Annotated in this window: 91 protein-coding genes and 2 pseudogenes (1 of these 93 only partly in view); 63 read left to right on the top strand and 30 right to left on the bottom strand. The window is 54.9% G+C overall.

What is annotated here, in order from left to right; translation table 11 throughout:
• Positions 1-31 precede the first annotated feature (31 nt).
• The 3 genes from ACLBWT_RS06230 to ACLBWT_RS06220 all read left to right on the top strand — a co-directional run bounded on the left by ACLBWT_RS06230 (position 32) and on the right by ACLBWT_RS06220 (position 4,933).
• The gene (locus ACLBWT_RS06230) at positions 32-574 is read left to right on the top strand and encodes a lipid II flippase family protein (protein WP_447662264.1); all 543 of its coding nucleotides are present in this window, start codon (positions 32-34) and stop codon (positions 572-574) included.
• A 141-nt stretch (positions 575-715) separates the two neighbouring features.
• The gene (locus ACLBWT_RS06225; RefSeq protein WP_447662162.1) at positions 716-979 is read left to right on the top strand and encodes a hypothetical protein; all 264 of its coding nucleotides are present in this window, start codon (positions 716-718) and stop codon (positions 977-979) included.
• A gap of 120 nt (positions 980-1,099) precedes the next feature.
• The gene (locus tag ACLBWT_RS06220) at positions 1,100-4,933 is read left to right on the top strand and encodes a phospholipid carrier-dependent glycosyltransferase (RefSeq protein WP_447662161.1); all 3,834 of its coding nucleotides are present in this window, start codon (positions 1,100-1,102) and stop codon (positions 4,931-4,933) included.
• 148 nt (positions 4,934-5,081) lie between these two features.
• Here the strand turns inward: ACLBWT_RS06220 and hpaB are convergent, their stop codons facing one another.
• Positions 5,082-6,536, bottom strand: a complete 1,455-nt coding sequence (hpaB, locus tag ACLBWT_RS06215) for a 4-hydroxyphenylacetate 3-monooxygenase, oxygenase component (protein ID WP_447662160.1) — start codon at positions 6,534-6,536, stop codon at positions 5,082-5,084.
• A 692-nt stretch (positions 6,537-7,228) separates the two neighbouring features.
• On the opposite strand from hpaB, the gene ACLBWT_RS06210 reads away from it, so the two are divergent.
• Complete coding sequence (locus tag ACLBWT_RS06210; RefSeq protein WP_447662263.1) at positions 7,229-8,485, top strand: MFS transporter; 1,257 nt, start codon at positions 7,229-7,231, stop codon at positions 8,483-8,485.
• 86 nt (positions 8,486-8,571) lie between these two features.
• Here the strand turns inward: ACLBWT_RS06210 and ACLBWT_RS06205 are convergent, their stop codons facing one another.
• The 3 genes from ACLBWT_RS06205 to ACLBWT_RS06195 all read right to left on the bottom strand — a co-directional run bounded on the left by ACLBWT_RS06205 (position 8,572) and on the right by ACLBWT_RS06195 (position 10,985).
• Positions 8,572-9,456 (bottom strand): AraC family transcriptional regulator, encoded by an 885-nt coding sequence (locus ACLBWT_RS06205; protein ID WP_447662159.1) that lies wholly within the window; start codon positions 9,454-9,456, stop codon positions 8,572-8,574.
• Positions 9,457-9,535: 79 nt separating this feature from the next.
• Entirely contained in the window at positions 9,536-10,012 is a 477-nt protein-coding gene (locus ACLBWT_RS06200) for a DinB family protein (protein ID WP_447662158.1), read from the bottom strand.
• Positions 10,013-10,091: 79 nt separating this feature from the next.
• Entirely contained in the window at positions 10,092-10,985 is an 894-nt protein-coding gene (locus ACLBWT_RS06195; RefSeq protein ID WP_447662157.1) for a PhzF family phenazine biosynthesis isomerase, read from the bottom strand.
• Between the two features lie 222 nt (positions 10,986-11,207).
• On the opposite strand from ACLBWT_RS06195, the gene ACLBWT_RS06190 reads away from it, so the two are divergent.
• Together ACLBWT_RS06190 and ACLBWT_RS06185 are read left to right on the top strand one after the other, a co-directional pair.
• Positions 11,208-17,957, top strand: a complete 6,750-nt coding sequence (locus tag ACLBWT_RS06190; protein ID WP_447662156.1) for an S-layer homology domain-containing protein — start codon at positions 11,208-11,210, stop codon at positions 17,955-17,957.
• Between the two features lie 105 nt (positions 17,958-18,062).
• A complete protein-coding gene (locus tag ACLBWT_RS06185; RefSeq protein ID WP_447662155.1) occupies positions 18,063-19,154 on the top strand; it encodes a threonine aldolase family protein in 1,092 nt (363 codons plus the stop codon).
• Between the two features lie 1,018 nt (positions 19,155-20,172).
• Here ACLBWT_RS06185 and ACLBWT_RS06180 read toward each other — a convergent pair.
• From ACLBWT_RS06180 to ACLBWT_RS06115, 14 genes are all read right to left on the bottom strand, one after another.
• Positions 20,173-20,889: a glycosyltransferase family 2 protein gene (locus tag ACLBWT_RS06180; protein WP_447662154.1), complete on the bottom strand. Its 717-nt coding sequence runs from the start codon at positions 20,887-20,889 to the stop codon at positions 20,173-20,175.
• Between the two features lie 220 nt (positions 20,890-21,109).
• Positions 21,110-21,562, bottom strand: coding sequence for a VOC family protein (locus ACLBWT_RS06175; protein ID WP_447662153.1), 453 nt, complete (start codon positions 21,560-21,562; stop codon positions 21,110-21,112).
• 779 nt (positions 21,563-22,341) lie between these two features.
• Complete coding sequence (locus ACLBWT_RS06170) at positions 22,342-22,767, bottom strand: NUDIX hydrolase (protein WP_447662152.1); 426 nt, start codon at positions 22,765-22,767, stop codon at positions 22,342-22,344.
• 593 nt (positions 22,768-23,360) lie between these two features.
• Positions 23,361-23,882, bottom strand: coding sequence for a GNAT family N-acetyltransferase (locus ACLBWT_RS06165; RefSeq protein WP_447662151.1), 522 nt, complete (start codon positions 23,880-23,882; stop codon positions 23,361-23,363).
• Between the two features lie 259 nt (positions 23,883-24,141).
• On the bottom strand, positions 24,142-24,693 hold the full coding sequence (locus tag ACLBWT_RS06160; RefSeq protein ID WP_447662262.1) for a DJ-1/PfpI family protein: 552 nt from the start codon (positions 24,691-24,693) through the stop codon (positions 24,142-24,144).
• Positions 24,694-24,845: 152 nt separating this feature from the next.
• The gene (locus ACLBWT_RS06155; protein WP_447662150.1) at positions 24,846-25,280 is read right to left on the bottom strand and encodes a GNAT family N-acetyltransferase; all 435 of its coding nucleotides are present in this window, start codon (positions 25,278-25,280) and stop codon (positions 24,846-24,848) included.
• 1,301 nt (positions 25,281-26,581) lie between these two features.
• Positions 26,582-27,472: a HEPN domain-containing protein gene (locus ACLBWT_RS06150; protein ID WP_447662149.1), complete on the bottom strand. Its 891-nt coding sequence runs from the start codon at positions 27,470-27,472 to the stop codon at positions 26,582-26,584.
• Between the two features lie 667 nt (positions 27,473-28,139).
• Complete coding sequence (locus tag ACLBWT_RS06145) at positions 28,140-29,018, bottom strand: hypothetical protein (RefSeq protein WP_447662148.1); 879 nt, start codon at positions 29,016-29,018, stop codon at positions 28,140-28,142.
• A gap of 312 nt (positions 29,019-29,330) precedes the next feature.
• On the bottom strand, positions 29,331-29,933 hold the full coding sequence (locus ACLBWT_RS06140) for a dihydrofolate reductase family protein (RefSeq protein WP_447662147.1): 603 nt from the start codon (positions 29,931-29,933) through the stop codon (positions 29,331-29,333).
• Positions 29,934-32,657: 2,724 nt separating this feature from the next.
• Positions 32,658-32,957, bottom strand: a complete 300-nt coding sequence (locus ACLBWT_RS06135; protein ID WP_447662261.1) for a tyrosine-type recombinase/integrase — start codon at positions 32,955-32,957, stop codon at positions 32,658-32,660.
• Between the two features lie 35 nt (positions 32,958-32,992).
• Positions 32,993-33,406, bottom strand: coding sequence for a tyrosine-type recombinase/integrase (locus ACLBWT_RS06130; RefSeq protein WP_447662146.1), 414 nt, complete (start codon positions 33,404-33,406; stop codon positions 32,993-32,995).
• Between the two features lie 218 nt (positions 33,407-33,624).
• A complete protein-coding gene (locus ACLBWT_RS06125; protein ID WP_447662145.1) occupies positions 33,625-33,786 on the bottom strand; it encodes a hypothetical protein in 162 nt (53 codons plus the stop codon).
• A gap of 301 nt (positions 33,787-34,087) precedes the next feature.
• Positions 34,088-35,107: a beta-ketoacyl-ACP synthase 3 gene (locus ACLBWT_RS06120; protein ID WP_447662144.1), complete on the bottom strand. Its 1,020-nt coding sequence runs from the start codon at positions 35,105-35,107 to the stop codon at positions 34,088-34,090.
• 647 nt (positions 35,108-35,754) lie between these two features.
• Positions 35,755-36,318 carry an MOSC domain-containing protein gene (locus ACLBWT_RS06115; RefSeq protein ID WP_447662143.1) on the bottom strand — a complete coding sequence of 188 codons (564 nt, stop codon included), beginning with the start codon at positions 36,316-36,318 and terminating at the stop codon, positions 35,755-35,757.
• 92 nt (positions 36,319-36,410) lie between these two features.
• On the opposite strand from ACLBWT_RS06115, the gene ACLBWT_RS06110 reads away from it, so the two are divergent.
• Positions 36,411-38,234, top strand: coding sequence for a Bcr/CflA family multidrug efflux MFS transporter (locus tag ACLBWT_RS06110; protein ID WP_447662142.1), 1,824 nt, complete (start codon positions 36,411-36,413; stop codon positions 38,232-38,234).
• A 533-nt stretch (positions 38,235-38,767) separates the two neighbouring features.
• On the opposite strand, the gene ACLBWT_RS06105 is transcribed toward ACLBWT_RS06110, so the two are convergent.
• Together ACLBWT_RS06105 and ACLBWT_RS06100 are read right to left on the bottom strand one after the other, a co-directional pair.
• Positions 38,768-38,935 (bottom strand): hypothetical protein, encoded by a 168-nt coding sequence (locus ACLBWT_RS06105; protein WP_447662141.1) that lies wholly within the window; start codon positions 38,933-38,935, stop codon positions 38,768-38,770.
• A gap of 62 nt (positions 38,936-38,997) precedes the next feature.
• Positions 38,998-39,732 (bottom strand): hypothetical protein, encoded by a 735-nt coding sequence (locus ACLBWT_RS06100; RefSeq protein WP_447662140.1) that lies wholly within the window; start codon positions 39,730-39,732, stop codon positions 38,998-39,000.
• A 240-nt stretch (positions 39,733-39,972) separates the two neighbouring features.
• Here ACLBWT_RS06100 and ACLBWT_RS06095 point away from each other — a divergent pair, with 240 nt between their 5' ends.
• The 24 genes and pseudogenes from ACLBWT_RS06095 to ACLBWT_RS05980 all read left to right on the top strand — a co-directional run bounded on the left by ACLBWT_RS06095 (position 39,973) and on the right by ACLBWT_RS05980 (position 67,875).
• A complete protein-coding gene (locus ACLBWT_RS06095) occupies positions 39,973-41,595 on the top strand; it encodes a sensor domain-containing diguanylate cyclase (protein ID WP_447662139.1) in 1,623 nt (540 codons plus the stop codon).
• A 159-nt stretch (positions 41,596-41,754) separates the two neighbouring features.
• A complete protein-coding gene (locus ACLBWT_RS06090; RefSeq protein ID WP_447662138.1) occupies positions 41,755-42,723 on the top strand; it encodes a LacI family DNA-binding transcriptional regulator in 969 nt (322 codons plus the stop codon).
• A gap of 76 nt (positions 42,724-42,799) precedes the next feature.
• The gene (locus ACLBWT_RS06085; protein WP_447662137.1) at positions 42,800-43,747 is read left to right on the top strand and encodes an ABC transporter permease; all 948 of its coding nucleotides are present in this window, start codon (positions 42,800-42,802) and stop codon (positions 43,745-43,747) included.
• Positions 43,748-43,762: 15 nt separating this feature from the next.
• A complete protein-coding gene (locus ACLBWT_RS06080) occupies positions 43,763-44,656 on the top strand; it encodes a carbohydrate ABC transporter permease (RefSeq protein WP_447662136.1) in 894 nt (297 codons plus the stop codon).
• 138 nt (positions 44,657-44,794) lie between these two features.
• On the top strand, positions 44,795-46,378 hold the full coding sequence (locus ACLBWT_RS06075; RefSeq protein ID WP_447662260.1) for an ABC transporter substrate-binding protein: 1,584 nt from the start codon (positions 44,795-44,797) through the stop codon (positions 46,376-46,378).
• 101 nt (positions 46,379-46,479) lie between these two features.
• On the top strand, positions 46,480-47,961 hold the full coding sequence (locus tag ACLBWT_RS06070; protein WP_447662135.1) for a glycoside hydrolase family 32 protein: 1,482 nt from the start codon (positions 46,480-46,482) through the stop codon (positions 47,959-47,961).
• Between the two features lie 77 nt (positions 47,962-48,038).
• On the top strand, positions 48,039-50,297 hold the full coding sequence (locus ACLBWT_RS06065; RefSeq protein ID WP_447662134.1) for a GH32 C-terminal domain-containing protein: 2,259 nt from the start codon (positions 48,039-48,041) through the stop codon (positions 50,295-50,297).
• Between the two features lie 17 nt (positions 50,298-50,314).
• Positions 50,315-51,208 (top strand): ROK family protein, encoded by an 894-nt coding sequence (locus ACLBWT_RS06060; protein WP_447662133.1) that lies wholly within the window; start codon positions 50,315-50,317, stop codon positions 51,206-51,208.
• Between the two features lie 426 nt (positions 51,209-51,634).
• Complete coding sequence (locus ACLBWT_RS06055; protein ID WP_447662132.1) at positions 51,635-52,849, top strand: GTP-binding protein; 1,215 nt, start codon at positions 51,635-51,637, stop codon at positions 52,847-52,849.
• 25 nt (positions 52,850-52,874) lie between these two features.
• Positions 52,875-53,732: an AAA family ATPase gene (locus tag ACLBWT_RS06050; protein WP_447662131.1), complete on the top strand. Its 858-nt coding sequence runs from the start codon at positions 52,875-52,877 to the stop codon at positions 53,730-53,732.
• 119 nt (positions 53,733-53,851) lie between these two features.
• Positions 53,852-54,121, top strand: a complete 270-nt coding sequence (gene rpsN / locus ACLBWT_RS06045) for a 30S ribosomal protein S14 (protein WP_447662130.1) — start codon at positions 53,852-53,854, stop codon at positions 54,119-54,121.
• Positions 54,122-54,130: 9 nt separating this feature from the next.
• Entirely contained in the window at positions 54,131-54,475 is a 345-nt protein-coding gene (locus tag ACLBWT_RS06040; RefSeq protein ID WP_447662129.1) for a DUF3024 domain-containing protein, read from the top strand.
• 104 nt (positions 54,476-54,579) lie between these two features.
• A complete protein-coding gene (gene rpmG, locus ACLBWT_RS06035; RefSeq protein WP_447662128.1) occupies positions 54,580-54,729 on the top strand; it encodes a 50S ribosomal protein L33 in 150 nt (49 codons plus the stop codon).
• Positions 54,730-54,926: 197 nt separating this feature from the next.
• On the top strand, positions 54,927-56,234 hold the full coding sequence (locus ACLBWT_RS06030; RefSeq protein ID WP_447662127.1) for a glycosyl hydrolase family 18 protein: 1,308 nt from the start codon (positions 54,927-54,929) through the stop codon (positions 56,232-56,234).
• A 193-nt stretch (positions 56,235-56,427) separates the two neighbouring features.
• Positions 56,428-56,526 (top strand): annotated as a pseudogene (locus tag ACLBWT_RS06025) (TetR family transcriptional regulator); the annotation flags it as partial.
• Positions 56,527-56,709: 183 nt separating this feature from the next.
• Positions 56,710-57,855, top strand: a complete 1,146-nt coding sequence (locus tag ACLBWT_RS06020; RefSeq protein ID WP_447662126.1) for a YhcN/YlaJ family sporulation lipoprotein — start codon at positions 56,710-56,712, stop codon at positions 57,853-57,855.
• Between the two features lie 153 nt (positions 57,856-58,008).
• The gene (locus ACLBWT_RS06015) at positions 58,009-59,622 is read left to right on the top strand and encodes a response regulator (protein WP_447662125.1); all 1,614 of its coding nucleotides are present in this window, start codon (positions 58,009-58,011) and stop codon (positions 59,620-59,622) included.
• A gap of 11 nt (positions 59,623-59,633) precedes the next feature.
• The gene (locus tag ACLBWT_RS06010; RefSeq protein ID WP_447662124.1) at positions 59,634-61,385 is read left to right on the top strand and encodes a cache domain-containing sensor histidine kinase; all 1,752 of its coding nucleotides are present in this window, start codon (positions 59,634-59,636) and stop codon (positions 61,383-61,385) included.
• Between the two features lie 13 nt (positions 61,386-61,398).
• Positions 61,399-62,364 carry a substrate-binding domain-containing protein gene (locus tag ACLBWT_RS06005; protein WP_447662123.1) on the top strand — a complete coding sequence of 322 codons (966 nt, stop codon included), beginning with the start codon at positions 61,399-61,401 and terminating at the stop codon, positions 62,362-62,364.
• A 27-nt stretch (positions 62,365-62,391) separates the two neighbouring features.
• The gene (locus tag ACLBWT_RS06000; RefSeq protein WP_447662122.1) at positions 62,392-63,681 is read left to right on the top strand and encodes an ABC transporter substrate-binding protein; all 1,290 of its coding nucleotides are present in this window, start codon (positions 62,392-62,394) and stop codon (positions 63,679-63,681) included.
• 300 nt (positions 63,682-63,981) lie between these two features.
• Positions 63,982-65,379, top strand: a complete 1,398-nt coding sequence (locus ACLBWT_RS05995; protein ID WP_447662121.1) for an ABC transporter substrate-binding protein — start codon at positions 63,982-63,984, stop codon at positions 65,377-65,379.
• A gap of 290 nt (positions 65,380-65,669) precedes the next feature.
• Positions 65,670-66,572 (top strand): carbohydrate ABC transporter permease, encoded by a 903-nt coding sequence (locus ACLBWT_RS05990; RefSeq protein WP_447662120.1) that lies wholly within the window; start codon positions 65,670-65,672, stop codon positions 66,570-66,572.
• A 30-nt stretch (positions 66,573-66,602) separates the two neighbouring features.
• The gene (locus tag ACLBWT_RS05985; RefSeq protein ID WP_447662119.1) at positions 66,603-67,448 is read left to right on the top strand and encodes a carbohydrate ABC transporter permease; all 846 of its coding nucleotides are present in this window, start codon (positions 66,603-66,605) and stop codon (positions 67,446-67,448) included.
• Positions 67,449-67,680: 232 nt separating this feature from the next.
• Entirely contained in the window at positions 67,681-67,875 is a 195-nt protein-coding gene (locus ACLBWT_RS05980; RefSeq protein ID WP_447662118.1) for a hypothetical protein, read from the top strand.
• A gap of 222 nt (positions 67,876-68,097) precedes the next feature.
• Here the strand turns inward: ACLBWT_RS05980 and ACLBWT_RS05975 are convergent.
• The 4 genes and pseudogenes from ACLBWT_RS05975 to ACLBWT_RS05960 all read right to left on the bottom strand — a co-directional run.
• Positions 68,098-68,190 (bottom strand): annotated as a pseudogene (locus ACLBWT_RS05975) (LuxR C-terminal-related transcriptional regulator); the annotation flags it as partial.
• 255 nt (positions 68,191-68,445) lie between these two features.
• Positions 68,446-68,973, bottom strand: a complete 528-nt coding sequence (locus ACLBWT_RS05970) for a hypothetical protein (RefSeq protein WP_447662117.1) — start codon at positions 68,971-68,973, stop codon at positions 68,446-68,448.
• A gap of 17 nt (positions 68,974-68,990) precedes the next feature.
• On the bottom strand, positions 68,991-69,527 hold the full coding sequence (locus ACLBWT_RS05965; protein WP_447662116.1) for a hypothetical protein: 537 nt from the start codon (positions 69,525-69,527) through the stop codon (positions 68,991-68,993).
• Between the two features lie 1,154 nt (positions 69,528-70,681).
• On the bottom strand, positions 70,682-70,906 hold the full coding sequence (locus tag ACLBWT_RS05960; protein WP_049869505.1) for a helix-turn-helix domain-containing protein: 225 nt from the start codon (positions 70,904-70,906) through the stop codon (positions 70,682-70,684).
• 251 nt (positions 70,907-71,157) lie between these two features.
• On the opposite strand from ACLBWT_RS05960, the gene ACLBWT_RS05955 reads away from it, so the two are divergent.
• The 10 genes from ACLBWT_RS05955 (at position 71,158) to ACLBWT_RS05910 (ending at position 86,837) form a co-directional block, all read left to right on the top strand.
• A complete protein-coding gene (locus ACLBWT_RS05955; RefSeq protein WP_447662115.1) occupies positions 71,158-71,838 on the top strand; it encodes a hypothetical protein in 681 nt (226 codons plus the stop codon).
• A gap of 122 nt (positions 71,839-71,960) precedes the next feature.
• A complete protein-coding gene (locus ACLBWT_RS05950) occupies positions 71,961-73,634 on the top strand; it encodes an SWIM zinc finger family protein (RefSeq protein WP_447662114.1) in 1,674 nt (557 codons plus the stop codon).
• Positions 73,631-76,516: a DEAD/DEAH box helicase gene (locus tag ACLBWT_RS05945; protein WP_447662113.1), complete on the top strand. Its 2,886-nt coding sequence runs from the start codon at positions 73,631-73,633 to the stop codon at positions 76,514-76,516. The genes ACLBWT_RS05950 and ACLBWT_RS05945 overlap by 4 nt, the downstream gene beginning before the upstream one ends.
• 47 nt (positions 76,517-76,563) lie before the next feature.
• Positions 76,564-76,737, top strand: coding sequence for a hypothetical protein (locus tag ACLBWT_RS05940; RefSeq protein WP_447662112.1), 174 nt, complete (start codon positions 76,564-76,566; stop codon positions 76,735-76,737).
• A 283-nt stretch (positions 76,738-77,020) separates the two neighbouring features.
• Positions 77,021-78,361: an ABC transporter substrate-binding protein gene (locus ACLBWT_RS05935; RefSeq protein WP_447662111.1), complete on the top strand. Its 1,341-nt coding sequence runs from the start codon at positions 77,021-77,023 to the stop codon at positions 78,359-78,361.
• 60 nt (positions 78,362-78,421) lie between these two features.
• On the top strand, positions 78,422-80,218 hold the full coding sequence (locus tag ACLBWT_RS05930) for a cache domain-containing sensor histidine kinase (RefSeq protein WP_447662110.1): 1,797 nt from the start codon (positions 78,422-78,424) through the stop codon (positions 80,216-80,218).
• Positions 80,215-81,849 carry a response regulator transcription factor gene (locus tag ACLBWT_RS05925; RefSeq protein ID WP_447662109.1) on the top strand — a complete coding sequence of 545 codons (1,635 nt, stop codon included), beginning with the start codon at positions 80,215-80,217 and terminating at the stop codon, positions 81,847-81,849. Before ACLBWT_RS05930 ends, ACLBWT_RS05925 begins: the two co-directional genes overlap by 4 nt.
• A gap of 29 nt (positions 81,850-81,878) precedes the next feature.
• Positions 81,879-83,513 (top strand): glycoside hydrolase family 3 protein, encoded by a 1,635-nt coding sequence (locus ACLBWT_RS05920; RefSeq protein WP_447662108.1) that lies wholly within the window; start codon positions 81,879-81,881, stop codon positions 83,511-83,513.
• 638 nt (positions 83,514-84,151) lie between these two features.
• Complete coding sequence (pnpS, locus tag ACLBWT_RS05915; RefSeq protein WP_447662107.1) at positions 84,152-85,939, top strand: two-component system histidine kinase PnpS; 1,788 nt, start codon at positions 84,152-84,154, stop codon at positions 85,937-85,939.
• 178 nt (positions 85,940-86,117) lie between these two features.
• The gene (locus ACLBWT_RS05910) at positions 86,118-86,837 is read left to right on the top strand and encodes a response regulator transcription factor (RefSeq protein ID WP_049867018.1); all 720 of its coding nucleotides are present in this window, start codon (positions 86,118-86,120) and stop codon (positions 86,835-86,837) included.
• Positions 86,838-86,969: 132 nt separating this feature from the next.
• Here ACLBWT_RS05910 and ACLBWT_RS05905 read toward each other — a convergent pair whose 3' ends face one another.
• Positions 86,970-87,845, bottom strand: coding sequence for an AraC family transcriptional regulator (locus ACLBWT_RS05905; RefSeq protein WP_447662106.1), 876 nt, complete (start codon positions 87,843-87,845; stop codon positions 86,970-86,972).
• A 177-nt stretch (positions 87,846-88,022) separates the two neighbouring features.
• Here ACLBWT_RS05905 and ACLBWT_RS05900 point away from each other — a divergent pair, with 177 nt between their 5' ends.
• A complete protein-coding gene (locus tag ACLBWT_RS05900; RefSeq protein ID WP_447662105.1) occupies positions 88,023-89,102 on the top strand; it encodes a Gfo/Idh/MocA family protein in 1,080 nt (359 codons plus the stop codon).
• Between the two features lie 1,481 nt (positions 89,103-90,583).
• Here ACLBWT_RS05900 and ACLBWT_RS05895 read toward each other — a convergent pair.
• Complete coding sequence (locus ACLBWT_RS05895; protein ID WP_447662104.1) at positions 90,584-91,756, bottom strand: M20 family metallopeptidase; 1,173 nt, start codon at positions 91,754-91,756, stop codon at positions 90,584-90,586.
• A 278-nt stretch (positions 91,757-92,034) separates the two neighbouring features.
• Here ACLBWT_RS05895 and ACLBWT_RS05890 point away from each other — a divergent pair, with 278 nt between their 5' ends.
• The 7 genes from ACLBWT_RS05890 (at position 92,035) to ACLBWT_RS05860 (ending at position 100,300) form a co-directional block, all read left to right on the top strand.
• Positions 92,035-93,504, top strand: coding sequence for a PTS mannitol transporter subunit IICB (locus ACLBWT_RS05890; RefSeq protein WP_447662103.1), 1,470 nt, complete (start codon positions 92,035-92,037; stop codon positions 93,502-93,504).
• Between the two features lie 78 nt (positions 93,505-93,582).
• On the top strand, positions 93,583-95,772 hold the full coding sequence (locus ACLBWT_RS05885; RefSeq protein ID WP_447662102.1) for a BglG family transcription antiterminator: 2,190 nt from the start codon (positions 93,583-93,585) through the stop codon (positions 95,770-95,772).
• Positions 95,773-95,777: 5 nt separating this feature from the next.
• Positions 95,778-96,215, top strand: coding sequence for a PTS sugar transporter subunit IIA (locus tag ACLBWT_RS05880; protein WP_447662101.1), 438 nt, complete (start codon positions 95,778-95,780; stop codon positions 96,213-96,215).
• On the top strand, positions 96,212-97,351 hold the full coding sequence (locus ACLBWT_RS05875; RefSeq protein WP_447662100.1) for a mannitol-1-phosphate 5-dehydrogenase: 1,140 nt from the start codon (positions 96,212-96,214) through the stop codon (positions 97,349-97,351). The genes ACLBWT_RS05880 and ACLBWT_RS05875 overlap by 4 nt, the downstream gene beginning before the upstream one ends.
• Before the next feature lie 45 nt (positions 97,352-97,396).
• On the top strand, positions 97,397-99,121 hold the full coding sequence (gene ptsP / locus ACLBWT_RS05870; RefSeq protein WP_447662099.1) for a phosphoenolpyruvate--protein phosphotransferase: 1,725 nt from the start codon (positions 97,397-97,399) through the stop codon (positions 99,119-99,121).
• A 2-nt stretch (positions 99,122-99,123) separates the two neighbouring features.
• The gene (locus ACLBWT_RS05865; protein ID WP_021877772.1) at positions 99,124-99,387 is read left to right on the top strand and encodes an HPr family phosphocarrier protein; all 264 of its coding nucleotides are present in this window, start codon (positions 99,124-99,126) and stop codon (positions 99,385-99,387) included.
• 433 nt (positions 99,388-99,820) lie between these two features.
• Positions 99,821-100,300, top strand: a complete 480-nt coding sequence (locus tag ACLBWT_RS05860; protein WP_447662098.1) for a hypothetical protein — start codon at positions 99,821-99,823, stop codon at positions 100,298-100,300.
• 93 nt (positions 100,301-100,393) lie between these two features.
• Here the strand turns inward: ACLBWT_RS05860 and ACLBWT_RS05855 are convergent, their stop codons facing one another.
• Together ACLBWT_RS05855 and ACLBWT_RS05850 are read right to left on the bottom strand one after the other, a co-directional pair.
• Positions 100,394-100,849: a VOC family protein gene (locus tag ACLBWT_RS05855; RefSeq protein WP_447662097.1), complete on the bottom strand. Its 456-nt coding sequence runs from the start codon at positions 100,847-100,849 to the stop codon at positions 100,394-100,396.
• Between the two features lie 140 nt (positions 100,850-100,989).
• Complete coding sequence (locus ACLBWT_RS05850) at positions 100,990-101,244, bottom strand: GlsB/YeaQ/YmgE family stress response membrane protein (RefSeq protein ID WP_076358280.1); 255 nt, start codon at positions 101,242-101,244, stop codon at positions 100,990-100,992.
• Between the two features lie 339 nt (positions 101,245-101,583).
• Between ACLBWT_RS05850 and ACLBWT_RS05845 the strand changes: the two genes are divergently transcribed.
• The 5 genes from ACLBWT_RS05845 to ACLBWT_RS05825 all read left to right on the top strand — a co-directional run bounded on the left by ACLBWT_RS05845 (position 101,584) and on the right by ACLBWT_RS05825 (position 105,385).
• Positions 101,584-102,420 (top strand): transglutaminase domain-containing protein, encoded by an 837-nt coding sequence (locus tag ACLBWT_RS05845; protein WP_447662096.1) that lies wholly within the window; start codon positions 101,584-101,586, stop codon positions 102,418-102,420.
• 94 nt (positions 102,421-102,514) lie between these two features.
• Entirely contained in the window at positions 102,515-103,174 is a 660-nt protein-coding gene (locus ACLBWT_RS05840) for a hypothetical protein (protein WP_447662095.1), read from the top strand.
• Between the two features lie 176 nt (positions 103,175-103,350).
• Positions 103,351-104,016, top strand: a complete 666-nt coding sequence (locus tag ACLBWT_RS05835) for a nitroreductase family protein (RefSeq protein ID WP_447662094.1) — start codon at positions 103,351-103,353, stop codon at positions 104,014-104,016.
• Positions 104,017-104,141: 125 nt separating this feature from the next.
• Complete coding sequence (locus ACLBWT_RS05830; RefSeq protein ID WP_447662093.1) at positions 104,142-104,501, top strand: DUF3243 domain-containing protein; 360 nt, start codon at positions 104,142-104,144, stop codon at positions 104,499-104,501.
• 197 nt (positions 104,502-104,698) lie between these two features.
• Positions 104,699-105,385, top strand: a complete 687-nt coding sequence (locus ACLBWT_RS05825) for a TerC family protein (RefSeq protein WP_447662092.1) — start codon at positions 104,699-104,701, stop codon at positions 105,383-105,385.
• A gap of 41 nt (positions 105,386-105,426) precedes the next feature.
• On the opposite strand, the gene ACLBWT_RS05820 is transcribed toward ACLBWT_RS05825, so the two are convergent.
• Positions 105,427-106,302: a LysR family transcriptional regulator gene (locus ACLBWT_RS05820; protein WP_447662091.1), complete on the bottom strand. Its 876-nt coding sequence runs from the start codon at positions 106,300-106,302 to the stop codon at positions 105,427-105,429.
• A 186-nt stretch (positions 106,303-106,488) separates the two neighbouring features.
• Between ACLBWT_RS05820 and ACLBWT_RS05815 the strand changes: the two genes are divergently transcribed.
• From ACLBWT_RS05815 to phoU, 6 genes are all read left to right on the top strand, one after another.
• A complete protein-coding gene (locus ACLBWT_RS05815; protein ID WP_447662090.1) occupies positions 106,489-107,403 on the top strand; it encodes a phosphate ABC transporter substrate-binding protein PstS family protein in 915 nt (304 codons plus the stop codon).
• 106 nt (positions 107,404-107,509) lie between these two features.
• On the top strand, positions 107,510-108,526 hold the full coding sequence (gene pstC, locus ACLBWT_RS05810) for a phosphate ABC transporter permease subunit PstC (RefSeq protein WP_447662089.1): 1,017 nt from the start codon (positions 107,510-107,512) through the stop codon (positions 108,524-108,526).
• 2 nt (positions 108,527-108,528) lie between these two features.
• Positions 108,529-109,416: a phosphate ABC transporter permease PstA gene (gene pstA, locus ACLBWT_RS05805; protein WP_447662259.1), complete on the top strand. Its 888-nt coding sequence runs from the start codon at positions 108,529-108,531 to the stop codon at positions 109,414-109,416.
• A gap of 25 nt (positions 109,417-109,441) precedes the next feature.
• Positions 109,442-110,248: a phosphate ABC transporter ATP-binding protein PstB gene (pstB, locus tag ACLBWT_RS05800; protein ID WP_083688382.1), complete on the top strand. Its 807-nt coding sequence runs from the start codon at positions 109,442-109,444 to the stop codon at positions 110,246-110,248.
• Between the two features lie 31 nt (positions 110,249-110,279).
• Entirely contained in the window at positions 110,280-111,035 is a 756-nt protein-coding gene (gene pstB / locus ACLBWT_RS05795) for a phosphate ABC transporter ATP-binding protein PstB (RefSeq protein WP_048745432.1), read from the top strand.
• Positions 111,036-111,063: 28 nt separating this feature from the next.
• The gene (phoU, locus tag ACLBWT_RS05790) at positions 111,064-111,723 is read left to right on the top strand and encodes a phosphate signaling complex protein PhoU (protein ID WP_447662088.1); all 660 of its coding nucleotides are present in this window, start codon (positions 111,064-111,066) and stop codon (positions 111,721-111,723) included.
• 196 nt (positions 111,724-111,919) lie between these two features.
• Here the strand turns inward: phoU and ACLBWT_RS05785 are convergent, their stop codons facing one another.
• Positions 111,920-112,678, bottom strand: a complete 759-nt coding sequence (locus ACLBWT_RS05785) for a glycerophosphodiester phosphodiesterase (RefSeq protein ID WP_447662087.1) — start codon at positions 112,676-112,678, stop codon at positions 111,920-111,922.
• Positions 112,679-112,955: 277 nt separating this feature from the next.
• Between ACLBWT_RS05785 and ACLBWT_RS05780 the strand changes: the two genes are divergently transcribed.
• The 3 genes from ACLBWT_RS05780 to ACLBWT_RS05770 form a co-directional block, all read left to right on the top strand.
• Entirely contained in the window at positions 112,956-113,921 is a 966-nt protein-coding gene (locus ACLBWT_RS05780) for a carbohydrate ABC transporter permease (RefSeq protein ID WP_447662086.1), read from the top strand.
• Positions 113,918-114,757, top strand: coding sequence for a carbohydrate ABC transporter permease (locus ACLBWT_RS05775; RefSeq protein WP_447662085.1), 840 nt, complete (start codon positions 113,918-113,920; stop codon positions 114,755-114,757). The genes ACLBWT_RS05780 and ACLBWT_RS05775 overlap by 4 nt, the downstream gene beginning before the upstream one ends.
• A gap of 144 nt (positions 114,758-114,901) precedes the next feature.
• Positions 114,902-115,343, top strand: partial view of an ABC transporter substrate-binding protein gene (locus ACLBWT_RS05770; RefSeq protein ID WP_447662084.1) — the start only. The gene runs 974 nt beyond the window's last position; only the first 442 of its 1,416 coding nucleotides appear in the window; its start codon is at positions 114,902-114,904; its stop codon lies beyond the right edge, outside the window.

Genomic DNA, 115,343 nt, shown 5'->3' with positions numbered 1-115,343 from the left:
GAGGCCCTAGCCTCTTCTTTTTGTTTCGCCGATCCAGCAACCGAACGCTGCCGGATATCGTCAGGGATGCAGAGCTTATCCGCTGTCCGCGCGCCTGATCGCCCATATGGAGCAGGCAGGCTCGATTCCCCGCTTGCTGCCGCATCTTCTTCGCCGGCATACTGAGAGAAATATCCGCTATCATCTCGCCTTGCCGCGCTTGTCCATGCTCGCGCCTATCCGAAAAGGGGGCATTCCCTACCGCCTTGTCCTGCTCAACGCGCTTGTCACGGCCATATACACGATCGGCGTGCTCGCCGCGCTGCTGGCTTCCACTTACGCAGCCGTTTATTCGACCTCGGCCTCGCAGGCTTCGGGCCTGATCAACGGCATGGCAACGATTATGCTTGCTCTCCTGATCGATCCCAAGATCGGCTTGCTGACCGACCAAGTGCTTCGGGGAGACCGGCCGAATGGAGAGATGAGCCGGGTTTTCGGCGTGTTGATGCTCTCCCGCCTCGCAGGAACGGTACTGGCGCAGCTGCTTCTCGTTCCGGCTGCCTTGTGGATCGTATGGATCGTATCGGTCCTTTGACTGTGGATTGTCGGCCTCCATGGTTTGTTGGTTCAGGGAGTCAACCTGGATCCCATGGAGCGGTTTCCCCCGCATGGCTGCCTTAGAAAGGAGCGCAGGACTCTCATGCAAAGCACTCGACTGACAACAAGGAAGATATGGATGTTGCTTTCCATCCTTCCGCTTTTGATCGGTTTGACGACATTGTCGCCGCAAACCGCGATACGGCGGGATCTGATGTTCAGGTTTCAGCCGGCAGCAGCTTTAACCGCGTCCATCTCTGTCATGCCGGCCGGGAATCTCGAAGGCGATCGTTATTTCGCTATAAGCAAAGGCGTCGATTTGGCCACAGGCAGCGCTTTGAACGGATACCGGCTGAGGAAATACGGACCGTTCTGGATCGTCCGCGGCGTCGGCGCTCCGTGAGACCCGGCGAGGCTGCAAGCAGGCGGCTTTAGCTGTCTTTTTTTGGCGTGCCAGCAGAGCCTTATCTATGCTACTCTAAAAACATACCTATGCAGAGCTTGAGAGAGGAAGGTTGGACGATTGAAGCCTACGTACATAAGGCCGATTCTTCTGCTGCTGGCGGCAGCAGTCATTCTGCTTGGAGGCCGCATGACCGCTTATGCGGCGGACGAGCTGCTTGCCAATCCCGGCTTCGAGGCGGGAGCGGACAACATGCCGCAAGGCTGGAGCAAGGATGGCTACAAGCTCGACGACTCGGTGACCTCCTGGTCTCTGCAGCAGGGAGCGGGCGGGGAGCCTGCCCGTTATTTGAGGGTGCAGAACCTTCAGCCGAACGACGCCCGCTGGCTGCAGCGCGTGACGGTGAAGCCGGATACGCTGTACCGGATTTCCGCCAGCGTCAGAGCTGCCGGCGCCGAAGCCGGCAAGACCGGGGCGAATCTATCCGTACTGGGTCCCGTGGATACATCGGTCTCCCTCTACGATACGGCGGGAGCCTGGCAGCCGCTGGAGGTGTACGGGCGCACGGGGCCATCCCAGGACACGATGGACGTGCTGCTCCGTCTCGGCGGCTACGGAAGCGAGAATGTCGGCACCGCCGATTTCTCGGCTGTCTCCGTCACGGAAGCGGCTGAAGCTCCCGCCGGCGCGGCGGTTATTTCCCTGGACCCTTCCTCGGCACCAGCTCCGGCACCCGCGGAACCGGCAGCTGCCGCGCATAAAGCTCCCGGCTATTTGATTCCTCTTGCGTTTCTTGGCGGAGCGGCGTTTCTGTACGCCTTTTCGATCGCTTATCGGGCTCTCTTTTCCCGGAATGAAGCGACAGCGTCCATCAATTGGCTGCGCAAGGAAGGCCGTGATATTGCAGGAAGCAGGGCGCTGTGGCTGCTGCTCGGAGGAGGACTGCTGCTGCGCCTGCTGCTCGCGCCGACGATGCAGGGACATCCGATCGACTTCCCCGACTTTTCGATCTGGGCAGACCGGGCTTATTCGGTCGGCCTGAACGGATTTTTCAGCGACGACGTGTTCGCCGACTACCCGCCGGGTTATATTTACGTCCTCTACGTGGTGGGCATGCTCAAGCATCTGTTCGGCTTGAGCGGAGCCAGCGGCGGCGTCATCCTGCTGGTCAAGCTGCCGGCCATCCTGGCGGATCTCGCCGCAGGCCGGCTGCTCTATGGAATTGCCCGCGAGCGGTTCGGCAAGCGCGTCAGCCTGATGGCGGCCGGACTATACATCTTCAATCCGGCCGTGTGGTTCGACTCTGCGCTGTGGGCGCAGGCCGATTCCGTCATGACGCTGCTTGTCCTTCTCGCAGTCCGGGCTCTGTTCCGCAGCCGCCATGCCGCAGGAGCGGCATGGCTCGCGGCGGCGGTTCTCGTCAAGCCGCAAGCGGTCATTTTCCTGCCGCTGCTGCTGTTCGCCTTGATGTCCAGCCGAAGCGGCAAGGAGTGGCTGAAGGCAGCCGGAGCCGGCATCGCCGCTGCCCTCTTGCTGCTGCTTCCGTTTGCCGTCGGCAGGGAGCCGCTCTGGATCGTGGAGCATTACAAAGCGATGTTCGCCTCCTATCCTTACGCGACGCTCAACGCTTTCAACATCTACGGGCTGCTCGGCCTGAACGGAATCGATGCGGCCAAGCATTGGCTCGGGCTGCCGCTGTCGGTCTGGGGCAACGTCGGAGCGGCGCTGGCGCTTGCCGTCATGGGGCTCATCACCTTCAAAAAAGGCCGCAGCGGCCTTTATCTGGCCGCCTTCGCGGGATCGCTCCTCGTGTTCCTGCTGAAGACCGGCATGCATGAGCGGTATCTCTATCCGGCGCTGGCATTCGGCTTGGCCGCGTTTCTCGTCTCGGGAAGCCGCCGCCTGCTGCTGCTGTACGGCACGCTAACGGTTGCCGTCCTGGCGAACATCGCTTACGTGCTCCGGGACTCTCTGCAGGAGAACTATTATATCGCCAACGGCAACGGCGTCATGGTGCTCGTGTCGCTCGTCCAGACGGCAGCCGGGGCTTACTTCCTGTATTTGACGGTCCAGGTATGGCAGGGCAAGAGACTCGGTTCTCTCGTTGCGGCGTCCGGAAGCGGCTCCTTCGTCCTCCCGGAACCGGCGCATGACGGCACCGGCACCTCCAGCGCGGAGCGCAAGCCGCAGCCGTATGAGGACAGTACCTCTCTTCCATGGCGCAAGGAATGGTGGCCGGTGCTAGCCATCGTCGCCGTATACGCGGTCATGATGTTCTGGCAGCTGGGCGATGCCAAGGCTCCCAAAACGGCATGGCAGCCTGCATCCGACGTTACGGTTCAAGTGCAGGGCGGCCCGCAGGCCGTCGATCATCTCCTGCTCTATGCCGGCATCGGGGACGGCACCGTCCAGGTATCGGTATCCCCCGACGGCATGACCTGGAACGCTCCCGTGGAGCAGAAACTAGACGGAGGCACCGTATTCCAGTGGAAGTCGGTGCCGCTGGCGGGGCAGACGGCACAGGCGGTGCGGATCACCGGAACCGGGACCGCCGTCGTATACGAGGCGGGGCTGTTCGGACCGGACGGCACCCGGCTGGCTCTGGCTGCGGATGGCGGCTCGCCGCTGTTCGACGAGCAGGCGCTCGTGCCGGACAAGCCTTCCTACCGCAACAGCATGTACTTCGATGAAATCTATCACTCGCGTACCGCCTATGAGCATCTGCACCGGATCGAGCCGTACGAGACGACTCATCCGCCGCTCGGCAAAGTCATCATCTCCGCCGGCATCGCGCTGTTCGGCATGAATCCCTTCGGCTGGAGGGTCATGGGCGGCATCGCCGGCCTGCTCCTGATCCCGGCCATGTATGTCTTCGGACGCGGCTTGTTCCGCTCCCGCAAGGGCGGCCTGCTCGCGGCGGCGCTCATCTTCCTCGATTTCATGCCGCTCGTGCAGTCGAGGATCGGCACCGTCGATACGTATGCGGTCTTGTTCATCATCATGAGCTACCACTTCATGAACCGGTTCTTCCAGCGCAATGAGCCGGGAACGCCGCTCCGCCGCCTGCTCCTGCCGTTTGCCCTGGCCGGCATCTTCTTCGGGCTGGGAGCCTCGGTCAAATGGGTCGGCGTCTATTCGGGAGCAGGCCTTGCGGCCATCTTCTTCTATTCGCTGGTGAGACGGTACTTGGCGGCTTCCCGGACCGCAGCCGTTCCCGACCGGGAGAAGAAAGCGAAGCAGACAGGCGGCAAGGGCGATGACTCCGTGTCGAGCCGCGCAAGCGAGAAGGGCTTCATCGCCGGCATGATCGGAGCCGGTCTGCTGTTCTTCGTCCTCGTTCCCGGGGTCATCTACATCCTCACGTATATTCCGTTCATGAGGGTTCCAGGACCGGGCCATGGCCTGAAAAACGTCATTGAGTTCCAGAAGTTCATGTACGATTACCATTCCAAGCTGGTGGCGACCCATCCGTTCTCCTCGACCTGGTGGGAATGGCCGATCATCTCCCGGCCGATCTGGTATTATTCCGGATCCGGACTGGTGCCGGGGCAGATCGCGAGCATCGTGTCGCTGGGCAACCCGCTGCTCTGGTGGGCAGGCATTCCTTGTGCCGTCGCCGCCTTCATCGCCGCCTGGAAGAGAAAAGAACGGGCGATGCAGGTCGTCACGATCGGGCTCCTGTCCCAATATCTTCCATGGGTGGGCATTCCGCGCCTGACCTTCATCTATCACTATTACGCGACGGTGCCGTTCATGCTGCTCTGCATCGTCTACGTGCTGCTTCAGCTGCCGCAGCGAATCGGCGCCAAGCAAGCCAAGGCGGCGACGTGGATTTATCTTGGCGCTGCCGCCGTGCTGATGGCGATGTTCTATCCGGTGCTGACGGGACAGACGATCAGCCGGGATTATGCCGTGCACTTCCTGAAGTGGTTCGGCAGCTGGACGTTCTTTTAAGCGGTCGAGCAGCCGGCAGCCGGCAACATCCTGGCGCGCTGAATCAGCGCTAAGGAGTGCGGCCATGCCTGCGAAGCTTCGCGAACACAAAGTCCCGCCTCAAGACGGCCGTTTTGAGGCGGGACTTTTTCGCAATCAAGCCGGGGCGCTATTTTTCCGACAGGAAATCCAGGATGCGCTGCTTGTATTTCTCTCTTCCTTCATAACCCTTGTAAAGACGGTTCGTCACCGTGGCGGCATTGCCGAAGAAAAACTTCTCATAGACGGCCTGCCTGCCCCCGAATGCGCTGACGCTCAGCTCCCAAGCCAGCCTGGACAGCTGCACATTATCCTTGGCATCCAATCCGACGCCCTTGAGGTAACGCTGCAATTGCTCACCCAGCTTGCCATCGAAATCCCCTTCCGAAGGAATCATGATGATTCCGCTGGAGCCGATCAGGTGGATGATCTCGATCATGCGGGGGTAAACCTTGGGAAAATAGGCGTTTGCAGCAAGAAGCGGCTTGCGGTCCGGCAGCATGCTTCCCCACTTGTCGCGCTTGGCTCCGATCTCGGCAGCGAGCTGAAGCGACTTGAGCGTCTCCAAAATCACGAGGAGCTCGCTCACCATCTCCACCACATGGACGTTTTGTTCGATGCCCGCCGTCTCCGCCATCGTTTCCGCCACTCCGAGGAAAAATTCTGTTTTGGCAATGTTCTTGCACATGACCTGGGTACCCGCATGGGTGTGAAATCGGCTTTCATCCGAAAGACGATTGGCCATGTTCACGTCGCCGCATAAAAAGACGCGGTCCCACGGTACGAGGACGTCCTCAAAAAGAACGAGGGTATCCATCTCCTCGTATCTAGAACTGAGAGGATAGTCGTAGGCGGATTCCCCTCCTACGAAGCTCTCCCTGCATACGAAGCGGATGCCAGGCAGGCTGCTTGGCACGGCAAAGAAAAAGGAGTAAGGACTTTCTCCTTCATGGAAGGTAGGGAAAGGGGCAGGGTAAACGAGGATTTCATCCGAGGTCGCTCCCTGGGTATCCAGCATGAAAGCTCCCCTGACGATGATGCCGTCCTTGTTTTTTTCCATGACTTTGGCTGCCGGAGCATCTTCCAGTATAGAGAGAAAATCGGACAGCCGGGCGGCTTTGGGCTGGATAAAGACATGCGAAAGGGTAATATCGTTTTCCCGGCAATAGACGTAGTAATTCCTTAGGTTGGCTGCGAACTGAGGATAATTCTTATCCAGAACTCCGGCAGCGGACGAGTAGGCCATCAGGGCGGTGTTCATATAGTCGGGGGCTCTGCCGAGGAAGCCGTTATGGGCATAAGCCCAAGCCTGCATCATTTCCCTGCGGGCGGCGAGATCCTTTTTTGTTTTGGGCTGAAGAAACGAAAGCCCGACACGATCTCCTGTAAGGGGCGAGGTGTAGGTCAATTTGTCTCTCCAGATGTCGTTTACCTGCATATCGTACATCGAGGCTTGGGTCGCAATCAATCCTTTGAAAGCAGCATGCTCGGATACTTTCCCGCTTACCTGCTGTCCACCGATCCGGATATCAGGCAGATTCCGATCCAGGCGTTCCTTATATTGAAGTCCATTTTTAATAGGCATGCAGGCGTGAGCCTCCTTAGCAGTAAATATCTCGTTTCCTTAGCGGATCAAGCTATTATATTCAGACAAGAGGGGCCTAGTTCTGGGGGAACGCTCTGTATCGCAGCTCGGACTGAAGCAGAATTTAAGCTGTTGAATAAAGGAATTTCATGTTGGAAGCATTTGATAGGCACTCTTCTTCAACAAGTCGGGCCATGCCGTCTGGAACAGTGGACAGGGTGTTTACAATTCTCTCCTGTTTCTGGTAAGATGGCTCAAATGCGATGAAGAGAAGAGTAGGCAGACCCGTTATCTCCGCTAGAAAGCATGCTGCTTTCCATGCGGCCCGGGCGCAGGCGCAGCCGGAAGCGAGAGGCTGTGACGCGCCCGGTCAGAGAGCTCCGGCAGCTGGGAAGGAGCAGAGAGCGATTTGCCGAATCAAGCCTCCGAGCATCACATCGGAACCTGCCTAGCGGCGGAGCGATGGTGTGACGGGAGCTCCTGTTACAGAGCTGGAGTATAAGCCTTCCCTAGCCGGATTGCCGTACTCGACGAGGCCTGCATGGCGACATGCAGGCAAAGCTGGGGTGGCACCGCGACGACAAGTCTCGCCCCCAAGACCTAGGTCTTGGGGGCGGGATTTTTTTTGTTTGCATCCGTACGCCGAGAAAGAAGGAATAGAATTGACAACGAGAGGAGAGGCGGCCTTGAAGCTGAAGAAACTTATGGAAACATGGAAGTATCCTTCCATCCTGCTGCTTGGCATCGGCGTCGCGAACATCAGCGGCTGGATTTATTTCATTGCCCTCAATCTGATCGTGCTGGATGCAACGAAGTCCGCCATGGCGGTGTCGATCCTGTACTTGCTTCGCCCTCTCGCCGCCATGGCGGTCAGCTTCTGGTCCGGCAGCCTCATCGACCGGATGAACAAGCGAAGCCTGATGATCGGCCTTGATGCAGTGCGGGCCATCCTCATCTTCCTGCTGCCGTTGCTCGACTCCATCGCGTACATGTACGGACTCGTGTTCCTCATCCATATGGCGGGCTCTCAGTTCGGACCGGCCTCCGGGACTTACATCGCCAAGCTAATCCCGCCGGAGCAGAGGCCTCGCTTCAATTCGCTGAACGGATTGATCGGGTCGGGCGCCTTCCTGATCGGGCCTGCGGTCGCCGGCCTGCTGTTCCTGGCCGGTTCGCCGACGACGGCCATCTACATCAACGCCGCCGCATTGCTGTTCTCCGCAGGGATCACGATGCTGATGCCCGATCTGGAGAAGGGGATGTTCGCGGATCTGCCTGCGCGCATGGGTCGGGACATGATCAGGCAGGATTGGTCGGCTGTCATCGCATTTTACCGAAGCCGCAGCGCCATCCTGATTGTCTGCCTGTTGTTCAGCGCTGTCACGGTTGTCATGGCGACGGCCGTCGATTCGCTGGAGGCCGCCTTCGCGCAGAAGGTGCTGGGGTTGTCTGCCAGCGGGTACGGCCTGCTCGTCAGCATTGCGGGAGCCGGAATCATCGCCGGGGCGTCCATTAACGCCGTAATCGTCAAGAGGCTGCCGGCATCCACGCAGATCGGCTTAGGCGCGATCGGCGTCAGCTTCGGCTACCTCGTCTACGCTTTTTCGGCGGATTTTGCCGGAGCCGCTGCGGGCTTCTTCATCCTGGCTTTTTTCCTTGCATTCGCCAATACGGGCTTTGCGACGTTCTACCAAAACCATATTCCCGTCGGGATGATGGGGAGGATCGGGAGCGTGAACGGATTTCTGGAGGCGATCCTTGTCATGGTGGCGACGGCGGGGTTCGGCTTGGCTGCCGACTGGTATACCGTTCAGGCGGCGGTCATAGCCGGGGTGCTCGTCATGAGCGTGCTTGGTTTGTCGCTTGGCTTGTATTTGCTGCGGCCTGCCAAAGCGAGGCTGCCGGCGTCGCAGCCGGATGGCATCATTCGGTTGCCGGAAGACGGATAGGATGAATGGCTTGGCTGCACATTCTTGTGTGTGAAAACGCGAAAACCACCTTCCTGGATACCAGGAGAGGTGGTTTTCTTGTCTTTTCAGTCCGCCTTCTTCAGCGGAACCCATATCTCGCTGACGGAATCTTTCCCCGGCGCGCCGTCTTCCAGGTAGATCTCCAGATCAGCCGTGCCCGCATGTTCATAACCGGAGGAAGGGAACCAGTCGGAGTAGATCCGCTTGGTTACCGACTGGATGGAATCCGGCAGCTGCCCGACGGCGGTAAAGACGGCCCAGGTGGAGGCGGGAACTTCTCTTTCCACGAAATCAACGCCGTCAACCGTCTTGTCGGCCTCAAGCGTTCCTGCGGGAACTTCGACCGCGATCATGTAACGGAATCGATCGGTGTCCGGACTGAGGTCGACGCATGCGCCCATAATAGGACGATCAGGCTGTAGGGAAGCGACCTTGCCGATCGTACCGTTCGAGCCGCTTTCCTGCCAGAACAGCGGAATGCGGCGGAAGTTCTCCCCGTCGACGCAGCCGACCTCGATGGAGGCCCCCGCAATATGAAACGCTTCTTTCTTTTCAATGCGATAATTCATTTCGACATCTCCCTTCAGCGATAGATGAAAGCTCAGCTTGGGAAAGGCGACGAGCGGCGAGCCTTGCCGCTTTGCCATGGAAGGGGTGACGCCATGCGTCTTGCGGAAAGCCTTGGCGAACGCTTCGGGCGTTCCGTAGCCGTATTTCAATGCGGCATCGATGACCTTGATATCCGACAGGGCAAGCTCCTGCGCGGCAAGAGTCAGCCTGCGCCTGCGGATGTACTCCGCCAGCGGATAGCCCGTCAGAGCGCTGAACATTCTCTGGAAATGGAAGGGGGAGGAGCAAGCCTCCTTGGACAGCGCGCAGAGCTCCAGCTCCCCGCTCAGGTTGTTCTCGATCATGTCCAGCGCCCGGTTCATTCTCGTCAGCCAATCCAAGCCGATCTCTCCTTCATCTCTAGCATAACGGGTTATGGAGCCGGCAGCCTGTTCATTCCTGCTCCCGTTGGACCGGTTCTCAACTCAGGCCGAGAAGGGTCCGGTACGATTTGATGATGCTGAAATGCAAGCCTTCATGATACAACCCTAGCCGGATGAACTGCTCGGGGGTGGACAAGGTGAATCCGGTCGAGGTGGTGTATGGAGACACGCTTTCCTGCATTCGGCCGGAAAGGCCGGCACGGATGCGGTCTGGCTGATCCTGCAGAAGCATGATGAGCTCCTCCATCGTGGCGGCTTGCGCAGATGCGGGCAGAGACGCAGGCGAGGTCCCGTATTCGTATTGCTCCACGAACCCCTCCGGCAGCTGCAGCGGAAGGCCGATCGCCCGGAACGCGAATCGCTCCAGCACGACGTACAGATGGCCGGCATTCCAGCGGATCGAGTTGCGGAAGCCCGGAGGAATGGCGTCCGCGGATCGCTCATCGACACCATTCAGCCGTCCCAGCGTCTGATTCCGCACGAAGTCGAGCTGATCGAATAGGCTTGCATCCATTTCTAATCACTCCTTGGGTTGGTTTTTCTGGCTTCTTGCCCGCCCGTGGCGGAAAGGGTGAGCGTAGTCCTAGCCGAAATCAGATGCTCAACGTCCATTCCTTCACGAATACGGCTGTACCTGTGATATGTACGGAACGGCTGCCGCCTTCCTCCCCGATCTCGACGTTGACGCGGCCATCGCAGCCGATCTCCTGTCCCTGCTCGACGCCCAGCTGCAGCGGAAGCGGTCCGCCGGGTCGGATATAAGCGTCGTAATAAGCCCCCATGACTCCTGAGGCCGTGCCCGTGACGGGATCCTCGACCGTGCCGGAGAAAGGGGAGGAGAAATGGCGGGCATGCAGATCCGCCTCGGAATCAAAGGCATGAAGGCAGATGGGATGCACGGATGCCCGGGGCATCTCCGTCAGGATGTCCGGGAACAATTCATTTCGCGGAACCATGCGGGTGAAGGAATCCAGCTGCTTGACCGGTACGATGAGCGTCCAGATTCCCGTGTTTCCGTATACGACGGGCAGCTCGTCGTCCAGATCGGATTGTGCAAGTCCGATGGATTCCGCAAGCGCAGCCCTGGATCCTGCGAAAGGCATGAAGCGGGGCTCCGCCTGCCTCATCGTCATGTCCAGGAATCCGTCGCTCCTTCGCTCGATCCGGATCGGGAGAATGCCTGCCTCCGTCTCCACGGCCAAGGAACGGCCGGGTACGATCCTACCCTGCTCCGACAGCGCGCACAGCGTCGCCATCGTCGCATGCCCGCACAGATTCACCTCATGCCCTGGCGTGAAATACCGAATCCTCAGATCGGCGCTGTCCGACGGCAGCACAAACGCGGTCTCGTTGAAGCCGACCTTGGAGGCGATCGCCAGCATTTGCGGCTCGGACAAGCCCTCTCCTGCAAGCACGACACCAGCCGGATTGCCCTTGCCGGGAATCGTGCTGAATGCCTCGTAATGACAGACTGAAATCTCAACCATTGAAGCTTCCATCCCTTCCTTCAGCCGAATGAAAACGTTCGGATCGCGCAACCCGATAGAGTCCCCATTATACCATGCCGGTTATCTTCCTATGTCCGATATAGAAATTTATTCCTATTTCCGTAGAATCGCACCTTGTTCCCCTAATAACGCACATCGTCCATGAAAACGGTTCCATCATAAAATGAGAGAGAAAGCGAAAATACGGGGAGGTCTTCTGAAATGAAGCGATTCCGGGCTGCGGCCGCGGCGCTGATGGCACTGGTGCTGCTGCTGGCCAGCCTGCCGGCTTACGGGGCAGGAGCGGCGGCGCAAGGCGGCAATGGAGCGGGGGATATCCCTGCCGGCAAGATGCGGATCAAGAACATGTGGCAGAACAACTATCTGTACGAGGCATCCGACGGCACCGTACGGTACGGCATGACCAATCCGGGAGATGAATCCTCTCATTGGGAGGTGGAGGCGGCAGAAGGCTCCTACTTGATCCGGAACAGCAAGACAGGCCATTACATCACGTCTTCGGAGACGCCGCAGCGCAGGGATGCCTTGAAGGCCCGGCAAGTGGCGAGTCCCTCCGCATCCGAGCAGTGGCTCATCAACCCGACTGCGACGAGCGGATTCATGAACATCGTGAGCGCCGCCGACCCGAGCGGCAAGCGGGCGATCCATGAGGAGGACCAGCTGGGCTTCGCCGAGCTGAGCTCGGACATCAACCTGGAATTCGAAAGCCCTAAATGGATGCTCGTGCCTGTCGACGCGGTCCAGATCGAATCGCGCTTCCATCCGGGCATGGTGCTGTACGAGTATGAAGGGCAGATCGCCGGCCAAGACGCTTCCGTCGTCGGCTTCGGCGCCAAAAGCGACAAGGATTTCAATGCCCAGTGGTTCATCGAGCCCGGGAGCGTGCCAGGCAAAGTCCAGATCCGCAACCGCGAGACCGGCCATCTGATCAAGCAGGGGCCTCTCGAATGGGCGGCGATGCCCGCCGGAGATCCCGATCCTGCCGAGCCCGGACTCACCGATTGGCTGCAGGAAAGCTCGGCGGACGGGCTCGGTTATGTTACCTTTGCCAACGGCAAGTTCGATTCCTACCTGCTCAATGCGCAGTTTCCGGACGACCGGGACGCGCGGTCCAACAGCTGGCCGGGAGCCAAGAGCAATCCATCCGCGCAGTGGCGCATCGCTTCCCCCTCGGCGCTGCAGCCGGTCCGGATCGCTTCGTATACCGACGCGAACTCGCCGACGGATTATATCTATGAGGAAGCGGGCGCATTGAAACACGGCGCGCTGGTTGCCGATCCGGCGCGGGCGGCGGACTATCTGTGGTTCGTCGAGGATTACGACGGAACGAAGCGGATCCGCAATTCGGCGACCGGCCACTATTTGACGAGGAGCGGCGGCATGCTGTCTGCTCTGGATGCCGGCTTCGGCACGCCGGAGAGCCAGTGGACGCTTACGCTGTCCGATGACTACGACGATTACCAGACGATCGGAGCAGCAGGCAGCCTGGACAGCTTCGTCACGGGCAACTCCGACGGCACGGTTCAAGCCGCTGCGGATGCTTCTTCTCTAGGCGCCCAGTGGCAGCTCGTCGATCCATCGTTGCCGGCAGACGGAGCCGATCATTATGTGCGCATCCAGAACGGCTGGCAGCCCTTCTACCTGTATGAGACGGCAGATGGCTTGCTCAAATACGGCAATGCCAAAAGCGGGGATGACACCAGCGACCAGTGGCTGATCCGCAAGCATGAGGGGCGCAAGCTGTTCCAGAACAGGCAGACCGGCCATTATATCAACATTTCGGACATGCCGGACGGCCATATTCAGGTCAGTCCTCTCGCGGATCTCAGCAGCGTGGACCGCAGCTTCGTGTGGACGGTGCGGGACACCGGAGGCAACTCCAATCTCATCAGCAGCGTGACGGACAAGGAGCCCGGCAAGCAGCCGGACAAGTTCGTTTCTCTCCAGAACCTGACCAAATACGCGGAATACGGCATCATCAATCCGGGCTGGGGAAGCCCGAAATGGAAGTTCTTGGCGGTGGCCGAGGATCAGCAGCGGCTGTTCAGGTACAAGGTCAACGGATCGGACAGCTTGTATTTGAAGGAAACGCAGGAAAACGGCGCGACCGTCGGCATGGTGACGTACGGGGAGGCGGACGCCGGCGACTACTCGGCGGTCTGGTATTCGGAGGATTCCGGCGCACCCGGCAAAATGCTGCTCAAAAACCAGGCTAGCGGACGTTATGTCGCCCTGGAGAATATCGCCGGGCATGAATCGGAGGATGATCCGGCCGAATCACCGGAAACCATCGCGAACGTCAACGCATCGTGGGACAGCGTCAAATGGAGCCTGCAAGACGTGACGGTAGGAGATCAGGTCTATACGACGTTCAAGAGCGGCTGGGCCGGCCACTATCTGATTGCGGGGCAAAGCGCGGACGGCGGCGGCCCGGCTATCCGGCTGAGCAAGGCTGCTGGAGCCGGAGAGCGGCCGGAAGCGCTGTTCACGGCGGAGCCGGTCGTCCTGCCGCCGGCGGAAGCTCCAGCCGGACAATTGCTGCGCATCAAGTCGGCAGGCGGCAAAGGGTATTTGTATGAAAATGCCGGAGGCGTCGTGCTGTACGGCAGCCCGGAAGAAACAAACTCTTACTCCCAATGGGTCATCGTCAAGGAAGAAGACGGAGTGAAAATCCGGAATGCAGCATCCGGCCGCTTCCTCACGCTGAACGGCGACTACAGCTTCCTCGAGAGCAAGGCGGCGGGCAGCGCTGAAGCGCCCGAAGCGTCAAGCTGGGATGTTTCCCGGACGGCGGATGGAGGAGCCTGGCTCATCCGCAGCCTGTATGGAAGCTACAGCGACGAGCTCGTCCATGCGGGCGGCGGAGCCGGTTATGCCGAGCATGGGCTCGTGGCGGACAGCCTCGGCACTTCCCGCTGGATATTCGAATATCCCGAATCCGGCGAAATTCCGTCCATTGACGTTCCCGTGAACAAAAACACCTCGACGCCGGTCCAGGATAACGGCGGTCCGGTTGAAATCTCCCTCGCCGGCGATGCCTCCAAGCTGCTGGCCGACACCGAGGGGGCCGCAGCTTATGCTCCGGCAGGAGCGGGACAAGCGTCGGCCCGCTGGCTCGTCCAGGATTTCAACGGCCGCAAGCTCATCCGCAATGCGTCCACGGGCAAGTATTTGGCCGCCGGAACGGACGGCAGCCTTGCTCTGGCGACGGATTTGCACCTTCCTGGCGCTCAGTGGAAGCTGGAAGAGAAGCTCGGTTACAAGCAGCTCCGGAACGCGGATTCGGGCATGTACCTGGAGCAGGGATTGAAGCTGGGCACGGAGGCCGGAGCCGGCTGGCGGCTGGATCCGGTGCGGAGCAGCGTCGAATACAAGGGAAGCGACGCTTTCCATGGCGATGGAGCTTACCGCTTCGCCGTCAATGCGCCGGTTGGCGATACCTACGCGGTCACGGTCCGCTACCGCTATAACGGCAGCGAAGCGTCGGCAGCCGGCATCGACGCCAACGGACTGGATGTCCAGCCTTTCCAGCTGAAGAGTCAGGCGGGAAGCGCGGAAGCAGCCTTCAAGCTTAAGCTGCGCGCAGGCATCAATACGGTGTCGGCGGAAGGGCTTCCAAGCGGCGCCTCGATCGACAGCCTGACGGTTGCAGACAGCGCGGCCCCCGCCTACCGGGGAGCAACGGTGAACTACATCAGCTACGAAGCCGAAGATGCGGAGACGAATGGAGAGCATATCGGCCCTTCGCGCAAATACAAGGAGCTGGCATCGGAGGCTTCGGGACGCAAGGCCGTCATGCTGAACAAGCAAGGCGATTACATCGAATTCAAGACTGCTGCCGAAGCCGACTCCCTCGTTGTCCGCTATTCGATTCCGGACAGCAAGGACGGCAGCGGGGACGAGCAGACGCTCTCGCTGTATGTCGACGGCGTCTTCCGCCAGAAGCTTGAGCTGACCAGCAAGTATGCGTGGGAATACGGCAGCTATCCGTGGTCCAACGATCCGAGGCAAGGCAGCGCGCACCGGTTCTACGACGACATCCATGTCCTGATCGGAGACGTGCCGGCTGGATCGACCGTGCGGCTGGAAAAAGCCGAAGGCGATGAAGCGGCCTCCTACACGATCGACCTGGTCGATCTGGAGAAAGCGGATGCGGCCTACTCCATGCCGGAAGGCTTCCTGGCCGTCACCGACTTCGGCGCGGCCGCGAACGACGGCTTGGACGACACGGCGGCATTGACGGCAGCCCTTGCGGAAGCAGGCAAGCAGGGCAAGGGCGTGTGGTTCCCGGCGGGAGTCTTCACGTTCTCGGATCAAGTCATCGACCTTCAGGATGCCGTCATCCGCGGCGCCGGCAGCTGGCATACCGAGCTGGACGGGGCGCGCTTCTACGGCCACGGCGGCAAGGTCAGAGTCTATGACCTGCTCATCGACGGAGGCATCAACGTCCGGGATGACGAAGCGCTCGACAATGCCTTCCACGGCGCGTTCGGACCGGGCTCGGTGCTGCAGAACATCTGGATCGAGCATACGAAGGCCGGGCTGTGGCTGACGCAGCCGATCGGCGAGAAGAAGCGCACGGATGGCCTGTACATGGCCGGACTGCGCATCCGCAACCTGATGGCGGACGGCATCAACTTCGCCGTCGGAACGTCGGACAGCATGATGGAGCAGAGCGACATCCGATATCCCGGAGACGACGGCATCGCGATGTGGTCGTTCACCGACGCCAAGCTTGCGGACGTCAACGGAACGGAGAGAACGCCGAGCGTGAACAACACGGCCCGCTTCAATACGGTCTCGCTGCCTTGGCTGGCCGACAACATCGTCGTGTTCGGCGGCCGGGACAACAAGATCCAGGACAACATCGCCAAGGATACGATCGCGAATGGAGCCGGCATCGCCGTCTCGACCCGCTTCTCGGCGGAGCCTTTCCAAGGCGCGACCGTCGTGGAGCGCAACACGCTGATCCGCACGGGCAGTGTCGACTCCGGCTATGGAGTCAATCTCGGCGCTCTGTGGCTGTATGCGGGGGAGAGCGATATCGGCGGAGACAGCCGAATTCTCGTTCGCGGCAACAACGCTTACGACAGCACCTACTCCGGCCTGATCGTCCATGGGGGCAAGAGCGTGCAGGGAGTCGAGCTTGCGGACAACGTCCTGGACGGAGCCGGGACGAGCGGAGTCGAGATTGCTTCCGACATGAAAGGCTCGCTGAAGGTGGATAATCTCATCATCCGCGGCGAGAGAATACAACGGGTGTCCAATCCGGCCGCGCCGAATTTCACGTTCCGTGAAGTGAACGCCGGCTTCGCATCGGATCCGAAGCCGTTCGAAGTCCGGCTGTCGGACGGTCAGACCGGACCGTTCCGATTGGAGCCGGGTTCGGCGACGACTGTTCAGGTGCTGGACAAGGACGGAGCGGATGTGACGGCACAAGCCAAGATCTCCGTCTCGCCGCAAGCGGTGGCTTCGTTCAAGGAAGGCAGGCTTGCTGCTGTCGCCGCAGGCGAAGCCGATCTTGACGTCCGGGTCGGTGAGATCCATCGGGCTTATACGGTGCAGGTCGTCGAACCCGTGACGGCTGAGCCGACGCCGACCCCGACGGGCAGTCCGACACCAACACCGACGGGAAGCCCAACGCCGACGCCGACGGGAAGCCCGACGTCGACGCCGACGGGAAGCCCGACACCGACCCCGGCGGGAACCCCGACGCCTACGCCGACATCGACATCCATTCCGTCTACAGGCCCGATTGCGACTCCATCGCTCTCGCCGTCACCAACCGCTGCGCCTTCCGCTTCTCCGGGCATGGGCAGCCAAGACGGAGCGTTGCAGAAGGCTTGGACGGATAAGCTTTTCATCGTGGAAGTCCCTGCGGGAAGCGATGGAAAGGTCTCGTTCAGCGCCGGCGCGCTGGAGGAAGCGGCAAAGAGACAGCCGGAGCTTGTGCTGCAGCTCGTGAACGGACCTGTCTTCATCACGCTGAAGGCGAGGGAGGCTGTGGAATTCCTGCATGCTCAGCCTAGCTCGGATATGCCGGCAACCGCGCTTGAATTCCTGCTGCGCCAGCCGGATGAAGCCAAGGCGCGGCTGGCGACGCAAGCCGCGCTGGCGAAGGGCTGGAAACCGCAAGGAACGCCGGTCGAATTCAGGATTTTCCTGACCTCTCCGAGCGGCCGCAAGGCAGCGGAGCCAAGCAACTGGATCCGATTCGCTTATTCATTCTCGCAGGCAGGGATGGTGAACATAACCGATTCAGCCGTCATCCGCTACGACGAGCTTCTGAATTCCGCTGGTTATGTCCCTGCGAATCTAACGGCATCCCATCAACAAGAAACGCAGCTGACAGCAAGAACTAGCCGCAACGGCATCTTCATGCTCGCCATCCGACCTTCCGGAATTTCCGGCCTTGACGGTCACTGGAGCGCGAGGGCGGTAAGGAGCCTGGCTTCCAAAGGAATCGTAAGCGGAATTCCGGGAGCCGGCTTCGCTCCGGACAAGCCGGTTACACGCGCGGAGCTCGCGGCCATGCTCGTCCGGGCGTTCGACTTAAACCTCCCGGAACAGGAGATGGCCTTCAAGGATGTGTCCGCCGGAAGCTGGTACACCGATGCTGTTGCGGCTGCAGCAGAAGCTGGACTCATGAAGGGCTACGCCGATTCATCTTTCCATCCGGCAGCGCGGGTGACGAGGGAAGAGCTGGCCGTTGTGCTGGCTAGAGCGCTGGCTCATCTTCGGCAAGGGGATGCAGCTGTTCAGACCTCCGCATTTGCCGATGCCGGCTCCATTTCGGGATGGGCGTCCGATTACGTCCGGCAAGCGGCGGCGAGCGGAGTCATGAACGGCTTGCCGGACGGGCGCTTTGCTCCAGCCCAAGCGGCCAGCCGAGCCGAGACCGCGGCAGCCCTGTTCCGCCTGCTGGCGGGAACAGGATGGATGGGTCAATAACATCGCTTGATTGAAAACTTGATCACAACTTGATTCTGTCCTTGCGCCGAACCTCCCCTTTCTGATATACCAGCATAGAGGGTATACGGAAGGGGAGAGTGCAGGATGAAGAAAGAATCCGCTTTGGAGTTAAGCTATCAGGAGGCCGACTATCTGATTATCGGGCATGGTCCGCGCTCCATGCAGGTGCTGATGGATGCTTTCGAGCAGGCAGATGGATCACGGTTCAGCGATATGTACGGAAGAGGAGAAGTCATCGAAGCGTTCGAGGCGAAGATGGCGAAGCTGCTGGGCAAGGAAGCGGCCGTATTTTTCCCGAGCGGCACGATGGCTCAGCAGATCGCCCTTCGAATCTGGTGCGACCGCCGCGGCTTCCGCACGGCGGCCTATCACCCGCTATGCCACCTGGAAATCCATGAGGAGAGGGGACTGCATGAGCTGCATGGGATTCGGTCGATCCTTCTGGGCGATCCGGATCGATTGATCACGCTGGAGGATATCCAGGCGGTCCGGGAGGAGATCGGTTGCCTGCTTCTGGAACTGCCGCAGCGCGAGATCGGGGGCCAGCTGCCTTCCTATGAAGAGCTGCAGGCGATATCCGCCTGGTGCAGGGAGCAGGGCATTCCGATCCATCTGGACGGGGCGCGCCTGTTCGAGATCGTGCCTTATTACGGCCGTTCGGAAGCCGAGATCTGCAGCCTTTTCGACAGTGTCTATGTATCCTTCTACAAGGGAGTCGGCGGCATCGCAGGCGCCATTCTGGCTGGGGATGCCGATCTGGCGCAGCAATCGAAGGTGTGGAAAAGACGCCATGGAGGGGATTTGGTCAGCCTTTACCCGTACATCGTCAGCTCGGAGCATTATCTGGACCAGCGTCTGCCGCTGATGGAGACGTACCTGAACGGAGCCCGCGATCTCAGCTCCCGCTTCAACCGCTGCAGCCGCATGCGCACCGTGCCGGAGCAGCCGGTATCCAACATGTTCCATCTGCATCTGGACCTTCCCATGGAGCAAGCATCCGCTCTGCTGGAACAGACGGCGAAGGAGACCGGAGTCGCTTTCCTGCCTTATCTGAAGGAGACTTCCCCGGACTCCTGTGCCGGAGAGATTCATATCGGCGACCGTTACGCCCGCATCCCGGCGGAGAAGCTGGATCAGGCGTTCAAGCTTCTGGAGGAGCTGGCCGGACAAGCTTGATGCCGGTGATGCGTCTCTCTTTCAAAGGGCAGCTGCGCAAGCTTCCTTTTTAGAATCAGGGATCGATGACGCGAAAAAGAGCCGTTCTCTTCCAGAGAGAACGGCTCTTTTTTGTTAACGCAACAATAGGTGATGGCATCAACGATAGTTCAATATCTGATTTACATTCCGATAAACATATTTCTGCTGAAGGGACCCCAGTTTGCTCCCCCGTAACCCGATCTTCCCTCCAAGTTAACAAAACAAGGAAGCACAACGTATAGGACCCCCGTCATTGCATTTACTCTAAAAGTCATGACAAATCTCGTTTTCGAATTGTCCACAGGCGAAATCATTCCCATATCAGGACGTATTAGATTAGCTGGCGAAATTGCTTCGCCCATCCCAACGCTTGCAATTCCAACGGGCCCCACATTGCTTCTAATCCAGTAATTGGAGATATTTGTTGCCGATGCTAAATCAGTCCGCTGATCGTACATAAGCAATATTTGATTTGGAGCAATTTGTCTAGCCTCCAGAAGTGTGGGATGTGGCATCATCTGTCGGTCGTCCGTAACCGTCGGTAACCCCCAATAAGGTTCGCCAGCATAAGCATATTGGGGCATGAGTGAGTTAATCATTAATCATCCTCCATTTCAATTGAGATAGTCAATTGTCATGGATTAATATATGTAGCCCATGTGTACTTTGTTAAGAAATTCATCACGGTCATATCTCATATCCGACCAAATGTGCCTCATGTAAGTTCACCTTGAATGACTTGCTTTACCATGTGGTCGTCATTGACTGGCTGCACGTGATGGATACCACGCATGAACAGCCATGAATAAAAGTGTCACGGCTATCGTTTCCTCATGAGTGATCTCCTCTTAGATTTTACCAGCCTATCTACTCTTACAAATGATCTTTCTTCTGCTGAAAGAACTCCCATTTCTATAGATAAGAAGCCTTCCGCAACTCCCGGAATCGGGATGCGAAAGGTTCTTGTTAAAAGCAAACTCGAATTTCAGGCCAAGCCTTATCCCGGCATGCCGGCAAGGCGCTGTCTCAGCATCGGAGCATAATACGCTCGCATGGATTCAAATTCGTTCGCGACCTGCTGGCCCTTCTGGATCGTTCCCATAACCGCGTGGCGCCGGTACAGGGTAAGCGGTTCATTCAAGAAGTGCATGCCGACGCCGTTGAGCGCGATCCGGACCCAAAGGTCGTAATCATGGGTATAGGGCAGGCCGGTATTGAACCAGCCGACCGCTCCTGCCAGATGCTTGAGCATCATGACCGTGCAGCCGTTGATCGGGCAATAGTCGAGCATGGAGGAGACAAACGCCTTTTTCGTCGGGAACTTCATCGTGGAGCAGTACTGCGTAATCTGGTTGGAAGCGTTGATGGTGTGATAGTCGGTGAAGCTGAACTGCGCTCTCTTCTCTTCCATGAAGGAAACCTGATTTACGATCTTGTCGCGTACGAATACGTCATCCGAGCTGAGCCATGAGATATAGCGTCCTGCCGCTTGCTGCATGCCGTAATTCAGCGCGCTGGCGGTTCCTCCGTTGCTCTTCTGCAAGTAAACAATCCGCGAACGGTAGGGGTCCAGCAGATGCTGATGCATCGTGGAGCCGTCATCGACGACGATCACCTCGATGTTGCTGTAGCTTTGTCCCAGCACGCTGGCTACGGCCTGGCCGATAAAGGGACAATTGTAAAACGGAATTACGACCGTAACGGACGGCAGCACGGGCCCTTCACTCCCTCATATGGATCTTTGAGGCAGTGTATGGCGAAGTGTAATGAGGGGGAAGGGCATGTACCCGGCGGCAGTTGCACAATCTGTCTTCTTTCTGGAGCCGTCGGTCGGATCGGCTCCTCCGTCGCCGTAGGGAAGCGAAGGTGTGTCTTGGCCGGACCTTGCAATCTACAGAGACTTCAGTAAAGTCTTTCTATAAACCGTCCCTTACTTATTTGTTACCGAGTTGTTCCGCCAAACCGATTAGAAGTCCTTCAATTCCACGAATGTAGCAGAGCCGATAAGAGTCCTCGTACTGAACCACTTCGCCAACGAGCTGAGCACCATACTTACTGAGTCTGGATACTATTTCGTCAATGTCCTGAACTGTAAACATGACGCGTAGATAACCGAGAGAGTTTACAGGAGCAGTCCGGTGATCTGATATAGTAGGTGGGGTGAGAAATCTCGAAAGTTCAAGTCGGCTGTGACCATCTGGGGTAACCATCATAGCAATCTCTACGCACTGAGAACCTAATCCGGTGACGCGACCAGCCCATTCACCTTCAACATTGGCTCGCCCTTCGAGGCTCAAGCCAATCTCCTCGAAAAAAGAGATTGCGTTATCAAGGGATTCTACAACGATGCCGACATTGTCCATTCTTATTAATTTGTTTTTTGTCATCGTTTTATCTCCTCGCGTATTTGATGGAGCGTTTGATCCAACAAAATAAACATTCGGAAATTCCTCTTGATGATGAGCCTACTACTTCAGACGACTTGACCACAATTACATCTGCTCACGATGCCATGGAAAAAGGCGAGCTCATCAATCTAAAGGATATCGAACATGAATTACGAAGTTAAATTATCACTTCGGTCATGATTCCCTGATTCCAATATTCTTTTGATATAATATATATCCTATTTCTGCACTTCGATTCTTATTGTCCCAATTAATAAAACTGCAACTTCCAATAATTCTACTGGTTTCTCTATGTTCAATTCCCCAAGGGCCAACTTTCTGTACGCTATATCGATGTGTAAATGAAGTCTAAAAATGCTTTAGTATCTTCTATGCCTTTGTGAACATCCCAAACAGTGTACGGAGACACTTCTGTATAGTACAGTAGCTTGAAATGTCATCAAGGTCTGAATATGTAATTTGCCTTAAAATAGTCTAATCTGTATTTAAGATAGGGAAAGGAAGAAACCGATCTTCAATATTCATCCTGTGCTTCCCCCAAAACATAGATCTTGCTCGGGTTTCAGCTAACGTACCGTATTCACGACGCCGAGAGGCTTAAGGTCGCAAAGTGACCGTGTCCGACAGGACTTAGCATCGCAGGTGTGTTCGCCTGATACCGCTTCCTCGAGAATCCTCGGGCAGACCGAGGGTCGACGAAGTCGGCCCGATGCGTGAATACATTGTTAGATGATGCCTGCGGCTTCTTTGCCATACCCTCAAATATTTGTTTTATCCATAAATTCAATGCAAAATGGTTGCACTTCCGGTTTTAAACAGTACTCTATTCTTTCTCTAAAATTTTTCCATTTGACCTTATCCAGCGCTTCTTCAATTGGAAAGAAACCAGATTCTAGGCTCTCGGCTGTTTGGATTAACTCTCCACCGATTGGCCTTGCTAAAAATAATGTGTTACAGATTGAATTGCCAACGTTTTGAAATATCCCACAAAACCTAATGATTTCTATATCTATTCCTGACTCTTCTTTCGTTTCTCGAATTGCAGCCTGACTTAATGACTCTCCCACTTCTACTTGCCCTCCAGGCATCTCCCAGCCTCTTCTTGGTCCTTTAATAAGTAACAATTCATTTTGATCATTTATTACAATTGCAGCTGCGGAAATGATATGTTTTGGAGGATTCATCTTTTTGCTCCTCAAATTATAGTAATTTTGAACTTTAACGTTCTTCGCAGGCTTCATCTAACGTCTCTTGGATCCCTGAACCCGAGAGGCTTAAGCTACATGTACGAGTAGAGCGAAGCGACTTGTACGCCGGGTCGAAGACTTAGCCTCAAAGGGTTGTCTGGCTGGAGCTACTTCCATGATTTTACTATGGCCAGACCGAGGGCGAAAGCACGAAGAAGGGATATAGTGTTATCCGTCGCCTTTAACTTCCTGAGTTCGTTACATCAAATCCTTAAGTCTTATCGATTTTGAATTTGAAGTGACAGAAGGGGGAGGACCGCGATGGAGAAGAGGGGGCTTGCTGGCTGGTTATCGCGGCTATAACTCTTGGTGAATAATCTTTATATTGTCTTTTAAGGTCTTATCAAAGCTGTCGGATAACGTTCCTCGTATTCCCGAACCCGAGAACCTTAAGCCCCAACGGGGCGGCCGCGATGCGGTTAGGTTCGCAGGGTTGTCCGCCTGATCCCACTTCTTCGAAATGCCTTGGGCGGACCAAGGAGCCGTAAGGCTCCACCGTGTGAACATGTGAAGTTAATGCCTTCCTCGAGTTACTCAAAAAATGCCCTTGGATACTTAAGTTCGCCTTTAATATCGCTTAGCGCATTCTCCTTTACCTCACAAACCATAAACACTTCATCCGGAACATCAAATTGCTTTAATTCCAATCCGAATGCCCGAGCTGGTTTGAATCCAAACTTAGGATAGTAAGTAGGGTGCCCGATCAACATTACAATATAATAACCAAGCTCGTTACATCTCCTTAAGCCTTCTGCAATTAAGTGTTTACCAATTCCTTGTTTTTGATGATCTGGTTTAACAGCAATTGGTGCTAATACAATCACCGTTTGCTTTTTTTCTTCGTTTCTTACTTCTGCCTTGCTCATTAATAGATGTCCCACTATTTCTTTTTCAAGCTCTGCAACAATTGAGAGTTGTGGTACAAAATATTCGGACTTTCTGATTCGTCCTACTAAGCTTGCTTCATCTTCTCGATTTCCAAAAGCTTGAAAATTAACTTCTCTGACTTGATCGTAATCATCTTCAGTTTCGGTTCGAATGATAATTGACATGAATGACACCCCTGTTGTTGATGTTTTTTACAGCATTAATTTCACCTAACGTTCTTGTGTTCACGACGTCCAACTCCCTTAAACCCAAAGGGCTGACGCCATGCGGTTAGGGAGTTGGATGTGTCCGGTTGAATCTACTTCCCTGCTAATGCCAATTATTTCTCCGAATCCTCATCTAACTCCTGCAGAATGGCCCGAAGCGTGAACATGGTGTTATGCGTAGTTTACTGTCTTCTCTGAAATACAAATTTTAAATTATTTATTGATTTCCTTTATACCAATTGGGATCAAAATCTAAATTTAATAATTTCCCAAGTCTATTTCCAAATTCAATAAATCCTCTTCCTCGTGCAGTCAATATATTCCCATCCTGTACTACTAAATCAGTAGAATAATTCTCTTCATTGAATATTCCTGTTTGTTTCCGATCTTCTTCATACATTCCAATGGTATACTTTCGATTCTTTAACAGCCCTGCCCTTGCCAATAAATATGGAGAACTTGAAATTGCTGCAATTATGAGCTCTTTATTACTATCTGCACATCTTCTAATAAAATCTATTAAATCATTATTATCGTACAGAGTTGTTATATCCATACAACCAGGTAACAAAATGCTATCCAATGCTTCAATATCTACATCATAGATTGTGCTATCAGTAATACACTTCAAATCAGATTCACCGATAATGGGATCAGAAGTTATTCCTATTGTAATTATCGGGTGGTTTCCTTGCTTTAAAATTGATAATGCAACTGTTAATTCATACTCGCTAAATAAAGGAAATATAATTACTCCAGTTTTTTTCATATTCCTCACTGAATAATCATCCTTAATAATATTATTTATGGTCTTATACGGTCTCATCAAGGTGTCGGATAACGTCATCACATTCACGAACCCCCACCGACTTAGATAGCTCTTATCTTAGTCGTAGAATGATTCATCCCTCTTTTGTCTGATTAATACTCCAGTTTATAAACGACTTCCCCATCTATCACTCTGCCATCTAATTCAAATCCTAATTTTTCATATAATTGTTTTGCCCAAACATTCTCTGGTTCAAAGCTTATGTATATGACCCGATGTTGTGTATCTTCTTTAATCCTTTCAATGAGCATCTCCATAGCAACCTTCCCGTAGCCTCTTGACTGATGCTTAGTATCTATCATTAACCGATAAATCCAATATTCATGATCCTCTTCATCTATACAATACATCGTAAATCCCACTAGAACATCATCGTGATAAATTGCCAAGCAAACACATTCTGGGAATGCCTTAGCCTGTGCCAACGAAAATAAATTTGTCGCTACAAACTCACTTTGTTCGTCAGCTACTCTCAGCTTAATGACATCAAAAAAATTGTTTCTATCTATTTCCTTAAGTTCGATCATAAATACTCCCCCTATCTCATATACCAATTTTGGCTAATTTACTCTCCTCCGGCTTCTAGAAGGTACTCACCATTTCTTAGTTACCTCTATCTCTCAGCATTTTCCGATAACGTCTTGTGTGTTCACGGCGTCCATTTTCCGAACCGTCCGATAGGGGAGAGGTAGCGGATGGGCTGCAGCTCACACTTCTCCGAATTGCCTCTGCAGACTGAGGGCGAATGCCCAATGAGTGAACACGGTGTTATGGGTTGTCGGGGCCTTCCTTGAATATATCCTTCATAAGCATTGTAGAGCCCTGTAGTCTTTTAGCTTTATTGTGTTGGTTTATAGCCCTGTAACTTTTGTCTATTCGCTTTTTATAGTCTATGTCTTCTTGATTATTTATTGTTTGTAGGTCTATACCGGTTTGCCCCGATTACCTATAACGTTGTTGTATTCACGAACCCGAGAGGCTTAAGTGACCGAAGGGAACGGGTCGCAGACTTAGCCTCGCAGGTGTTATCCGGCTGAGTTTACCATCGACACTTTTACATCGATCCGGACCAAGGGAGTGAGCCCGTCGGGTGAATTAAAGTGTTATGCGTTACTTCCGGCTTCCTGATTTACCCTCGCTTTTCTATATAGCTCTTTAGTCTGTTTGGCTCTTTAATCTGTATAACTCATTAATATTATAGTTCTTCGGTTTATAGTGCTTATAGAGTCGTTGGAAGTTACACATAACGTAGAGCATATGCTCTATGCGTGAATTAGTAAAATGTGCTTTTCCTGTCTTCATGAAATACTATCCGATCTTTCTATATTTCTTTTTCATATTTTATTTCTCGATTATTACTAAAGATAACGATGCGTTATGTCCACTGCTCATTGGTTTTTGACTTACGACTTTCCATCCTTCTGTTAGCAGCTGATTTAGTTCATCAAGATTGTTTTTCTTGTCAGTAAAAAAATATATGATGATTGCCTTTTGCACTTATTCCATCTCCATTTCATTATTTTACAGTGTTATGAGTTTTTCTGGCCTCCTGATTTATCCTCGCTCTTGTATCTGTATAACTCTTTGATATGTATAGCTCTTCGGATTTTATATAGTCTCATAGATCCTTGGAAGTTACGCATAACGTTCCCGTATTCACGACGCCCCACCACCTTAAGGACCCGTCAGGGTCTGGCCGCGATGCGGTTAGGTGGTGCGGGTGTGTTGCCTGACTCCGCTTCCCTGTCAATCTCCCCGGGCGGACCAAGGGACGGCGCTAGCAGTCCGCTGCGTGAAATATTATGTAAGACGACGTACTTCGCTTACATTACAGGCTATCATAGTATCTAATTAATTCTTTACAGTAACCTTCTCCGCATGTACCATTAATGCCTATACTATTAAGTTTCTTTCTTAAAGCGAGCTCTCTATTGGTATTTGGAAGCTGTCCTTGAATATTGTGATAGTAAAAAAGCACCTCATAACTTCCAATATGATTGTTTACCAGTTGATTATCTATTTCATAAACAATATCACTAATAATCTGCATATATTTTTTCAATGAATCCAGGCTCAATTTATCCATATCTAATATTTGGGTAATCCCTCTCTCTTGTGCTTTTTCTATTTCTCTTCCAAATGCATGTGCGACATTATTTCTTAATTTCCTCATTCGTTCTAGTTGCTTCGTATTGTTTACAATTATTTGAGGAACGGTTCCAAAAACTTCTCTAAAAGCTGCTATTCTTTGTGACCAATCGCCCTTGGTGATTTTTTCCGCTACATGCTTAAAATCAAAAGTAAATCTGCTATTAGATTTAACTATCTTCATACCATCAATAATTTTAGAAGTTTTAAAGTGAAGACCAGGGTCTGACTCTAAGGAAAGCATAACAATTGACGATAAATACACTTCAAAATATGACAACAATGCGACAAGTGAATTTAACCTCGTCCAGTTATCAAACTCTTTAATACTTTTATTCCAATCTTCCAATTTGTTTTCGACTCTATGAGAATCTGTTCCTGAAAGATGTAGTAATTGACTGGTAGTACTTGCAGTCTTCAACTTCTCGTTTTGTCGATACAAATAGTTGCAATATGAGGATGTTGGAACATATGACCAGTACATAGAATTTAATAAGGTATGATGTTGTTTAAATATTCTTAACACCCATGAATTTCCTGTTCTATTTCCCCATCTTTCGAATTCTGGCATTTTCTTTCCTCCAAGTTCTTGAAGTATGTCGTCTAACGTATCTTGTATCCCTGAACCTGAGAGGCTTAAGCTACATGTACGAGTAGAGCGAAGCGACTTGTACGCCGGATCGAAGACTTACCCTCACAGGGTTGTCTGGCTGGAACTACTTCCATGATTTTACTACGGCCAGACCAAGGGCGAAAGCCCGAAGCAGGGATATAATGTTATCCGTCGCCTTTAGCTTCCTGAGTTCCTCACATCAAATCCTTAAGTCTTATTGTGTTTGAAGTTTTATAGTGTTTTAAATCTTCGTTCCATAAGGGGCTTAATTCGGGTGTTGCATACTAGAATCTTAGGTCTATAAGTGATTTCGTATAGTCTTTATCTCCACGATTTTGTTGACGTGTCAAGAAGTTGAAATGAAAGAAGGGGGAGGACTGATAGGGAAGAGGTAGTCTTTATATCGTCTTATACGGACTCATCAAGGTGCGGATAACGTCTCTTGTATTCACGAATACGAGAGGCTTAAGTGACCGAAGGGCTCAGCCTTAGCCTCGCAGGTGTTGTCCGCTGAACTAACCTTTGGCTTTTCTACATCGGTCCGGACCAAGGGCGTATGCCCGCATCGAGAATATGGTGTTATAAAATATCCCCGCCTTTTTTGAATAAACCAAATGTCACTTTACTAATTTATATTTATTAAATGCAATTTCTCACTAATTTCTATTACTTCATTCCATTCTGAAGAGTCAGGTTCTTTAATTGGTAAAAACATTAAATATGAAGTATATCCCAACTCAAATAATGGTTTATCGGACTCCAAGAAATAAGGAAAAGAAACACACGCTAGAATACCTAAGACCTGGTTCGTTCTTCGCCCAAAATAACTTGCTAGAAAGTCTTCTCTTAAGATACTTTGTATTATTTCATTTGCTTTTCTAATCGTTCTATCTGCATCTTTTACAGTAATTATTTCATTTGAATCCATAAAAAACTTGTCTAAAGACAGCGCAATGAATCCATAATTATCTGATGACTTTAATTGCCTTTCAGCTTTTTCGATATTGACCTGAATTCCATTCTTGCTTATTAATCTTTTAGCTGCGACAGAGTACTTTTTACCTCTGTACTCAAATACAAAATCAGGTTCAGTTAATTCCACTTGAAAGCCTGAATGCTCAAATATTGAACTTAAATTGTATTGGAACTGGTAATTCCAGGGTTTTGGATCTTTACCTTCTAATATTCCACCACTAAAAATGTTTACTATTTCATCCCTTACCTTCTTGTCCGTTGTTGATAATATTGTATTTGATTCTGAGATTCTAACTAACTCCCAATAGTCTTTGTAGCCGAATAGCAACTCTTCTTGTGCTGATTTACATAACGAATAATCCTGGCTACTGATAGACTGTAAATATAAATTATTAAACTTGTTCTTATACAACTCAAATCGACAACTAAGGTCAACCTTATATCCCGAATTTCGTAGTCTATTTAACGAATTCTCAATAACTATCGGAACTTTCAAGACGCTTTGATTTATACCGAAGCTAAAGTTCAATTGATCACCTTCGTCTTGTTAATTAGTTTTTCCGGGGATTTCTTATAACGTTGATGTATTCCCGACGCCCACCACCTTAAAGGAACGGTGGTGCGGGTGTGTCGCTTGAACTTACTTCCCCGTCTATGCCTCTGGCGACCAAGGGAGTGTTAGCGACCGCTGCGGGAATATGGTGTTAGAGGATGTTGCTGCTTCCTCGATTAGCTCACAAATAGTTTTTAAGCTCTTTAATTTGTTCAATAGTGTTTTTACTTTTCTTCAGTTGAACTAGAAACATTCCAATATGTCTAATAGTCATCCGTCGGCATCCTACTACATGTTGCGGAAAGTCGGTTTTCCCGCAGTCTCGTAGCGCAATAGAACCGAGCCGCTCGGAAAAGTTCTGGATTCAAGCAATTGCAGGGCCGTCGGTATCGTTCCGGAATCAAAGAACCGTTTTCCCTTTCCGAGCAATACAGGAAACTGCCAGATGTTCATGCGGTCAATTAGCTCATGACGCAGCAATGTCTGGATCAGGTCGCTGCTGCCGGCGACGTGCATCTCTTCATACCTCTCCTTCAACAATGGCACACTTGTAGTCACATCTGCATCGAGCAGCTTTGAGTTGTTCCAATCGACGCTCATTAATGTGCGGGATGCGACATATTTCGGTTTCTCGTTCAACAGTTTGGTGAACGGGTTGCTGGCCGGAGCCTGCTGCCAGTACGGCGCGAAGATTTCGTACGTTTTGCGACCGAGCAACAGCGCGTCGAGCCTCGCATAATCAGCCGCTATCAGTTGTCCGGACTCCGCATCGACATACGGTGTCTGCCAGCCGCCATAGCCGAAACCGCCCTCGCGATCTTCATCGATCCTTCCCGGAGCTTGTATAACGCCATCCAACGTCATGAACATATGCACAACCAGTTTTCCCATGTTCCTTTTCATCCTTTCAAAATATAATCTCGCTCTCATTCATATCTACGAACGACGAGAACAGCCCATCGTATTTTCCATTTGAGTATTTTACCCATGCTTCCCATCCAAGAATTGCCCAGTTTTTAAATGTAATTATGTCAATTGCTTCATGGACAACATCATAGTTTAAAAACTATCTCTTTTTTTGATAACGATTTACCCATTAGATCAACTGGTAATAAATCAACATCATTCAACTGATTCTTGCTCCTTTAGATTATACTTCTGTGTTATTGATGGTTTTTCGGTAATTTCCTCTAACGTCTCTTGTATCCCTGAACCTGAGAGGCTTAAGCTACATGTACGAGTAGAGCGAAGCGATTTGTATGCCGGGTCGAAGAGTTAGCCTCACAGGGTTGTCTGGCTGGAACTACTTCCATGATTTTACTACGGCCAGACCGAGGGCGAAAGCCCGAAGCAGGGATATAGTGTTATCCCATCGCCAATAACTTCCTGAGTTCCTTACATCAAATCCTTAAGTCTTATCGTGTTTGAAGTTTTATAGTGTTTTAAATCTTCGTTCCATAAGGGCTTAATTCGGGTGTTGCATTCTAGAATCATAGGTATATAAGTGATTTCGTATAATTTTTATCTCCACGAATTTGTTATCGTGTCAAGAAGTTGAAGTGACAGAAGGGGAGATCGCGATGAGGAAGAGGGGGGACTGCTGGCTGGTTATCGCTGCTAATAGCTCTAGGTGTATAACCTTTATATTGTCCTTTAAGGTCTTATTAAAGGTGTCGGATAACGTTCTTATATTCACGATCCTGAGAGCCTTAAACGACCGTAGGGAGTGGGTCGAAGACTTAGGCTCGCAGTGGTTGTTCGGCTGATTCTGCTTCTTGGCTTCTTAACTTGGGTCCGGACCAAGGGCGTCAGACCGTAGCGTGAATACGCTGTTATGTGATGTTGATTCCTTCTTCGATTATGCTTGATACATAGTTATTGTCATTCCGTTTTCACCCATTATGTTATTGCCGATTTCAACAATAATTTCCTTGTCCTTATATAATTCTTTTAATCTTAATTCCCAGAAGAATTTTAATATATTCCCGAATTCAGTTAGAATTCTTTCGTTATTTACTGATTTATTATCCGTTAAAAAAAGAAGTCATATAAGGACCAACTATTTATGAATTGCTCAATTTGTTTCCTATCCTTATTAAACTGCACTTCAAGATTTTCAATATTATTATTGTAGAAATTATAAATAAATATATACTCATTTATCTCCACTATTTCTGGCCAAAGAACGCTTGCCACTGATATATGTTGTTCAATATTACAGGTATTTGCAGCGTTATTCATTAAGGAAATACCCATAATGTTTTTGAATTCTTTAAGAATTTCATTGGTTGAAATACTTTTGTGTACTTTAATACGATTTCCTTCTTTCTTGATTAGGAAGGTTATTTATATGTTTATATACTTGATCAATTTCACATAACGTTCTTGTATTCACGAGCCCGAAAGCCTTAAGTGACCGAAGGGAACGGGTCGTCAGACTTAGGCTTGCAGGGTTGGACGGCTGATTCCGCTTCATGGCTTCTTAACTTCGGCCGGACCAAGGAGCGTCAGCTCCGCAGCGTGAATACGCTGTTATAAGATGGGAATGCCTTAATGAATTAACTAGGAAGAGATCTTTATATTTATATATAGTTTTTTTAACAGTAATCCAACCCATAATGTTATACTGGGAATAAAATTTATTAAAAATAGTTTTAATGGAACATGACTAGAATTCGAGTATACTAAAAAAGAAAAACTATTATATATTGAATACAGTAACCAAATTAACTCCTCCATATATTCAAATCCGCCAGAATATTTATTATTTAACACATTATAATTTATTGAACTATAAAAACAAAAAATCCATATAAATAGTCCAATCATTAAAATCAATGATACTGAAAACAAATCATATATTTTAGATTTACTGTTCCTTAACATGTAAAAACCTATAGTTATATAAACTATCATTAAGACAAACAGGATTATAATTTTTGTAACAAACTTACCAACATTAAATAACAAGGGGATCCCGATTATTTGCAATACTATGTGCAGTAATAATGAAATAGCATTATTGCGGACTAGTTCTGTTTTTTTCAATTATTGCATCCCTTTCTTATAACATCTTATTCCTGAACTTCGTTAAAACTTGTCTAATCCGGGTGTTTCTGTACTCATACGTCTAAACTCGCATAAGCGCAGTGTTTGCGAACCAGCTGCTTGCTAAAATTGTTATTTCCAAAGCTGGAACACAGGAAAGGGAGGAGCATCTTTTACCGCCTTAAAAACAGAATATATATAATTCGTCCCGTTACCGGCATTACTGACTGAGCGGAGAATGGACGTCATATTTCCCCGGTGGTAGGTACCGTCATTAACGACGGCTGGACAATTTCAGCAATAGTGTTTCGGAACTCCTGCCCGACTGAACTGTGGTAGAGGACAACCTTCTCTATATTCTCGACGCCAGTCAGGAATTGGCGCATGTCCTCGTGCAAGCCATACTTCTTCTGCGGCAGCGAGGTGGCTCCGCATTTCCGCCAGGCTGGAGTAGCCCAGACGGACTTCCGCGGTCTCGGAGAGCAACGTTCTCAGATGCTCCAGCACTCGCGTATTTGCCCAGGCATTGTACTCGTAATCGGATTGTTTTGAGCTTCAAGCTAACCTTTACTCATCCAGCCCGATTCCGTCCAAAGGACTTTGAATTCGCCGCACGTCCCGAATGCACATGCGTGTACCTCTCCGTAGTCCAGCGTACCTCTCCGTAGTCCAGCGGCTCTGATGGCCGAGCAGCTCCTGGATGTAGCGGAGGGCGGTCCCGTTCTCGATCAGATGGGTGGCGAAAGAGTGGCGGAGGGAGTGGACGCTGACCGGCTTGCGAATGCCTGCGCGGTCCCGGGTCTGCTCGAACACTTTTTGTACGCTCCGCTCGGTAAGGTGCTGGCGCCCGTTTTGCCCGGGAAACAGCCATTCGTCGGGCCGATCGGAGGCGACGTACCGATCTACCGCCCTTTGGGCGAGAGGAGGGTGACGCGATCCTTACGTCCTTTGCCCTGGCGGATCGTGATGGTCCTGCGCTCAAGGTCGAGGTCGCGCAGTTGGAGCCGGACGACTGCGCCCACGCGCAGGCCCGCCGAGTACAGCAGACAGAGGATGGCGCGATGCTTCTCGTTCGTCACGGTGCGGAGCAACTTTGCGATTTCTCCCGTAGAGAGGACGTTCGGGAGCTTCGTTTCCTTCTTGGGCCGTACGTTGCTGCCGACGTTCTCGTCCCCAGTGAGCTTCATATAGAACTTGAGGGCGCTGATGGCCTGATTGACGAAGGAGTGGGACTGTCCTTTCTCAAGCAGGTGGAGAGAGTAGGCTTGAACGGTCCGATGCGGATCGGACGGCTGATGGTCGAGAGCGCCGCACATGTCCCGTATACGCTCGGATGGTCTTGGGGCTGTAGCCGCGGAGCTTCAGCTCCTGGAGAAATCAGGTCTGCTCGACGGAAAGCGGATGGGTTAAGGAAGGCTGGCTAGAAGCGACTCGTCTGCTGGCTGCGTTGGCAACCGGCTGCCTGAGGGAGGGGGCAGCTTGTCCGAAGGGTGGCTTTAAAGGAGAGCGCATGTCCGCATATCGAGCTGTTCCTTCAGATAAGGACACTCTCCAGCAGATCAGGAGCGATGTCGAGCCGTCCGGTACACACTTGCAGCATCTCCCACAGCCGCTCCAGGCTGGAGAGGGAGTAGGGAATCAGCCATACCTTCCCCTCGAGCTGCCATTTGCGGCCCTCGATCTGCTTCTTTGCCATCTGTTAGGTCCATAGCGCAACATCTCCTCCAGTATACTTATGTCTCCTAAATATGGAAATAAAAAAAGGAGATTCAGACGGCCCTCTTGAGAGAAGCCGTCTGAATCTCCGATGCTTTCGGATGCCGGATTGCACTTCCTGCGTCGAAGGCAGTCCATCTCTTCCCGTATACAAATGGACTCTCCAATTGGAAATACAAAAGGTCCTCCATGGAAATTACCATGAGTATAAAATGTAACCTGATCATCCTAGAATAAGGCCATCCCTTGCGGGATGGCCTTATTTTAGGACCGGATCCGGCTCAAGCCATCCAGCGGATGAGCAGGCCGGACTGGGACAAGCCGCCGCCGAAGCCGTACAGAAGCAGCAGCTGACCGTCGCGGATGCGGCCGCTGCGGACTCCTTCGCTCAGAGCGAGCGGGATGGATGCCGCCGAAGTATTGCCGGTATGCTCCAGTGTCGTGATCGTTTTATCGAGAGGAATGCCTGTCTTCTCGCTCACGACATCGAGAATCCGCATGTTTGGATTATGCGGCACGAACCAGTCGACTTCTTCCGGAGCCGTTCCGGCTTCATCCAGCATTTCGAGAATGCTATCCGGAACGCGGCTGATCGCCCAGCGGAAGACGGCACGTCCGTTCTGGACGATTTTGCCGGACTGCTGGAGCGGATGCTCGCCGATCGAGGGGGACAAGCTGGAGCGGTAGAGATGATGGCCGTCCTCTCCATCCGTACGGGCATAGGCATGCAGCCAGGAAGCCTCGCTGTCTGCCGCTCCTGCCTCGACAAGCACGGCTCCCGCTCCGTCTCCGAAGAGGATGCAGGTCGTGCGGTCGGTGTAATCAGTTATCCGAGACAAGGTCTCCGCGCCGATGACCAGAATCTTGCGATGCATCCCGGATGCGATGAGGCCTCCGGCGAGCTGCAGGGCGGAGACAAAGCCGGCGCAAGCGGCGGCAACGTCTGCTGCTCCCGCCGCCTGGATGCCGAACTCGGCTTGAACGCGCGCCGCCGTCTGGGGAAAGAAGGTGTCGGGCGTTGCCGTTGCGACAAGAATGTAGTCGACATCCTCGAGGTTCTTATCCGGGTAGCGATCGACCAAGTCGCGCACGGCATGGAAGCACAGGTCGCTGGTATATTCATCATCAGCCGCGATCCGGCGTTCCCGGATTCCCGTCCTCTGAACGATCCATTCATCGTTGGTGTCGACCATGCGCTCCAGGTCGTCATTGCTCAACACCCGCTCCGGCAAATAGGAGCCTACTGCGGTAATGCGGGCGGATGTGCGGTAGCCGGTCGTAATCGGTGCTTTGTTAGCCATGACAATCAACCTCCCCATATAATATCAGGTATTAGTATCAGGTACTAATATTGATTATAGCATACTTATGGATTAACAGCTCTCTCTGTGATTTTCCAGCTATAGCTGTAAGTGTTTCAAATTAAGTTGTAGGTTTTGTTTCATTAAATGATTATATTCACCATTGTGTATTTTTATGGATCGAAAAAGACAAGGAGTATTTAGGGAGCTGAGCGTGATAAGGAGAGTTGCATCCGACATATCGAACAACGTCATTCTGGAATTGAATTACTCAGAAGAAGGAGGCTGAGCGGAAAGGGTTTGAATAAGGTAGACGAAGCGTAATCTTCACCCAGCTGGTGGTGATTAGTGGTGCAGCTCAGCTGCGTGATAAATTGCGAGACGTATGAAAAGAAGGCCTTTGTAACAACCTCCCAATATCATGGTAGTCACACCGACAACTCGTCAATTAGGGGCTGCCCCGTATACCCAAGTAATGGAAATTGACCTAAAAGACCTTAGACCATTGCATTGATGAGGTTTTTATTAAAAGGCTATGTTAAATTTTAATGTTGATTTCTGACCTAAATAATTCCGCCTTCTTAATGGGCGGTTGAATTCAACTATCTACTCCTTAGCTGAAGAGTAATTCCGCAGTACGGGCGATGTCAGACTCGTTCGAGAGGATGAGATGGTTTCGCTGGTAGGCTAACGCAGACTGGATCCCCAACTCGGACTACCCCCCCAGTTAACACTATACCCATTACTCCAGCCTTTCCGACGAGGTTTCCGTTTTCATCGTGGTCCAAAACTGCACTCAATAGCCCTGACTGGAAATTATCTATTTGTGCACAAGGATTGCGCAGTCCCGTAATTTCAATTACTGCTATCTCGCCGATATAAAGCTTTGTTCCTGTTGGCAGTCCGAGCAAATATATCCCACGGGTAGTAATGTTTTCACCTAACTGCCCAGGCTCGACGGGAAAACCATTATCTCGTAGTTCGTCGAATAATTCTGAGTGAATCAAGTGAACCTGGCGAAGATTCGGCTGATTTGGATTTCGTGCTACGCGTGAACGATGCTTTACGGTCTTTCCCATGTGTGCATCGCCTTCCACTCCCAAACCAGTTAGGAGCCTAATAGTCTCGAAAGTCTGTTTACTAAAGGTATGCGTTGCATTGCGGCTAACTGACAAAACTTCTCCGATTTGGGATTCAAGGTGGTTTGTCATTCATAACTCATCCTCTCTGAATTGAAAAACTCATCACAAACTCCTCCACTCATTTTAGTGTACTTCGAGTGCACGAGAGTGTCCAAAGGGATTTGGTTAGTTCCAGCGCTGTAGAGACGGAAGCTACGGCATTTGCTCCTTCCCTGACACCTAGAGCACTGTCACACGATGAAATTTCGGATGTGATTCATGCGTTTGGCGAAACAATAAGACGAGCCATTGAGGCAGGGTTTGATGGCGTTGAAATTCATGGTGCGCATGGATTTTTACTTCAAAACTTCTCTTCTCCTTTCTTCAATAGAAATAAGGATCAATGGGGAGGCGATCTAGAAAATCGCATGCGTTTCCCATTGGCTGTTATTCAGGAAATGAACAAGGTGATTAAGAAACATGCAACAACACCGTTTATTTTGGGCTGCAGGATCTCTCCAGGCGAATCACAAGAAGGTGGTCTAAGAATGAAGGATGCCTATGCCTTGATTGATTGCTTGATCGATGAGGGTGTGGATTATGTACATGCTTCATTGGTGAACGCCCTTTCGTCAAAGCCAGTCGATAGTCAAGGTGAAGAATCATATGTTGAATTGATTGCGGAACATGTAAACGGTAGAATACCTATTATGGGGCTGCTTGTTCATAACCTTGCCTTTGTGGTTAGTAGACGACGATTTTCAATAGGATATAGAATAAAGAATAGGGGATTAATGCGAATTATGACCAAAAAGAACAAGCAGCATGTGTTTGGACTAGCTTTGCTACTCGGTTTATTTTCAACACTCGGGCCTTTTACGATTGATATGTATTTACCGGCATTCCCAGAGATTGTGAAGCAATTCGAAACGACGCCTTCGCTGGTACAGCTCAGCCTAACTGCTTGTTTACTTGGGCTGGGTATTGGACAGCTCGTCATGGGTTCGTTGAGCGACGTTCACGGAAGACGCATTCCACTACTTATATCCATGACCGTTTATGTTATTGCCTCAATTGCTTGTGCAATGTCACCAAATATCGGTATATTGATCGCATTCCGGTTCGTTCAGGGGTTTGCCGCTTCAGCGGGCATTGTCATTTCACGTGCGATCGCACGTGACCTGTACAGTGGTCACCAGCTCACTAAATTCTTTTCGCTGCTCTTGCTTGTAGGGAATTTGGGTCCGCTCGTGGCACCGGTTTCGGGTAGTGGGGTTCTTAATTTCACGAATTGGAAGGGCGTATTTATAGCGCTTGCGATACTTGGAATCTACTTGTTAGCGATGACAAAATGGGGACTGCAGGAGACACTGCCTTCTGATCGCCGAAGGCCCAGTAATATCGTGCAGCAGCTGCAGAATTACAGATCGCTATTGCGAGATCGTCAGTTTGTTGGCTACATGCTGGCACAGGGCATTATGATTGCTGGTGTCTTCGCATATGTTTCGGGAACGCCTTTTATTTATCAAGATATTTATGGAGTCTCGCCGACCGTATTCGCTTTCTTATTCGGATCGAACGGCATTAGCTTGATTATCGGCTCCCAACTGGTCGGGCGAATGTCGCATCGCGTATCCGAACACGCCTTTCTGTTATTCGGCCTATGGCTTGCCCTCTTGGCAAGCGTCGCTGTTTTAGTGACGGCCATCTTTCATGGACCACTTTTCGCACTGGTAATTCCGCTATTTATCTTCGTAGCGGCAATCGGCGTTACATCCACGGCAGCATTTCCACTTGCAATGGAGAGCCAGAGTCATATGGCTGGCAGCGCTGCTGCACTGCTTGGTGTCATTCCATTCTTGCTCGGAGCGGTCGTTTCACCGTTAGTTGGCATCGCGGGTGAAGACACAGCTGTTCCACTAGGCGTAATTATTTTATTGACAAGTATTGCAGCGATGCTGTCTTACTTTTTTCTGGGTAAGAAGACATCCACGTTGAGTAGCTAAAGTTATTCGTATTCAAACTGACGAGGGTAACGATATAAGTACTTGTCATTTGACGATATATGTTTTTGTCAACAACAGTCCTTTCCGACTGTTGGATGACAAAAACATACGTACAATTGATAGCCGCTTTTAAAGCGGTATTCCGTCAGATCATCATCACTTAACGGACCTATTTCCACGGCAGGAATAGACCGATATTTTTTCGCAGGAACCGAAGTGCCAGATGTTTCACTCCGTGTTGCGGGGGCTCGGTTCGAATAGCCGTATAAGTTTAAAAGGACTCGATCAATGATGATCGGGTCCATTTTTTTGGATTACTTTTTTGGTGATTACCGTTGCATAAATATTCATTTTTAGTGTATGAGTATTCTCCGTGTGTTATAAATTTATATGAAACGTCCATGCTGCTAAGACACGCTTCAGTAATAATTATGAAAAAAATAAACGGAGTCACGCAGGTTTTTGGGACTCCATTTTATAACTAATGATGAAAGATAACACAGCTCTTGCTTGTTATCGTGCTCGCCCTTTTTTTACCGCTCGTTCATCATTGTGCGGGCTCGTTCGCCATTTGGGACGTCGTTCTCGATGCGGATCGCGTTATCCGGCAGCTGGAAGCTGGGCTGGCTGGGCAGCGAGCTGTCAGCCGCCAAGGCCAGCAAATATTGATTCCGGCTTCCCCGGAATCCGCCGTCTGCCAAAACGGCTCCTTGCTTCTACGGTAATAGGCCCTTATCGCCGATGGCAAGGGCCTCAAACTCGGTCAATCCCAATTGAAGACTAAACCCGTGTGGAGCTTGTGCTTGCCCAAGCTGGACTGGGCATCGATGCCAATGCCCTGCGAATCGACATGGGCGCCGCCGCCGAGTCCAGCCTGCAGGTTGCCGACATGGGCGCCGGCGTTCACGTTCATGCCGTAGCCGTGCTGGCCGTGTCCGCCTACGGAGGCTCCGGCTTGCAGGCCTGCCTCATAGGGACCGACATGCCCGGTCGTATGAGCGTTCAAGCCATTCTTCTGCCAGTCCAGGCCGGTGTTTAGACCAGCTTCATAGGAGCCGATATGGCCGCCCGCCTGATGGTAGGCGCCGTGCGGTCCCCATTGGAGGCCAGTCTGCAGGCCGGACTTGTAAGAGCCCAGATGACCGTACGTCTGCACGCCTGCGCCGTGCCCGCCCAGATGGCCGCCTAAATTGAGTCCGGCAGCGGGACCGCCGGCATCAACCCCTGTCTTGATGCCGAAGTGCTCGGGTCCGCCGAAAAAGCCGCCCGCATGGCCGCCGATGCCGTAGCCTCCTGTATAGGCGCCTAGATGGCCTTGGTAGCTGTGCGGTCCCTGTTCGTTGTAGCTTTGGGCTAACTTGTTCTCGTAATGGTGCGCACCTTGACCTTGATAATAGCCATCGCGGCCATAGACGTGCCTGTGCGCATACGGCTGATGATGAAGATATCGCTGCCCCCAGTAAGGATCATACATTGGATAGGGATAGTTCGGATGCATAGTTGCCATAACCTCCTCGCATTTGCTCTAGCCTATTCCGCATCGCAGCCTTGTGTGCGCCTTCACGATGCTCGGGAAATTTTCCCGTTCCAATACTTTTGCTATTGTTATTCATATTGTTGTTCCGGCTTCCGATAATAGGCTTTAGCAAGAAACACACTAGGTTTAGTTTCATTGAGTTGACCTATCCGTAGAACTTGTCCCATCTAAATAGACAACAAAGAGGTTTATATTGAAGTCATGCGATCCTACAAAAAACTAAAGCTTCGTCACATACTCAGCCTTCTGGTTATCAGCGCCATGTTTCTTACGGCATCCGTCGGCGTCTATGCGGCTGTGCGCGCAAGCAGCGCATCTCTTTCCTCAAGCTACTTGCAAAACAACGCTCAATACGCTAAAAAACTTGCGACCAATACCGAGGAATTACTTGATCTGATGAATTACAACTTGGTGTCCATCGCAGCTGTTTCCTGGCAGCATGGGATCGCTCAAGATGAGCTGGATTTTTGGTTTCAAGCCAATCAACGCTACTTCAACTCCATTTTTTTTGCTGATGCCAATCAAACGATCAAAGCCATCAGCCCCCGGAAGGCTGGAATCGGGGTCGGCACGAAGCTGACATCGATAGCTTCCGGACAAGCTGTTGCGGAACGGAAATCGCTTATCTCCAATCCTTACGTGAGCGCATCCGGCCGTCTTATAGTTCTGGTCTCGACGCCTGTATTCAACAAAGATGGAAGGTACGAGGGATTCATTGGCGGAACCATCTATCTTCAACAGGATAATGTGCTCAGCAGGCAGCTGAGCGAGCACTACTACGGCAACGGCTCCTACGTATATGTAGTGGACCAGCACGGAAGGTTGATTTTTCACCCGGATCCCATTCGAATAAATGAGCTCGTGAAAGGCAATGAAGTCGTTGAAAGAGTGAAGTCAGGAAAGAGCGGTTATCAAACGATCGAAAATTCAGAAGGCGAGAGCTATTTAGTCGGCTATGCGTATGAGCCGGATAGCGGTTGGGGAATTGTAACCCAAACTCCAAGGACCATATTGGACAAACCTATTCGATCGCTTGAAAAGTCCATGATTCTCCAAGCCTTGCCGTTGTTCATTCTTATCTTGATCGCGGCGTTATGGGTTTCCCGGCAAATTTCATTCCCGCTCTATAAGCTTGCCAGAATATCAGAGGAAGCGGCTGGCTCCTCGCAGCATATCTCTTCAGTTAAGACAAAACCAAGCGGGACGTACATTTACGAAGTTCAGCAGCTTGCACAAAACTTTGAAAATTATGTAAAGATATTATCCGATGAAGCCCACCTGGACGGCCTTACTCGGCTCTGGAACCGCAGAATGTTCGATCTTACGATCGCAGAGTGGATGGAAGAGAGGACTCGATTCTCGCTGATCCTGCTTGATGTCGATCATTTCAAGCGAATCAACGATACCTACGGACATGTCATGGGCGACCGTGTACTTATCGAGCTGGCATCCCAGATCCGTGCGCTTGCCGGAGTTCGGGATGTGGCATTCCGATATGGCGGAGAAGAATTCGGCGTGCTTGTTCGAACTTCGGATGTCCAACTGGCTGAGCTGCTGGCCGAGCGAATCCGCGAAGTAATTGCCGGGACAGAAGTAGAGGCTGTAGGCCATCTGACGGTTTCTGTCGGAGTTGCTCATTGCAGTCCGGAATGGGGCTCGGCAAAGGATATCGTTCATAGGGCAGACAAGGCGTTATATCAATCTAAAGCAAACGGGAGAAACCGTACGACTGTCTTAAAGCTTCAGCGTGAGCTGGATGATGCGAAACGTGAGGTAAAGGTTTCATGCATCGTTGCTGGAAACAAGAACATCGATCAGATTTGAAAATTAAACCTCAGATATAAGCAATAGGACGGAGACGGAAGCCGCGAGGCGTTGTCGTCTCCTGCCTATTTGCAAAAAATGAAACGTTTCAAAAAAAGATTGAAACGTTTCCAAGAAGCTGTTATCATTATCTCTAGAATGTAGTGGATGGTGGTATATATGTCGAGCATCAAAGATGTTGCCCATTTGGCAGGAGTGGCGGTGGGAACAGTCTCGCGCGTAATCAATAACGTCGGAGCCGTAAAGCCTGAAACGCGGAATAAAGTGAAGGCTGCGATCGAGCAATTGAACTATGTGCCTAATGAAGTGGCGCGAAACTTTAAAATGCAGAAGTCGAAGATGATTGCGCTCATGCTTCCCAGCATATGGCATCCTTTTTTCTCGGAATTGGCCTACTACATCGAGGATGAGCTCGACCGCGAAGGGTATAAGCTGATGCTGTGCAACAGCGGAGGCAAGCCGGAGAAAGAGCTCTACTATCTGGATATGCTTCAGCAAAACAAGGTCGCAGGCATACTAGGGATTACGTACAATGACATCGAGAACAACGTTACGACCGAGATTCCGATCATCAGCATCGATCGTCATTTCAGCAAATCGATCACTTGCGTAACCTCGGACAATTTCGAAGGCGGCCGGCTCGCTTTGAGAGAGCTTGTCAAGGCGGGTTCGAAAAAGCCGGCCTTTATTGGAAACATCCCTGCTGTATACAGTGAAACGATGAACCGTAGAGAGGGATTCGTGCACGAGGCCAAGTCTCTCGGAATTCCGTATGTCGTGTACGAAGCTCCGGACCCGGTCCTGGACCAGGATGACTATTACAACCGCTTTTTCGATCTTCATGGCGATGTGGACGGCGTGTTTGCCATCACGGACATGTTTGCGGCGATCTATATAGACAGAGCCAGCCAACGCGGCATTCGTGTTCCGGAGGATGTCAAGGTCATCGGCTACGACGGCATCCAGGATCATCCGTACTTTCATCCGGTATTATCGACCATCAGGCAGCCGGTGGAAGAGATGGCCAGATTAGCGGTCAAGCTATTGTTCAGAAAGATTGAGGGAGAAACGTTGGAAAGAGAAACCTACCTGCTTCCGGTTGCTTTTAGGGCGGGTGAAACCACCTAGATTTTTTTATGTGAAATTGGAAACGTTTCATTTATTTTTGGAAACGTTTCAAAATGAAAGCCCGGAGGGGAAACGAATGGCGACAAAAGAAATTCGATCTGGAAAAATCGTATCAAAGGCCAGCCACAATTGGCATTTGATCAAGCGGAATTATGAATTATATTTGTTCTTGCTGCCCGTCATCGTGCTGTACCTCGTTTTCAGATACTACCCGATGTACGGCGTGCAGATTGCGTTCAAGGACTTTTCAGCAAGCAGAGGCATTTGGGGAAGCGAATGGGTCGGATTCAAGCATTTCATCCATTTCTTTGAGGCCTATAATTTCTGGCCGATCATCAAGAACACCTTATCGCTAAGCGTGCTGTCGCTCGTCGTAGGCTTTCCGATCCCGATCATCGTGGCGCTGATGCTTAATCAGCTCCTTGCCAAGCGGTATAAAAAGTTCGTTCAAACCGTCATTTACGCCCCTCATTTCATTTCGACGGTGGTGCTCGTCGGGATGCTTCATGTCTTCTTGTCGCCCAACAGCGGCATCGTCAACCACATCATATCATTCTTCGGCGGCGAGCCCATTCTGTTCATGGCGGATGCGGGATGGTTCCGACCTCTATACACTCTCTCGGGCGTATGGCAGGAAACGGGATTTGCGACCATTATTTATCTGGCGGCGCTGGCCGGCGTCAGTCCCGAGCTTCACGAGGCTGCCATCATGGATGGCGCGAGCAAGTGGAAACGGGTGCTGAACGTGGATATACCAGGAATCATGCCGACGATCGTCATTCTCCTCGTGCTGGCGATGGGAAATATCATGAGCATCGGCTTCGAGAAGGCTTACCTCATGCAGAGCGATCTGAACTACGAAACCTCGAACATCCTGCCTACTTATGTGTACGAGCAAGGGATTAAAAAAGCCCAATACAGCTTTTCCGCCGCTATCGGCTTGTTTAATTCCGTGTTGAATATCATATTGCTGTTCATCGTGAATCGGATCGCCAAGAAAATGACGGAAACCAGCTTGTGGTAAAAGGAGGCTGCGAAAATGGGATGGCTTAAACGCAAAAGCAAAGGCGACGTTCTGTTCGACCTTGTCAATTACACGCTTCTCACCATCGGTATGCTGCTCATTCTCTATCCGCTTTACTTTGTTCTGATCGCTTCTGTCAGCGATCCGAACCATATTTACTCCGGGGATGTATGGCTGTATCCCGTCGGATTTACTCTGGACGGCTACGGCCGGATTTTCAATGATTCCACCATTTGGATCGGTTATGCCAATTCGCTGTTATACGCGTCGGTGGGGACGGCCATCAGCGTCTCGCTTATCCTTCTGGCGGCGTATCCGCTATCGCGCAAGGATTTTGTCGGAAGAAATGCAATCATGTGGTTTTTCATGCTGACGATGTTTTTTGGCGGTGGCCTGATTCCGACCTATTTGCTGATCAAAGACCTTGGAATGATCGACACGATATGGGCGCTCGTCGTACCAGGCGCCGCCGGCGTCTTCAACATCATTATCGTCCGCACCTTTTTCCAGAGCACCATCCCGGATGAAATGAGGGAGGCCGCTTTTATCGACGGCTGCTCCAATACGAAGTTTTTCCTGCAAATGGTGCTGCCTTTATCCAAGCCGATTATTGCCGTCATGGTTCTTTATCATGTCGTCGGCTTCTGGAACGGATTTTTTGACGCCTTGATCTACCTGAACGACGAAACCAAATATCCGCTGCAGCTCGTGCTGCGGAATATCCTCGTGCAGAATCAGGTCAACTCGAACATGATGATCGACGTTGAATCCTATGCCGCCAAGCTCCGGGTTACCGAGCTGATCAAATATGGCGTGATTATTGTCGCGAGCCTGCCGCTGCTAGTGCTGTATCCTTTCCTTCAAAGGTATTTCGTGAAGGGCGTCATGATCGGCTCGATCAAAGGTTAGTTCTTTCCATTCGGTAATTCCCCGGGCAAGGCCTCTCGGGTGAGTTATATAGATGAAAACTTGCTTGGCAAAAAGAGGAGGGTGCAGCAGTTGAAAAAGGGATTCTCTTGGACTCTCAGCCTGGTGCTGGCGGCCAGCATGGCGCTGACCGGATGTTCAAAGACAAATGACAGCTCCAACTCAGGAACGAATGCCGGTTCGGGAAGCGAATCTGCTTCCAAGGTAAATAAGGACGGTCTTCCGATTGTAAGCGAGATGGTGACCCTGAAGATGGTTGCTCCAAAAGCGCAGCTTTCTCCCAAGTTTGAAGAGATGGAGATTTTCAAGCGTCTTGAAAAGTCGACTAACGTAGCTGTCAAATGGGACAACATTCCAGACACCGACTACGCCGAGAAGAAAAGCTTGCTTCTGGCAAGCGGCGATTTGCCCGATGCGTTTTATGCCGCTGGTTTTTCCGACTATGAGCTGATCACGTACGGCAAGGACGGAACGATCATTCCGCTGGAAAACCTGATCGCCGAGTATGCGCCGAATTTAAGCAAGCTATTAGAGAAGCGGCCGGACATCAAGGCTTCCATTACCGCTCCGGACGGACATATTTACGGTCTGCCTACTTTTGAGGAGAATGAACTCGGCACGAACCCGTTCTTCCACAATATCAATAAAGCCTGGCTGGATAAGCTTGGCCTTAAAATGCCGGAAACGCTGGATGAATACACCAATGCGCTGATTGCATTCAAAACGAAGGATCCGAACGGCAACGGCAAAGCCGATGAAATTCCGCTCAGCTTCATGCATATGGGCTGGTGCATGGACATCGCCGGTTTGTTCGGCGCATTCGGATTGCCTGACAACCTCGAGCACCGGATCGTCCGGGACGGCAAAGTCATTTTCACCGCTGTACAACCGGAGTATAAGGAAGCCTTGAAGTATTTCAATGAAAAGTGGTACAAGCAAGGACTTATCGATCCGGAATCGTTCGTACAGCAGGCGCCTCAATATCTCGCCAAAGGCAAAACGCCGGATGAAACGCTGGGCTCGTTCGTCTGGTGGGAGACGGAGGAAGTCGTTGGACCGGACCGCGCCAAGGATTATGCCCTTGTACCGCCGCTTGCCGGACCGACCGGGAAAAAGACGATCGGCAGAGGCAACGGCGGCGGCCCTGGAAGGGGAGCGTTCGTCATTACGAAAGCCAACAAAAATCCGGAAGTCACGATGCGTTGGGTGGATCAGCAGTACGATCCGTACATGGCAGCGCAAATCCATTGGGGTCCTCTCGACATCATCTACAAGAAGGACGCGAACGGCAAGCTGGTCAACCTGCCGCTGCCGGCAGGCACATCGGCGGGCGAATACCGTCAGAAGGTCGCCCCGGGTTCCGGCGCTCCAGGCATGATCACCAAAGAGGATTTCCAGACGATCGTGGATATGGAGCCCCGCGCGCAGCAGCGGAAGAAGGATCTCGAGAATTATTATGAGCCTTATATGGAAAAGGAGAACTATCCGAGTATCTTCTTCACGCCGGAGGAGCTCGATACGATCAACCGTATTGAACCGGACTTGATGAAGTTCGTCAATACCCAAAGAGCGAAGTTCCTCGTTGACGGCAACATCGATCAAGGCTGGGACAGTTATGTGAAGCAAGTGAACGAGATGGGACTCGAGGAATTGATGTCGCTGTATCAGAAGGGCCTGGACCGTTACAAAGAATCGCAGAAATAAGAGAGGATTGCTGCCGGAGCGGAACGATTCGTTCCGGCTTCAACTGCTTTTATAGAGAAAAAGAGCCTATGGATGGGCTGGAGAAAGGTGTTGCATGAACGGTGACAAATGCAAGATATGAAGAGAAGTTTCGTCCGCAGTTTCATTTTACACCGGAAGCCAACTGGATGAACGATCCGAACGGAATGGTGTACTTCGAAGGGGAGTACCACTTGTTCTATCAATACTACCCGGGCGGCACGACCTGGGGGCCGATGCATTGGGGGCATGCCGTAAGCCCGGATATGGTGCATTGGGAGCATCTTCCGATCGCTCTGGAACCGGATGAGAACGGGTTCATTTTCTCCGGGAGCGCGGTCGTGGACTGGCAGGACAGCAGCGGCTTGTTCTCCGGAGGAGCGGGCCTGGTAGCCGTCTTTACGCATCATGATACGGATCCGCGGACGAATGCAGCCCGTCAGCGCCAAAGCATTGCCTACAGCCTGGACAAGGGGCGGACCTGGATCAAATATGCGGGAAATCCTGTCCTGACAGAAGAAGGGATTCTGGATTTCCGCGATCCAAAAGTATTTTGGCATGCCGACTCGGAGCGATGGGTGATGGTTCTTGCTGCCGGGGACCACATCCGCTTCTATGCTTCTCCCGATTTGAAAGCATGGTCCTTCACCAGTGAATTCGGTCTGCGGGAAGGCTCGCATGAAGGCGTATGGGAATGTCCCGATCTATTCGAGCTCCCTATCGACGGGGATCCAGGAAAGAAGAAATGGGTCCTGATCGTCAGCATCGGCGATCACCCGGATTCGCCGGAAGGGTCGCGAACGCAGTATTTTGTCGGCGAATTCGACGGACGCTTTTTTGTGAACGACCATTGTCCCGAAACGGTGCTCTGGGTTGATCATGGGCGTGACAACTATGCGGGCGTAACCTGGTCCGATATCCCTGATGAGGACGGCAGAAGAATCTATATAGGCTGGATGAGCAACTGGAAATATGCCAACGTCACGCCGACCGCTTCCTGGAGAAGCGCCATGACGATTCCCCGCGTGCTGTCGCTGGCCCGCGATGCGGAGGGTGTGAGACTTCGGCAGAACGCTGTGCAGGAGCTGCAGAAGCTCCGCTTGGATCCGCATCGATGGGAAGAGCTGCCGATTACTCCTGCCGAGCCTTTCGATGTTGGAATCGGCGGGGATCAGCTCGAGATTTCCATGGAAATCGAGCTCGGCGAGGCTAGTCTTGTCGGATTGAAGCTGAGGACCTCAGCCGGCGAAGAGACGATCATAGGATATGATTCGCAGAATGCCTGCTTGTTTGTGGATCGTTCGGCATCGGGAATCATCGATTTCCATCCACAGTTTGCATGCAGGCATGAAGCCGGTCTGCAGCTGGATAAGGGAGTGATCCGGCTTGATTTGTATCTGGATCGATCCTCGGTGGAGGTATTCGCTGACGGAGGCAAAGTCGCGATGACGGATTTGATCTTCCCGGACCCGGGAAGCAACGGATTTCAAGTGTTCTCCGAGGGAGGAGCGGCGAAGATCGTTTCCCTGAACTTATACTCGCTGAATTCCATTTATTCGGCGTGAAGCAGATGAACCGAAAAGCAAAGGCTGCAGGGCTGGTTGTTCTATTCATAGTACTCGGACTGGGAGGCTTGCTGATCATGAATTCATTTCCTGCAAGCGGCGATCAAGGATTGATTGCCTACTGGCCGCTGGATGAAAGCGCCGGGAAAACGGCCGCAGACCACATCGCCATGTCGGATGATCGGGTTGACTACGTTTTCAATGAGGCTAAGTTCACTATGCCGCATGACCCTCAGTGGAGAAGAGGGATAAAGGGAGGAGCGCTGCTGTTCGACGGTTACTCCACATGGGTGACGGGCCAAGCCGATCGTATCGCGCAGCCGGCCGACGCCCTGACCATTACGGCATGGGTTGCCCCGCGCTCCTATGAGTGGGGGGACGAGCAGAGGCTCTCGGCAATCGTGAACCGTCACGACAGGGAGAAAAAGGAAGGTTTCATTCTGGGCATGTACCGGCATGGATCGTGGTCGCTGCAGCTTGGCGCGGGCGGCGTATGGGAAGAGGTCTGGGCCCATGATGCTCCTCTGGCGAAGGATCGGTGGTCCTTCATCTCGGCCACCTATGATAAAAGCCAGGGCATCATGAAGCTTTATCTAAACGGGAAGGAAGCTGTGTCCAGGACCACGGAGAACAAGGCGGCCATTGCTCCCGCCGATGCTGAGCTGCTCATAGGAAAAAACAATCAGGCCGCCTTGCTGGCGGGCGTGTTTTCCCTGAATATGTTCAACGGCTTGATGGACGAGGTCAGGCTGTACGATCGGGCGTTAGAGGCGGACGAAATTGCCCAGGCGTATAAAGATGATCTGGAGCCTTACGGAGGGAAGGCGCCAGCCATCTCCTACGATGATATCAAGCTGGACAGAAGCCTGCTTGCAGCCGACAGGCATCGCCCGCAGTACCATGTCAGTCCTCCCGCTCATTGGATGAACGAGCCTCATGCACCAATTTATTTCAACAACCAGTATCATTTGTTCTATCAGCACAATCCCCAAGGTCCCTATTGGCATCAAATTCATTGGGGCCATTGGGTCAGCGACGATATGGTTCATTGGAGGGATCTGCCGGTAGCGCTGGCTCCGGAGAAAAACGCCGTCGATCCGGATGGCGTATGGTCTGGAAGCGCGGCTTACGATGAGAACGGCATTCCGGCCTTGTTCTTCACGGCAGGAGACGACCGCGCGAATCCGAATCAAAGAGTAGGACTGGCGCGAAGCACCTTTGCGCAGGATGGCGTCAATGATCTTGTTCGCTGGATCAAGAATCCGGAGCCTCTGATCACGCAGAAGGAAGGCATAGGCAAATTCGGAGATTTCCGAGATCCGTTCGTGTGGAAGGACGGGGACATGTGGTATTTGCTGATCGGCTCCGGCATCGATGGCGGGGGCGGTACGGCGCTCGCCTATCAATCCAAGGATATGATGGATTGGGAGTACAAAGGGTCTTTGTTTTCCGCGGATATCAGAACATACCCTTATCTAGGCCCTGTATGGGAGCTTCCTGTCCTCTTGCCGCTTGGACAGGACAAGAATGGCAAGGAGAAGCATCTGTTTCTCATCAGTCCTGTCGGACCTGGCGCGGATGTGGAAGTATTCTACTGGATCGGTTCCTATGACAAGAGCAGGATGACCTTTGTTCCCGATCAAGAAGAGCCGCAGCTGATCGACGTGGGCGACTTCCATTTTACCGGACCGAGCGGCATGGTGGATCCGAAGACAGGCAGGAAGATCATCTTTACGATTGCACAAGGCGAGAGGACGCCTCAGCTGGACTACAACGCGGGCTGGGCGCATAATGGCGGGCTGCCGCTGAGCGTATATCTGCGGGAAGACGGGCGTCTGGGAATCGAGCCGATCAAGGAGCTTCAATCTCTCCGCGGGAACAAGCTGGCGTCCTTGCAGAACAAATCGCTGGATGAAGCGAATGCTCTGCTGCAGGACGTAAAGGGCGACATGCTGGAAATCCAGGTTGAACTTCAAGCGGAGGAAGCTGATCAAGTCGGCATTAAAGTGCGCCGTTCCCCGAACGGGGAGGAAGAGACGCTTCTTTACTACGACATGGAAGATTCGATGCTGAAGGTGAACCGGATGAAAACGACGCTCGATCGTTTCGAAAGAAGCAAGGGGATTCAGGGCGGCAAGCTGGAGCTTGACGGAGATTCTTTAGAGCTGCACATTTACTTGGACCGCTCCATGATCGAAGCCTATGCGAACGGATTGAAAAGCTTGACCACCAGAGCTTATCCCAGCCGCGAGGATGCTTTAGGACTGCAGGTTTGGGGAAATGGAACGCTGAGCGTCAAGTCTATGGAAGTATGGGAAATGAAATCAGCTTGGTGATGGTCGGAGGGATGAACATGTTGATTGGAGCTATCGAGGCAGGCGGCACCAAGTTTGTTTGCGGCATAGGGAATGAATCGGGCGTCATCGAGGAGCGGGTGAGCTTTCCGACGGAGCGCCCGGAGACGACAATAGGGAACGCGATCGATTACTTCAAGGACAAAAACGTGGAAGCCATCGGGGTCGGCTCCTTCGGACCTCTCAACATCGATCCGGGCAGCCCGCTGTATGGCCATGTAACGACTACGCCGAAGCCGGGATGGGAAAACTATCCCTTTCTAGGGTCGCTTGAGAAGCATTTTGATCTTCCCTTCGGCTGGGATACGGATGTGAATGCCGCCGCTTACGGCGAGGCCATGTGGGGCGCTGCCCAAGGGCTCGCCAGCTGCGTCTACTATACGGTAGGGACCGGAATCGGGGTCGGCGTATACTCCGAAAAAAAGCTCATTCATGGACTTGTCCATCCCGAAGGAGGACATGTGCTCACAAGACGCCACCCCTCAGACGAGTTTGCTGGAACTTGTCCTTATCATGGAGACTGTCTGGAAGGCATGGCGGCAGGACCGGCGATTGAACGAAGATGGAAGACCAAGGGCAGCGAGCTGCCGTCCGGCCACCCGGCCTGGGAAATCGAAGCTTTCTATTTAGGCCAGGCTATAAGCAACACCATTTTGATGCTGTCTCCCCAAAAGGTGATTTTAGGCGGAGGCGTGATGCATCAAAAGCAATTGTTCCCGCTCATACGCCGCGAGGTCCAAAAAAATCTTGGTCAGTATGTGAACGCCGATGAGATTGCAGGACGGATCGACCAATACATCGTGCCTCCGGGGCTGGGGGATAACGCGGGCTTGGCAGGCGCTCTCGCTTTAGGGCGAGATGCGTTTCTACAGAAGAAGCAACGCGTCTTCTGACTAATATCGGTTAGAAAGGCGAATGGCAGTTCAGGAGGATAGAATAAATACTCCCGCCCTTCCGCCATTCGAGATACGCAGTCGATCGGCCGCGTCGAAATGGCATCGAAGAAAGGTTACTCAATCGAGTAGCCTTTTTTTCTCAGGTATACAGGTAAATATAGCCAATCTATAATCTGTTACTCTGTTTTGGCATGTGGAGAAATAATTGGTATCTTAGGAGTTCAGTCAATTCCTTCATCGAGGCGCGCTGTCTCTCGCAGTCCGCAAGCGTGTTGGAGGATATTCGCCGCGCTGGAACTTGACAGGTCGATGGAGCGGAAGGTAAGATGATATTAATCGTAATAATTACTATTATAATTCGAGGGTGGAATCAGGCTCGCAGAAAGTCGAATGAAACTCATGAGCCATTAAGGAGTTGAAGGAATGCTGGATGAGATGGCGGAGAAAATTCCGGTGACCGTGCTCAGCGGTTATTTGGGCGCAGGAAAAACGACCGTGTTGAATCACGTGCTCAACAACCGGGAAGGCCTTAGGGTCGCCGTGATCGTCAACGATTTGAGCGAGGTGAACATCGACGCTGAGCTGGTCCGCGACGGCGCAGGGCTGAGCCGCACGGAAGAGAAACTCGTGGAGATGTCCAACGGCTGCATCTGCTGCACGCTGCGCGACGATCTGCTGCAGGAGGTCGAGCGTCTTGCCAGGGAGCAGAGGTTCGATTACATCTTGATCGAATCGACGGGAATCGGGGAGCCCCTTCCGGTCGCCCAAACCTTTACGTATGTCGATGAGGACCAGAATATCGACTTGTCCAAGCTCACCCGTCTGGACTGCATGGTGACGGTCGTGGACGCCTATCATTTCTGGCAGGATTTCAATACCCGGGAATCGCTGAAGGACCGCAGCCAGGAAGCGGGCGACGACGATACTCGGGGAGTGGTCCACCTGCTGACCGACCAGATCGAATTTTGCGATGTCCTGATTCTGAACAAATGCGAAATGGTCGGCGCGGAGGAGCTCGACAAGCTGGAAACGGCACTGCGGGGCTTGCAGCCTGCAGCCAAAATCATTCGGACGAGTTATGGAAACGTAGATCCGAAGGCCATCCTGAACACGCATCTATTTGACTTCGACAAAGCCAGCCAATCGGCGGGCTGGATCCAGGAGCTGCTGAAGGAGGAGCATACGCCGGAGACGGAGGAGTATGGAATCGGCTCGTTCGTCTACACCCGGAAAATCCCCTTCCATCCGGAGCGGCTGCTTCAGCAGCTCGCCAGCTGGCCTCAGGAAGTGATCCGCTCCAAAGGCGTCATGTGGATCGCCACCCGCAACCATACCGCTGTATCCTTCAGCCAAGCCGGCGTATCCCGGCAGCTGTCCCCTGCGGGGCTGTGGGTAGCCGCGTTGTCGGAGGAAGAGAGGTTCGCCTATTTCGGCAGCGATTTCCCCAAATCGCCGGATTGGGATGAGCAATGGGGAGACCGGGTAACCAAGCTCGTGTTCATCGGCATTGGCCTCGACAAAGAGAAGATCTGCGGCTCCTTGGACCGGGCGCTTCTCACGGAAGAAGAAATGCAAAGCGTCTGGCGTCATTTCAAGGACCCTTTGCCGTCATTCCAAGCCGAATCAAGCAGAGCCTAATCTTTCAGTCAGAGGAGTTCATTTCATGAGCAAGTCAGCCGCAGCGAGCAGGCTTCCCCGTTCCAAGGGGACAGACATCGCTTCCTATTATTCACCGAAGGATTGCGCCCGCAAAGTCAGGCGCATCGTGCTACAGTCCGAAAACAACCGCATTGTGGAGGAATTCATCCGGATCCTGGACATGAAGGAGAAATTCGAGGAGCATGACGTGCCTATTCCCAACAAGATCGTCATGTTCGGCCCGCCGGGAACAGGCAAGACGCTGACCGCCTTCTACATGGCGCAAAGGTTGAACGTCCCCCTGCTTCTGGTCCGGCTGGATTCCGTCATCCACAGCCATCTGGGCGAGACGGCGACGAATATCCGGAAACTATTCGATCATGCGCGATCCAGCCCATGCGTGCTGTTTCTCGATGAGTTCGATGCCATAGCCCGGACCCGCGAAAACAATGATGAAGTGAAAGAGATGACCCGTGTCGTCAACACTCTCCTCCAGTGCCTGGACGAGTTCGACGGAAGCAGCGTCTTCATGGCGGCCACCAATCTGGAGAAGGATCTGGACCACGCCATCTGGCGCCGTTTCGATACGAAGATGAGGTACGACAACCCGAACCGAGCTTCGCGGGAGGCGTATTTGACCCAACTGATGGGCATGTTCGACGGCGGCGAAGAGCTGCTGGAGCCAGCCTCGCGATTGCTGGAAGGATGCAGCTTTGCCGATATGGAACAAATCGTGCTCAAAGCCAAGCGCAAGGCGATCATTGAGGAGGCATCGATCTCCCTGCCGATGCTTGAGGATTCCTATGCGGAATATAAGCCGAGGCTGCTTGAGCAGCAAGAAGCAGGACAGGAGCATTCGCTTCGGGCAGGGGGATGGAAATGAAGGGTTCGATTGCTGGATGGGAGAACATGCCGCCTTCGTTGGGAACATGATCGTCTTTTCTTCGAGAGGACCGTCTGGTATGCTGAATAAGTAAAATTTACGATTAAAGGAGAATGATCATGGCAAAGAAATCCAAGGTCGTAAAAGAGCTCAAGCGACAGGCTTTGGTTGCAAAATATGCCGATCTTCGAAAAAAGCTGAAAGAAGAGGGCAATTACGAAGCTTTGGCGAAGCTGCCGCGCGATTCTTCTCCTACTCGGCTGCATAACCGCTGCGCCATGACCGGCAGGCCGCATGCCTACCTAAGAAAGTTCAAAGTATCCCGAATCGCCTTCAGGGAGCTGGCTTACAAGGGACATATTCCGGGCGTCAAAAAGGCAAGCTGGTAAGTTTGCGCCATGGCGGCCATTGAACGGGATGAATTCAGCCGTTATCGGATCGGCAAGCTGCTGGACGGATACATCCAGCTCAAAGTTCCCGGCAGCATGCGCCGCGACATCCGGCTGGCCTATTGCTGGGAAGAGAACGGTCTTACGCTCAGCGAGCTGAGGCCGGCCCTCCCTGAATCGGGATGGCATAGCAAGGACATCGTGCATTTTCGGCTGAAGAACGGCAAATGGGCGGTTTGCATGAAAAGAAAAGGAGCATGGAGCGAAGTCCCGATGATTCCTCTTCATGGCGATTTTGAACATCAGCTGGAACAAGTGGAGCTCGATCGGCATGGCTTGTTTTGGGGAGAATGATGGCGGTCGGTTCATTTCGAACGACTTCTAGTAGTAAAAATTACTTATATTCAAGCAAGCATTGAACACATTCAGAATCGTAAAACTCAAGGAGGAAGAAGGATATGAGAGTCACGGTTACGCTTGCCTGCACGGAATCCGGGGACCGCAATTACACGACGACCAAAAACAAAAGGAATAACCCGGAACGGATCGAGCTCCTCAAATATTGTCCTCGTCTGAAGAAGGTGACGCTTCATCGGGAGACCCGGTAAGGAATCAGACGAACGAGCTGGCCGGCTGCAGTGGCCTGTCAGGGCATGTTGGTGAAAGCAAAGACTTTCCCTTTCTTGAATCGAGAGGGGAAGTCTTTTTGTATGATAGGGCTCCTTCTTGTACTTCTAGGGTCATGAGAGCCCAGACATGTTCATAGAATGGAAGAAAGGATCAGAGAGTAAGAGAGGGATGCAGGATGGACCACCGCCATGTGGCGAAGCGCAGGCTGAGCCGTCTATTTCTCGTTTATTTCATCCTTTCTTCCACATGCACCATCAACTTGTTCCACCTTTTTGCCCTGCCGGTCATATCGTTCCACCAAATGCCGGCCTTGCATGGGAAGAGCCAGGCGGCCGAACGGGCGCTTGCCGGCAGTCGGACAAGCCTTGCGGCAGCTGGCGGCGGAAGAGAGCTTCCATCCCAGATGCCTGTGCCTGCTTCCCTTGCGAACGGCGATGATATCTTTCCTGTCGGCCCGCTTGCCGGAAGCGCGGGTGGTCTTGCGGATGACACGGTCCCCAACATTCAAGCGTTCAGCTCCGGGAACGTCAAAGTCAATATGACTTGGGAAGCCGTCTACGGCAAATCTCCCGATCCGGAGCAGCTTCCGGAATTGGACGGGGTCAATGTGGTGAGTCCGACCTGGTTCGAGATCGTCAACGGAACCGGAGATATAAGCAGCAAAGGAGATCTCGACTACGTCAAATGGGCCGAGGAGCGCAACCTCCAGATCTGGGCGATGTTCAGCAACGGATTCGAGCCGAATCGGACGTCGATAGCGTTGTCGACGAAAAAGTCGCGGGAACATATGATCGAGCAGCTGCTTCAATACGCGGAAACGTACCGCCTGCAAGGAATCAACTTCGACTTTGAAAACGTGAAAACGGAAGATGGAGGAAACTACGTCCAGTTCATCAAGGAAGCGGCGCCGCATCTTCACGAACGCAACCTCATCGTCTCTGTCGATGTCACCCCGAAGTCTGACAGCGAATACTGGTCCTTGTTCCTCGACCGGCCGGCTTTGATTCCTCATGTCGATTTCATGATGCTGATGGCCTATGACGAGCACTGGGCTTCCAGCCCGAAATCCGGTTCGGTCGCCTCCCTGCCCTGGGTGAGGCGATCGGTCGAACGGCTGCTGGACGAAGATGGCATTCCGCCGTCTAAAATCGTTCTCAGCATGCCACTATATACTCGAATCTGGACGGAGACGCCGAAGAGCTCGGGAGGGAGCAAGGTCACATCCAAAGCGCTCGGCATGAAAAAGGCAGCCGAGCTGCTGGCCTCTCGCAAGCTGAATCCATCGTATGACCGAAAAACCGGACAGAATTACGTGGAGTATCGGGAAGACGGGCAATTGAAACGGATCTGGCTGGAAGACAGCACTTCCATCAAAGCAAGAGTAGCGATAGCAAAAGAATACGGGCTGGCAGGCGTTGCTACCTGGAGCCGCTCGTTCATGGACAGCGGAATATGGAATGTGATCAAGAAGGAACTGGAATGACTTTTCAAAAAAGATGCGGAAACGGTTGAAGGAGCTTGAATAGGGACATGTTGCCCGGTCGACTAAATGAATCCACCGCACGCGGATAATAGCGATTCTATTCGGCGGCATGCTGAGCGGGGCTGACCGTTGTCTAGATCCTAACGCGAAAAAAAGCGATTCGCAGGCCAGCAACGAGCGGCGCAGGCGCTTCATGGAAATCGCCCTGAGACGGTTCGCCAAGGACGGTTACCATGTCACGATAATCTCGGATATCGTTGCCGAAGCCGGCGTGGCGCAAGACACCTTCTATTCGCCGGGAGCTTGAGGCTTTTTTGCATGCCTGAGCTCGGCCTGAGCGGGCCAGGATGCGAAGCCCGCATCCGCCAGGGATGGGAACCATTGAGCGGGATAGCCTCGCCTTGTCGGGAGAAGCTAATCTAGCCGCACCTGAACAAGGCTGCGGACACCATTGGACTATACTGGAGGAAACCGAATGAAAAAGCCCTGGAAAGTGCTTGCTGCCGGTATCGTGATCAGTACGGCTTTGGCGGGATGCGGAACGCACCATGGTGAACTCGGCAACAAAAACATCCGCAACAATGCGGCCGGCAACTACAATCTGCTAAGCAAGCGCTTTGCCGATGACGGCATGAACGAAATGAACCGCATGAAGGGCAATCAGCAAAACGGAAACAACATCGTCGGCAATCATCAAAATTATCATTTATCCACAGACAAGAAGCTGTCGGATGAGCTGAACAAAATGCCGGGCGTGCGGACGGCCCATGTATTCACGACGGACAAGAATGCTTATGTCGCCGTCGGGCTTGACGGGCACAGCGTGACCGGCTTGACCTCGACGGGCCGTACGGCCCAAGGCTACAGCGACGGCAAAGGCTACAGCGACGGCAAAGGCATGGCCGGCGGGATGGAACGGATGGGAGCCGATATCGGAAAAGGCGTCGGCAGCCTCGCGAACGACGTCGGCATGGGGGCCCGTACGCTGACGAACGACGTCGGCATGGGAGCCCGTACGCTGACGAACGACGTCGGCATGGGAGCCCGTACGCTGACGAACGACGTCGGCATGGGAGTTCGTACGCTGGCGAACGACGTCGGCATGGGAGTTCGTACGCTGACGAACGACGTCAAGCGCGGCGCCAGGGATTTGACCGGCGGCGTCATCGGCCAGTCCAATTACGGCACGTTCATGGACCGCCCCGGATCCAACGGGTACAGCTCGTATACGAACGGCTACAACGCCTACGGCACAGGAACTTCCACGAACAACTGCGGCCATATGATGAATGGCCTGTCCGACAACAACAACCGGTACATGGATCGGGAGCTGACGAGCGAATTCAAGGCGAAGGTAGCCGATATCGTTCATAAGAACCATCCTGGAATCCAGAACGTATACGTATCTGCGAATCCGGATTTCTTCAGCCGAATGCAAGGTTACGCCAACGATGTGAAGCAAGGCCATCCGATCAAGGGCTTCGTGGCTGAGTTCAATGCCATGGTGGAGCGGATCTTCCCGGCTGGATCGGCCAGCAATTCCTCCTACAAGGGCATGAGCACGAACACGAACATGAATAATGGAACGCGCGGAAGCAAAAACGAGCATTTGTTCCAGTAAAGGTTCCGAGGCCGCCGCAAGGCGGCCTTTTTAATGGGCCTCGCACGAGCCGATCGGACCGGGCTGCATTCCTTATAATTGACAAATTCTGCTGCGGTCATCACTATGAAGGTACATACTACCCATTTTCAGGCAGTGCTGCAGGAGGCGTCCATGTACAAGGTCATGCTGGTGGATGACGAAGCCGTCGTCCGGGAAGGCTTAAGGAACATCATTGATTGGCCCCGCCATGGGTTCGAGCTGGCGGGCGATTTCACCAACGGCCGCGACGCGCTTGAAGCGATCGAGACGCTGAGGCCGGATCTGGTGCTGACGGATATCAACATGCCGTTCATGAACGGCCTTGAGCTGAGCGAGCAGATCCTGCAGCGTTATCCCTATATCAAGATCATTATCCTTACCGGATACGACCAGTTCGAATACGCGCAGCAGGCTCTGCGCCTCAAGGTACACGACTTCATCCTCAAGCCTATCACGGCAAGCGAGACGAGGGCGCTGCTGGACAAGGTCCATGCGGAGATGGAAGAGGAGAAGCGCAGAGGCGAGGATGTCGGCAGGCTGTACAGCCAGCTCAACCAGAGCCTGCCGCTGCTGCGCGAGCGGTTCCTGGAGCGGCTTGCCGCGACGGGGGCGGGAGCGCGGAACATGGCCGAGCGCCTGGCCTACTTCGGCATACCGGATCTCAAGCCTCCCTATCTGGTCACCTTGTACGACTACGATGGAGCTCCGAGGCATTCCGATGCTTCCGAGCAGGATGTGGAGCTGCTTCATTTCGCCGGCTTCAACATCATCGAAGAAATCATCTGCAGGGAGGGCGGCGTCGTCTTCCGGACTCGCGAGGACCGCATCGCCGCCCTGATCGGAGGCCAGCCGGAAAGCCTGCTGCATGAGCTGGCGCTGCGGACTGCCGAGGAGGCGCGCCATCATATCGAGCGGTATTTGGGCTATACGGTCACGGCTGCCATCGGGCGAGCCGCCGCAGAGCCGCATGATCTTCCCGATTCGTACAAAAGCGCCTCGGCCGCGCTCGATTACCGTTTTCAATACGGCAAAAACCGAGTGCTCAGCATTCTTGACCTGGAAGGCAAGGAGACGGCGCCGGCTTCGGTCAGCCTCGAATGGAGCCGCTTGCTTGCCGGGACGATCCGCACCGGCTCCGCGGCCGAAATCCGCAGCCTCATCGGGCCGTTCATCGCGGGACTGAAAGAATCCCATGCGCCGCTTGACGTATGCTACCTGCAGATCCAGAAGGTCATCGTGCTGCTCATGAACACGATGCAGGAGATGGGCATCGACGAGACGCGCATCGTCAGCAGGCATCGGATGCTGTTCTCGGAGCTGTACAGGCTCGGCACCTTGGACGAGGTCGGACAATGGCTCGAGGAAATCGCGGTCGGAGCGATCGAGACCGTGTCCGACAACCGTAGCCAGACGATGCGCAACCAGATCGGACAGGCTATCGCCTATATCGAGGAGCATTACGCGGACGAGCGCATCACGCTCCAGGATATATGCCGGCATGTTCTGATGAGCACGAGCTATTTCAGCACGGTGTTCAAGCAGCAGACGGGCGAAACGTTCGTGGAATACCTGACCCGGATCCGCATCGGCAAGGCCAAGGAGCTTGTATGCAACACGCCTCTCAAGCTGTATGAAATCGCTGCCAAGGTCGGATACGCCGATCCGAACTACTTCAGCATTTCCTTCAAGAAGCATACCGGGCTCACGCCGCGCGAATACCGGGAGAAATCCAGGGAGCAGCCATGAGAGGCAGGGGCTTGCTGGATTATTATCCCAAGACGATCCATGCCGCCATCTCGACGGCATTCTCCCTGCTTATCCTGGCCGCCATCGCCGTCACCAGCCTGATCAGCTACAACGTCTCGGAGGATGCGGTCATCAGCAATTCGGAAGCCTACATGGGAGAGATCATTACCCAGGTCAACAACAATATCCAGTCCTACATCGACAATATGGAGAATATCTCCCTCATTATCTTCACCAACAAGGACGTCAAGTATTATATTTCGAGCAATCCGTTCATCAGCCGCGAAGAGGTGCGCTCCTATCAGAAGAACATCTCGGACCTGTTCCAGTCCCTGCTGTACACCCGCAAGGATATCGCATCGATCATGGTATTCGGGTACAACGGCAGAGTGGTGTCCGATCGGAGGCTGACCCAGCTCAATCCGAACGTGCCGCCCCAAGACCAGGACTGGTACAAGCAGGCGGTAAAAGAAGGCGGGAGGTCCGTCATTTCTCCGCCCCATGTCCAAAATGTCCTGCAAGGAGAGTACAGCTGGGTCGTCTCCTTGAGCCGGGAGCTCAAAAGCATCAACGGCATGACAGGCCAGGGCGTCGCCCTGGTCGATCTCAAGCTGAACGTCATCAACGACATCTGCCGCAACGTCAAGCTTGGCCAGCGCGGCTACGTCTTCATCGTCGACGACAGCGGGAACATCGTCTATCATCCGCAGCAGCAGCTCATCTACAGCAAGCTTCGCACGGAGCAGATCGGCCGCGTCATGGCATCACAGCAAGGAAGCTTCGTGGACGAGGACAGCGGCCGCATCTATACGATTCACGATACGAGCTTCGGCTGGAAGATCGTAGGCGTCGCCTACCAGGACGAGCTGATCTCGAATCCGTCCGCGATGCGGAATTCATTCCTGCTGTGGGCGGCCGCCGGCCTTGCCGTCACCCTCATCATTTCCTTCATCATCTCCCATCGGATCACCCGCCCGATCCGTCGGCTGCAAGCCGTCATGAGGCAGGTGGAGCGGGGAGACTTCGACGTGCGGGCGGAGGTCGGGCAAGCGGGCGAGGTCGGCCAGCTCGGGCGCGCCTTCAACATGATGGTCGGACAGACCCGCAGGCTGCTGGACGAGAGGGTCCAGACCGAGAAGATCAAGCGGCGGACGGAGCTCAGGCTTCTTCAGTCCCAGATCAATCCCCATTTCCTGTACAACACGCTGGACTCGATCATCTGGATGGCCGAGCAGCGGAAGAACGAGGAAGTGGTCTTGATGACATCGGCTCTGGCCAAGCTGTTCCGGGCAAGCATCGCCAAGGACGACGAGCTGGTCCCGATCCGGGTGGAGGTGGAGCATATCGACAGCTATCTCCAGATCCAGAAGATGCGCTACCGCGACAAGCTCGATTATGTCATCGACGTCCCGAGAGAGCTATATGCCTTCAAAACGCCGAGAATCCTGCTGCAGCCGTTCGTGGAGAACGCGATCTATCATGGGATCAAGAATTTGCCGGAGGGAGGCATGATCTCCATCTCTGCCCGGCTAGCGGACAACGGCATCGAATTCCGGGTGGCCGACAACGGCCAGGGCATGTCCGAGGAGACGATCAAGCTGATCATGGGAGCTGTCCGCAGGGATTCGGACCGCGATCACATCGGGGTGAGCAACGTCAACGAACGGATCGAGCTTGCCTTCGGCTCCGCCTATGGCGTTGCCATCGAGAGCGAGCCGGGCGAAGGCACGACCGTCGCAATCAAGATTCCGCAAGTACGCTGAGGAGGGCACCATCATGAGAACGAAACGGCTGTGGCTGCCGCTTCTGCTGCTCGGATTCGTCGTTCTGGTCGTCTGGACTGGACTCGGCCGGGGCGAGGCGTCTCCGCAGGACAACGTGATCGCATTCATCATGAAAACGACCGACGCCAACTCCCATTATTGGCAGACAGTGCGCTCGGGAGCTCTGGCTGCAGCCAAGGAGCTGGAGGTTACGCTGGAGCTGTCCGGACCTCTGCGCAGCATCGGCTCCGACGAGCAGGCTCAGCTGCTGGAGAAAGCGATCGCGCAGCGGCCGCGGGCTATCGTGCTCGCTCCGATCGACGAGGATGTGCTGGCGCCGCAGCTGGAGGAGATCTCCCGTCTGGGCATCAGGCTCATCATCATGGATACGCCTCTCCTGCGGCACAAAGCGGACAGCTATGTATCCAGCGACCATGTAGAAGAGGGCCGGGAAGCGGCGGGCATCCTCGCTCCCGGACGCAAAACAAGGCCGGTCTACGCTTTTTTGACCAGCGACGAGAAGTCTCCGGTCGCCATGCAGCGCAGAAACGGGGTTCTGGAAGCTCTTCCGGCCGGCTCGGCCTACAACCTCGGCATGATCAATGTCGGCAAATCCGAGGAACAGGCGTACCGGACCGTAAAGTCGCTGACGGCCGCCTATCCGGGGATGAACGGCATCATCGCGCTGACCGACATCGGCGTGACAGGCGCGGCCAAGGCATTGAAGGAAACCGGTCTCAGCGGCAGCGTCAAGCTCATCGGGTTCGACAGCTCCGTTCCCGAGATCCAGCTGCTCGAGCAGGGGGCCATGCATGCCTTGATCGTACAAAATCCATTCAACATGGGATTTCTCAGCGTGCAGGCGGCTCTTGATTCTTCCAGCGGAAGCGCGGCGGTCGACATCCCTTCCGCCACGATTACCCGAGCCAACATGTATGCGCCGGAGAACCAGAAGCTGTTGTTTCCCTTCGTCTATTAAGAATAGTCCGAAATGAGTTGAACCGAGATGAAGAAGCTCCATTGGCGCCGCAGCTGCTTCCGGGCAGCCGCGGCCTGCGTGGCCTCCGCGCTGCTTGTGACTTCCGGCTGCTCCGGAAAGCAGAATGCGTCCGAGGTGAAGGAGCCTGAAGGGAAGAGGGCTCTGATCAAATTCGTCACCTCCGAATACAGCACGACGACCAAGCCGATTCTCGACGGCATCGTCAGCCGCTTCGAATCGGAGCATCCGGATATCGACGTCGAGCTCCAGGTCGTCAATTGGGACATCCTGGACGGGGTCTACACGAATATGCTTGCCCAGAACGAGCCTCCGGATCTGCTGAATACGAATTTCTACTCGCACTTCGCCAAGCGGGGATTGCTGAACGACATGGCCGACATCCTGCCTGAATCCTTCCGGTCGAATCTGTATCCCTTCCTTCTGGAGAAGGACCGCTACAACGGCGTTCAATACGCGATTCCTTATGTCGCTTCCGTGAGGAGCCTTTACTACAACAAGGCTTTGTTCTCGCAGGCCGGCATAGCGGGGCCGCCGCTTACCTGGGAGCAGCTTGCGGATGACGCCCGGAAGATCCGCCAATTTACTCCGGCTAGAGGATTCGGCATCGATATGACCGACAACGAGATCCATGCCAACCTGTCCTATTTCTTCATAGGCGCAGGAGGCGGCTGGCTGAAGGACGGCAAGTGGGCGATCAATCAGCCGGCCAACGTGGAAGGGCTGGAATTCCTGAAGAAGATCTACGACGAAGGATTGACGGACGAGGAGCCGACGGTGACTACCCGGGACGAGAAGCAGCGCATTCTCGGGGACGACGGACTTGCCATGATGATATCGGGCAACTACTTCAGCTCCGTAGTGCCCAAGGAATTCCCCGGATTCAAGTGGGGATCGGGTCCGATTCCGGTCAAGGAGGGACAGCCTCCGATGACCTTCGGCGTCCATGACGTTCTTATCTCCTTCAAGACCGCCCATACGGACAAGCAGGCGCTCTCACAATTCATCCAATTCCTCTACAGCGACGAGCAGTACGTCAGCATGGTGGAGCAGGAAGGCTTCGTGCCGGTCACCCGTTCGGCCGGCGATGCGATGTCGGCAGCCGATGCCGCCATGGGAGCGGATCTGCATGCTCTGGCCAGCGCGCAGTTCATTCCGATCGAAAAGCCGGCATGGGCGAGGGTGATGGATACGGCGCGCAAGCTCGGCAGCGCCGTCCTGTCGGGCCGTTATACGCCCAAAGCCGCTCTCGACGAGCTGCAGAGAGTCGCGCTGGAAGCGGATCAAGAAACCGGGTAGCAATTCGGCCAAGAATCAATCAAGCTCCAATCAAGCGTGGAATCAAGCCCCGATCAAGCTCCAATCAAGCGTGGAATCAAGCCCCTTAAAAGGGGCTTTTTTTCGTTTTCAGAATCAATATTCATTTTTCCATCAAAATTTTGAATGAAAAAATCATAGAATACTAATGGATTTACGGAAGATATTCAATGGAGAGGAAGCCCTGTTCCCGTTAGTATACAGATAAGCATCTGATGCAATGGAAGGAAGCGGCAAGGTCCGGGTGCGGGGAACGTTCCAATTTGGGAGGGGTTATGCTAGATGACTATCACGGTAAAGAAAACAGCGGCAACCGCAATGGCAGTCGCGATGTCCCTGGCCGTACTGGCCGGCTGCGGCAGCAACAGCAACAACGGCAACACGGCGTCAAGCGCTTCTCCTGAGCCGACGGCAAGCGCGCAGGCCGACAATTCGGCCACGAATGCAGCGGGCAACACGGGCGGCGATGCCCCCGCGACGACCGGTCTGAAGGGCACGTTCGAGATCCAGTACTTCGTCGGCGGTTACGGCGACAAGTGGTGGAAGCAAGTCATCGCCGATTTCCAGAAAGCGAATCCGGACCTGAAAATCGTCGAAGACGCAGGCCCGCAAATCAATACGCAGAACAAACCGAAATGGATTGCGGGCACGCCTCCGGACTTCGTCTACATCGACGGACCCGAGCTCAACGACCGCCAGCTGGCGGAAGACGGGCAGCTCGAGGATCTCACCGACTGGATCAAGGACGCCACAAACGTCGACGGCGTCAAAATCCTCGACCTGCTGGCGCAGCAGCCTCCTGCCTACGGCGGCAAGACGTACAACATTCCGCTCGTCCTGAACTCGTGGGGCGTGTTCTACAACAAAGCCCTGTTCGAGAAGAACAGCTGGACGGAGCCTACGGACTGGGATTCCTTCATCGCCACCTCCGAGAAGATCAAGGCTGCCGGCACGACGCCGTTCATCCATACGGGCAAATACCCTTACTATATCAACGGCGCCATCCTGTACCCGGCCATCGTATCGGCGAACAACGACGACTACAAGCTGCTCCAGGACATGGGCGACAGCAATGTCGAAGCGTTCAAGAGCCCGGCCGTCCTGGAAGCCCTGAACAAAATCGTCGAGCTGCGCGACAAGGGCTTCATCGACAAGACGTCCATCTCCATCAACCATACGGATTCGCAAATGCTGTTCCTGCAGAACAAGGACGCCTTCATTCCGAACGGCCTCTGGCTGCCCAACGAAATGTCCAAGGACGTTCCGGCCGACTTCAAATTCGGCTTCATTCCTTCCGTAACGCAAAAAGCCGGCGGAAAAGTCGTGGCCAACACGTCCACATCCACCGTCGCCATCTCGAAAAACGGCAAAAACAAGGAAGCGGCGAAAGCGTTCCTGCAGTTCATCTTCTCGCAATCCCAAGCTTCCAAGTTCGCCGAGCTGAGCGGCGCTCCTTCCAACATCAAGGGCGACATCAGCTCTTCCAACGCTCCTGACTTCGTCAAGCAAGCGGCTGCCTACCTGACGAGCGACAACACCGTCGTCGTGCCGACAGTCACGTTCAACGCAGACGTCGACAAGGCGATGCAGGATGCGACCGACGCCCTGACGATCGGCAAGATCGATCCTCAAGGCTGGGTCGACCGCGTTGTGAAAGTCGTGGAAAAAGTAAAAAAATAAACCGAGCATAGCAAGGACGAATTTGCCCGAGCTTGCGGAATGATCGTGAAGAAACGATAGTGTTCGCCTTTGAAGACGGGTTTCCTTCCAATGAATCTAATTCAGGGAAACCCGGCTTCAACAGCGATCGGAACGATTATCCGCCGGCAGAGGCGACATTCCTTCGTCCATCATCCGCCTGCGGCGACATTCGGCTTCATCGAATTCGGTTACAAGGCAAGTCAGATTGAGGACCATCCTCGGGACAGCTGTCTCGGGGATGCTCCGATTTAAGGGGCGGTGAGTTCGAGATGAATATCGGAAAAGCCAAGCTGCAGAGAAACCTCTTTATCGCGGCGTTCATCATCCCGACATTTCTGTTTTTCTGCGTGTTTACGATTTATCCGCTGATCCAGGCGCTCTACAATTCTTTCTTCGACTGGTCCGGAATGTCGCAGCACAAGGATTACGTCGGGCTGCAAAATTTCAAAGACATTTTCGACGATCCCATCATGCTGACGGCGATCGGCAACGACTATTTCCTTGTCATCGGCAAAATAATCGGCATCATGGCGATCGCAACCTTCTTCGCCGTGGCGCTGACCCGCCTGCGCCTGAAGGGAAGCGCCTTTTTCCGCTCCATCTTCTTCATTCCGAACGTGTTGTCCGCCGTCGTCGTCGGCATTCTGTGGAACTTCATCTACAATCCTCAAATCGGCTTTTTGAACGGCTTCCTGTCCCTGTTCACCAGCAGCAAGGTGGAGATCAACTGGCTCGGCTTCGAAAGCCACACGATCTGGATGCTGCTGCCGCCTGCCGTCTGGGCGGGCATCGGGTTCTACATGATCCTGCTGATTGCCGCGATCACGAGCATTCCGGCTTCTCTGTACGAGGCTGCTGATATAGAAGGTGCCGGGCAGTGGCATCAGTTCCGGCATATTACGCTCCCCCTCATCTGGGAGCAGATGAAAATCTCGGTCATCAACATCATGATGACGACGCTCAACGGCTCCTTCGTCATCGTGACGATCATGACGGCCGGCGGTCCCGATAACTCGACCCAGGTCATGGGCTCCTACTTGTATCAGCAGGCATTCAAGCAGGCCCATTTCGGATACGGCGCCGCGATCGGCACGGTCATCCTCATCACGTCGCTCATCACGACCCTTCTCCTGCAATGGCTTCTGCGCAAGGAACAGGTGGAAGTCAGCTAGCATCAGATCATATGGAAGGAGAGGGACTACATGCTGCAAAGAACCGTTCATCCGGTGTTCAAATCGATCTTCTATGCTTTCCTCGTCCTGTGGGGAATATCGGTCATCTATCCGCTGTTCTGGACCTTCACCGACTCCCTGAAGAACAACCAGCAGTTCTACTTCAACATGCCTTGGTCTCTGCCGAAGTTCCCGCTGCTGTGGTCGAACTTCGAATATGTATGGACCAACTACAGCTTCGGCAAGTACTTCATCAACTCCATCGCCGTCACGGCGGGATCGACCGTGCTCGGACTCGTTCTTGCGGCCATGACGGCGTACACGCTGGCCCGCTACAAGTTCTTCGGAAGCAAAGTGCTGTATACCGTCTATATCTCTTCCATGATGGTGCCGTTCGCGCTTGCGTTGATTCCGCTGTTCTTCCTCGTGAACGATCTCGGCCTCGCCAACAACCGTCTCGGGCTGATTCTCGTCTACGCGTCCAATACGCTCGCCTTCGGCATCTTCGTCCTGATCGGCTTCTTCCGGACGCTCCCCAAGGAGCTGGAGGAGGCAGGCGCCATCGACGGAGCCGGTTATTTCGGTACGTTCTTCCGCATCATGCTGCCGTTGTCGCGATCGGGCATCATCAGTGTCGGCATCATCAACGTGCTTGAGATTTGGAACGAGTATATCGTCGGCACGATCCTCGTCATCGATCCGACGAAGTACACGCTGCCGATCGGCCTCGCCGCCATGCAGGTCGAAATGCAGTACAAAACCGAATGGGGTCCATTGTTCGCGGGGCTGCTGTTCACGATTGTGCCCGTCCTAGTCGTGTATATCCTTGCGCAGCGCCATATCGTCTCAGGACTGGTAGCGGGCGCGGTGAAATAAAGCTTCATTAAAGAAGGGGAAGTCGTTGAAGGACGGAAAGGCTTCAAAGAACGGAAAGACCTTGAATCATGCTGCATTCGGCCTAAGCGCCGGGGCGGATGGTTCAAGGTCGTTTTCTTTGTTTCTCTCTGCCGGTTTTTATATGGTAGATTAATTGACATAGACGGAAGGGTGGACTATAATGAACTATATCGTGTAAGGTAAATTCACATAACCGATGGGAGGGTTCCTTATGCTGGATCTGCTGATTCGCCGATTCAACCATCCCGATTTTCCTACACCGATGGACATGGGACTGTTGAATGGAAAAATCGTTTATTTGCATCCTTCGGACGGAAGTCCGCCGGAAGCAGCCAAGACGATCATGAAGGACGCCAGCTTCATTCCTCCCGCCCGGTTTCATTCCGGCATCGCCGCCACATCCTAGTTGCCCCCGACCGAAAGGTCTTCTTGCGGCAGTTCCGCATTCCTGCGGAGCTGCCGCCTTTTTTTTGCTGATCGCGTACCCGAGGGATTTGAAGGGCGGCATGCCAGACAAACAACGAAGCAACGGGGTTATTCCTGAACTCAAAAAACCTTCCCATGCCGAATGCAAAAACGCTTTCGGCATGGGAAGGTTCGTCAAGAGAGCTCTCCGGCCTGACGAAGGTCAGATCGTAAGTTCCCCAAGCTTGATCAACTCGACAACCGCTTGCGAACGGCCTTTCACGTTCAACTTCTGCATCACGTTGGAAATATGGTTTCAATATCTGCTCTTCTGTAAAAACAATGCGTTTTAACTCTCCCATTCCCGACTCGCTCCTCATCTCTTCCTTCGATTAAAACACAAATGACCCACAAGAGGTCACTTTTTTCAAAGTGTCCTTCTTGTGGGTAACAGTTCACCGGTACGGTACTGGGGCGCTTTTTACAGAAACTGTATTCGTATTGCAGGGTTCTCTGATTAGGGGGGCTTTTGGTTTATTCACTCTTCTGTTTAATCTACATAAGATATTTATTATATTAATGATTCAGCAATTGCTTCCAAATCTTTTTGGCTATAGTGTGGTTTATCTAGCCCAGGAGATGCTGCGAGAGTATAGGAAAGTCCATCTTGTTTCCAATAAAGAAACTGTAATTTTCCGTTATCCATGAATTGAGAGTCTTTATCCTTAATCTTAGACCTCTTCAATTCAAACTTTGTTGATTGAGGTATAATATCTGCTTCTGTGCTGGTTAGAGTGATATAGCTGTCAGGATCTTTACCGAGATAAGTAATTTCCATTTTATCAAAGTCAGCAATCTTAGTAACAGTTGCATAAGATCCATTTACTTCAAAAGGGAATTTTTGTGGTTTCTTAACTTTAAATTTCACCTTTTTTTCTCCTTCAGAAACTGTGCTGGAGATAAATTCATTGGCATTTGTGAAATTACTTTCAGCAGATGCCACATTAGCATTAGGGTGCATTTCACTATAAGCCCACGAGGAACTAAAACCGATAGTTGCAGTTAAAGCGAGTCCCAAAATAAAAGTTTTTTTTCTCATCTTCATGCCCCTCCTTTTTAATTTACCGAATGTTGGCTGGCTTGTGTATAAGTTCTGCAAAATATAGCTGTTGCTCCGGAGCATACAATAGAGGGAGAATTTGCCATATCCATTTGAGAAACTGGTTGTTGGTAAGATGCTGGGTAATAGCCTGTACTTTTATTAATTGAAATGCGAATAAGTGAATAATCAGCCATATGATAACCATTGTAATCGTTATAAGTGTAAAACTTTTGATTTTTGTTGTCTGAAAGCGTATAACTTTTGTAAACTGAGTCACCTCGCGTTACATTTGGAGACAACTCAACGTGGTTAAACTTGATAGTGTAGGCGTCGGGAGCTTCAATATAGTCGTCCATTTTATTGCTAAAATTAGCAAGTGAATCCGATTTTGAAAGTGTATTAATGCAATGAAAGAAACTGCCTTTCGTGACCGAACAAAACTTATCGGAATCACTTGCATGTGCTGTAAAAACACCGATTGAGGAGGAAACTAATAATACTGATGCATAAATAAGCGCTTTCTTTGGAAACATCATATCAACTCCATTCATTTGTTTGATATAATCATATCGGTATATTTTTTTTATCGAAAGGTACTAAGGTCCCAAAACTGATATATTTTAACATTTAAAGGAGGATTTATTTATGATTTTTATAGTATTGATTGTAGTTTTGACGCCTATTTTTTATTCTATTAACATGCGATTTAAGAAAATGGAAAAAGAAATAGAATTTTTAAAAAGCAAAATATAATTTATTTTATTTATTTTAGGTAATATTGACTATTAAATTATAATTACACAGTGATTTAAGCCTAGAATGAGGAGGTGAAAAATTCCGGGGAAGGATCAAATGGAGAATGAAATCCCAGCGCCCTTATTTGTTGCTTTGAAATTTCTTCTACCCTCTAAACCTCATGGAAAAATTGCTAAAATATTGCAATCGCACTGAAAACAATTTGCTCCTGACCATGGTTTATTGGTACTAGTTGAATATTGAGAGAGACACCGACGGAGCGTGAACGCTCTATCCTTTAGCCGGCCCAGTGGTCGGCTTTTTACATGCGGCGCAAAGCTCTCCTTGGTTTTAGCTGCTTCAAGCACTTGTTGGTCTGACCATTAGGCGTGATGTTATCTGAGACGCTTAAAATGAAAATAGATTTGCAGAATTCGTCCCATTCCTTGGAAGCGTACGGGGTAAGAACGTCTGTTAGAGGTTTTTCTCGGGGTCTTCTTTTTATCAAAGGAACCATGAACATGGAGGGTGGCTTCGGAAGGAAATTCAGATTCAGGGATTGTGAGGACCAAGTCCAGATTGAGTTAGGCGGGGTTATTGTCGCCGGGGTAACGAGGGACGGCCTTCAAGTCATCGAAATCCAGTTCCGCTGACAACACCATTTGCCGCTTTCACTTGCTCAACCTGAGTAGGAAATTGTCGGGGCTATGGCAAAACTAATTTTAGAGCAATTTTATGAGGTAGCCGACGAATTAACCATAAATGTGGGGCGTATATTTGGTTGCAGTCATTGAACTGAAAAAACGCAGGTGAAAATGGTTCGGCGGAAGGTTTGGATTGTACTTACCTATACCAGTGGCGCCGGCGAGCGTACTCTATCCATGATTAACTCAAAAAACCTTCCCGCCGAATGCGAAAACGCATTCGGCATGGGAAGGTTCGTCAAGAGAACTCTCCGGCCTGACGAAGGTCAGATCGTAAGTTCCCCAAGCTTGATCAATTCGACAACCGCTTGCGAACGGCCTTTCACGTTCAACTTCTGCATCACGTTGGAAATATGGTTCCTCACAGTTTTTTCGCTGATAAACAGCAGCTGCGCGATATCCCTTGTCGTCTTGTCCTGGACCAGTAGTTCGAATACTTCGCGTTCCCGGTGAGTCAGCAGAAATTTGTTTTTGTGATCGGTGCCTTTCAAAATGCCACCCCTCCTTGCTCGGGTTTTTGTGGGATATAACAAGGTTAAGGGATACAGTCAACTTATCTTATGAACAACCGCCCTGCAGGGTGCGGCTATTTGCGGAAATGGGCGCGTCAGCCGGAATACATCCCGGAAGGAGGAGACGGGCTGTGATTTCTCGCCTACCCCCGATTTTCCAAACCGCCGGCGTATGCTATGATGTTGGCTGGTGGACAAATCGCATTCTTTGAAACGGGGCTGCCTTATCCATGAAAATCTTCTTGCTGTTCGGCTTGTTATGGACTCTTCTTGGCAATCCCTTCCTTGCCCTGATCGTCATGCTTGTCGTCCTTTATATTTTGGATCGCCGATTCATCGGCCTGACGCCGAGCCTGCTGAAGCCGATCCGCGCCCGCAGCCGGAGAGCCGCGCTCCGCAGGGAGATCGACGCCAATCCGAGCAACAGCGGCTCCCGACTGGAGCTCGCCAAGCTGCTCCTGGACCGTCGCAAGTACGGAGAAGCGCGCAGGACGCTGGAGCCGCTCAAGGAAACGCTCGTCATGGAGGAGTCGGCCGAGTTCTGGGACGATTTCGGTACGAGCCTGCTGCATACGGGGCAGCCGCAAGAGGGTGAAGCCAGCATCCGCAAGGCGTTGGAGCTGAACCCGAGAGTGAAGTACGGGCAGCCGCATTTGCGTCTGGCGGCATACTTTGCTGCTTCGGACAAGGAGAAGGCGCTTCGGGAGCTGGAGGCGTTCAGCCGTATCCAGTCCTCTTCCTGCGAAGGCTACTACAGGATGGGCCGGCTGCAGAGCGGGCTGGGCCGTCCGGAGCAGGCGAAAGAAGCCTACGAGGAAGGACTTCGCCTGTACCGCATGCTGCCGCGATACAAAAAGCGCCAGGAAAGGCGCTGGGCGCTTCTGTGCTTCCTGCGCAAAAACGCCGGCTGAAATGAAGCCCCAAAAAGAAAAAGAAGAGCATTGCGGCATGTGTATAAGCCGTCCTTGCTCTTTTTTTGCTCTTTTTTTGGTATAATGATAAGAATGCCAAACAGAAGCGGAGGGGGAAGGGAATGGGCACGGACAGCAGGGTGAATCCCTTCTTCATGGATATGGAGGAAATGATATCCAAATATATGCGGTCGGATGCCATCCGTCGAGGCTGGGATTATTCCAGCAGGGGCAAGGTCGCCGCGGTTCGTATGGTCGGCTCCAAGCTGGCTGCCGTCGTCAGCGGCAGCCATGATTACATGGTGTTGCTGGGAAGCAAGCATGACGATTGCAGCTGCGATTGTCCGGTCAGCGGATGGTGCAAGCATATGGCGGCCGTATACTTCAAAGGCTTGCAGGAGAGCGGCGGCGACGCGGAGCGGGCGCTCGAGCGGCTGACCGGCGGCGGACCGGTGACGATCAGCCGCATCGGGCCGAATGCGGAGCCTGCGAGCTCCAGCCGTCCGTCCGGCCAGACGTCTTCTCCCGGGGAGGAGGCCAGTCCGGAGGGATGGCTGGAATGGATGGACAGATCGTACGGAGAGACCTGGCATGGCTGCAAGCATACTCTTCATCCGCTGCAGCCGGTGCTGTCGGCGCTCAAAGGCTCGGCCCGGGACTGGCCGAAGCCGCTGCAGAAGCTTCACTGGATGGCTTCGATCCTGTTCGTCCTCGACCAGGCGGAGCGGGCCTTGCGGCTTGCGGATGCTTTCAGCCGTTATTATCAGGAGATGAGCTTCACCCGAATGGCGGAGCCGTGGGTGGATCATTTCTATGCGCTGGCCGGAGAGCTGGAGCCGTCCCTGATGGAGGGCAAGCAGCTGGAGTGGCTCGACTTCCTGACCGGGCTTCTTCGCGAGCGGGGAGCCGATACGGCCGGCAAGCTGTTCCGTTGGGACCGGCTCTACTATGCCTTGGCGGAAAAGCTTCATGCAAGGGGCGACTGGATGGAGAGGGAGACCGATCAGCTCCGCTCCATCCTGCGCCAGGCCAGGCAGACGGCATCCGATGAGCTCCTGCCGGAGCCGGGGATGAACGACGTCCGCCGGCCTCTGGACGAAAGGGGCGTAGCGGACGGAGAATCCAGGATTTATTTCCCCATCATTGCCTTGGCGCATCTGGAGGCGTTCCGCGGCCATGACCGGCAAGCCGTGGATCTGCTGCTGCAGGGTCCATCCGAACCGGCTGCCGGATTGGCACTCGATACGGCCAGGAAGCGGCTGGAGAGCAAGGATTGGGGCGGACTCGCCATCTGGATGGATTATCTGTCCAAGACGACGGACGGCAAGCGGGGCGGATCGGCGATCCAGCCGTTCCTGCTTTTATGCAGGAACGCGGACACGGAGCAAAGCGATAACCCGATCTGGATGGAATACTTGGTGCAAAAGCTGCCTTTTTCCTATATGGCGCTGTCCGACCAGCTTCTGGATAAAGGCGATTTCGAGCAATGGGCGGATCTGCAGCTCGCGATGGGCTTGAGGCCAGACGAGCTCGATCCGGCGGATGTCCGATCCGTCGCCAAGCTTGCGCCTGCGATGCTGATCCCGCTCTATCACCAGTCTGTGGAGAGCTGGATCGGCATCCGCAACCGCCAGAGCTACCGGATGGCTGTGAAACAGCTCAAAAAGCTTGAGAAGCTGTACCAGGCCGAACGGAATACAGAAGCCTGGAGCCGCTATATGTCCCGCATCGCGCTGAAATACCAGCGGATGCGGGCGCTCCAGGAGGAACTGAGGAAAGGAGGCCTGCTGAAATGATGAGAGGACTGTCTACGGCCAAGCCGATCAGGCTGAGCGGCCGCTGGACCGGCAGCGGCATCCAGCTGCATGCTTCCGAGCCCGGCGAGTTCGACGCAAGGCTGCGCGATCTGCTGTTCGCCTGGCACGCTCCTTCCTGGTATGGAGCCGAGGTGGAGCAATTGGACGCGGACCCCAACAGCGGCGCGGGCAGGTCCTTGCTCATTGCGCCGCTGCTCGCGAGCGATTATCTGGCCATGCCGCAGCCCGTGCGCTTGCTGGCGATCGAGTATGACGACGAGCTGGCAAGGCTTGCCCGTCATGCCGGACTGATTCGCCAAGCGCTGCTGGAAGGGGCGTTCGAGCCGGATTGGCAGGGCTGGTCGGTGCAGCGCAGAAGCTGGCGGCTGCGCGAAGGCTGGGAGCCGGCCATAGGCGCCGTCGAGCCCCATCAGGAGGCGGTCGTCCATGAATGGCTGAGCGCGGCTGTGGAAGAGCTTATCGAGGGCAGCCGCGCCGTCCGCACCGCATGGCATGATCTGGAGAGGGCGACCGGCCAGGTGCTGGAGCGCAAGTCGCCATCCGAAGAAGACTGGTATATCGGAATCGGGCTGCGCCAGGATACGTTTCCTTTCCGCGTCGCCTTGCAGCTGACGGAGCCGGAGCAAGGCGGGGAATGGCGGCTGCGGGCAGCCATTCGCGACCGCGAGGGAAGCGGCCCCTGGATTCTGCTGGAGCGCGGAGAGGAGCCGGGCAGCTGGCGTCCGGTCAGCGGATCGGAGCTTCGCATTCCCGAGGAATGGCTTGACCTCCTTCATGACCGGCTGGCGAGAGAAGAGGGCAAGTGGCTGCTTGCCCTGCCGGAGTGGAGTTCCGATGCCGGGAGCGTCGTCAAGCATGCTCTTCAGGATGACGAGGCGTGGGATTTCCTGGAGAATGCCAGCTTGCGCCTGCTTGACGCCGGTTGTTCCGTTCTGCTTCCAGGATGGTGGGAAACGGTCCGCAAGCGCCGGATCCGGGTGAAGGCGAAGCTGAAGTCTGCTGCGGGATCTGCCGACCAGCCGATGTTCGGGCTGTCCCAGATTGTCCAGTTCGACTGGAAGCTCGCGCTCGGTGGGCTGGATCTGACCGAGGAGCAGTTCATGAGCCTAGCCGCCGAGAACAAGCGCCTGATCCGGATCGGAGACGAGTGGGTGCATCTGGATCCCGAGGATGTATCGAAGATCCGGAAATGGATGAAGAAGGCCGGAGGACGCAAAGGACTAAGCTTCCGCGACGTCATGCAAATGCATCTGCAGGGAGGCATCGTCCTTTCGGAAGAGGAAGAGGGCGGCGAGGACGATCTTGTCGCCGAAGTGGAGCTGAACGAGCATCTGCATCGCCTGATCGGACAGCTGCAGGATACGAGCGAGCTGCCGCTCGTCAGCGTCCCCGCTACTTTCCTTGGCGAGCTGCGGCCCTACCAGCTGCAAGGAGTGTCCTGGCTTGCATTTCTGCGGCGCTTCGGCTTGGGTGCTACTTTGGCCGATGACATGGGTCTGGGCAAGACGATCCAGTATACGGTCTATCTGCTCTCGATCCGGGAGCTCGAAGGGCGCCAGCCGGCTCCGTCCCTGCTGATCTGCCCGACATCGGTCATCGGCAACTGGGAGAAGGAGCTGCAGCGGTTCGCCCCTTCGCTGGATGTAAGGCTTCATTACGGCCCCAAGCGCGCCAGAGGCCGGGAAGCATTCATGGCATTCGCGGAAGGCGCGGATCTGGTCATCACTTCCTACGCGCTGGCTCCGCTCGATGAGGAAGAGCTGTCGGGACTGCAATGGGAAAGCCTGTGCCTGGACGAAGCCCAGAACATCAAAAATGTGAATACGAAGCAATCGTCGGCCATTCGGAATCTTACGGCGCAGCATCGGATCGCCCTTACCGGCACTCCGATGGAGAACCGTCTGAGCGAGCTCTGGTCGATCTACGATTTTACGAATCCGGGATATCTCGGCACGCTGCCGGAATTCCGGCGCAACGTCATCCTGCCGATCGAGAAGGAGCGGGACGAGCGGACGATATCAGCCCTGCAGCGCTGGGTGAAGCCGTTCATGCTGCGGCGGGTCAAGAAGGATCCGGCCATCCAGCTGTCGCTGCCCGAGAAGAACGAGAGCCAGGTCTACGTCACGCTCACGGCCGAGCAGGGCGCGATGTACGAGTCCATCGTCTCCGACCTGCTGGAGAAGCTCGACACGCTCGGTCCGATGCAGCGCCGCGGCCTCATCCTTGCCTCCATCACCAAGCTGAAGCAGGTATGCGATCATCCCGCGCTGCTCCTGCGCGAGGCGGAAAGCGATTCGGCTGCCTGGAATCCGGAACGCTCGGCCAAGACGATGAGGCTGCTGGAGATGTGCGAGGAAGCGGCTGCAGAAGGGGAACGGGCGCTTATCTTCACGCAGTTCGTCGATATGGGAGCGGCCTTGCAGAGGCTGCTCAAGGAAAGGCTCGGCCTCCCTGTCCCTTATTTGCACGGCGGGGTGCCGAAGGCCAAGCGGGATGACATGATCACCGACTTCCAAAATCCGGATCTGCCGCATGGAGCGTTCGTGCTTTCGCTTAAGGCGGGCGGAACCGGGCTGAATCTGACGGCGGCGAACCATGTGTTCCACTATGACCGCTGGTGGAATCCGGCTGTCGAGAACCAGGCGACGGACCGCGCTTTCCGCATCGGGCAAACCCGGCAGGTGCAGGTCCACAAGTTCGTCGTTCTCGGGACGCTCGAAGAGCGGATCCATGAGATGATCGAGCGCAAGCAGTCGCTGAACGACCAGGTGGTCGGCCAGTCGGAGCAGTGGATCACGGAGCTGTCGACCGACGAGCTGCGAGAGCTGTTCACGCTGCGCCGCCAATGGATCCAGGGCTGAGCTGCAGAGGATTCTATGCCATCAAGAGCGGGAAAGGGAGCGATGGAATGAAAGATTCGAGCCGTTCCGGACTTCCGGAGACAGAAGCTGGCCGTCCGTTGTCCGCAGAGGAAGCAGAGGCCGGGCAGACGCGGCCCGAGGCCGAGGAAGCTGGCCCCGAGAAAGCCTGGGCTGCATTTTACGAAGCGGTCCGCAGCTCTGTGCAAGACATGAGGGATTGATGACAGCAAAGGAAAAGCCCGCCCCCGGCGGGCTTTTTTTTGTGCGCCTCGATGTTCCTGAATGCCGCAGGGTCGTGCATTCCCGGCACGGGCAATGCCGAACATCGTGAGCTCTTTCTCGGTGCCGCTTCCTCCATGGTTCGGACCTCCGGAAAAACTGAAAGCCCGGCTGGCTGCAGTCTGAATGGAATAGAATTGTATCCCTTGACAGTTTATTTTTCATCCTCCAACGTTGCAGGCCTTCCGTCTATAATAGAGTCATAGAGATCCGGGAGGTCATTCCATGATCAAACGCTTTGCCTGCGCGGCGCTGGCGGCCGTCATTCTGGTTCCTTCGGCAGGCTGCTTCAATGAATCGGGCGAAAACAAACCGGTTGCCGATCCTTCCGTCCCCCAGAGCAGCCCTTCCGAGCCGGTGACGCTGACTCTGAGGCATACCCAGATCAAGGAGTCCGCCAAAGCCAGGCTAAGAATCCTTCAGGATGTCGTGAGCGAGACGGAGAGGCAGAATCCGGGCTTGAAATTCCAGCTTGAAGGCATCGACGAGATCATCAACCGGGACCAGAAGCTCAAGGCCGAGATGGCCACCGGGACAACTCCCGATATTTTTGAAATCTTCGGCGGCTCGGACGTCAGGCTGTACGTGAAAGCCGGGCGTCTGCTGGATCTGACTCCGATCATCCGCGAGCTGGGCATCGAGAACCAATTCCAGAGCCTGGAGGAGTTCACCGTCGACGGCAAGGTGTACGGCCTTCCTTTCGGCGGGTACAGCGAAGCGCTATATTACAACAAAAGCATATTCAAGGAGCTCGGACTGGGCATTCCGGCCACCTGGGACGAGCTCATGCAGGCTGCGGATAAAATCAAAAAGGGCGGTTATACGCCGTTCGCGCTGTCCGCCAAGGATCCCTGGATCGCGGGCATGATGTGGAACACGATCATGGACCGATACGCCGGCACGGACAAGCTGGCGCGGATCGCGGCCGGCACGGACAAATGGACGGATCCGGACATGGTGGCGAGCTTCCGCGCCTATTCCGAGATCGTCAAGGCAGGCTATTTTCCGGCCGACGCGCTGAGCCAGTCCGACAAGCAGCAGGCCAAGGATTTGCTCTACGGCAAAGCGGCCATGCTGTTCACCGGCACCTGGGATCTGGCGGCTCTGACCGGCGACAACGCGGGCCCGTACAAGAACGATCTCGGCTACTTCTCTTTTCCGTCGATTCCGGGAGGAGCGGGAGATTTGCATGCCCTCAATACCGGGTACTCCAACGGCTTCGGATTTTCGTCCACCCTATCCCAGGATCAGATCGCCATGGTGACCAGCTTCATCCGCAGCTATTTCAACGAAGCCAACCAGAAGCGGATCCTGCTGGAGGACAAGACGCTTCCTTCGATGAAGCTCAGCGATTTTTCCGGCGTGGATCCGCTGATCTCCGAAGTTCTTCAAGTCGTGGGCAATGCGCCGTCCACGTTCCGGGCGTTCGACTACTACATGCCGTACAAGATCAACACGAAGGTCGGCATCGGGCTGCAGGAGCTGATCGGGCAGATCCGTTCCCCCGAAGCCGTGGCTGCAGAAATTCAGGCGGTGCAGGACAACGTCCTGCGCGACGAGAAATGAAGATGCGGCCTTCCCGACCGATCATGGACGCGAGCTGACAAGAGAGGGGGTCGACAGGCTGTGAATCTAAGACCGAAGCTGCTGCTGGCCTTCATCCTTCTGATCGTAGTGCCCGTCGCATCTTTAGGGGTCGTATCCTTCCTCTATTACGAGCATCTCCTGGAGAAAAAGTACAACGAGCAGACCGAGATGACGATGCATGCGGTCGGCAGCAACATCCGCAATTTTTTCGACGAGATGAACCGTCTTACCGATGCGAGCCTGACGAGCTCCGTCGTGCAGGAAACGCTCAAGCTCAACGCCGATCCGAACGGCGGCGCCAGCTCCCTGATCGCAAAAGGGCAGGCGGAAAAGGAAATGGGCGAGCTGCTGTTCCAGAATCCGGCGATGAGCTATATCATCCTGTATGCGAACAACGGGGCGCTGTTCCGCTCCACCCGCAACGATCCCACGACATTCAAGCCCGTCACGTACGAGCGGCTGAAGTCCCATCCGTCCTATGCCAAGGCGGAGCGCCTCAATGCCAAGCCGCTGTGGATCGGACCTTATGAGCAGGAAGAGCTGACCGGCAAGGAATACTCGCTGTTCACCCAGATGCGCGTCGTGAAGGACAGGGACAGCCTGGACAATCTGGGCATCATGGTCACCCAGTTCAAGTCGTCCGGCGTGGACGACATCCTGACGAACTTCCGGGGCAGCCTCTCCGACGGCTCAAGGTATTACATCGTCAACCAGCGCGGCCTGGTGCTGCTCGACAGCGAGACGAAGCTTGCCGGGCAAGTACTGGACGGTAATAGCTATCTGCCCTCGAGCGCGGATCAGCCCTACGCGAGCGAGCGGGCCAAGTTCCAGGGAGTCGACAGCCTGACCTCCTCTTATTGGCTCGGCATCAACGATTGGATGCTCGTATCGGCCAAACCATGGAATTCCCTGATGAGCGAGAATGTCAACTTCGTCAAATGGATCAGCCTGATCACCGGCTTGTGCCTGCTGTCGGCGATACTGTTCAACGTCTTCTTCGTCAACCGGGTGGCCAAGTCGATCATCCGCGTCGTCCGCAAGATGCGTCTGGTCGAGCAGGGATTGCTGGATATCCGGGTTCCGGTGCAGGGCAAGGACGAGACGGTGCTGCTCGGGAGCAGCTTCAACAGCATGACCGAGAGGCTGGGGGGCTTGCTGACCGAAGTGAGGGAGGAGCAGGTGCGCAAGCAGCGTGCCGAAATGATGCTCATGCAGGCGCAGATCAAGCCCCACTTCCTGTTCAATACGCTGGAGTCCATCAATGCGCTGGCTGCGCAGAACGAAGGCGCCAAGATCATGCTCATGGTCCATCGTCTCAGCCGGCTTCTGAGGACGAGCATGCACCAGAAGGAAGAGATCACGGTGCATGAGGAGCTGGAGCATGTCCGAAGCTACCTGGAAATCCAGAAGTACCGCTTCGAGGATCTGTTCCATTACGAGCTGGATGTCGATGAGGAGGCGCTGGAATACCGGATCCTCAAGCTGACGCTGCAGCCGCTCGTCGAGAACAGCATCCAGCACGGCTTCGACGGACTTGAGCACGCAGGCATGATCCGGGTGTCCGTGAGCATCGTTTCCGGCAGCATCGTCCTTGAAGTGGCCGACAACGGCATCGGCATGGACGGGGAGGCGATGAGCCGGATCGCGGAGGGCAGGAAAGAGGGGAAATGGAGTCCGATGGAGGATGGGGAGAGGGGCGGCCTCGGCCTGCGCAACGTCGCGGACCGGCTCCGGATCCATTACGGACCCGGCTATGGCATGATGATATGCAGCAGCCCCGGACAAGGAACGACGATCCGGTGCACCATTCCGCGCAATAGGGGGGAACAGGCATGACGGGAAAGGTCATGATCGTCGACGACGAACCGCATATTACTCGCAACCTGGAGAAGGTCATCCCCTGGGAGATGCTCGGACTCCAGGTGGCTGCCACGGCAAAGAACGGGCGCGAGGCTCTGGAGCTTCTCCAGGACGGCGACACGGATCTGCTCTTGTGCGACATCCGCATGCCCGTGATGGATGGAATGACGCTCGTGAAGACGATCCGCGAAGCGGGCATGGATCTGGACATCATCATGCTGTCCGGCTACCAGGACTTCAGCTATACCCGTACCGCCATCCAGTACGGAGTTCAGGACTATATTCTGAAGCCGATTCCTTATGACGAATTGACCGGGGTCATCGCGCGGGTCATGAACCAGCGCCGCACCCGCATGAAGCAGTTGCAGAGCGAGCGGCAGAGGCTGGATGCCGTCATGGATCTGGCCAATGAGAAGGTGCTGTTCGACGTGTTGAAGGATTATACGGACGTGTCCCACAACCATTGGCTCATGGCCGAGGATGAGCTTGAGCCGGCGGGACGCAGCTACATCCTGATCGTATTCGATCTCGACGCCGGGTCCGAAGAGGCCAAGGACTGGAGGGAGTGGAACGACAAGGAGCGCAAGCTCTGGAACTTCGCCGTGAGCAATGTCGTCCGGGAAGCGCTTCGCCGCAGCGGAATCCGGAATGCCGTCATCCAGATGCGGGACGGCGAATGGTGCCTGCTGCTGGAGACGGGCCTCTCGCGGCTTGATCTCAATGTCATGGCGGAGCGGACCGAGCAGCTGCTCGGCGAAGTCAGCCGGCATGTGAAGCTCAATCTCCATGCGGGCATCTGGCATGAACCGGTCCCGCTCAAGGGGCTGTCGGCCGCATACAAGCGCGTCCACCGCTCCATGCAGCTGGATCCCGAGGCGGAGCGCATCCGATTCTTCACCGACGACAGCGTGGAGAGCGACACTTCCCACGAGGAGCTGTGGGCGAACTCCGAACGGATCCTGGAGGCGATGAAGGGCGGATCGTCCAGCGAGGTGCATGAAGTCATCCGGCAGCTGTCCGCCCATCTGCAGACTCTCAGCACGCCCGAGCTGGGCAGAGCCAAGCCCGTGCTGCACTACTTCGCTCTCCATCTCATGAGGGAGATGAAGGACATGCAGCTGCTCGGCAAGGAGCAGGAAGACGCGTTGTGGCGCAAGCTGGACCGGAGGATCAGCGCCAAGGACCTGATGGGCGTCATCCGCCAGACGGCGGACGCCGGGCTTGCTGGATCGAGCGACAAGAAGAAGCATTCGGAGCGGACGATCGCGGAGGCGCGGGCTTATCTGGACCGCAACCTCTTCCGGGACATCAGCGTAGAAGAAGCGGCTACCCGCGTCGGACTCAGCACCTCTTATTTCAGCCTGCTCTTCAAGCAGACCTACGGCGAGACGTTCATCGAATACGTCACGCGGCAGCGAATGGAGAAAGCCAAGGCGCTGCTCGCGGATACTTCGAAGAGCGTCGCTCTGATCTCCAAGGAAGTCGGTTATTCCGAGCGAAGGTATTTTACCAAAGTATTCATGAAGTACACCGGCGAGAATCCGACGGATTTCCGGGCCAGGCTGAGCCAGCCTCCGGCCGAAGGCTCCAAGCCGCATTTGACTTAACCTACATTTTGGAAGGCAGGGGTCTCTCTATGTCCATCAATCATCCATCTTCTATTGCCGGCAGCGCGGGCAAGCCTTACGAGGGCTGGTCCCTCAAGGAAAAAATCGCGCAGCTGTTCATCTTCGGCTTCCATGGCAAGCAGCCTTCGGACGACATCCTTGGCGTCATCCGGGATTACGGTGTCGGAGGCGTCATCTACTTCTCCCGCAATGTCCAGGACGCCCGCCAGGTGCATGAGCTGTCCGGACAGCTCGGCGCAGCAGCCGCCGAGGCGGGGCGTCCGCCGCTGCTCGTCAGCATCGATCAGGAAGGCGGCATGGTCGCCCGCATCGTGGACGGCGTTACCCTCATGCCCGGCAATATGGCGCTCGGCGCGGCAGGCTCGGAGCAAGGGGCGTACGAAACGGCCCGTATCTCCGGCGAAGAGCTGCGCAAGCTGGGCATCAACCTCAACCTGGCGCCTTGCCTCGACGTCAACAACAATCCGGACAATCCGGTCATCAACGTGCGCTCCTTCGGAGACCGGCCGGAGCTGGTATCCAGGCTGGGAGCGGCAGCCGTCCGCGGTTACCAGGCGGCGGGAGTTTCCGCTACGGTCAAGCATTTCCCCGGGCATGGCGACACGAGCGTCGACTCCCACCATGATCTGCCCGTCGTGCCGCATGACCGTGCGCGCCTCGAAGCCATCGAGCTGCCGCCGTTCAAGGCTGCCATCGAAGCCGGCACGGACCTCATCATGACCGCTCACATCTGCCTGCCGTCGCTCGATCCGAGCGGCGTTCCGTCCACCTTGTCGAAGCCGGTGCTGACTGGGCTGCTGCGCGGCGATCTCGGCTACGAAGGCGTCATCGTGACGGACTGCCTCGAGATGGACGCGATCGACCGCTTCTACGGTCCGGGCCAAGGCTCCGTCAAAGCCATCGATGCCGGAGCCGACCTCCTGCTCGTCAGCCATACGCCGGAGAAGCAGCTGGCCGCGCTTGAAGCCGTTGCCGCTGCCATCGAGAACGGCCAGCTGGACGAAGCCCGCATCGATGAATCGCTGGATCGGATAATGGCGCTCAAGGACAAGCTGGCCAAAGGCGAGCCGCTGCTGCCATGGGACGAAGCTACCCGCAGCATCTTCACCGAAGAGCATCGCGCCGCCGCTGAACGCTGGAGCGAAGCTTCCGTGACGCTCGTCAAAAATGAAGGCGGCCTGCTGCCTCTGCCGGCCGAAGGCCGCACGCTCGTCCTGTGGCCGGAGATTGTCGCCGTCTCGGTCGCCGACGAGATGCTCGCCGGCGACGGGACGCTCGGTTCGCAGCTGCAGAAGCGGCTGCCGAACGTGGAGGAGCGCCGCATGAGCGGCAGCGATCCGCTTGCGGGGCTGGAGCATTTCGACCGCATCGTCCTCGTCAGCTACGACGCGATGAAGCATCCGCTGGAGAGGACGACGGCCGAGCAACTGATGAAGCTTGCTCCCGAGAAGACGGTCGCCGTCTCGGTCCGCAATCCTCTGGACATCAATCTGTTCCCGGATGTCCAGGCCTATCTGGCGGTATATGAGTGCCGGCCGCTTGCCCTTCAATCCGCCGCCAAGGCTCTAGCCGGCGAGCTCAAGCCTTCCGGACGGCTACCGATGGAGCTTTCGGCCGAATATCCGTTCGGCTTCGGTCTTTGATGTCTTCGGAGAGAAGGTTCTGTGATCTGCTCGGCTGACAGATCAGTTCGGACTTAGCTTTACTAGTACTTTAATTTCTCGGAATTAGAAACGTTTTGCCAACATGGAGCGGCGCTTTTGCGTCCGCTCTATTTGGTTGCGGATTTGTCCGATAGGCCCGGAATGAGGATGGAGGCAGTTGAACTCCGCATGCGTTGGAAATATAGGCAAGTAGGCTTGATTGGAGGGTTTGGCTGTCGAATAGGGGTTGGTTGTCGAATAGGGTTTGGCTGTCGAATAGAGTTTGGTTGTCGAAGAGGGTTTGGCTGTCGAATAAGGTTTGGTTGTCGAAGGGTTCTGGTTTGTCTTTTAGCCCCTGCTCCGCGGAGCAGCCGGAAGAATCGTGTAGAAGCGGCAGCGTTCGCCTTTGAAGCCGGATTTCCTCCCAGGAGGAATGGTATCAATGAAATCCGGCTTCAACAGCGATCGAAACGAACTTCCGACTGCGCAGCCTGAACTTCCGGCACCGGAGCTGATCGAAGCGAACTTTCCTGTGCATGAAAGTTTTACATAAAGTTTACAATACCCCCATAGCGCCGCTGGGACAGGGAGGGTACGATAGGGAAGGATTCAGAAAGAGAATTGGGAGAGATGCCGGCTTGAAACGTTTTCGCATGCGGTTGACGCTTATCATTATCCTCATGATCGGCCTGTCGGTGACGGCAGCCGGGCTCATGATGGGCAAAACCTATAAATCCAACCATATCTCGGCGCTTGAGGAAAGCATGGTTAGGGAGATGAGGATCATCAATTCCAATACGACATGGGAGTTTGCATCCCAGGCCGAGGCGGAATCGTACTTCCAGGCGAAAGCCAGGGAACTCAAGGATTTGACGGGAGCGAGGGTCACCTTCATCCGCAAAGACGGCTTCGTCCTCGGGGATTCGGATCATGATCCCTCCACGATGGACAACCATCTCAGCCGCACGGAAGTGAAGCAGGCGGAGCAGAACGGGACCGGGCGCGCGATCCGCCACAGCGACACGATCAGCAGGAACATGCTGTATGTGGCCATAGCCGCGGATAAGGACAGTCCCCATTCGGACATCATCCGGCTTTCCTATAGCCTGGAAACCGTCGAAAGGAACATCAACCGCCTCTGGACGGTGCTCATCATCGGACTGCTGCTGCTCTTCCTGGTGGCCGCTGTCGTCAGCTACCGGATCGCCAAGGGGCTGACAAGTCCGCTCGAGCAGATCACCGACGCGGCCAAGCGGATCCGTTCCATGGATTACAGCGTGCGCGTCGACGTCCACAACAAGGATGAGATCGGCGAGCTGGGAGCGGCCATCAACTCCATGGCGGAAGGCTTGCAGGTGCAGATGAACCGCATCCAGCAGAACGAGACGCAGCTCTACAGCGTGCTGGACAACATGACGAGCGGCGTTGTCATGATCGATCCCGCCGGCCGCATGATGCTGCTGAACCGCCGGGCGGAAGAGGTGCTCGGCTTCGAGCATAGGGAAATGGTGGGCAGGCCATACAGCGAGGCCAAGCAGCAGTTCGAGCTGTCCCAGATCATCCAGCAGGGGCTGGAGAAGCAGGAAGCCGTCCACGAGGAGATCACGTTCTATTTCCCGGAGGAGCGCTTGCTGGAGCTGAATCTGGTGCCTGTCTACCAGAGCGACGAATCCTTCGGCGGCTTGCTGCTTGTCCTTCATGACGTCTCGGCGATCCGCCGCCTGGAGCGGATGCGCAGCGAATTCGTGGCCAATGTGTCGCATGAGCTCAAGACGCCGATTACGGCGATCAAAGGCTTCGCGGAGACGCTTCTCGGCGGAGCCGTCAACGATCCCGTCATGTCCAAGCAATTCATGCAGATCATCTATGACGAGAGCGAGAGGCTGAACCGGCTGATCGGCGACATTCTGGAGCTGTCCAAAATCGAGTCCCGCCGCGTCCCTCTCCAATTTTCCCCGATCGATCTGGCTTCCTTCATGGAGCGGAGCATGACGATACTGGAGTCGGAAGCCGCGCGCAAATCGATCACGATGACGCTGGACAACGCGCCGGGCATTTATCTGGAAGCGGATGAGGACCGGCTGCGGCAGGTCGTGGCCAATCTGCTGCAGAACGGCATCAGCTACACGCCGGAAGGCGGCAAGGTAAGCGTGCGGACAAGCCTCGTGCATGGCGAGGGCGGTTCGGAGATGGTGCAGATCCGGATCGTAGATACCGGCATCGGGATTCCGCGCAAAGATCTTCCGAGAATTTTCGAACGGTTTTATCGGGTCGACAAGGCGAGGTCGCGGGTCAGCGGCGGCACCGGCCTCGGGCTGTCGATCGTCAAGCATCTGGTCGAGCTGCATCACGGCAGCATCACGGTCGACAGTACGGTCGGCGTCGGAACGGCGTTCACGATCGAGCTGCCCGTCATTCAGCCTTGACGAAGGGAGCTTTCTCCGCTTCCTTCGTTTCCTTGCCGCCGCATGGTACACTGGTAAGAGATAAGCAGCCGGAGCCGCAAGTCCGGTGCATATGCTGCAACGCAAGCGGAACCGGCAGACGGGCGGCGGAGAGATCCGTACCCGGGCGTCGGCTCACGATGCTGGAGGTCGATAGAATATGACGCACAAAGTGCTGGTCATCGAGGACGAGCCGACATTATCCAGGCTTCTGTCTTATAACCTGACGCAAGAAGGGTATGAAGTAACCGTATCGGAGAACGGGGCGGACGGGCTGCAGGCGGCTCTGCAGCGCAGCTTCGACCTGATCATGCTCGATATCATGCTTCCGGGCATGAACGGCTTCGAGGTGCTGGGCAAACTGAGGCAGAGCGGCATCCGGACGCCGATCATCATCCTGACCGCGCGCAACGCGGAGGAAGAGGTCGTGCAGGGACTGAAGCACGGCGCGGACGATTATATCACCAAGCCGTTCGGCGTGGCGGAGCTGCTGGCCCGGGTATCCGCCGTGCTCCGGCGTTCGGGCGGCGGCCTGCCGGATGCCGCTGATCCGCAGGACAAGGTCATTACGGCCGGGGAGCTGTCCATTTATCCCGACCGCTACGAGGTCGTGCTCGCGGGCGAGCAGGTGCCGCTGAGGCCGAAGGAATTCGAAGTTCTGCTGTATTTGATCCAGCGGCCCGGCATGGTCATTACCCGCGACGATCTCATGAATGTCGTCTGGGGCTTCGACTATATCGGCGGCCAGCGGACCGTCGATGTCCATGTCAGCTCGCTGCGCAAGAAGCTCGAGCTAGGCGCACAGTCCGTCTGCATCGAATCGATCCGAGGCGTCGGCTACAAGCTGGTTCTGCCTAAGAAAGCCGGATCTTCGTTGTAAGGGGCTGACGCCGGAACAGTCCGGAGAGAGGCCCGGAAGACAGATCAAAAAAACCGGCTCAAGGGTTTCGAAACCCTTGAGCCGGTTTTTTGGCTTGAACCTCTGCCGCGCGGTTGCGGGAGCGGCTAGGAGTCAGCTGCTGCGTCCGCCCCAGGCGAGCATCCGCTTCTGGAATTCTTTCGGCGAGCAGTCGTTGTACTTCTTGAACATCTTGTAGAAGTGGGCCATGTTCGGCATGCCGATCCGGTCCCCGACCTCGGAGACGCTGAGATCCTTGGTGAGCAGAATGCGCTCGGCCCATTTGATCTTGCGGTAGTTGACGTACTCGGTAAAGCTGAGCCCGATGGATTTTTTGAAGTATTTGACGAAATAATAGTAGCTCATATTCGCCAGCTTGCACACTTCCTCCACCTGGATCCGGTCGGTGAGATGCTGCTCCACGAAGCTGAGCACGGGCCGCAGGCGGACCCGGTCGAAATCCTCCTGCTCGGCGAGCACTTTGCGCTTGTCGTTGCGGAGCATGAGGAGCAGGATCTTCTTGATCAGCATGTTGACCGCGAGCTCGTAGCCGGTGTGCTTGACGGTCGCCTCCGACAGGATCTCGCGGACGCAATCCCCGATCGCTTCCTTGACGGAGGAGTTCTCCTTGAAAATATAATTCACCTGGCTGAGAGGGTGGCTGGTTTCCGTGAAGTAGCGCATGTAAGGCATTGTGCTGTGGTCGAAAAACTGCTCCAGGTCGAACTGAAGCACGATATAATCCAGCCTTTCGGCCGAGCTCCGGTCACGGTGAAGCTGGTTGGCGCCGATGATCGCAACGTCTCCGGCTTCCAGCCTGAAGACATCTTCCTCGACGAACACTTCCATGCTGCCGCTCTGGACGAGCAGAAGCTCCAGCTCCCGGTGGTAATGCCAGTTGATGAGCAGGTTGTCCTCGCGTTGCGACTGGAAGATGCGCAGAGACAAGAGAGGGTTTTCATACAGGACCTTTTCGTTGTAGACTTCCAAAGCCGAAGCGCCTCCAATACCAATATTGCATAAAAGCATCGCTATTAAGACGCTTTCTTTTTAACGGGCTGTTATCTATACTTATTCTAGTGTCAGAGGGCATCCACAATCAAGCTTCCCTCTGCAATCAACACCCAAAAACCCAAAATAACGGATTTATAGCGAGGAGGAAGATCCATGTCCAAAGTACGTGTGGGCATTATCGGATGCGGGGGCATCGCCAACGGCAAGCATATGCCTTCCCTGTCCAAAGTTCAAGAGGCTGAAATGGTGGCGTTCTGCGATATCCACCGCGACCGCGCCGAAGAGGCCAAGTCCAAATTCGGCACTGCGGAAGCGGCGGTATACGAGAATTTCCATGATCTTCTGAATGATTCTTCCATTCAAGTCGTGCATGTCTGCACGCCGAACGATTCCCATGCGGATATCGCGATCGCCGCTCTGGAAGCCGGCAAGCATGTCATGTGCGAAAAGCCGATGGCCAAAACGGCTGACGATGCGCGCCGCATGCTGGAAGCCGCCAAGCGTACCGGCAAAAAGCTGACGATCGGCTACCAGAACCGCTTCCGCTCCGACTCCCGCTTCCTGAAGGACGCTTGCGCGAAGGACGAGCTCGGCGAAGTTTACTACGCCAAGGCCCATGCCATCCGCCGCCGCGCTGTTCCGACCTGGGGCGTGTTCCTGGACGAAGAAAAACAAGGCGGCGGACCGCTGATCGACATCGGCACGCATGCGCTTGACCTGGCTCTGTGGATGATGGACAACTACAAGCCAAAAGCCGTGCTTGGACGCGCGTACCATAAGCTGTCCCAGAACGAGAACGCCGCGAATGCATGGGGTCCATGGGATCCGAAACAGTTCACGGTCGAGGATTCCGCTTTCGCCATGATCACCATGGAGAACGGCGCTTCCATCGTACTGGAATCCAGCTGGGCCTTGAACTCCCTTGAAGTCGACGAGGCGAAAGTATCGCTGAGCGGCACGAAGGCCGGTGCGGACATGAAGAATGGCCTTCGCATCAATGGCGAAGACAACGCCCGCCTGTACGTCAAGGAAATCGAGCTTGGCAGCGGCGGCGTCGCCTTCTACGAAGGCGCTTCGGAAGATCCGGGCGAGCTGGAAGCGCGCTCCTGGATCCAGAGCGTCATCAACGACACGACTCCGGTCGTGACGCCTGAGCAGGCGCTGGTCGTATCCGAGATTCTCGAAGCGATCTACGAGTCCTCCAAGACGGGCAAAGCCGTTTACTTCGACTAATAGAAAAAAGATGCCGCTGCATGGAGTCGTCAGACTTCGGCAGCGGCTTTTTTATTGTCATCATGCGTGGAACGCGGGACGTGGAGCCGCATGGATCGGGATAAGGGGAAGCAGAATTTGATCGTTGCTTGTCAGCTCCGCGAAAATACGCTGCAACGTTTGGATATCGGGTGTATCCAGGTTCAAGTCCATGATGGACAAGCGCCATTGGAGGAAATAGCCGCGAGCCGCGGAATCAACACGGTCGTGCGGCTCAGTAAGGTGCCTTAGTATGCTTTAGTAAGCTGCCTGAGTAAGCTGCCTGAGTAAGCTACCAAGGGATAAGAGTGAGTGCTGTCCAATTCTACAATTCTAACGCAACTCCATTCTGTTCCTGTTCCGCTTCACAACCGACAGATGTTACCGGGAGTGGACTTAGATTGCAGCGGGAGGTGGTAGGGAACGGGAGTCGGACTCGGAATTAGAGCTGCAGCATCGGAACGGTACCGGAAGGGACTTGGACTGCTGTGTGATGTGGGAAGGGAACAGAATTAAGTGTGGATTTGAAGTGTTGCGTGCACGGAAACAGAAGAGAATCGGAGCAGGAAGGTAATTGAAGCTAATGGTATGAAATCCGATCGGTACATGGGCGTGGAAGACGGAACGCTATCAAAATTGGAACCGTAACGCCATCGGACGTGGAGTTGGAACGGTGTTCGAAGTGGAAAAGAAACATTATCGGACATACGATCCGCTATTCCCTGTTTTTTGGGCATTCAAGAAATTTTAACGGACATGAGTTCCGCTATTTTCAGAAAAAACACCATAATGAGGCGGTTTTTGGCTAAATAACGGATCGTATGTCCGATAATCTCCAATAACCGCCTCTACTTTCAAAATAACGGATCGTATGTCCGATAATCTCCAGTAACCGCCTCTACTTTCAAAATAACGGATCCTATGTCCGATACGTTGGCGTTCCGTTGTGAACAAGGCGCAGAAGCCTAGAAGAACGGAGAAAACGGTTAAGCTTGTTAGTGGGAAGAGATGTTGTGGCCGTAGACATGACAGCATGCACGAGGTTGAAAGCTACAAGGGCGCGAACAAGCACGACCGCAGAACATAAGGGATACCGGGAGCGCCTTCAAGCCCCAAGAGCACCGACCAAAGCACGGCGGTAGTGCTTACGCACCATCAAGCGCCAAAAGCATTGACCAATAAATGCCGGGAGCAACATAAAAGCGCCAAGAGCACCGCTACAACTACAGCCGGGGTGTTGCGAACACAAACAAAGAGTTGGAGCACCATCAAGCGCCAATTGCGCCGACCACAGCAAGGCTGTAGTGCCGGAGCACCATCAAAGCGCCTAAGCACCGACCGCAGCGCAGCGGGGGTGCCGAGGGCAATCAAGCACCAAGGGACTGCCGCCAGGCAGTCACCGACACAACAGCCAGGCACCTGTGACAACGGCCAAGGCGCCTCCCTTGCACGTCCAAGCCGGTTTACTTCCCGCGCTCGAACTCCTCCCGGATCCGCCGGTACAGCTCCGGATCCGCCAATACGTCCAAGGCGGTGGAGGCGAGCAGGCCGGCGCCTTGCAGCATCGCTTCCAGCGCCTCTTCCTTCATGGCGGCATCCCGGAACTCCGCCGTATGCAGGCCCAGTTTCTCGTTCACGACCTTCAGATAGGGATGGATGGCCGGACAGCGGAGAGAGACGTTGCCGAGATCAAGCGATCCGTGGTCGCTTCCCGATATGATTTCTTCCTCCTTAATGCCGGACGCGATCAGGTTCGAGGTGTAGACGGCAGACAAGGCCTCGTTCGTCCTGAGCTCGTCATAGCTGAACTCGAACCGCGAGACTTCGAGCTTGCAGCCGGTCTGGAGCGCTGCGCCTTCCGCGCAGGCGGTGAGCCTTGCCGTCAGTTCATCCGTATAAGCCCGGTCGCCAGAGCGGACATAGAACTTGGCGGAAGCATAACCGGGGATGATGTTCGGCGCCTGGCCGCCATGGTCGATGATGCCGTGAATGCGTCCGTCGCTGCGGGTCTGCTGGCGCATGGCGTTGCTGGAGCCGAACAGCATCAGAACGGCATCGAGGGCGTTGATGCCCAGATGCGGGCTCGCCGCCGCATGGGCCGTCCGTCCGTGATACTCGAAGCGGACCGCATCGAGTGCAAGCGAAGCTCCGGATCGCTCGTGGGAGTGATAGGGATGCGCCATGAGCGCAAAGCCGCAGTCGTCGAAAAGGCCCGCTTCGCTCATGGGCACTTTGCCGCCGCTTGTTTCTTCGGCCGGAGTGCCGAAAACGCGGATGCTTCCGCCGGTCTCGCCGATGGACGACTTCAAGGCTACAGCAGCCGCAACGCCCATGACGCCGATGATATGATGGCCGCAGGCATGGCCGATGTCGGGAAGAGCGTCATATTCGCACAGAAAAGCGGCGACAGGCCCTGGCTTGCCGGAATCGTACGAGGCGACAAAGGCTGTCTTCATGCCGAGCGTGCCGCGCTCGACGGCGAAGCCTTGCTGCTCGAGCTCGTCGGCAAGCAGGGAAGAGGCCAGGAACTCCTCATGGCCGAGCTCGGGGTTTTTGGCGATGCGCAAAGAAATCTCCTTCCAGCGCGCTCCGTGCCGCTGAATCGTTTTTTGGATCATGCCGTGGTCAAGGGGCATAGTTCTTCCTCCCTATACAAACAATGTAAGAATGAATCCTTCGGTTCCTGTCCCAACAGTATACCATCCGCATCGCGATGCCGCCGCAATGTCCCGAAATCGCTGGAATATTCAGATCTATTCCGGATGTTTAATAAAGTATTGTCATCAGGCTTCCTGACAATATAGCGTTTTCATTTTGTTGTTGGCGAGGAGGTTGTGGGATAGGATGAATACAGGACGAACGGCTCATGACATCTTGCCGTTCGACAGAAGATAACCATAGGGAGGTACACCTCGTGGCTAAAACCACTCCATCCTCCTCATCCGGCGGTGCCCGGGTAGGAGTTCAAAAATTCGGACGCTTCCTTAGCGGCATGGTCATGCCGAATATCGGAGCGTTCATCGCTTGGGGATTGATCACGGCCTTGTTCATACCGACAGGCTGGTTCCCGAACGAATATCTCGCCAAGCTCGTCGGCCCGATGATCACCTATCTGCTTCCTCTGCTGATCGGTTATACCGGCGGTTCGATGATCCACAAGCAGCGCGGCGGCGTCATCGGAGCACTCGTCACCATGGGCGTCATCGTCGGCACCGACATTCCGATGTTCCTCGGGGCGATGGTCGTAGGTCCCGGAGCGGCATGGGTGCTGAAGAAGTTTGACCAGGCTGTCGATGGAAAAATTCGCCCCGGCTTCGAGATGCTCGTCAACAACTTCTCGCTCGGCATCATCGGCGGCGGACTCGTCCTGGTCGCTTACGCGCTCATCGGACGCATCATCGAAGGGCTGACGAACATCCTCTCCACGGGCGTGGATTGGCTGGTCGCCCACCATCTTATTCCGCTGGTCAATATCCTGATCGAGCCGGCGAAGATCCTGTTCCTGAACAACGCGATCAATCACGGCGTCCTGAACCCGATCGCGGTCGAGCAGGCCAAGGAAGCGGGCAAGTCGATCCTGTTCATGCTCGAGTCCAACCCGGGTCCGGGCCTCGGCATCCTGCTGGCCTACATGTTCGTCGGCCGCGGAGCTGCCCGCCAGTCCGCTCCTGGCGCAGCGATCATCCATTTCTTCGGCGGGATTCATGAGATCTACTTCCCGTACATCCTGATGAACCCTCGCCTGATCCTGGCTGCCATCGCAGGCGGTGTGACCGGCACGTTCACGTTCTCCCTGTTCAGCGCAGGCCTCGTCGGACCTCCGTCCCCCGGCAGCATCATCGCTTACCTGGCGATGGCGCCGCGCGGCGAGATTCTCCCGGTTCTCAGCGGTGTGGTAACGGCTGCGGTCGTATCCTTCCTCATTGCCGCGCTGCTCCTCAAGACGAGCAAGAAGGCAGTCGAAGACGAAGACGATCTGGAAGCTGCAACCCAGCGCATGAAAGACATGAAGGCTGGCGGCACTCCGGCATCGGCCGCAGCTGCGGCATCCGAAGGCGCACGCGAAGCGACTGCAGGAATGTCCGCCGGTCTGAAAGACAAGGATGAAGTGCATAAAATTGTCTTCTCCTGCGATGCAGGCATGGGATCCAGCGCGATGGGCGCATCCATCCTCCGCAAGAAGATGAAGGCTGCAGGCTCGCCTATTGAAGTCACGAATACGGCGATCAGCGACATCCCGTCGGATGCGGACATCGTCATTACGCACAAAACGCTTACCGACCGCGCTCGCGGCGTAGCGCCGAAGGCGGAGCATATTTCCATCGACAATTTCTTGAAAAGTCCGGAATATGACGAGCTTGTCAAACGACTGACGAACGAATAATAGGCTTGAGGCGAGTGGATGCGGGCAGATTGCCGGCATCCAACCGCCTTTTTGCGGCCGTACGGGGGGAGCAGGCTCATGGAGCTAACGTATCGGATGCGCCAGATTCTTGATTCGCTCCTTCGTCCCCCGTACGAGATCACCGTGGCGGAAATTGCTCGTACGATCCGCGTCAGCGCCCGGACGGTGCACAGGGAATTGGACGCGGTCGAGAGCTTTCTGCATCGCAGCGGAATCATGCTTCGCCGCAAAGCCGGATCGGGGCTCAGCGTCGAGGGAGATCCGGAGCGCCTTGAAGCTCTCCGGGCTCAAGTGCTCATTCCCGAGGAGGCGGAGTACTCCTCCGATGAACGCCAGGTATACCTGCTCTGCCGCCTGCTTGCGTCCAAGGAGCCGGTGAAGCTGTTCTCGCTGGCTTCGGAGATGAAGGTGACCGTTCCGACCGTAGGAGCTGATCTGGACGACCTGTCCGAATGGACGGGGAAGCAAGGTCTGCTGCTCATCCGCAGACGGGGATACGGGGTTGAAATCACCGGTTCCGAACCTCTGCTGCGGGAAGCGGTGAGAGCGGTCGTCCGCTTGCGCCTGGATGACTTGCGGCTTATTGCCGGCAGCGATGATCAGCCGATCCACCCGGTAGACGCGATGATCGCGGGCATGGCGGGTGCGGATCGGATCGGGCTTGTGGAAGAGGCGCTCTGGAAATGGGAAGAAAGCAGCCAGCGGGAAACGCTGAGCGAAGAGTCCTATACCGATCTGCTTGTTCGGCTGTCGATCGGAGCGGTAAGAATACAAGCGGGGATGACCGTCAGCGAAGGGGACATTGACCGGCTCGCATATGCGCGCAAAAGCGCAGCCGCCGGACATGCAGCCGGCGAACCCGGCGGAAGCGAGTCCGGTTCGGCCGTTATCCTGTGCCGCATGCTGGGGGAAGCTCTCGGAATCGGATATTCCGGGGCGGAAGCCGCTTATGCAGCGGAGCTGCTGCGCCGTGCGGCCTCGCATTCTTCCGGCTCGCTGGCGGCGGATGACCTGGAGCTGGCCGGCAAGGTTCGGTCGTTCATCCGCCGCATGAGCGAGTTGGACGGGACCGATTATTCGGCGGACCGCTCGCTGCGCGACGGGCTGTTTGCCCATCTGAAGGCGGCTCTGGAGAGGCTGGGGGCAGGCCAGCGGATCCGTAATCCGCTGCTGGAGGCAATACGCAAGGAATATCCGGAGCTGTATCGGCAGGTTCGTCAGGCAGCTGATTCCGCCCTGCCCGGATTCACGGTTCCCGATGAGGAGATCGCATTTCTCGTCATGCATTTCGGGGCGTCCAGGGAGCGTCTCAGGCAAGTAAGCCAAGTCATGCGGGCAATCGTCGTATGTACGAGCGGGATCGGCTCTTCCAAAATGATTGCCGTCCGCCTGCGCAAGGAGTTCCCGCAGCTGCATATCGTGGACCAGGCATCCTGGTATGAGGCGGCGCGCATACCGCGGTCGGATTATGACCTCATCATCAGCACGGTGGACTTGCCGCTGCCCGATGACCATTATTTGAAGCTGAGCCCGCTTCTCACCCCGCCGGAGGCGGATCGCCTCCGAGAGTTCATCCAGAGCAAGAGCTGGCAGGGGGAAGGCCTCCGGCCGAAGCCGGCCGGCGATACGGCTGTTGCCGCGGCGGAGCTGATCAAGGAATGGGAATCGCCGGAAGCCGGCACCATTTCGAATGATGCCGTCAAGCTGTCCGAAGCCGCCGTTCTTACGGGACTTGAGCAGCTTGGGGCGGCTACCAAGCAGAGCATCGAACTGTTGAACGCATTCAAGGTGCTGCAGCTCTCCGTAGACGGACGGCCCAGCCTGGAAAAGTGGCTGAGCGCCGCATGCGGACATGCGGCGCTCGAGGACACTGTGAAGGATGTCCATGCAGTCGTCGATCTGCTGCTCCGCCGCGAGGAAAACGGGACGCAGCTCATACCGGGCACGGAGCTGGCCCTCTTCCACACCCGCACCGACGCCGTGCTTAAGCCTTCTCTGTTATTGTTCGAGATGGAATCGGCATTGCGGCTGGACGGTGCGGAAGGGCTGCGGCTTGCCCGCTTCCTGCTCATGCTGGCACCCCGCCAGCTGTCGCGCGAAAGCCTCGAAGTGCTCAGCGAGGTCAGCGTCACGCTGCTGGACGACGAAATGATTCAGGCTCTCGCGGAGGGCCGGGAGGGCAGGATCAGGGAGCTGATCGCCTCCCATCTCCGCGGATATCTCAAAACAAAACTGGAAAGCGAGTGAGAAAGATGAGCATTTTATCGGCAGACAAAATCAAATTGAACGTACAGGTGGCCGACAAATTCGAAGCGATCCGCATGGCGGGCCAGATGCTGGTCGACGCCGGACATGCCGACCAGGGCTATATCGAGAAAATGATCGAGCGCGAAAACGCGCTCTCCACCTATATGGGCAGCGGGCTGGCCATTCCCCATGGCACGAACGAAGCCAAAGCGATGATCAGATCGACCGGCCTTGCCGTGCTGCAGGTTCCGGGCGGCGTCGACTTCGGCGGCGATGAGCCTGCCGTGCTGATCGTCGGCATCGCCGCTCAGAACGGCGAGCATATGGATATTCTGACGAGCGTCGCGATGGTCTGCTCCGACGAGGACAACATGGAGAAGATCCGTACAGCGGGATCGGCCGAGGAAATCATCTCGATCTTCGAAAGCGGGATGGAAGAATGAAGGCTCTCCATTTCGGCGCTGGAAATATCGGTCGAGGCTTTATCGGGCTGCTGCTGTCGCGTTCCGGCTATGACGTCGTCTTCTCCGATGTGAACGAAACGCTCGTCAACGCGCTGCGGGAGCGCGGCTCCTATACGGTGACGCTTGCGGATGAAGGCGGAGAAGCAATAGAGGTGACTGGAGTGTCGGCTATCGACGGCCGCGACGCCGCTGCCGTGGCGGAAGCGGTCGCCTCGGCGGATCTGGTCACGACAGCGGTTGGAGTGCCGATCCTGAAGCATATCGCTCCCGGCATCGCGGATGGGTTGAAGCTGCGCATGGAGCGCGGCGCTTCTCCGCTGCATGTGATCGCCTGCGAGAATGCAATCGGCGCCAGCACGCAGCTCAAAGAGCATGTCTACGCCCTGCTCGGGCCTGAGGATGCCAGTCGTGCGGCAGCGGCGGCAGCGTTCCCCGATTCGGCCGTCGATCGGATCGTGCCGATCCAGCATCATGAGGATCCTCTTGCCGTTACCGTGGAGCCATTTTACGAATGGGTCGTCAACCGCTCGCAGATGCTGCCCGGATCGCAGGAAATCAGCGGCGTGCATTATGTGGACGATCTCGTGCCTTACATCGAGCGCAAGCTCTTCACCGTAAACACCGGCCATTGCAGCGCTGCCTATGCGGGATACCGCAAAGGTTACGAAACGATCCAGCAGTCGATGCAGGACGAGGAGATCGTGAAGCTTGTCTCGGGAGCGCTGGCGGAGACGGGCGCGATGCTCGTGAAGGCTTACGGATTCGACGAGGGCGAGCATAAGGTCTACATCGATACGATCCTCGACCGCTTCCGCAATCCGTATCTCACCGACGAGGTCGTGCGCGTCGGCCGCTCTCCGATCCGCAAGCTGTCTCCGGACGACCGGTTGATCCGGCCGGCGCTTCGCGCCCTGGAGCAGGGCGGACATGCGGACTCCTTGGCCGAGGTGATGGCGCTGGCCTTGAAGTTCGACTACGCCGAGGATCCCGAAGCAGCCAGGCTGCAGGAAATGATTGCTGCGAACGGGGCTGCCGCAGCCTTCAGCGAAGTGAGCGGAGTGGAGTCCGGCCATCCGCTCGCTGTGAGCGTCATCGAGAAGTTCAACCGGGTATAAAACAGACAGAGACAACGAGTGCGATAGAGAAAGAAGGAGTTCAGAATGAGCCAACTGATTACTGGAGTAGCCGCATCGCCCGGAATCGCGATCGCGAAGGCATACCGCCTTCAGCAGTCGGAGACGGTTCCTTCGCGCAAGCCCGCAGAGGATGCCGGAGCGGAGAAGCAGCGGCTGAAGGAGGCCGTCGAGGCGGCCCGGGTCGATATCGACCGCATTCGGGAGCGGACGCTGGAGAAGCTGGGCGCGCAGAAGGCGGAAATATTCGAAGCGCATCTGTTCCTGCTCGACGATCCCGATCTGATCGACGCCGCGATGGACATGATCGACAGCGATGGAGTGGATGCCGCTTATGCGCTGCATGAAGTGTCCTCGTCCATCATCGACGTGCTCCGATCCATGGACAACGAGCTTCTGAGGGAACGCGCCGCGGACGTGAAGGACGTTGCCGGGCGGGTCATCAGCAAGCTGGAAGGCCGCGAGCACAGCGCGCTGTCGGAGCTGGACGAGGAGACGATCCTCATCGCGAACGATCTTACGCCGTCCGATACCGCTCAGCTCGATCTCGATTACGTGCGCGGCTTCGTGACGGAGATCGGCAGCCGCACTTCCCATTCCGCAATCATGGCCCGTTCCCTGGAGCTTCCCGCCGTCGTAGGCGCGGGAGCCGCCGCGGCGCGTATCGAGTCCGGCAGCATCGTCATTCTGGATGCGGTTGGAGGCGAGGTGATCGTCGATCCTTCCGATTCCCAGCTTCAGGACTATCAAGCCCGCAAGCGGGAATACGAGGACTACAAGCTGCGCATGCAGCAGTTCGTGAACCGTCCTTCCGTCACGTCCGACGGCCATGAGGTGGAGCTGGCCAGCAACATCGGCGGCGTCGAGGATCTGGAGAAGGTGCTGGCGAACGGCTCGGACGGCATCGGATTGTTCCGGACGGAGTTCCTTTATATGGGCCGTTCGACGTTCCCGTCCGAGGAAGAGCAGTTCACCGTCTACAAGCATGTGCTGGAGAAAATGAACGGCAAGCGCGTCGTCATCCGCACGCTCGACATCGGCGGAGACAAGGAGCTTCCTTACTTGACGCTGCCTAAGGAAGCGAATCCGTTCCTCGGCCTCCGCGCCGTCCGGCTCTGCCTGGAGCGGCAGGATCTGTTCCGCGCCCAGCTCCGCGCGCTGCTGCGTGCGAGCGCCCATGGAAAGCTGGCGATCATGTTCCCGATGATCGCTGTCGTCAGCGAGCTTCGCGAAGCGAAGCGCATCCTGGCGGAGGAGCGGGCCTCTCTGGAATCCGAGGGCGTGCCGGTATCCAATTCGCTCGAGGTCGGAATCATGATCGAGATTCCGGCAGCGGCGCTGAATGCCGAAGCGCTTGTGAAAGAAGTGGATTTTTTCAGCATCGGCACGAACGATCTCATCCAGTACACGATGGCGGCAGACCGCATGAACGAATCGGTCGCGTATCTGTACCAGCCGCATCATCCATCCATCCTGAGGCTGGTGAACATGGTCATTCAAGCTGCGAAAAAGCACGGCAAATGGGCCGGCATGTGCGGCGAGATGGCGGGCGATTCGGCGGCGATCCCGCTGCTGCTCGGCATGGGCTTGCATGAATTCAGCATGAGCGCATCCTCGGTGCTGCCGGCGCGCGAGCTGGTGTCGCGCCTGTCGCAGCAGGACTGGGCCGTGCTGGCCGAAGAAGCTCTCGGCATGGACTCGCAGCAGGAAGTACTCGATTTTGTCAATCAACAACTAAGGAGTGAAGCATAATCATGGCAACCGGAACTTTCACCGTCATTCATCCGCAGGGCTTCCATGCCCGTCCGTCCAAGCTGTTCGTGGAAAAGGCAAGCTCTTTTCCTTGTAAGGTGACGCTGCATAAGGGCAGCAAAAAAGCCAACGGCAAAAGCTCTCTCGGTCTTTTGACGCTCGGAATCGCCGCAGGCGACGAGATCACGGTGGAGACCGAAGGTGAGCAGGAAGAGCAGGCGCTGCAGGAGCTTGGCGCGATGCTGACGAAAATTTACGAGGAATAGGGTTTCATACAGAATGCATACAAGCCGTTTGGCGGCGCCGCTTGAGAGCGGCTGTCGCCAAACGGCTTTTTTAATTCCGTTGCAAAGGAAGGATGCTGGATGACATCAGCTTAAAATGGAATCATCAATAAAATAAACGGACTTTTCAAAAAAATGAATTCATGCCGAAAGGGAGTGGATTGAAATAAACGTACAATAAATCCAAATCAAACGGGTCCGTGAGCATACTATTTTCTTTCTTGAGTTATATTTCCGAATGCCAAAGAATAAACTGAATTCAATGCCTTGTCGTTCTCGACGAGCGATGCCGATGCCGGCGAAATTTAATGCTTTCTTAAGAGTCGCTTAAACCGGGCTTAACCTAGGCCCGTTACAATAAAGCATACAAGCGGCTTGTCCGGGCATCCGGACGCCGGCGAAAGGCGGTATGAACGTGGACCAAAAACAAGGACTTGATCTCCCGGCTGTCAACGATGCGGCGAGGACTTCAAGGAGTGACCGCAAATCCAGGCAAGCCCGGCTGATCGCAGCCAGCGCTCTTCTGCTGATGCTGTCGATGAGCAGCGCGATGTCCGTCCCTTCCCGCGCGCATGCATCGGCAGCCGCTCTGGAGAAGACGCAGTCCGACCGGATCGACGCAAGCCGCATAGGGTGGACGGCTGCGGCCGCGCAAGCGGCGGGACTGCCTGTAGACCAGCTCGTGGAGCGGCTGAGGAACGGAGAGACGCCGGCCGAAGCGGCCAGCTTGTCCAGCAGCGCGGAGGACGCCGTCATCCGCGGCGTCTATCGGCCATGGGAGGCGGAACTGGAGCGCCAGCTCTCCTCCGGGGAACTGACCGAGGCTCAGGCAGAAGCCCAAAAAAGCGCGCTGCTGACTGCGGCGCGCGGGCTCGTAACAGGCGAGTGGAGCTGAAAAAGGGAACAAGCCTAAAAGAAGACACTGACAATGAGCCAGCGTCTGCATAGGCGGTAGGAAGCTGAGCGAATCGACGCAATCAGCGATCAGCTAGCGTGACAGCTCGTCCCACTGCTCCAGCGAGAGCTTATCCGTTATATGCCTCATTGTTTCGGGTACTTCCACGGCGCACATGAACTCCAGGCTGTTGCCGTCCGGATCGTTGAAATAAACCGAGGCATTGCCCTGATGAGGGCGCACGAACGGAGCCGTGGACGACCTCCCGCCGAACGGCACCGGCTGGATGCCCCGTTCACGGAGCCATTTCTCGGCCTGCCGAAGATGCTCGTAGCCGACCCGGAACGCGACATGCCGCAGGGAAGGATGGTAGGGAGTGCCGGCTTCCTTGCCTTCCCAAAGTCCTAGCCAGCTGACGCCTTCCTGAAGCCAGAAAAAGGCGGTATCCTCGTCTCGCCAGGCAAGCTTCAGTCCGAGCCGGCTGTAGAATTCCATGGATTTCTCCAGGCTGCTGACCGGCAGATGGGCTTCATAGAGACCTGATATCATAATGACGATCCAACCTCCCTAACAAGAATAAGACAAGGATACCTTCTCTTGCTCCGCTCTGCCAATAGCGCATAAAAAAACCGCCCGAGCCGGGCGGTTTTTTTATGCGCTATATTTCATAGGCGCTGTACGGCTTCCAATTAAGAAGCTCTGCGCATGCTTCCGAGAATAAGGCTGACGATCGCGACAAGCACGATAGCTCCGATCAATGCCGGAATGAAGTAGAAACCTCCGACGACAGGACCCCACTCGCCGATCAGCATGGAACCGAGCCATGCGCCGACAAACCCCGCAATGATGTTCCCGATGATGCCGCCCGGAACGTCGCGGCCTACGAGCATGCCCGCCAGCCAGCCGATGATGCCTCCTACAATCAATGCCCATAACCATGTCATGATGATTTCCTCCCTTTTCTTCTTTCAGTGTTGTGTTTGCCTCATGCCATTAAGTAACCCCTGCCGCGGATTTAGAATCAGGCTGCAGGCGAGGCTCTTCGGAACATGCCCAGACGGCAGTGCCTTGAATCCGGTCTCTATACGACCCATATAGAAGAAGCGTAAAATTTATAATAGGCTTAAAGAACTATTTCTATAGTCATATATAAACTATGAAATGGTTCGATCCGAATAATCTAGTAAACAAATACCCGCTACTTGCGAACTACAGAATGATATATTGATAGTTCGATAGATACATAATCGATGAGACCGCGGGATCAAACGGAGGTTATCGGAATGAAGGTTATTTCCTCAGGATTCGAAGGATGGCTCAGAAGGATCGTCGCCGCAGCCGCGGCAGCCGCTTTGATCGCAGCTCCCCTGCAGGCGTCGGCGGCGGAGCCTTCGGCTGCAGCCGCCGTTTATGTCGCAGGAGGCGCCTACGCGGCCGATTCCTTCGAGGAAGCGGCATCCATCGTCTACGGCGTCATGAAGCAGTCGTACGGGACTTCCGTCACGGTCAACTATGCAGGCGACACATCCGACTTGGCCAAGCAGCTGGACAAGCTGTTCAAGCGGATCGGAAGCAAGGACGACTACATGCGCTTTGTATTGAAGAAAATGAGCTGGAGCTGGACGAGCACCAGAAACCAGGCTGCCATCACGTTCAAGATGGAGTATTGGGAAACAGCCGAGCAGAGCGAATATGTCCGCAAAACGGCGAAGGAAGCCGTCGATTCGCTGCTGAAGCCGGGCATGACGGACAGGCAGCAGGTCAAAGCGATCCACGACTGGGTGATCGGCCGATTCGCCTATGATTATTCGCTATCCAGCCATTCGGCTTACGATGGCCTGGCGAAGGGCGGGAGCACCGTATGCCAGGGCTATGCTCTGATGACTCAGCGGATGCTGGAGGCGGCTGGATTCAATAGCCGGATCGTATACGGGGACTCCAAGGGATCCAAGCATGTATGGAATCTGGTCAAGCTGGGAGATTCGTGGTTCCACCTGGACACGACCCTTGACGAGGGCGGCGCCGCGAAGCCGGGGACGGCCTACCTGCTGGTGTCGGACGACGGGATCAGCAAGGATCACAGCTGGGTCCGTTCCGAGTATCCGGCGGCAAGAGCATGAAAAAAGGAAGTTTATTCCTCTGCTGAAATCGCTTTATGGCTTTCCCTTTCCTATGCGGAATGGTAAGATGGACGCATGATAGGAGGATGCGTGCATGACGACAAACAATGATACCGAAGACAAGCAGGCAACTCCGGGAACCGAAGTTCCTGAAGGACAGCCCGGACTAACCGAAACCGAATTGATGAACATGATATCGGCGCTCTACCAGCATGGAGAGACGGCGCTTAGAACGTTTTACCAGGATGAATACGAAGTGGACGGGCAGGTCATCAGCCACCCCATGTACGGACCTCTCGTCATGTACAGGCTGACGGATCCTAACGGCAACTTGTATACATGCGGATTTTTCATGAACGAGCTCGTCCAGAACTTCCAGAAAAACGAAGACCCGGCCTTATGGTTATCTTCTTTCTTCGTGGATATTCTAAGGGGAGAACGCAGCAGGCTCGTGCCGCCTCCGCCTCAAAACGAAGACGAAGCGAAGTATCTGTTCGACCAGGTCATCGTCCCGCATATCGCCAAGACGGTCCGCGAGGAGTTCGCTCCGGAGTCGGTTCATGTCGATATCGATGTCCATCCCGAGCATGGGCCGGTTGTCGAAGCCGGATTCCCGTCCATCACCGACGGGAACAACGTCGTCGCCCTGCCGTTCCATTATCTGCTCGCGCTCCATCTGCTCAACAGGGATACGGCGGATCCGCTTGTCACCGGCATGTACAAGATCCGCGAGGAACATGGACTGGATGCGTAATTGAACGTCTGCACGCAAGTGCAGCATGCAAGGCGGACAGGCACGGATCAGCGATCCGCGCCTGTCTCTTTTTTCACGACAAAACCATTTATTCCTATCCGTTGACACGGATATCCTAGGATGATACTATACTGTAATCAATAGAGATACAGTTGACGATGAGGAGAGTGCAGAGAATGGCCACCATTCCTGAGCAAAGCAAGGTCCAACAGCCGGTCATCGATTTTCACACGGTCATCAAGGAACGCCGTTCCGTCCGCAAGTATGACGCTTCCCATAAGCTGACGGATGAGGAGATCCGGGAGCTGCTGTCCGCAGCCGTGCTGGCGCCTTCGGGCAGCAACATGCAGCCATGGCGCTTCATCGTCATTACGGATCCGGAATTGAAGCAAAAGCTTCTTCCGGTAGCCTTCAACCAGGAGCAGATCGTGGCGTCCTCCGCCGTCATCGCCGTGCTTGTCGATCTGGAGTCCTACAAGGAAGCGCCGCGCATCTATGCCAAGGCGGTCGAGGCTGGTTATATGAACCAGGAAACAGCCGACACGCTGATCGGCAACATGAACAAATTCTACGGTGGTCTCAGCCGTGACCGCTTGCTGCATGGAGCCTTGATCGACGGCGGCCTGGTGTCCCAGCAGCTGATGCTGGCCGCACGCGCCAGAGGGCTGGATACAGTACCGATGGCAGGCTACAATACGGAGCAGTTCCGCGAGATGTTCGGCGTATCGGAGCGTTATGCGAACGTCATGCTGATCGCCGTCGGCAAGGCAGCCGAGCCGGGCCATCCGACCGTCCGTCTTTCCGTAGACGATGTGACGAGCTGGAACGGATTCCATCGATAAATAATTTCTCGGAATGGACCTTCGCTGGCATGCGGGAGGTCCATTCCTTCGTTTAAGGCGAATATCCCCGGGGTAATGAAGGCTCAAGCAGGACAAACCCTTTACCCCGAGAGGATGAAATGACTATGGCACAAGAGCAGGATATCAAGAACGGCGCGGAAGCCTACGACAAAGTCAAGGAAACGATCGGCAAGATGGACGAGGGCAAAAAAGAACAGATTCTCGCCAGTTTCGGCGAATTCAAAAGCTATTTGGGCAACCGGATCGATCTAGCGAGGAGAATCGGCCTCGATGAAGAGCAGCTGGCGGTAGCCGCCGAGAAAGTCGCCGATTACCTGGCCAAGCACGAAGAGCCCCGCAACAGCGAGGAGAAGCTGCTGCAGGAGCTGTGGAAGGTCGGCAAGGACGATGAGCGCCACAAGCTCGCTCATATGCTGGTCCGCTTGAGCCAGGAAACGAACGAGCCTGTTATCGAGCGCTCCTAGCAGGATGAGAAGGCATCTGTCCGAGGCTGCATCGCAGCCCGGATTAGATGCCTTTTCGTTTGGGTGGGTTTCAAGACAAGCCGAGTATAGGCAGAATTTGATATAGGTTTTATAATATGTTTACATATAATAAGTTTACTCATCAAGATTATGGACGGGCAGCAGGCTGCAGCCTGCTCCGGAAAGAAGGACTTGCGTTGGAATTTTGGGTTGGATTGTTGGAATTGATCCTGATCAATATCGTCCTGAGCGGAGACAACGCGGTCGTCGTAGCGATGGCAAGCCGCAAGCTGCCTCCCGAACAGCAAAAAAAGGCGATCCTGTGGGGCAGCATCGGTGCCATCGGACTGCGGGTCATTCTGACGTTCGTGGCGGTGAAGCTGCTCTCGATTCCTTACCTGCAGCTTGCCGGAGCCATCCTGCTCGTCTATATCGCCGTGCAGCTTCTCCAGACCGGAGACAAGGGAGAGGAAATCGAGGCAGGCGGCTCTCTGGGCGCGGCGATCCGGACGATCATTCTCGCGGATCTGGTCATGAGCCTCGACAACGTGCTGGCCATGGCAGGCGCCGCGCAAGGCAACTACCTGCTCATCTTCATCGGCCTCGCAATGACGGTTCCCCTCATTATATGGGCAAGCAAGCTGCTCGTCATGATTATGGACAAGTATCCGATCATCGTCATACTTGGAGCCGCGCTGCTCGGCTACACGGCAGGGGAAATGCTTCTGGACGACAAGGCGGTCGGGGAGAAGCTGTCCGGTTTGTTCGGTTATGCGGACTATGTCATCCCGGTCGTCATCGCAATTGCTGTGCTGGTGGCCGGGCGAATCCTGAACAGCCGCCATTCGTCGGCGGAACCGAAGCCGGAGGCGGGGGACCGCTGAGCGGTAGATCGCCGCTGCAAGCCGGATACGGCTCGCGCAGCTTATTCCGTCGGGCTCTGCAGCCAGGAGGATATCGCCAGCCGCGCTTCGGATGGAAGCCTGGAGTCGAGCTTGAGTTCAAGCTGATAGGGCGGAATGCCGTTCAGCGGTAGCAGCAGCAGCCGGCTCGGATCCGGCAGGACGCAAGTTGTTGCTTCGGCAAAGCGGGAATTCGAAAATATAGGCACGACAGCCATGCCAAGCCCGGCCGCTGCGAACGAAGCCGCCATGCCGGAATCCGGCACTGTGTGTCCTTCTTCCAGATTCAATCCTCTTGCGGCCGCCCAGGACAAGATTTGGCTTCGCAGCCGGCTGCCAGCAGGCGGCGCGATCCAGGGCTTGCCCGATTCCATGGCAGCCTGCGCGGCTTGGATGCCTGCTGCCTGGGCCCATTCACGGGAGACGGCCAGTCTAAGGTCGGCATGGGGAAGGGGCAGCCAGTCTGCTTCAGCCGTTTCTTGCCGCTCCCTAATATGGATATCGGCATGCATATCGGGTCCTTCTTCGTTACGGAGCCATTCGATTCCGTACCCGGCCGGATCCAGCGCGAATGCGGTGAATGCCGCCATGATGCTGCTGCAAGAAGCGTCCGTCAGCAAAGACAAGCGCTTGAGGCTGCCTCCCCGGAGCCTCATCTCGCGAGCGGCTTCCTCCTGCAGCGCCAGCATCTTCAGCGCGTATCGATGAAGCCTGCGGCCTGCGTCTGTCAGAAGGATCCGGCCTGTCTTCATCTCGAACAGCGGCATTCCCCATTCTTCCTCCATCGACTTCATATGAAAGGTCACCGTAGGCTGCTTCAGGCCCAGTTCCTGAGCGACCAAGGTGACTTTTTTCAGTTGTTCGATGAGCACGATAATTCTCCATTTGATCAACGTCATGATAAATGACCTCATTCCGGATAGAGTATAGATTCAGTATATCATTTTGATGGATATTCACAGAGTACATCTATTCAATTTTACAATTGCCTTTACAAACCGAAGATATCCCTTTAACAAGGAACTTGTACAATAAGTCTTGTGAGGCAGAACAAACTTGGTTCTCGGAAGGGGATTTAAAACGAAATGAAGAAAACGATGTTGGTCCTGATGACGATGGTGCTTGCGCTGACGCTGGCAGCCTGCGGAAGCAAAGCAAACGACAACGGCACGAACAATGCAGCAGGCGGCTCCGAGCTCAGCGGTTCCATCCTGGCAGCAGGCTCGACGGCTATGCAGCCGCTGGTTGAGCAGGTGTCCAAGAAATTCATGGCCGACTCCCAATATTCCAACATCACCGTTCAAGTCCAAGGCGGCGGCAGCGGCACCGGCCTGACGCAAGTATCCGAAGGCCAAGCCGATATCGGCAACTCCGACATCTTCGCCGGCGAGAAATTCAAAGATGCCGATGCGGCGAAAGCTCAAGAGCTGGTTGACCATCAAGTCGCAGTTGTAGCCATGGCAACGGTCGTGAACAAGGAAGTCGGCATCGACAACCTGACGAAGCAGCAGCTGGTCGATATCTTCACCGGCAAGATCACGAACTGGAAAGACGCTGGCGGCAAAGACGAGAAAATCGTCATCGTCAACCGACCATCCAGCTCCGGAACTCGCAAGACGTTCGAGAAATACGCACTTGGAACGGCATCCCAAGACCTTCCCGGCAACATTCAAGAAGATTCCTCCGGCACGGTCAAGAAGCTTGTCGGCGAAACTCCTGGAGCGATCGGCTACCTGGCTCTCTCCTACCTGGACGATTCCGTCAAAACGATCAAGCTTGACGGCGTAGACGCTACGGCCGACAACGTGAAATCCGGTTCTTATCCGGTATGGGCTTACGAGCACATGTACACGAAAGGCGAGCCTAACGAAATCGTGAAAGCTTTCATCGACTACATGCTGAGCGACGACGTTCAAAAAACGGACATCACGGATCTGGGCTACATCTCGATCCACGAGATGCAAGTAAAACGTGACGAAGCAGGCAATATTACGAAATAAGATCAGTTGCGCCAATGGCGCGCTGCAGCAGGCCAAGAGCGCGGAAACCACTTCCGCGCCTTGGCTTTGCGCCATGATAATGCCAAGGCGTAAGGAGAGATGAGAAATGAACGCCATGAGACAAACTTCCCCGGGCGGCCCCGGAGACGCAAAGCCTGCAGCAGCGCCAGCCGAAGGCAAGCCTGATTCCGCCGGAGCCAAGAAGGGGGGGCCTTCCGCCGGCAATCCAGCTCGGCCGAAGCGTTCCAGACGCAGCCGCGCAGCGAGCGAATGGCAGGGCAAAGCCTATACCCTTATTTGCGTAGCCATACTTATTGTCACGATTTTTTCGATGGTCTTTTTCGTCGCATCCAAAGGGCTTGCCACCTTTTTCAAAAACGGGGTCAGCGTACCGGAGTTCCTGACCGGCATCAAGTGGTCGCCGGACGGCGAGCCGCCTTCTTTTGGCGCGCTTCCGTTCATTACGGGTTCGTTCGCGACTTCCATCCTTGCGGCCTGCATCGCGGCGCCGCTCAGCTTCTGCGCGGCCGTCTTCATGACGGAGCTGATGCCTAAGTTCGGCAAACGCTTCATGCAGCCGGTCATCGAGCTGCTTGCCGGCATTCCGTCGGTCGTGTACGGCTTTGTCGGCCTCAGCGTCGTCGTGCCGTTCCTGCGCTCGATCTTTCCCGGACAGGGACTCGGCATCGCGGCGGGCGCGATCGTCCTGTCGATCATGATCCTTCCGACGATCACCTCGATCGCCACGGATGCCTTGTCCAATCTGCCGCGCGGCCTCAAGGAAGGCAGCTATGCGCTCGGAGCTACCCGCTGGCAGACGATTTCCCGCAGCATATTGCCCGCTGTGCTCCCATCGATGCTCACCGGCGTCGTGCTCGGCATCGCCCGCGCGTTCGGCGAGGCGCTTGCGGTGCAGATGGTCATCGGCAACTCGCCGCATATTCCCAGATCCCTGTTCGAGTCGGCTTCCACGCTGACGAGCGTCATTACGCTGAGCATGGGCAACACGGTCAAAGACACCGTGCAGAACAACGTTCTTTGGAGCCTGGCGCTCGTCCTGCTCGTCATGACGTTTGTATTTGTCGGCATTGTACGCCTTCTGGAGAGGAGAGCACGCAGATGAGAATGTCCAACAGAACGGCAGACCGCATCGCGACCGCCGTATTCTATTTCTTCGCTTTCCTGATCATCGCCGTCCTGGCTTCGTTGATCGGATTCATCCTGTACCGAGGCCTCGGACAGATCAGCTGGCATTTCCTGACCTCTCCTCCAGAGACGTTCAAGACGGGAGGCGGCATCGGGCCGCAGCTCTTCAACTCCTTGTTCCTGCTTGTCCTGACTATGATCATAACGGTTCCCCTCGGCATCGGGGCCGGCATCTATATGGCGGAATATTCGCGTCCTGGACGGTTCACGGACTTCATCCGCCTCGTTGTCGAAGTGCTTTCTTCCTTCCCTTCCATCGTCGTCGGCCTGTTCGGCCTGCTTGTGTTCGTGCAGTATTTCGACCTTAAGTTCTCGCTGCTCGCAGGAGCGCTGGCTCTGACGGTATTCAACCTGCCGCTCATGGTAAGGATCACCGAGCAAGGCATCCGCGGAGTGCCGCGTGAACAGAAGGAAGCCGGGCTTGCGCTCGGCCTGACGCGCTGGCATACGATCACCAAGGTGCTGCTGCCGGTATCGCTGCCGACTATTCTGACCGGCACCATCCTGGCTGCGGGCCGCGTCTTCGGCGAAGCGGCGGCGCTGCTGTTCACGGCGGGCATGAGCTCTCCGCGCCTGGACTTCACGGACTGGAATCCGCTCAGCCCGGTATCGCCTCTCAATCCGCTGAGGCCTGCCGAGACGCTGGCGGTCCACATCTGGAAGATCAACAGCGAAGGCGTCGCGCCCGACGCGGCGCAGATCGCCGCCGGCGCATCGGCGGTGCTCATCCTGACCGTGCTGCTGTTCAACCTCGGGTCGCGCTGGCTGGGCCGCTTCCTTTACCGCAAGCTGACCGCATCTCGTTAATCTCATCTGAGGAGGCTATAATTCCATGGCATTGTCTACACAGTCGGCCCCCGGGGCCCGTGCAGAGGAACACGCCGGGACGGATGCGCTGAGCGCGGATAACCTGAGCGTATTTTACGGGGAAAAGGAAGCGGTGAAAAAGGTCAGCCTTCGCTTCGCCAAGGGAAGCGTCAACGCCTTGATCGGTCCTTCCGGCTGCGGCAAGTCGACGTTCCTGCGCAGCCTGAACCGGATGAACGACACCATTCCCGATGCCCGCATGACCGGAAGCATCTGGTTCGACGGAGCGGACATCAATGCTCCGGGCACCGATGTCGTCTCCCTGCGGCAGCGGATCGGAATGGTCTGGCAGAAGCCGAATCCGTTCTACAAGTCGATCTACGAGAACATCGCCTTCGGTCCGCGCTATCATGGCGTGAAGAAGAAGCGGGAGCTGGACGAGATCGTGGAATCCTGCCTGCGCCGCACGGCTCTCTGGGAGGAGACGAAGGATCGTCTCAACCAGTCCGCGCTGTCGCTGTCCGGCGGCCAGCAGCAGCGTCTGTGCATCGCCCGCACGCTGTCGGTCGAGCCGGAAGTGCTGCTTATGGACGAGCCGGCGTCAGCGCTGGATCCCGTCTCCACGTCCAAGATCGAAGAGCTGATCTCGGAGCTGAAGCAGGAATACTGCATTGTCATCGTCACGCACAACATGGCCCAAGCCGCCCGTGTGTCCGACAAGACAGCATTCTTCTATATGGGCAACCTGATCGAGCACAACGATACGAACATCATTTTCACGAATCCGGAAAACAAGCAGACCGACGATTACATCTCGGGCCGCTTCGGCTAAGATTCCAAGACGAATGGGAGCAGGGGACACTATGAACCAGGTAATGGAGATCGACCGTCTTAATTTGCATTATGGAGACTTTCACGCCCTGAAGGAGATCAATCTCGGCATTCCCGAAAAAACCGTGACGGCCTTCATCGGACCGTCCGGCTGCGGCAAGTCCACCTTCCTCCGCACGCTGAACCGGATGAACGATCTCGTGCCGGGCGTTCAGATCGGCGGCAGCGTCAAGCTGGACGGGCAGGATATCTACGGCGCGGACACCGACGTGGAAGTGCTCCGCAAGCGTGTCGGCATGGTGTTCCAGCAGCCCAATCCTTTTCCCAAGTCGATTTTCGACAATGTCGCCTATGGTCCGCGCCTGCACGGCATACGGGACAAATCCCGCCTGAACGACATCGTCGAGCGCAGCCTGCGCGGCGCCTCGCTGTGGGAGGAAGTGAAGGATCTGCTCGGCAAGTCCGCGCTGAGCCTCTCGGGCGGCCAGCAGCAGCGGCTGTGCATCGCGCGCGCTCTCGCCGTTGAGCCGGAGGTGCTGCTCATGGACGAGGCGACGTCCGCTCTGGACCCGATCTCGACGCTCAAGATCGAGGAGCTCGTCCGCGAGCTCAAGAAAGAGTACACGATCGTCATGGTGACGCACAACATGCATCAGGCGGCCAGGGTTTCCGACCGCACGGTATTTTTCCTCAATGGAGAGCTCGTGGAAGCGGAAGAGACGGAGAAGCTGTTCTCCAATCCTACGGATGCGCGGACGGAAGACTATATTACAGGGCGATTCGGTTAAGGCTGAAGCCGGGAGAGGGAGAGAGAACGTGATCAAACGCAAGGAGCTTGACGAAGGACTGGATCAATTGAAGGCTATGCTGGTCGAAATGGGAGACCATGTCGAATCGGCGCTGACCAAATCCATGCATTCCCTCATCCATATCAATGCCAAGGAAGCGGCTCAGATCATCCAGGAGGATCCGGAGCTGAACCGCCTGGAGGAGAAGATCACCGAGCTCGGCTCCAAGCTGATCGCGACGCAGCAGCCGGTCGCCAAGGACCTGCGCCGCATTCTCGTGGCGTTCCGGATCTCGGGTGACCTGGAGCGGATGGGCGATCTGTCCGTCGACATCGCCAAGGTCGTCATGCGTCTGGACGGCCAAGAGCTGATCAAGCCGCTGATCGACCTGCCGCGCATGGCGGAGACCGTGCAGACGATGATCTTCGAATCCATCCAATCCTACGTGCAGGAGAACGTGGATCTGGCCTACAAGATGGCCAAGGACGACGACATTGTCGATGCCCTCTATTCGCAGATCATCCGGGAAATGTTCACGATCATGGTCGAGAATCCCCGTGCGATCAACCAAGCGATGCTGCTCAGCTTTGTCGGCCGCTATATCGAACGCATCGCCGACCATGCGACGAACATCGGGGAGAGCGTCACTTACCTCGTCACAGGCAAGCGCCCGGATTTGAACGTATGATGCCCAAAGCCCCTCGCTCCCATGCGAGGGGCTTTTTCGTCTTTTTTCAACATGGAGAACAGTATTCAGCGTGGAAATCGAGGCAGATCGTTCATGCCGAACCGATGCCGCTCCGCAGGGCTGAGCTCGATCGTCTTCATATGAAAATAAAGAAAGCCTGCACGAAATGTGCAGGCTGTTTGCGTTGCGCATGACCTCAACGGCGGCTCAGATGCTCCATCAATCGGCCCGGATAGTCGGTGATGATGCCGGTCACACCGATGGCTGCAAGACGGTCCCATTCGGCGGGATGATTGGCCGTGTAAGGATAGATGCGGAGCCCTGCGGCGACGGCGTCCTCGGCATCCTTGGCTCCGATGAGGCCGTGATGCGGATGGAGCGACCATACCTCCGTCTCCAGCAGCGCCGCATAGGACGCATGATGGATGAGATCGGCGGCGTACAGCAGTCCGATGCGGAGCTCCGGCTCGGCTTGCTTCAGCCTGAGGAGCAGCTTGTGGTCGAAGGAGGACACGACGGTGCGCTCCAGGCGGCTTTCCCTGCGGAGGCAATCAAGCAGCGCCTCGTCCAGCCGTGCTCCTCCGGAATCCTTTACTTCGACGTTGATCTCGATAGGGGCCGGGAGGAGATCGTAGACTTCCTCCAGAAACGGCACTCGTTCCCCGGCAAACGAAGGCGAGAACCAGCTCCCGGCGTCCGCCTCGCGGATGGCGTCCGAATGCAGGGAGCGGATCGCTCCCGTGCGGTCCGTCGTCCGGTCGAGCGTATCGTCATGGCAGACGATGAGCTTGCCGTCCTCCGACAAGTGAATGTCCAGCTCCACCATATGGCTTCCTTGCTCGGCCGCAAGCCTGAAGCTCGCGAGCGTGTTCTCGGGCGCCTCCCCGGCTGCGCCTCTATGCCCGATCACGATCGGGCCGCCTGCATTTCCGTCCTGCTCGATTTCCCCTGTCATCCTCTTGTTCCCTCCCAGTCGGGCTCCGTTCCGTCAGAAGCCGCTTTCGGCGATCCCGTTCGCCATCATTATATGCCGTCTCTGAAAGCCTGTCTCCCATGGATTTGAAATCTAAAGAAATCTTTAGAAAGAGATCCCTGCTATCCGGCAAGCGTTATTACATTTCCTAATCTTAATAAATTGCTGACATAGGGGTTACAAAAGGACGTTATCGTTGGAGTTGCCAAGCCGATTCCGGCCTTGCAATCTATTGAAAAAAGGGCGGTGGCAATCACCCATGAGTTCATCCTTATATTCGGACAAGCCTGAACCGGTCTTGTCTCCGGCCTCCGCAGCCTCGGCCGGTACCCCGATCGCAGCAGGCAAGCTGAGGCGGATCCGGGAGCAGCTGCTCGGTTATTTGTTTCTGGCGCCGAGCCTGGCTGTATTCACCTTGTTTCTCTTTTACCCGATGGCACGCTCGGTCTATCTGAGCTTTCAGCTTACCGATCCCCGTGGCAGGGTCGCCGCTTATGCGGGCTGGGACAATTATTCTCGGATGATGGAATCGTCCGCATTCTGGAACAGCCTCTGGATCACCGTCAAGTTCACGCTGCTGACCGTACCGGCCGGACTTGCTCTCGGCTTGCTGTGCGCAAGCCTCGTCCATGCCGCTGGCAGAGGCAGCAAGATTTTCCGCTTCGTCTTTTCGGTTCCGCTCGCCCTCTCCGTCGGAACGGCATCCATCCTGTGGATGATCCTGTATCATCCGACGCTCGGCATGCTCAACTACTTGCTGGGCCAGGTCGGCATCGCGCCGATCCAATGGCTGACCGATCCCTCCGTGGCGCTCGGTTCCGTCTCGCTCATGACGATATGGATGAACTCCGGGTTTCCTTTCGTCCTGCTCCTGGCCGCCATTCAAGGGCTGGACAACGATGTCATGGACAGCTCGCGGATCGACGGCGCTTCGATGTGGAGAACGTTTTTCTCGATCAAGCTGCCGCTGCTGTCGCCGACGCTGTTCTTCCTTGCGGTCGTGTCGATCATGAGCGCCTTCCAATCGTTCGGGCAGGTCAACATCCTGACTCGGGGCGGCCCTGCCGGCTCCACGGATGTGCTGGTGTACTCCATCTACCGCGAAGCATTCGTCAACTACCAGTTCGGCACCGGCAGCGCGCTGGCGATCGTGCTGTTCGCCCTTATGCTCCTGCTGACGGCGGTTCAATTCCTCGTACTTGGAAAGAAGGTGCATTACCAGTGAGGGGATACGGCCATCCGCGCCATCCGGTCCGGTTATTCAGCCTTTACGGCTCGCTCATCCTGCTGGCGCTGTTCGTGCTCGGACCGCTGCTGTACCTGCTCGCCCAGAGCTTCATGACCCCGGCCGAAGCCAGCGAGTATCCGCCCAAGCTGCTTCCATCCGGCTTGTACACCGGAGGGCTCAAGAACGCGATTGAAACGGTGCCGATCTTCGGCTTCATCGTCAACAGCTTTGTTCTGGCGATCGCGATCATGGTGCTCCAGGTGCTGACGGCGGCGCTGGCGGCCTACGCATTCGTCTACATCCGGTTCTCGGGAAGCAGGTTCTGGTTCGCGCTGTTCATCAGCACGATGATGATTCCATGGGAAGTGACGATCATCCCGAATTATTTGACGGTCAAAAGCTGGGGATGGCTTGATTCGTTCCAAGGGCTCATCGTGCCCTTTGCGGCTTCGGCATTCGGCGTGTTCCTGCTCCGCCAGTTTTTCCTGCAGCTGCCGCGCGAGCTGTTCGAGGCGGCGCGCATCGACGGCTGCGGGCATTTCCGCCACTTCGTCTCCGTCGTGCTGCCGTTGTCCGGGCCTGCTGCCGCATCGCTGGCTGTATATGTATTCCTGAACGGCTGGAACCAGTACCTGTGGCCGCTGCTCATCACGAGCAGCGATGCCATGCGGACGGTCCAGATCGGGATCGCGATGCTTCAGTTCGAGGAGCTGACGAGCTGGAATCTGGTGCTCTGCGGAGTGGCGCTCGTCCTGGTACCATCCCTCGTGCTGCTGGCGCTGGGACTCAAGCCGCTCGTGCGGGGGATTACAGCCGGTGCGGTCAAAGGCTGAGCTAAGGCTGCGATGAACTGAGCAAGACGCCAGGCCGCGTATGGAACTAATGCAGCCGGCATGATTCCAGTCCTCATTCGGGTATTCGTCCTTCGGGACTTGCCATATATACAAATATCGATTCAAAGGGAGAGAAATCCAACCATGGTCAAACGCAATTGGAAAATGGCGCTGCCTGTGGCGGCTATGCTCGTGCTGCCTCTGTCTGCCTGCGCATCGAATCCGAGCAACGGCGGGCAAAGCGCCGATCCGGCACCAACCTCCGCGGCTTCCAATACGGACGCCTCCGCGAATGCGGGCGGAGCTTCCACGGAGCCTGCCAAGGAGCCGGTCAAGGTCGTCTGGTGGCATTCCATGAGCGGCGAGCTCGGCAAAGCCGCGGACAAGCTGGTCAGCGATTTCAACGCCTCGCATCCCGATGTGAAAGTGGAAGGCGTCTTCCAGGGCACCTATGACGAGAGCCTGAACAAGCTGAAGGCTTCAATGGATTCGAAGTCAGGCCCGTCCTTGATCCAGGTGTATGAAATCGGGTCGAGATTCATGATCGATTCCGGCGCCGTGACGCCGGTGCAGCAGTTCATCGACG

The organism is Paenibacillus sp. D51F (genome assembly GCF_053345695.1).
The sequence above is the reverse complement of the archived record's forward strand: the minus strand, read 5'-3'. Positions and strand labels throughout refer to the sequence as shown.

Excerpts from the sequence above, each read along its gene's own strand:
- ACLBWT_RS06225 (WP_447662162.1), top strand. The coding sequence starts at position 716 with ATGTTGCTTTCCATCCTTCCGCTTTTGATCGGTTTGACGACATTGTCG.
- hpaB (WP_447662160.1), bottom strand. The coding sequence starts at position 6,536 with ATGCCTATTAAAAATGGACTTCAATATAAGGAACGCCTGGATCGGAAT.
- ACLBWT_RS06200 (WP_447662158.1), bottom strand. The coding sequence starts at position 10,012 with ATGGATGCAAGCCTATTCGATCAGCTCGACTTCGTGCGGAATCAGACG.
- ACLBWT_RS06195 (WP_447662157.1), bottom strand. The coding sequence starts at position 10,985 with ATGGTTGAGATTTCAGTCTGTCATTACGAGGCATTCAGCACGATTCCC.
- ACLBWT_RS06190 (WP_447662156.1), top strand. The coding sequence starts at position 11,208 with ATGAAGCGATTCCGGGCTGCGGCCGCGGCGCTGATGGCACTGGTGCTG.
- ACLBWT_RS06185 (WP_447662155.1), top strand. The coding sequence starts at position 18,063 with ATGAAGAAAGAATCCGCTTTGGAGTTAAGCTATCAGGAGGCCGACTAT.
- ACLBWT_RS06175 (WP_447662153.1), bottom strand. The coding sequence starts at position 21,562 with ATGACAAAAAACAAATTAATAAGAATGGACAATGTCGGCATCGTTGTA.
- ACLBWT_RS06170 (WP_447662152.1), bottom strand. The coding sequence starts at position 22,767 with ATGAATCCTCCAAAACATATCATTTCCGCAGCTGCAATTGTAATAAAT.
- ACLBWT_RS06165 (WP_447662151.1), bottom strand. The coding sequence starts at position 23,882 with ATGTCAATTATCATTCGAACCGAAACTGAAGATGATTACGATCAAGTC.
- ACLBWT_RS06160 (WP_447662262.1), bottom strand. The coding sequence starts at position 24,693 with ATGAAAAAAACTGGAGTAATTATATTTCCTTTATTTAGCGAGTATGAA.
- ACLBWT_RS06155 (WP_447662150.1), bottom strand. The coding sequence starts at position 25,280 with ATGATCGAACTTAAGGAAATAGATAGAAACAATTTTTTTGATGTCATT.
- ACLBWT_RS06150 (WP_447662149.1), bottom strand. The coding sequence starts at position 27,472 with ATGCCAGAATTCGAAAGATGGGGAAATAGAACAGGAAATTCATGGGTG.
- ACLBWT_RS06140 (WP_447662147.1), bottom strand. The coding sequence starts at position 29,933 with ATGGGAAAACTGGTTGTGCATATGTTCATGACGTTGGATGGCGTTATA.
- ACLBWT_RS06130 (WP_447662146.1), bottom strand. The coding sequence starts at position 33,406 with ATGTGCGGCGCTCTCGACCATCAGCCGTCCGATCCGCATCGGACCGTT.
- ACLBWT_RS06125 (WP_447662145.1), bottom strand. The coding sequence starts at position 33,786 with ATGGCAAAGAAGCAGATCGAGGGCCGCAAATGGCAGCTCGAGGGGAAG.
- ACLBWT_RS06120 (WP_447662144.1), bottom strand. The coding sequence starts at position 35,107 with ATGGCTAACAAAGCACCGATTACGACCGGCTACCGCACATCCGCCCGC.
- ACLBWT_RS06115 (WP_447662143.1), bottom strand. The coding sequence starts at position 36,318 with ATGACAAACCACCTTGAATCCCAAATCGGAGAAGTTTTGTCAGTTAGC.
- ACLBWT_RS06100 (WP_447662140.1), bottom strand. The coding sequence starts at position 39,732 with ATGCATCCGAACTATCCCTATCCAATGTATGATCCTTACTGGGGGCAG.
- ACLBWT_RS06095 (WP_447662139.1), top strand. The coding sequence starts at position 39,973 with ATGCGATCCTACAAAAAACTAAAGCTTCGTCACATACTCAGCCTTCTG.
- ACLBWT_RS06090 (WP_447662138.1), top strand. The coding sequence starts at position 41,755 with ATGTCGAGCATCAAAGATGTTGCCCATTTGGCAGGAGTGGCGGTGGGA.
- ACLBWT_RS06085 (WP_447662137.1), top strand. The coding sequence starts at position 42,800 with ATGGCGACAAAAGAAATTCGATCTGGAAAAATCGTATCAAAGGCCAGC.
- ACLBWT_RS06080 (WP_447662136.1), top strand. The coding sequence starts at position 43,763 with ATGGGATGGCTTAAACGCAAAAGCAAAGGCGACGTTCTGTTCGACCTT.
- ACLBWT_RS06075 (WP_447662260.1), top strand. The coding sequence starts at position 44,795 with ATGGCGCTGACCGGATGTTCAAAGACAAATGACAGCTCCAACTCAGGA.
- ACLBWT_RS06065 (WP_447662134.1), top strand. The coding sequence starts at position 48,039 with ATGAATTCATTTCCTGCAAGCGGCGATCAAGGATTGATTGCCTACTGG.
- ACLBWT_RS06060 (WP_447662133.1), top strand. The coding sequence starts at position 50,315 with ATGTTGATTGGAGCTATCGAGGCAGGCGGCACCAAGTTTGTTTGCGGC.
- ACLBWT_RS06055 (WP_447662132.1), top strand. The coding sequence starts at position 51,635 with ATGCTGGATGAGATGGCGGAGAAAATTCCGGTGACCGTGCTCAGCGGT.
- ACLBWT_RS06050 (WP_447662131.1), top strand. The coding sequence starts at position 52,875 with ATGAGCAAGTCAGCCGCAGCGAGCAGGCTTCCCCGTTCCAAGGGGACA.
- rpsN (WP_447662130.1), top strand. The coding sequence starts at position 53,852 with ATGGCAAAGAAATCCAAGGTCGTAAAAGAGCTCAAGCGACAGGCTTTG.
- ACLBWT_RS06040 (WP_447662129.1), top strand. The coding sequence starts at position 54,131 with ATGGCGGCCATTGAACGGGATGAATTCAGCCGTTATCGGATCGGCAAG.
- rpmG (WP_447662128.1), top strand. The coding sequence starts at position 54,580 with ATGAGAGTCACGGTTACGCTTGCCTGCACGGAATCCGGGGACCGCAAT.
- ACLBWT_RS06030 (WP_447662127.1), top strand. The coding sequence starts at position 54,927 with ATGGACCACCGCCATGTGGCGAAGCGCAGGCTGAGCCGTCTATTTCTC.
- ACLBWT_RS06020 (WP_447662126.1), top strand. The coding sequence starts at position 56,710 with ATGAAAAAGCCCTGGAAAGTGCTTGCTGCCGGTATCGTGATCAGTACG.
- ACLBWT_RS06015 (WP_447662125.1), top strand. The coding sequence starts at position 58,009 with ATGTACAAGGTCATGCTGGTGGATGACGAAGCCGTCGTCCGGGAAGGC.
- ACLBWT_RS06005 (WP_447662123.1), top strand. The coding sequence starts at position 61,399 with ATGAGAACGAAACGGCTGTGGCTGCCGCTTCTGCTGCTCGGATTCGTC.
- ACLBWT_RS06000 (WP_447662122.1), top strand. The coding sequence starts at position 62,392 with ATGAAGAAGCTCCATTGGCGCCGCAGCTGCTTCCGGGCAGCCGCGGCC.
- ACLBWT_RS05995 (WP_447662121.1), top strand. The coding sequence starts at position 63,982 with ATGACTATCACGGTAAAGAAAACAGCGGCAACCGCAATGGCAGTCGCG.
- ACLBWT_RS05990 (WP_447662120.1), top strand. The coding sequence starts at position 65,670 with ATGAATATCGGAAAAGCCAAGCTGCAGAGAAACCTCTTTATCGCGGCG.
- ACLBWT_RS05985 (WP_447662119.1), top strand. The coding sequence starts at position 66,603 with ATGCTGCAAAGAACCGTTCATCCGGTGTTCAAATCGATCTTCTATGCT.
- ACLBWT_RS05980 (WP_447662118.1), top strand. The coding sequence starts at position 67,681 with ATGCTGGATCTGCTGATTCGCCGATTCAACCATCCCGATTTTCCTACA.
- ACLBWT_RS05970 (WP_447662117.1), bottom strand. The coding sequence starts at position 68,973 with ATGAGAAAAAAAACTTTTATTTTGGGACTCGCTTTAACTGCAACTATC.
- ACLBWT_RS05965 (WP_447662116.1), bottom strand. The coding sequence starts at position 69,527 with ATGAATGGAGTTGATATGATGTTTCCAAAGAAAGCGCTTATTTATGCA.
- ACLBWT_RS05955 (WP_447662115.1), top strand. The coding sequence starts at position 71,158 with ATGAAAATCTTCTTGCTGTTCGGCTTGTTATGGACTCTTCTTGGCAAT.
- ACLBWT_RS05950 (WP_447662114.1), top strand. The coding sequence starts at position 71,961 with ATGGGCACGGACAGCAGGGTGAATCCCTTCTTCATGGATATGGAGGAA.
- ACLBWT_RS05945 (WP_447662113.1), top strand. The coding sequence starts at position 73,631 with ATGATGAGAGGACTGTCTACGGCCAAGCCGATCAGGCTGAGCGGCCGC.
- ACLBWT_RS05940 (WP_447662112.1), top strand. The coding sequence starts at position 76,564 with ATGAAAGATTCGAGCCGTTCCGGACTTCCGGAGACAGAAGCTGGCCGT.
- ACLBWT_RS05935 (WP_447662111.1), top strand. The coding sequence starts at position 77,021 with ATGATCAAACGCTTTGCCTGCGCGGCGCTGGCGGCCGTCATTCTGGTT.
- ACLBWT_RS05925 (WP_447662109.1), top strand. The coding sequence starts at position 80,215 with ATGACGGGAAAGGTCATGATCGTCGACGACGAACCGCATATTACTCGC.
- ACLBWT_RS05920 (WP_447662108.1), top strand. The coding sequence starts at position 81,879 with ATGTCCATCAATCATCCATCTTCTATTGCCGGCAGCGCGGGCAAGCCT.
- ACLBWT_RS05910 (WP_049867018.1), top strand. The coding sequence starts at position 86,118 with ATGACGCACAAAGTGCTGGTCATCGAGGACGAGCCGACATTATCCAGG.
- ACLBWT_RS05900 (WP_447662105.1), top strand. The coding sequence starts at position 88,023 with ATGTCCAAAGTACGTGTGGGCATTATCGGATGCGGGGGCATCGCCAAC.
- ACLBWT_RS05895 (WP_447662104.1), bottom strand. The coding sequence starts at position 91,756 with ATGCCCCTTGACCACGGCATGATCCAAAAAACGATTCAGCGGCACGGA.
- ACLBWT_RS05885 (WP_447662102.1), top strand. The coding sequence starts at position 93,583 with ATGGAGCTAACGTATCGGATGCGCCAGATTCTTGATTCGCTCCTTCGT.
- ACLBWT_RS05880 (WP_447662101.1), top strand. The coding sequence starts at position 95,778 with ATGAGCATTTTATCGGCAGACAAAATCAAATTGAACGTACAGGTGGCC.
- ACLBWT_RS05875 (WP_447662100.1), top strand. The coding sequence starts at position 96,212 with ATGAAGGCTCTCCATTTCGGCGCTGGAAATATCGGTCGAGGCTTTATC.
- ptsP (WP_447662099.1), top strand. The coding sequence starts at position 97,397 with ATGAGCCAACTGATTACTGGAGTAGCCGCATCGCCCGGAATCGCGATC.
- ACLBWT_RS05865 (WP_021877772.1), top strand. The coding sequence starts at position 99,124 with ATGGCAACCGGAACTTTCACCGTCATTCATCCGCAGGGCTTCCATGCC.
- ACLBWT_RS05855 (WP_447662097.1), bottom strand. The coding sequence starts at position 100,849 with ATGATATCAGGTCTCTATGAAGCCCATCTGCCGGTCAGCAGCCTGGAG.
- ACLBWT_RS05850 (WP_076358280.1), bottom strand. The coding sequence starts at position 101,244 with ATGACATGGTTATGGGCATTGATTGTAGGAGGCATCATCGGCTGGCTG.
- ACLBWT_RS05845 (WP_447662096.1), top strand. The coding sequence starts at position 101,584 with ATGAAGGTTATTTCCTCAGGATTCGAAGGATGGCTCAGAAGGATCGTC.
- ACLBWT_RS05840 (WP_447662095.1), top strand. The coding sequence starts at position 102,515 with ATGACGACAAACAATGATACCGAAGACAAGCAGGCAACTCCGGGAACC.
- ACLBWT_RS05835 (WP_447662094.1), top strand. The coding sequence starts at position 103,351 with ATGGCCACCATTCCTGAGCAAAGCAAGGTCCAACAGCCGGTCATCGAT.
- ACLBWT_RS05830 (WP_447662093.1), top strand. The coding sequence starts at position 104,142 with ATGGCACAAGAGCAGGATATCAAGAACGGCGCGGAAGCCTACGACAAA.
- ACLBWT_RS05820 (WP_447662091.1), bottom strand. The coding sequence starts at position 106,302 with ATGACGTTGATCAAATGGAGAATTATCGTGCTCATCGAACAACTGAAA.
- ACLBWT_RS05815 (WP_447662090.1), top strand. The coding sequence starts at position 106,489 with ATGAAGAAAACGATGTTGGTCCTGATGACGATGGTGCTTGCGCTGACG.
- pstC (WP_447662089.1), top strand. The coding sequence starts at position 107,510 with ATGAACGCCATGAGACAAACTTCCCCGGGCGGCCCCGGAGACGCAAAG.
- pstA (WP_447662259.1), top strand. The coding sequence starts at position 108,529 with ATGTCCAACAGAACGGCAGACCGCATCGCGACCGCCGTATTCTATTTC.
- pstB (WP_083688382.1), top strand. The coding sequence starts at position 109,442 with ATGGCATTGTCTACACAGTCGGCCCCCGGGGCCCGTGCAGAGGAACAC.
- pstB (WP_048745432.1), top strand. The coding sequence starts at position 110,280 with ATGAACCAGGTAATGGAGATCGACCGTCTTAATTTGCATTATGGAGAC.
- ACLBWT_RS05785 (WP_447662087.1), bottom strand. The coding sequence starts at position 112,678 with ATGACAGGGGAAATCGAGCAGGACGGAAATGCAGGCGGCCCGATCGTG.
- ACLBWT_RS05780 (WP_447662086.1), top strand. The coding sequence starts at position 112,956 with ATGAGTTCATCCTTATATTCGGACAAGCCTGAACCGGTCTTGTCTCCG.